Source organism: Paenibacillus sp. FSL H7-0940 (assembly GCF_037979415.1).
Classification (GTDB): domain Bacteria; phylum Bacillota; class Bacilli; order Paenibacillales; family Paenibacillaceae; genus Paenibacillus; species Paenibacillus amylolyticus.
Genome location: NZ_CP150280.1, coordinates 6,862,617 through 6,977,959, shown reverse-complemented (window position 1 = coordinate 6,977,959; position 115,343 = coordinate 6,862,617). Strand labels below are relative to the sequence as shown.

Sequence of the window (115,343 nt, the reverse complement as noted above, 5' to 3'; positions counted from 1 at the left end):
TCGGCATAGAAAATGCGGCCTACGGCCAGCAAGGTCATAATCGTGATGATGGGCGACAGCAACGGAATCGTAATATTGCGAATCTGCTGCCATTTGCTTGCTCCATCAATCATGGCTGCTTCATACAGTGATTTATCAATCCCCAGTATGGAAGCCAGATAGACAACGCTGCTATAACCTATGGTTTTCCATAGCGCTACGAATACCAGAATATACGGCCAATATTTCGCCTCGGAGTACCATTGAATTGGTTCCATCCCAAACCAGCCGATAATCTGATTCAACATCCCGCGGTCCATGCTCAAGAAGCTGAATGCGAAGTAACCAACGATAACCCAGGATAGAAAATACGGCAGAAACATGCCGGTTTGATACAGTTTGGCGAGTCGTTTATTCACTAGTTCCGAGAGCAGGATTGCCAATGCCACAGCAAATACCAGTCCGAGGAAGATAATGGCGATGTTATAAAAGAGGGTGTTGCGTGTAATGAGCCATGCGTCACTTGTGCTGAACAGGAATTTGAAATTGTCCCAGCCAACCCATTCACTCTTCATCAGACTTGCCCAGAACCCTTCACGGCTGAATCGGTATTCTTTGAAAGCAGCCACTGTGCCCACAAGTGGTAAGTAGGAGAAGAAGAAGAACCAGATGGCGCCTGGCAGCACCATGAGCAGCATGACTCGGTTTCTAATCAGGTTTTTCAAAAATGTAGTCATTGTGGATATCCTCCTTCAGGCTTGAATGAAAAAGGACCGGACGCGATAAGCAGCCGCCCGATCCTTACGATGTACTGTTACTTGTTTTCCGCTCTCCAGGCATCCAGCTGGCTTTGGGCTTCAGCCATTACTTTCTCCAGTCCGGCTTGATTGAACTTCTCAATCACTTGATCCAGATTGGCTGCCGGGTCCAGTGTACCTGTCATCAGTGCTGCCCAATATTGCTCTTTCACGTTCTGTACCGCTGTCAGTTCGGACGATACATTGCTTGCATCAAAGTTAAAGCTGAGGATCGGGGAATTGACACCTTCAGCGTTAAACTTCTTGAACTCATCCCATTTGTTATCCGGGTCATTGCTGTTCAGATAGAGCAGCATGTTGTTCCCAAGGGAGTATGAAGGCATATCGTAGTTTTTCGATTCAGGCAGATTTTCCATATGTGTGTCATCCACTTTTTTGTAGTGTGTGCCCTCAATACCGGAGTCCACCATATTACGCAGCACAGGATCTGTATTGAGCAGGTTCAGGAATTCCATCGCTTTCTCCGGATATTCCGAGTTGGCCGAGATGGCCATGATGGAACCTTGTACAGATGTATTTGTTATAATTGCTTCACTTGCAGGTGTTGAAACGACTTGATAACCGTAACTTGCAGACCATTGATTGTCCGCGAGCGGCTGAGTCTGTGCACGATCCAGGAACCAGTTGCCCGATGTTGTCAGGTCGTTCGTGGAACCTGTTGTTGCCGCTTCTGCCGATACATAACCAGCCTTGTAGTATTTGTGCATCGTAGTAAGTGCTTCTTTCATTTCAGGTGTTTCCAGTATGTTTACAAGCTTATAGTCTGTTGTATCCAGCTTGATTGCCATTGGCAGATTCTGAATGACATAGTCATAAGGCACGTAAGGAACATAGTTTTTATCCATGGCAAATGGTGTTACACTCGCCTCGTTTTCCTTAATTGTTTTGAGCAGAGGCTCCAGACTGTCTAACGTACGAACGCCAGAGATGTCCAACTTGTATTTATCAACCAGCATTTGGTTAAAGCGCCATACCTCTTGTTGTGGCAACTCTTTGTTGGCTGGAATTCCGTAATTGTGTCCATCTACCTTGGAACCGCTGAGGAATGCAGGATCAATGGTCTTGGTAAGATCCTGACCGTATTCAGCAAGCAGGTCATCCAATTCAAGGAATGCACCTTTTCTAGCATTTTGTACATAATCGAATCCACCAGAAGAAGTGAACAGAATGTCCATTGGCTCACCGGATGCTACGTTAACCTGCATCTTCTGCGGGTAGTCACCCCAGTCAACCATCTTCATCGTTAACGTGGCATTAATTTTCTCTTTGGTATACTTGCTCACTTCTTCCATCACTTTATTGACGTCTTTCTGAGGGGTACCGATGGTATACCAGATCAACTCTACCGCGTCATCTCCAGCTCCCCCGGATTCTGAAGCATCTTTGCTTCCTCCACAGGCACTAAGAACAAGTGTAACGGCCATTAACAATGCAAGAACGAGTGAGAAGCGTTTTCTTTGTTTACTCATTTCTTTGATCCTCCCTTTTCGTGTTCCCTTAGGCTCTACTTACTAACTGCTTTAACCTTATCGAATGAAAGCATTTACAAAAAGAAGATAAACTTAAGTTTTCGAGGTACAAATTAAAGAGAAATCGTCCTTGGGCATCTATTTTGTACCTATTTAAATAAATCGCTTACATGAAAGAGACATGCCGGGTAACGTATGCCATGATTTTCTACCATGCCATTCCTGTTCCCGATATGTCTCTTGGCTCTCTGTCCGCATAGTTGGATCTACCCGTCACCGAATTAACCAAACACCTTGAAATCAGTCGGTGAAATTCCCACATATTTGCGGAACTGTTTATAGAAATACCCTGTCTCCCAATACCCCACATTTCGGGCGATCTCATGTACCTTCAGATTGGAATTGCGTAGTTGCTCCTTCGCACGTTCAATCCGGTATTTGTTGATATATTCGGCAAACGTCTCCCCGGTCTCCTTATGGAACAATTGTCCCAAATACACCGGATGCAAATGATAGTGGGCACCCAATAGCTTCAAGGAGAGCTCTTCTGCGTAGTGTTTGTCGATATGCTGAAGCACTTGGTTTACAATTGGATTTTTCAGATCCTGCAATAGGGATTGGATCGTCTGCGACCCAACCTGCTGAAGCGCCCGCACGAGCTCATCAAAAGTGCCACTGTCCAGTACAAGTTGAAGCCCTTGTTGGTATATGGCAGACTCATCCGAGTGTTTGATGCTCTCCAGTTCCATCTTGAAGCGAATCACAACTTCCAGTGCGGTATTCTGTAACTCCCCAGGTGTAAGCCCATCGCGATGCTGTTCAAAATCCATGCGAATCCGGTCAGCAAGTTGTTCAGTATTGCGGGACAGAATGAGTTTGGCATACTCCCTCCATTCAATAAAAAAGGTCGCCGTTGAATTTCCGCACCTTTCCAGCATGGCATGGTCGATGACTTTAAGGTCGGGATAAATCATCACATACTGGAGTGCTTTTTTGGCCTCCGCATAACTGGTCGGCGCATGGTATAACCCTTTCATCAATCTGCCTGCTCCAATGCGTGCCGCCGGATGGGTTACGGTTATCTCATCAGATAATGCCTGCAAGCCATCCATCAACTTCTGTTCCTCGTCACTCGTACCCTGAATGTTGGCAATAATGACGATGTCTCCATCGATATCATGAAATACGTTCAGATGGCGTCTGTCTCTCAGCATCTCTTCTACACGTTCAAACATGCCAGGTACTTGCCCTTTGTCACGCAGAATGGCCACAGCAACGTCCGGTGCATCCAGCGAAAGGTTCATGAACTGGGCACGTTCTTCAAATTCAGTAGCTGCAATCTGCCCCGTAAGCCATCGATGAAGAATGTTATCTTTCAGAATCTGGATGCCATACGCATCATCGGCTTGAGGTGATACCGTATGATCCAGCTTGGACGCCGTGTTGCTCAGCGTGGATTCCAGTTCCTCTACATTAATCGGTTTGAGCAGATAGTTTTCGATCCCCAATTGCATGCCTTCCTTCAGATATTCGAACTCATTGAAACCACTGAGGATAATGACCTTAAGCTCAGGTTGCACTCGCCTTGCTTCCCGAATCAGATCGAGACCATTCATGAGTGGCATGGATATATCCGTAATCAGAATGTCCACAGGCTGAGAAAAGAGCGCTTGTAACGCTGCTTGCCCATTACCTGCATGACTCACAATTTCCATACCAAATGAAGACCAATCCACAATATCGTATAAACCTTCAATGATGAATGGCTCATCGTCCACAACAAACACCTTGTACATGTTAAACACCTGTCCCTTCTGTATGTGGATAACGCACCCTGATCCGTGTTCCTTCTCCGAGGGTGCTCTCTATGGTGATACCGAACTCTGGCCCATACAGGAAGCGCAATCGACTATGGACACTGCGTAGCCCGAACATCTGACCAGACTCTTCAGGACGTTCCAGTTCTTCAAGGATTTCCGTCAGGCGTGCCGGATCAATGCCTTTGCCATTATCTTTGACTTCCACTTGCACCACATCATCTGTCTCTTCCACAACAATGGATAATCGGTTATCCGAACGTTCTGTCTGAATGCCGTGTACAACATAATTCTCAATGATAGGTTGCAGCGAAAGTTTGACCACAGGGTGTTGATAATATGCAGCATCGATCTGGATCGTATATATGAAAATATCCTTGTAGCGGATTCGGAATAATTCCAGATACAAGCGGCAAGCTTCCATCTCATCCTTGAGCGTATAATTTTTCTTTTGCTGTACCAGGCTCTTGAACAATACGGATAAACTATAGATCATCTCGCCAACATCTCTCGCCCCTTGGGATATCGCCCTCATCCGAATCACTTCAAGCGTATTGTAGAGAAAATGAGGGTTGATGCGCGCCTGCAATGCGACCAGCTCGGTCTCCTTCTGTTTGATCTCGGCCTTGTAGACCCGTTCAATATACAGATTCAGCTCATCCAGCATGTCGTTGAAGCTATGTGAGATCTGCCCCAGTTCATCATCTCGCGGATCGTCGATGCGAGCCGTCAAGTTGCCATATTTCACTTTTTGGGTGAAGCGAATAATTCGACGGGTTCGTTTGGCAAAGTTAATAATGAAAAATGCCGGAACCAGCACGGCAAACAAAATACATACGATACTGATCGAGATAATGGTATTGCGAATCCCCGCATAGGTTTCAGCCATCTCTTCCACCGGAACGGTACCAATGACCACATACCCCTGATCGGCGGAGACAAACTTGTTGACGTACATGTTCTGCTCCTTTTTCATTGAATCCATATCCGTCTGATCAAACAGCGAATCGGCCACATTCACGTAGGGATACTTCTTCCCGTAATAATGATTGTTGGAGTCAAATAAAACTGTCCCTTTCGCCGATAACACCACGATTTCTCCCTTGAGATTACTCTCGTAGTTATCCAGCGCATTACCGATTCCTTCTGAGTCAAAGAAGACAAGAAATTGGCCCAGATTCCGAAGAGTCTGTGTATTGTTAATCGGTACGCGGATGGAGTAGAGCGCAGGGTCCCATTGATTAATCTCTTTGCGAATCCAGAAGTTGGGTGCACTGATATTGGGCGTTTCCATCGCCATCACGTCCGGAATATAGGAATGAGCTACATTGGCGTCCAGCTTGCGGAACTGCTTGTGTTGATTAAAGGTAGACAGATCCTGCTGTTCGGCGCTATACAACATGAGTTGATTAATCTGCGAATTGCGATCCATAATATTTTGAAAATGTTTCAATACATCGGCCGAATAGTCATCCTGATTAGCATAATATCCATTGGTCATGTGCTGAACATATTCAGCGTACGAATGATTCATCAGATAAGTAATGTTAGCGGACAGCGCCTCATTCTGATGCATATCCCTCACCATGTTTTGCACCGATTCATACTGCTGATGAATGTACCGGTCCACATGTTCCATCGCCGCTTTCTGGATCGCCAGTTCCCGGCGAATTGTGGAGTCGGACACCGACAGGAAGATGATATAAGACAATGTAATGATCGTTACAATGGATATCATCGAAAAAATCAGGAGCATTTTCATAAACATATTATTTTTGAAGAAATTATTGTAAACGCTAACAATTTTCAAGTCGCATGTTCCCTCCGATGCTGTTTTCCTGACTTGAATTATACCATCAGGCTTCTGACATTAACTTGTCACCTGCAACTTTTCTTTAGTTTATATCTGTGTTTCTTTAATTTCACCCTATTTAAAAACGCTTTCATCCACTATCGTTAACCATAAGTTTAGCTTTGTGTAAAAGAATACCTTACATTCATTCCACTTGAAGGAGGAACAGCATGACACGCAAACTCAAAGCAAAAGGCATCATACCCAAGGTAACCGCCATGGTCCTGACTACGGCTCTGCTTGGACAAGTTGTTGCATCATCCGTTTATGCCGGAGACACGCTCCCTTACACCGGTGAAAGTGCCAAAGGGGTGAATCAGCCCTATCAACATGGATACACCTCGGCCCAGATTCTGAACTGGACACCGGAAAGTGATATCCATGGCGATTTACTTCGTGCCCATGTTCCCTTGCAGCCCCGTAATGAAGCGTTCGCTGCCACACAGGCTTATCCTGAGCTTAGTCCGGACACCCAGTTATTCACAATGAGTGGCGATTACGGCAATGCATTCTTCGATAGCACACCTTATACCAATGAATTCAGCCAGTATCTATTTAATTATTGGCAATATACAGACTACTACAGCTATTGGCACGGCATGGCCTCTGCGGGAGTACCTGAGGAGCTGTACGATCCGAGTAAAGAGTGGACGGAGAAATACTTCGAGTTTGGCATTTTGAACATTCCGAATCCGGCCTACACCAATGCAGCCCACAAGAACGGCGTTAAGTCCATTGCTAACATCTTTTTCTCGGACAATGACCGTGGCCCACAAACCTATAAACAAATGCTGATCCAGGATGAAAACGGTAATTTTCCTGTGGCCGAGAAATTGGCCGAGATGGCAGAATACTACAACTACGATGGATATTTCTTCAATCAGGAAGAAGTTGCCCGGGGTGTAGCCCCTGAAGATATCGCATCCTACAAGAAATTCATGAAATATCTAAGAGATAAAGGCCTGTACGTTCAGTGGTATGATTCCACCATCAATACAACAGGCAAAATTCAATACCAGAACCAATTCAATGGGCTCAACAGCCCCTTTGTACAAGATTCCGTTCTCGGCAGAGTCTCGGATTCCATCTTCCTGAACTATGTGTGGAACCACAAGATGCTCCGCGACTCCCGTGATCATGCCCTTAGCCTGGGACTGGATCCACTGGAAACCGTATTTGCTGGTGTCGAAGGTGGACATGACAAATTCGGCCGCTGGAAGCAATCCTATGACCTGCGCCATAACCTGGATGAGAACGGTCAACCCATGAACAGCATCGCGACATTAGGTGCCGACTTCACCCACAACGCTCTGGATGAAGAGATGGGCGATGGCAGCACCAATCATCGTGCGGAAGATGATTACCAGTGGATGACCTTTGTACGTGATCGTGCCTGGTGGTCTGGTCCAAATCAAGACCCGACAGATGCACGTCGTAATGCGTCTGCCGATCTGTCGGATGTGTATGCTTCCGGTGCAAATTGGGATGGAATCGCCGCTTATCTTACCGAGCGATCCGTCATCAACGGCTCCAATTTTGCGACCAACTTCAATACGGGCCACGGCCTGAAATATTATGAAGACGGTGCTGTCTCGAACGATAAAGAATGGTCCAATATCAACATTCAGGATATCCCTGTCACTTGGCAATGGTGGATGGATAGTGAAGGCGACAAGCTCAGTGTTGATTTTGACTATGGTCCCTCTTATGAGAAAGGCGCAAGGTACAACTATGACTCCATTGGCGCGTTTAATGGCGGCAGCTCTCTCGTGGTGAACGGCACACTGAACGCGGAGAACTTCCTGCGCCTGTACAAGACCGACCTGTCCGTCAACGGACAATCGAAACTGGAACTGACGTATAACAAACCGTCGACTAGTGACGCTTCCTCCCTGCATGTTGGGTTGATCTTCGAAGATGATCCATTCAACGTGGTCAATGTGGAAGTGCCTCAGTCAGGCCAGCATACTACAGGTTGGAAGACAACTTCGCTGGATTTGAGTGCATATCATGGCAAAACCATTGCCGCTATGGGATTATCCTTCGACCCGAATGGCAAGGAGATTGAGAATTACCAGATGAATATAGGCGAGATCCGTATGTCCGACGGTTCAGCGGCTGTACCGGATGCACCGACCGGATTCCATATTGCCAAAGCACTGACCAACACCGATGAACTGGTTGTTGCATGGGACATGAAGGACTATTCAGAGGTCAAACAATACAATTTATATGAAAATGGCGCCTATGTAGGCGGCGTGTATGATTCCACTTTTTATATCAAATCGCTAAAACAGCCATCTGGTGAACTGTCTATCCGTGCGGTTGGTGCAGATGGTACCGAAAGTGAAGCAACCGTCCTGCCTTACGATCTGAATGCAGCCGTTCAGGATATTGATGTGAAATTCAAAAAGAATGGCGATGCTATTGTAAGCTGGAAAAACCCGAAGAAAGCGAAAGATTCAGGCAAAGATAAAGATAAGAATACGGATAAGGACAAGGATAAAAATAAAGACAAAGGAAAAGGCAACGAGTCTATTCAACTCACACTAGAAACAGAATACACAAAAGAGCCTTTCACCAAGTCGCTTCAGGTCAAAAAAGGAAAACAATCTGCCGTCCTGACCGGACTTCCGACCAACGGTGAGCATTACGTGCTGAACATCGCCATTGGCGGGCAGAACCCGGTAACCCATACCGGACAGCTCGCAGATCTTCAGATTACACCATACGCCAAGGAAAAGGTCACGGTAAAAGATGGAAAGTACACACTTGCCCTCCCGGATCTGGAGGACTGGTACAAGATTTATGTTTATGAAAATGGGGTGGCACGCGAGTTCGGAGTCACTTACGTTTCGCAGAAATTCCCGTATATCATTCGGGGAAGAACAAAGCTGAGTGAACTGACCTTCACGCCAGCGTCCAGCAACAGCTCTTTGAAGCTGTTCATTGAGGATTATGCGGGCAATCAGGCCAGTACGATTTTGAGGTAATACTGCAAGGTATTTTCGTGCACGCCTGCATACCAGTTGAGATAAAAACAGCCCTTCACTTCCAAAAGGAAGTTGAAGGGCTGTTTTTGTTGATCTAACAATAAATATTCTGCCCAACAGCTATTTAACAGCATTCCCGTTAGCATAGTCCTTCGGATAAAATTGAGGATAGATGCTTGCGCAACTGCTTTTTGTCAATTTTATCCACGGCTGTTCTCGGCAAAGTATCCACAATGAACAGTTGAGTCGGCCATTTGTACGGAGTAAGGTGTGGCTCACAAAACGCTCGCACCCGCGTCAGATCCATACTTTCACCATCTTGTAACACGATGAAAGCGACAAGTTCCTCGCCTTCGTCAGGAAGAGGATGTCCAATTACGGCCGCCTCGCTTACCGACTGATGGCTCACAATAACATGCTCCACTTCGGCACAGAACACATTGGAACCGTCCACAATAATCATATCCTTCAAGCGATCAAACACATAAAGGTAACCTTCGGCATCCAGACAACCGACATCCCCAGTTCGAATCCAGCCATCGGACATGGTCTCGGCAGTAGCCTCCAACTGGCGCCAATACCCCAGCATGGTCTGTGCACCTCGAACAACGATTTCTCCAGCCTCGCCCGTAACTGTCTCACTTCCGTCCGTATCTAATATCCGAACTTCAAAGGCCTGCTCACCTTGGGCAGCCAAGTCAGCAGGACGACCTACGGATCGAAGGCGATGGGGATCGCCCATATGCTGAGCAGGAAAAAGGCGGCTTATGGACATTCCACATTCCGCTTGTGAGTAGTTGTTCACAATGATAACTTCAGGAAATTGCGATACGACCTCCTGTAGTGTATCCGGGGAAATAATGGACCCTCCGCAGCCAATAAGCGAAAGACTCTTCAAGTTTCTACTTCCTACGGATGCCTCGCGGGTAAGATCACGTAGCAGTTGGCCTACTATGCTGAGTTGTGTAATCTGATCACGTTCAACGACGTCTATAATGCGGTGTACATCCGCTGGGTATTCATCTAGAAATACAAGACAGCCTCCAGCAGCCATGGTCGCCCACAACTGGAACTGACCCACCAGATGGGATAAGTTGAGCACTAACACACGACGCTTGAGATCATGACCGAAGCCTGCAGAAGGCGTAAGTTGATTCCAAGCAGCCATACCACGATGCGAATGCATGACCCCTTTTGGTCGACCAGTTGTCCCACCCGTATAAATCAGGACTGCCGTATCGTCTACACTTCGTTTGAAATGGTCTTTTGGAGAGAACGCGGGTTCCTGCTGTAAAAGAGCAGCGAGCGAACTGTTATTCGTCCCTTCTTCGTCTGTCGTGAACAGTTTTGGACAATACCCAAGAAGCTTTACCGTGGCAATAGCTACTTTAGCATGTTGGTCATCATGAATAACCATATGGGGTTCTGCATCCTGAAATATCGCAGCGAGTTCAGGCACTGTTAGCATAGGAGAAGGAACGAGTGGTATAGCGCCGATCCCAACTGCTGCATAAAACGCAACAACGAGCTGGGGATCTGGATCACCTAAAAGGGCAATACGATCACCGGCCCGGAGTCCTTCAACATACAGGGTATGACTGAATCTTTCAACCAGACCGTAAAGCTCCCCATAACTCATCGTTTGCCCATGTCTCATTAACGCAGGTTCCTCAGGGTACAGACTTGCTGCAATTGGCAATCGTTCGGATAGAAGCAAGCAATTACCCCCAACATTTAAATTTCCATTTCTCCGTTAAGAAAACTATGGAATAAAAAGAGAGTAGCATATATCTGGATAATAAGTAATCACTATCCCCTATTAAAACCATAAATTCTTCTGATATTACATTTCTCTCAACAGACGATCCTTGCCGTTAACCTACTTGCTAGCTTAATTAGGCAGATCAAATTGGGCTGCTTTCTAAACTGAAATACAACATTTCTGTTTATCATTACGTTTATTTAGGAAACGAGTACCCAGGAGGGGATTGTCATAAAAGTAAAGACAATGCATTTTATTTTCAGTGTTGTAGCGTTATTTTTACTATCAGCTTGCGCAGGTGTTGTTACTGGCTCTAGTCAGCAGAATGAACCAGGTGAACCTTATCGTATGGCGTTGGAGGAGTTAATTTCAACAGATACGGCTCTTAATGAAAACATGGAGTATATCTCATTGGATTTTGATAAAGGAATTTCATTAAAGGATTCTGATAAGAAAAGCATTGACGATTACCTTCACAGCAAATATAACGTAAAAATTTATAACCTAACCTATGAAGAATTGATTGAAGAAGGACTGTCTGAACGGTCTGATAATACGCTAAAAGGGATTTTACTGAAAATTGAAAAGCAGGAGAAGCAATCAGATAATAACATTGCCATAGAGGTCAGTAAGTATCGTGCCAATGAGGGGTCGCTCTCTGCAAAAATAACTTTAACCTATGAGGAAGGTAAATGGAAAGTTGCTACTCATACTCCTACAAGGGAAAGTTAAGGATATAATTTTTTTCCAGTGAGAGTACTAGGAAAAGTTTACTATGACAATTATCGAAGTAGCCCTTTTGGGCTTTTTTTTGTCCGTATTTTCTGGAGTACATCCCCCCTAAAGGTATACCAATAAGGATTGTTAGCATTTTTGCACGATCCCTATTGTCATCCGTTAGTTCTAAACCGCAGTTGATTACGTCGATTCTTTGAGCATTAAGCTAACGTTTCTCGTTAGTATAATGAATTTCAATTATGCGTTTGAATAATTAATCGAGACCACTCCTGGTTAACTACGGAACGAAGGAGTACCCCAAGTACCCGAAGAAGAACTTCGGCTCGTGCTCCTAGTTTGTATCCTCCCATAGTTGAACGGAAAAGAAGTATCTTTATATACTAAAAGTGAGACCTTTACATCTAAAGTAATCTTCATCTCGTTTAACAAAAAGTTCATAACGTCTCTTTAACCATTTAAATAACCTACTCATGATGTTGATGTTTGTAATTATACATGTATGAGCGATCCGTTAGGACGTCCAAATTTTAAAAAAATAATCCCAACCTTTATTTCGCCTGGCACACTATATAATTGTCAGGAATTACAGATGCAACTATGGAGGCAAAAGATGGATTCAATTGGTAAAAACGGAAAAGAAGCAGCGGAAGCAATTCGGAGCTATGTCAAACCGATTTTCGGTTTTGCATTAAACCGGGTCAAGCAGCGGGCCGAGGCGGAGGATCTGGCTCAGGAGATTATGCTGCAGTTGTTGAAATCCTTCTCTGGGGTGCGGGACATTAGAAGCCTTGACGCTTACGTCTGGACGGTTGCTCGATACACTTGGGTGAATTGGTTGAAAAAGCGTGCACACGCTCCCCAAGCGATCGAAATCAACGGCATGTCCGAACTGTCGGCCGCCCCTTCTCGGGAACCGCTTGACCGGTTGCTGGTAACCGAAGCTTACCGCGAGCTCCGCCGAGAAGTCGCGTTTCTGTCCGACATCCATCGCCGGATCGTGGTCATGCATTACTACGACGAGCTTAAAATCGGCGATATCGCGATTGCTCTGAACATTCCTGTCAACACGGTGAAGTGGCATTTGAGCGAGGCCAAAAAGAAGTTACGGAAAGGGATGAAACGTATGCGTGCAACAGGAACTTTAAGTGTCAATCCGGTCAGCATGGGGGAAATGGGCCATTCCGGTTCGGCCGGCAGCCTGGGCGAAACCAACGATTTTCTTGGACGCGCCTTGGCGCAAAATATCGTTTACGCGGCTTATCATAAGGCGCGTACCGTACATCAAATCGCGGAGGAGCTCGGAATGCCGCCGTCTTTGCTGGAAGGCGAAGTCCGGCACCTGGCCGATTACAATTTTCTCATCCAAACCTCTCCCGGCAAATATCAAAGCAATACCATCGTCTGGGACCTCTTCGAGTTAGCCGTAGCTGGTCATCAATTCTGGCAAGATTGCGCCGCCGAAGTGGCCGATGTTCATTTCGACGCAATAATGGAAGTTCGCCGGCAAGTCGAGGATAGCGGAGTTTACGTTCCGGACGGCGACTATAATTTCCTGCTCTGGACCTTGCTGCCCAAGAACATCGAGGAGCAATCTTGGCGGAGCATGCCGGCTGGCGAAAACTTCGATGCGGTCGCACCAATGCGAAAGGACGGAGGTCAATATATTGCCTATGCGGCGTTAAATCGGAGCCACTATGCCGATCCGGGTTTTGATATGAGTAGTTACGTCACCTTCGGTCCGTCGCTCCGCTACGTCGAAGACTCTCCTTTATACTTGTGGCAATTCAATACGTACTGGAGCGACCGCCAGATGGATTGGCGTTTGCTGGAATATCGGAATGTCGAGATTTGTCATGCGTTCCAACAAGGGGAACTGCCCGACAACGAAGAGAACGCTGAGCAATATTCGTTCCTGCTGGAGAAGGGGTACATCCGCAAGACGAAGGAGGGGTACAAGTTCAATGCGGTCTGGATGGACTCTCCGCAAACGTTGGATCGGTTGAACAAAGCAATGCCGGATTTGTCCGCTCTGTATGCGCCTGCTGTCGGCAAGCTCTACGACAAAATGCTCAACCTGTTCCTGCAAAATCAGCCGAAGCATTTGGAGCCGCAGCTTGCTTACATGGTGAGAGGCAACACCGGCGGAGGCCGGCTTGTCGCTTATATTTTGAAGCATTTGATCGATAACGGGAAGTTAAAACCGCCGTTGCCGCACCAGCAGAAGACGATTTCAACCTGGATGGGGCCGGTCAAGTAAGTCAGTTCGGAAATGTATACGAAGAATAGCCGTTCCCGGATGGTGGCCGTTTTTACACAAAACTCTGTCTGTCCAACGAAGTGATTAGGACATCGCTATTTCACACGGCCCCCTCCTGAACGTATGGAAATGATTAAACGTAAAATACGTTTCTTCAGTTCAACTTATATAGCAAAAAGGCGAGTCTCCATTAATCGGAGGACTCGTCTTTTTGGCTTTATTAAAAATATTTAAGAAGTGCCTTTTTGCTTACTCGCCTGCATCTGCTGGGCAAATCGCATCATCTCTTCGAACTCTTCCTCGGATACGGCGTCTCCATCGGTGCTTATGTCTTGTACAATCGGAATTTCGGGCTTGGCTTTGGTTCCTTTGCCGTATGTACGGGTACGGGTTCCAGCTGCACCAGCAGCCTGTTTGCCTTTGACCTTGGCCTGATCACGAATATATTGAACAGCTTTCTCGTAAGAGTTCACCTGCTTGAGCAACATGTTGGAGGCGATCGCCTCAACGAAGTTACGGTTAATCCGCTGCTCGCCGCCGGATACAAGCAATGCCATCAAATAATGAATCAATACATTGATGACTTCACCAGGCAACTTGTAGCTCAGATCAATTTTCTCAAATATATCGATCAGATTGTCTGGTACTGCACCCGGGAAAAATGTCTGCAACAGACGTGTGTATGGCTCATTACGCAACATCATATTGTATTGATGAATATCACACTTGGTCATAAATTGCGGAGGTACTTCGACGTAATATTCCATCTGCACTCCATGCTCAACAGGTGGTTCACCGGAGTCTTCTTTCCGCTCTGGCTCCTCCATATGCTGTCTCAGCGCCACGACCTTGGCCGCCTGTACGGTCTGTTGCTCATGACGCTTCTTCGTCTGCCTGAACTGCATGCTCGCCTTATGCTGGAGATCATCCAAAATCAGCTGGCCCTGCGGACTGAAGATATCATCTTCGTCCAGCAGTCGGCATACATCCTGCACACTGAGGTTGAACTTGTTCACTACATAATTTACAATGCCTAGTTGTTCATGGTCGAACCGCAGCTGTTCTACATGACGGCGATTGACGGACTCCCGCGGGAAACGCAAAATAATGTCGGCATAGTTCAAACTATTTTCTTCCGCTGCATCATTCGTGCCTGTCCGTTGGGCCGTAGTTGATACTTCCGACAATGCTTGCTCCAACTCGTAATCAATTACATGGGTATTCAATTCAAATATATCGTAAAAGGGAACGGAAATATTCTCTTTATTGGCTGCCGGATAAGGTGCGTCCCCATTTTCCACTGCCGAGAAACCGGAACGCAGGGAAAGAACTGCGAATTTACCAATCTTGTCACGAAGCAGCAGTGTCAAATGCTGTGTCCGGAAAAACTCTGCCGGAGAGAGCGGCGGTTGCAGCTCATATTCGTAGATGTAATCATCATTTTCCGGTATATATAGACGTGATGTCTGAAGTAGCCCCACTGCCTCAAGCTTGGATGTCTGCTCTAACAAATATTTGCGCCCTTTCTCACTTGGCTCCAAGCCAAGCGTCATGAACAGCCTCCGTTGCTGTTCAAGCGGCGAATAACCGACCTGTTCACCGGGAAGATGCTGAAACAACAGCCGATACAAGCCAACCGCAAAAGCACCTACCATGGGCTGATATGCTCCTGTAAGCATACGGTCATCCAGGGCGCTAAGTCCAAACTCCCTGTATACGCAGTAGCGATGATGTTCAGTATAATGGTGCAGATTCTTCATGCGCATAGCCTGATCTCCTTCTCCCCAAAAGTATGTTTATCTATTCTATCATAAATGTCTGATCCTCAAATGCTCAAAAACAGGTAAAAAGATGGCCTGTTCTCGTTCCGTTTCGTCCTAGGTCGACATCATTCACGTTTTCGCCGAATTCAGCAAATTTCTAAAATAAAATGTCGAGAGCCGCTAGAATACTATAAAAGCTGTAGCCGCAGAATACAAGGGAATATCTAAAGAGAATGTTCTCCAGATGTATATGAAGTACAAGTGTACAATAATCCTTATAATATAAATGAATAGCAAAAAAGCCTTCCCTTTGTACTCGTAAGCGTTTACGACAAAGACAAGACTTTCACGCGATTACAGTGGCATGTGTTGCCTCTTTCCAACAATCTAAAACATTCTGTACCCACCCAAACGCAACTTCTGGATCGTCCAGCCACTGATTATCGCACCAGCCAGTCCAGCGATGCCCGTCATATAGTCTACAAGCTGGAAAGAACCCAGATGTGACATCAGAGATGACGACTGATCCCATAGAGAGTACACAACAATAGGCAGAATTACAATAATGAACAGATAGGAAGGAAACCAGGTTGTCTTCATCAGCATGTTCAGAATGAAACCGATACCAAACATCATAACGAAAAATAATACCATCAATACTAACACAGGTATAAATTGCATCGGGCGACATTCACCTCTTCTTTCACACATTCAGGTTTCACTTCTGGATAGTAGTTAGTGTACCGCAAAAAATGTGGCGAAGCAACGAACTTTCTGGACAAATTTCCCTATATTTATACTCTGTTCATTTGCCCTTCTGCTTCATGTTGGGATACAATGTAAACGATAAAGCAATCACCCGTCCCTTATAGTGCGTGTTCAAAAAGACTGGTTTTCAGTACCGAGAAGATGGAATGAAGTTAGAAATGGAGTAGCGGAGCGTAGATAGAGCTACGTGAGCAGCTACAATGTTTCCTAAGGAAACATACTTCGTAAGCCTCCCACTTATTTCGGCTGAATGCCATATTCGATGCTGATGATGCCACCAGGCATGATTCGTAATCAAAAGCGGACTTTTTGAACAACCTCTTATAGGGATTTGGAAATATACCTTGCAGGAGGAACACAACCAATGAACGAAGCCGCATCAACACTGGAGGGCTGGTATGCCCTGCATGATTTTCGCTCGATTAACTGGGCCGCCTGGAAAGCAGCAGATGATGAAGAACGCGCTGTAGCACTGGACGAGCTTCAGGAATTCTGGAAAGAATGGAAAGAAGTCGAGGATTCATCCAAAGGAAGTACCGTTGTATATACGGTTGTAGGTCAAAAAGCAGACCTCGTCATGATGCACCTTCGTGAAACGCTGGAAGATCTGAAGGCTGTTGAGAACGCGTTTAACAAAACGATGTTTGCTCAATACACAACTAAGTCGTATTCCTACGTCAGTGTAGTGGAACTGAGCAATTATCTTGGCAAAGAAGGCGAAGACCCGATGCAGAATCCGGATATTATCGCCCGTCTGAAACCTGTTCTGCCACAACGACAATACATCTGCTTCTATCCAATGAACAAAAAACGTGAGCTGAATGACAACTGGTACATGCTGTCCATGGACGAGCGTCGCACCATGATGCGTAGTCACGGCATGATTGGCCGCAGCTATGCGGGTAAAGTAAAACAGATCATTACCGGCTCTGTCGGTTTCGACGATTGGGAATGGGGCGTTACGCTATTTGCGGATGACGCACTTCAGTTCAAAAAACTCGTCTATGAGATGCGTTTCGATGAAGTTAGCGCCCGTTATGGCGAATTCGGTTCGTTCTATGTGGGAAGTCTGTTGAACGAAGGAACACTGGAAGACATGCTTAAGCTGTAGAAATAGCACAAAGCACAATAAAGCACCGCGACATCTCCTGTAAAGGATATTGTCAGCGGTGCTTTATTATCTATCTATATTCTACTACCTCAAGCTTGATTTAGATCTATATTGTTTGAACTATTTATTTACACAAAAACGGAAAGGACAGAAAAAACCTGAAAAAGCGAAGCGTTCGCCTTTATCTCCGGATTTCCCTTTAACAAAAGGGAATCAAAAAAATCTGGGGATAACAGCGATTGGAAGGTTATGTCTCTAATCCTCGTCCTCATCATCTACCGCTTTCAGCGATTCGAGGAATTCGGCTGTGGCCCGGTCACGGTCACGCCCCTTCTCTTTAAGACGCTCAATCGCGGGCAAAATGAGAATATCCACTTCTTTCTGCACAATGTAGGCCAGATCATATTGATCCTGTTCCTCGAGATAACCACCGACCTGCATCAGGGCGTTGTATCGATCCAGCTCTTCACGTGTTAATAGTCCCCGGACCTGAACACTGCAATGTCTCATCCAAAAAACCGCCCTTTCTTCAGGACTAGCGGAATACCACCAATGATGAACAGATAACGCAGATCAACCAGTTTCTTCAACTGAGCCGCTTTCCAGCCCTTGTATTTCTTGCCGCCTACAACGGCAATGGCTTCACCTTTACCCAATGAAGCAACCGTGCCTTTGCTCGTAAATACAAAAGGTTGTGGCTGTTTCTTGCGAATAGATGCCACGACGTTCTTGGCGCAGTTCACACCCTGCTGCATCGCAATCTGGGCTGTTGGTGGATAAGGCCGTCCTTCCGCGTTGAAGACAAGTGAATTATCACCAATGACATAGACATGCTCATGACCTGGAGCACGCAAGTAGTCGTCTACTTTCACACGTCCTCGCATCACTTCAAGACCTGCCTGTTCAAGCAGTGAGTTACCACGAATACCGCCGGTCCATACGACTGTAGCCGCATCGAGCTTTTCACCTTCACCCACAATAACCCCGTCCGGGAGACATTGCTTGATTGGAACACCAATTTTGAAAGTAACGCCCTTCTTCTTGAGCACATTCATCGCATGTTCTACCAGTTCCGGGTCAAATCCAGGCAAGGCCGAAGGCGCTGCCTCTACATTATAGATATGCACATGTTTCGGATTCACGTCGAACTCCTTGCACAGCTGTGGAATACGATCTGCAAGTTCAGCTACGAATTCAACACCACTGAAACCCGCTCCACCTACGACAAACCGAATACGATTTCGTTTGTTATCGTTTTTGTACATCGCAAATTGATATTCGATGTGTTCTCGAATCAATCTGACCGAGTTAATGCTGCGGATTGTCATGGCGTGATCGAGCATCCCCGGAATACCGAAGGTCTCAGGCTCACCGCCTAGTCCAATAATCAGATAATCATAGGATAACGTGCCGTCCTCCAGAATAATCTTCCGATCCTGCAGACGAATCTCCTTCACGGACGACTTGACCAGATCAATCTTGAACTCATCAATCAGCTTGGAAATGGGCACTCTTGCATGCTCAATGCTATCCGTGCCGGCTGCCGGCATATGTAGATGTGTAGTAATATAATGATAATCATGCCGATTCACCAGTGTGACGTCGGCCTCGTTATAGTTCAATTCCTTCTGCAGCCGCTGGGCTGTCAGAATCCCGCCATAGCCCGCGCCGAGGATGACGATTTTGGGAATACTGCTCATGTCTATACCCCTTCCGGTTTCACTTGCATCAGCCCGATCTTGGGTGAGATGCAAAATGCACATACTTACAAATATTGATGAGGTCTTGCCCATTATGACGACAAATGTTAACTTCGCGAATTTATTTAAACGTTTGCATCAATTTCATAACTCACTAAAAATGGATTTTATGAAACTAGATATCGACGTATCGAACCGTTTTGATCTATATCTAGACTTGATTGAAGCAACTAAAGGGTTTATGAAATTGATACGTTTGCACGCAAGTTATCGTTTCAAGTTGTGAAATTAACCACAAGATTCTACAAAACACGGGATCTGTCTTCATATTACATATTGACTCTAAATTAGACAAAAAAACACATAGTACAGGTCAAGGATATCTGTATTTCTAGTAAAGATCAAGGTTTTTTTTGTTATTTTTCATAACCTTTCATTTCCAATTTCATCCTATTCTCATCTGATCTTCATCAATTGTTCCCAGTTTCGTGACGCCGCTAACTTTGCAACCCTGAATACACCGTTTATAATAGGAAAGACAGTTCAGCACCCATGCCGGTTACGATACGTAGCCTGCACATTCTTTCTGTTAACTACCTATTAAAATATGAAAGGTGTTGTTGATTCTTGACTGCACAAAATTCCAGTCATGATATGACTGATTTACTTATTATCGGTGGAGGCCCTGCGGGTCTGTTCGCTGCGTTTTATGGTGGGATGCGTCAGGCATCCGTTACACTGGTTGAAAGTATGCCACAGCTTGGTGGACAACTTGCCGCTCTTTACCCGGAGAAATACATCTATGATGTAGCCGGATTCCCGAAAGTAACAGCTCAGGAACTGGTGAATAACCTGGTTGAGCAAATGAATCATTTTAACCCGAACATCCGCCTTGAAGAAAAGGTTGTATCGGTGGAGAAAAAGGATGAGCAACATTTCGTCGTGAAGACGGATGAGAATGAATATCATGCCAAAGCCGTCATTATTACAGCTGGTGTAGGTGCATTCGAACCACGTCGCCTGGAGCTTGAAGGTGCTGCCAAGTTCGAGAAGAGCAACCTGCACTACTTCATCAGTGATCTGAATGCCTTCGCTGGCAAAAAGGTACTGATCAGTGGCGGCGGTGACTCCGCGGTAGACTGGGCACTCATGCTGGAGCCTATCGCTGAGCAAGTGACACTGATCCATCGCCGGGACAAGTTCCGTGCACATGAGCACAGTGTCGAAAACCTGATGAATTCCAAGGTGAATGTCGTTACACCGACCGAAATCACGGAACTTCATGGGGATGACATGATTACCAAGGTAACCCTTTCTCATGTGAAAACCAAAGAAACTCAGGAAATCGAAGTAGATGACGTGATCGTTAACTTCGGATTTGTCTCTTCTCTCGGACCGATTGCCGAGTGGGGTATCGAAATTGACAGCAACTCCATCGTTGTTGATTCCCGCATGGAAACATCCATTCCAGGAATCTTCGCTGCCGGAGATATCACAACATATCCGGGTAAACTGAAGCTGATCGCTGTCGGATTCGGCGAAGCTCCAACAGCCGTCAACAATGCGAAGGTATACTTCGATCCGGATGCCAAATTGTCCCCAGGACACAGCAGTAACATGAAACGCTAGTTTTGCTGAAATAACATATATTGATACAAAAAAGGGTATCTTACTCCTGAGTGAATCCATATCAGGAGGGATACCCTTGTCTTATATATGCCCGCTGTGTAACGGTCTGGTTGTACCGGAGCAGGCTTGCCCCCACTGCCTTCAGGGACTGTTAGAATGCGGCAAATTGGATGATTACACCGGACCATACAGCCCCTACGTATTCCAAACTTCCTCTGACACGGCAGACGAAGTCGAAAACGTTTGCAATCATGTGATGTACTGTCACCATTGTCAGACGAGCACGCCATGGCCAGTCTCACTATGGGACTTGTCCGGAAACCTGTAACATTGCCTGCAATGAGGATCTCTAGTGAAGAATGGCAGATACGTCGGTACCCAGTTTGCGCTTATGGATTTCTGCCAACAGCAGTGCGATGAAATCTCGTTCGAGATTCAACTCAATCGCTTTATGGTAGGAATCCAACAACATCTCATCGGATAACATAGCCATTTCCCGCCACAACCTTTCCTTTTTTTTCCTCAAAACTATCATATCAGAGATTCATATAGAGAACAAGCGTTCTTGTTATCCACAACGATATGTGGAAATCCTGTGCATAGTTTGTTGATAAATGGAAAAAATATAGAGTAATCAACGTGTATAGTGTGGACAATATTTATGCACAGGGAGTTTGTACTACTGTCAGAACGTTTATCAGCGTATTTTTTTTGGAATAAATTCATAGTTTCAAGACTTGTTGCGAGTAAATTACCCGGTAATGTAAAATTTCAAACGGTTTTCATACCGTTTTCTTTTATATATTATCGGTTTTTCTTGAATTTTCTTGAGTTTTCCCATTCATTTTCTATTGGGGTCTGGTATTCACTTCCAGAATCCAGATCTTGCCTGAATAATCCAGTCCATAATCAAATCCAAGCTGACCTACACCAGGAAACTGACTTTCCATAATGTACGTACATGTCAGTGTAAGTGAACGCATCTCCCGGCGTTTGTGCCGACCGGATATATGTGGCAGGGATAAACCAAGAGCTCGCCTTCCTGATAACATGGTGCCACCCTTGCTCAGATTCGTCACACAGAGTCCGGGACGAGCGAGTCGTCCTACTAAGGAACGGAATACCCAGCCTCGTTGGGTTTTGACAACTTTGACTCTGTAATCAACAGGTCTCCCTTGAATTGTTGCCAGATGAATGCCTTGCTGGATCAAGTACTTGCGTCTAGCCTTTACACGCACCAGAGAGCGATACATCTGGCTGAAACTGGCGAAAGAACGGGTTGTTTTCATATGGGTGTATCGATAAGCCCCACCGCTAGCCGATACCCGGATGACACCGTAACCTCCGCCTCCTACAATAGGTTTGACATACACCATTCCATAACGACTGAGCATTTGCAGCAGATTACCCGAGTTGAATGCCTTGGTCTGTGGGATATGGACAGCAGCTACCGGGTATTTCATCAGAGCCGCTGTCTTCCGCCATTTGCTTGCAAGTTGTCTCGACATGGGTTGATCTCCTTCCTTGAAACAATAGTCCTTCCTTATACATACTCAACAGAAGCCTTGCTTTCTTGGATGTCTGTCCACGGCAAAGGCCCCTTTTCCATGTAACCTGTCCCAGGGTGATGGCGGAAACGGGAACACGCGCCCGGTTTGCTTTTCAAACAAGTCAATCTGTCGTATGCTACTAAGGAATGGCTTGGAAGGGCTTAAATATGAGGATCTAAGGAGCGTTAAGAACAAATGGAAGCATTTTTCAAATCACTTTATGGCGTAGCCTATTTTGCAATGTCGATCGTTCTCGTAGCTGTTACGGTACTTCTCTTTGTCACAGGTATTCGACTGTTTATGCAAAAGCGTAATCGCGGCTTTGCCGTGAGTTGTCTTATATTTGCCTGTTTCATCGTCTTTATCATTGTTGTTATGTTAACTACGCCCTTCTCTGCCACACCGCCGGGTTCACCGGAAGCCATGGCTGCCCTTCTTCACTTCGGGTAGTTGAACCTCTGTAGAAGGAGATGCTTATGACACGTACTAATGAAACCTTAGGAATTATTGATATCGGCTCGAACTCCATTCGTCTAGTTATCTATGAACTGGATCAGGACGAAGCCTATCGCATCATTCATGAAGACAAATACGCCGCTCGTCTGAGCAGCGTTGTTGAGTCCGATGGAACCATTCTGCGCCATTCTCTGGATAAAGCCATCACCATCTTGAGTCAATTCAAAGCGACCTGTGAAGCGTACCAGACCAAACTGATTCGCGCAGCAGCTACCGCAGCTATTCGTAATGCAAGCAATGTCCTGGAGATTATCGAATGGCTGGAGACAGAGACGGGGCTTACCATTGAATGTGTATCGGGAGATCGGGAGGCCTATTATGGGTTCCTTGGTGTCACTCAATCCATTGATCTGGCAGACGGTTACGTCGTGGATATTGGAGGCGGCAGCACAGAGATCACGGTCTTTCGGGATCGGAAAAGGTTACATAGCATCTCCCTCCCTATTGGTGCAGTGAATTCACATGCCCGTTACGGGGGCGAAGATCAGTGGACTGAGGAGAATGCAAATGCATTATGCAACGAAGTCACTGAGGCTCTCCGCGGACAGGATTGGATTCGTGAGCATCCTGGTCTGCCACTCATCGGACTTGGCGGCACAATGCGTACACTCGCTAAAGTGGAACAGAAGCGTACCCAGTATTCTTTGCCTGTCAGCCATCATTATGAGATCAGTGAGGAAGCGATGGAGAATATCGCTCGCTCCTTACCACATCTCACCTCGGCACAGCGCAAAAAGGTACCTGGGCTCGCCAAAGATCGCGCTGACATCATTGTGCCCGGCGTACTGATCCTACGAACTGTCTTCCAGATAATACAGGGAGATCGTTATGTGGTTAGTGGCGCGGGTCTACGAGACGGGTTGTTGCGTGATTACATGGCTGGAGGTCAGCCGGTCGTTCCGGACGCGCTGAAAGACAGTATCCGCAACTTTATCCATTTTGGTCCGCCTATTCCAGAGAAACGTCTGCAACGGATTCATCAGGATACGGTTACCCTGTATACGGCATTACAAGGTACCCCTCCTGATCAAGCAGATGCCCGAATCCTGTATGCAGCCTCCATGCTGCACATGGCAGGTAAACAGATTAACTATTTCCGTTATACACAGCACTCGGCCTATTGGATTATGAATTCGAGCATTTATGGACTTTCTCATCGGGAGACCATTCTAAGTGCCAGTGCAGCTGATTATCATCCCAAAAAAAGAACGCCCCAGCTGCTGAATAAGCACCGGGACATTCTGAAAAACTCGGATGAGCGGCATGCTCATCGTTTAGGCTCTCTGCTGCGCGTAGCCGAAGCCATCAATCGATCCGAAAGCATCGCTGCGATCAAAGCAACAAAAGAAAACGACTCGCTGCAGGTGCAATTCACCTGTACAGCTGAGCCGTTACTGGAACTAGATGGCCTGGAAGAGGCCGTCAAGGATCTGAAGGAAGCCTGGGGAGTTACGTTAACGCACTCCATTCAGCAGGCTTCCAAGGGATAATACCCATGGCCTCCGTCTGACTTCTCAGCGGGGGCTTTTCATTTTCTACAAATACATAATTGCCACCAGGCATAAGTTGTCTCGCTTTGACATTATCCATAAGGGACAGATTAAGGATATCCACTAGCATCTTTTTCAGCTCGGGATCAAATACGGGACACATCAGTTCAATTCTTCGATTCAGGTTACGTGTCATCCAGTCTGCACTGGAGATGAATACATCGGGGTTGCCGCTATTTTCAAAATAAAACAACCGTGAATGCTCCAGAAAACGATCCACAATGCTAATGACCCGAATATTCTCACTGAGCCCCTCTACCCCCGGACGCAGACAACATACACCACGCACAATCAGATCGATCTGCACGCCGGCTTGAGAAGCCTCGTACAATTCATCAATCATTTCCTGATGGGATAAGGAGTTGATCTTGGCAATGATTCTGGAAGGTTTGCCTTTCAGCGCGTGCTCTGTTTCTCTACGAATCAGTGCAAACAACTCATCCTTCATACCATCCGGAGCTACACGGAACGCCTGCAATGCCTTCGGACCGGAGTATCCGGTAATCTCATTGAACAATTCGGATGCATCTTCCCCAATAATTGGATTAGAGGTGAACAGTCCCACGTCCGTATAAACTTTGGCTGTACTCTCATTATAGTTACCGGTTCCTACATGAACATAACGTCTCAGCCCCTGCTGTTCCCTGCGTACAACAAGAATGATTTTGGCATGGGTCTTGAGTCCAACCAGTCCATAAACCACGTGACAACCGGCTTTCTCCAGCTTACGGGCCCAAGCAATGTTGCGCTCTTCATCAAACCGGGCTTTCAGTTCCACCACCACCGTGACCTGCTTACCACTCTCAGCGGCAAGTGCAAGTGCCGGAATAAGGCGTGAATCGCCATTGACCCGATATAAGGTCATCTTGATGGCCAGAACCCTTGGATCTTCTGAAGCCTCCAATATAAAATCAGTGACTGGTTCAAACGATTCGTACGGATGATGCACCAGTACATCGCGTTTGCGCAGCAGCTCAAAATGACTTTCTCTTGGCAGAAACTCAAGTGGGTAGACTGGCTTCACCGGACTGTATTTCAGATGTGAGAAACTTTCCAGACTGTCCACGAATCCCGCCAGAAAACTCAGATCAAGTGGTCCATCAATTTCATATACCGGGTCCTGAATATCAAATTCATCCTGCAATTCCAATAAAGCATCCGGACGAAAATCCTTACAGACTTCCAGTCGTACAGGAGCCCCGCGGCGTCTGCGGCGCAATTCTTTTTCAATAGCCTCAAGCAGATCTTCCGCTTCTTCTTCATTAATAAAGAGATCCGCATTACGGGTCACTCGGAATTCCTGTGCAGCAAGCGAGATATACCCGCTGAAGAGCGTATGGATATGATGTTTGATAAGATCTTCAATCAGTATGAATGTTTTCTTTTTGCTATTCGCCCGAATGGGAGCCTGAACTACCCGCGGCAGATTGGAAGGCACCTGAACAATAGCCATAAATGGCTCGCCCTCTTGCTCCCCTTCCTTCTGTAACATCACGGACAGATAGACAGACTTGTTGTGTACCAGTGGGAACGGACGACTCTGGTCAATCGCCATCGGTGTGAGTACCGGAAAAATAATTTCATGAAAGTACTGGTCCATTGCGCGCTGCTGTGTCACATTAAGATCTGTATATTCCTGAATGTTCACGCCTTTCTTGGCGAGTAGACGAATGAGTTCACGATACGTTTTATACTGTTCGGCGACCATGGTCCCGGTTCGTTTGATCAATCTGCGGTACAATCCCGAAGGCGTGTATCCTGTAAAATCTTTTTGCGTGAATCCGGCCTTGATCTTCTCTTTTGTCTCCGCCACCCTTACACTGACGAACTCGTCCAAATTACTAGCGACAATGCCGAGAAATCTCATGCGTTCCAGCAGAGGGGTTGTTGGATCCTGGGCCTCCTGAAGTACGCGCCGATTAAATTCAACCCAACTCAAATCACGATTAACGTAGTTGCCTGTTTTGACGTCTCTATGCATGTATGGCCTCCGAATGTGTTGCATATCTATTCTTGGTTAGAAGTTCTCATATAATTGTACTATTCGTAATCAACATCAAGCGTCAGCGCAGTGTAAACGCTACGTAAAATTTATGTAAATGATACCTCATGGCCGCAACTTTTTCCATCCCTTTACAAAGGTCAATAGACAGAGTAAAGTGAAGTACAGTGTGATTTGGTCCGGTTGCTTGTTCTCATTCCAAATATAGTTGATTAAAGGAGTATATAATGAAATCCAACAAACCTAGAACGTTACAAAAAAATATAGAGTTTTTCACGGCTGCACTATCCCAATGTATGGTAAGCGCATGGCAGGAAGACCCGGCTGGCGTCTATTGCGAGGTCGGTTGTGGCATTGTGGAGCGGATCAGTGAAGACAGTGTGCGCATCCGAAACAATGACGGAACCAAGAGCCATTATGCACGAGATATCACGATGTTCCAGACTGAAAAATAATTTTTCGTAAATACGTAAAAAAGACTAGCTTTCCGAAACAAGGTGTTGTATACTCTTGCCACAAGGAAAGGAGGTGCGTCAACATTTCTAATGTCATGTTGAACGTGTCCCTTACCCGATCCACTAGCTCAAATTAAAAGAGTCTGGTGGAGGCGCGGGATACGGATCAATGTTTCAAAAAGCGCCACGGGTAGAAAAGCCGTCTTCGGACGGCTTTTTGTTTTCTCATTTTCTGTAGAGAGGTTGATAAAACACCCAAAATATTGGAAATGGACCCTTTAGTAGAGCAAACCAGGATGGCTATAATTAGGATGCAACTCAACCTAAATCCGAGGAGGCATCTTGTAATGTTCAAAAATGTAAGGGGTTTCAAGACATCCATCATGTTGGCTTTTGTTTTGTTATTCACCTCCATCATGTTGCCCGCAGGTCAGCATGCCAGCGCAGCACCAAGTTTCGCCAAAGGAGCCGATATCAGTTGGGTTCCCGGAATGGAAGCCCAAGGCTACAAATGGAAAGATAAAAACGGCGTACAGCGCGACATCATTGATATTTTGAAAAAAGACTATCAAATCAATTCCGTTCGCATTCGGGTATTCGTTAATCCTTCGAATGATTATGGGAACGGTTACATGAATAAGGATCGTGCGGCTGCACTCGCACAACGTGCCAAGAATGCTGGCATGAGTGTGATGCTTACCCTGCACTACAGCGATTCCTGGGCAGACCCTGGTCAGCAAACTAAACCTGCTGCCTGGAAAAACTATACGTTCCAACAGCTCATGGATGCGGTATGGAACCACACTCGTGAAGTTATGACGGCGATGCAAAGCAAAGGCGTTACCCCGGACTGGGTACAGATCGGGAATGAAACAAGCAACGGCATGTTATGGGAAGATGGCAAAGCATCTACCAACATGAAAAACTATGCGTGGTTGGTGAACACAGGCCATAACGCAGTGAAATCCCTGAGCAGCGGCACCAAAACCATTGTGCATCTGGCAGGTGGGGATGATAACGCCCTCTATGTATGGAATATTGGTGGTCTGATTAATAACGGAGCTAACTTTGACATGATTGCCATGTCTCTCTATCCTTCAGCTTCCGGCTGGAACACCGCTGTGACAAATACGGTAAACAACGCCAAGGATATGATCAACCGTTATGGCAAAGAGATCATCATCTCCGAAATTGGCATGGACAATAACCAGGCTGCAGCTGGCAAAAGTTTTGTTGCCGCGATGAAAAACCAAATCCGCAATCTGCCAAATGGCAAAGGTAAAGGTGTATTCTACTGGGAGCCTCAGGCTACACCAGGATACAACAGTGGATATGGTAAGGGTGCTTGGCAGTCGAATATGATGCCAACTGTTGTCATGGAAGGATTTATTGACTAGGTACGTTGGGTAGAAGTGCGGGCTTTGGGGGGCAGCGTGGTGGCGTTCCGGTGGCGGATCGTTCTTATGATCGCTGTTATCCCCAGATTTTTATGAATTCCCCTTATTGGGGGGAAATCCGGGGATAAAGGCGAACGCTTCGCTTCTTCAGAATCGATTCCGCCCCCTCCACTACGTTGCTGCTCTATGAGGCACTTCTAAAACCGTGTGTAGGCAAATGGTAAGTAGTAAGGTAAAACAAGAGCTTGAGGCGCTGTTCCCGGGGGGATTAGCGCCTTTTTTTACGTTGGAGCGAGTTGTACGGCTGAGGGTTCATATTTGGTGCGTTGGGGGCGCTGCCAGTTTCTGTTCCAGTGCGGATCGTTCTTATGAGCTAGGCTAAATGCAGAATGGTTTTTTCGCTTACATATGAATATAATAAAATAAAATCATGCAGAACATCGGTTAGCTTATTTTAAGAGCGGGGGAATATGGATGAGTTTTTTAAAAGGGTTCGGTCAGTTAGCTGGGGAAGTTACCGGGAAGGTGTTGGGCGGCAGCGTGAGGGTTGTTGGTGAAATCGCGGGAAGCCCCTTTATCAAAGAAATCGGGAACGGCGTAGAAAAAGCTACGATTAATACAGGCAAAACCGTTGGACAACTGGCTAGCGGGACATATGATCTTGCCAGTGGTGCAATTCGAAAAGATGATACCGCCATAGACGCGGGGCTTGCCGATATTGGAGGTGCTGTAACCAATACTGCAAAAGGTGTAGCGATATCAGCCAAGTATGTATATAACAGCGGTAAAGATGTTGTTGTGGGCATGAAAGAGGAAGATAAGGACAGAGTCAAGCTCGGTGCCAAGAATCTTTTAGCTGCTGCTGCGGTAACAACACTCGCTGTCGGTGTCATTGATGCAGTTGATGGTGCTGAAGGTGTAGATACGTAGGGATTTGGATTAGATCACCAATAACACAACAACTGAAGACATACAGCCTAGCAGGGCAACAAAAATATGGAGACAACTAAATGAGATTTTTTCAAGTAAAATCCGTTGTCTCTTCTGAATTAAACACGAGTAGATGAACACCGTTATCACAACAGGCAGATATAAATGAAGATCCGGACCATCCGTGCTCGGTAATAGTTTATTAATATATCCACCTATCGTCTCGTTGACCATCATGAACCCATATATACTACCGATTATTGCTGAAACTGCAAACTGAAATAGTATCTGAACTACAGCATTCTTTACAAAGAATGGATCACGTTTGCGGTAACGGTTATTAACCATCATATATCTGTCGCCTCCTCGTTTTTCTATTACTCTTTTTGGTTACTATTTTTGATTACTACTCCTGTATTTTACCATAACGTTGATCAGCCTTCCTTTTTAGTTTTTATCGACCTATCGCTCCCCCACAAACAAAAAATTGCCCTCTCCACCTCATTGGCAGAAAGGGCATTTATAACGATTAAGATACCTCTGTTCAACTTACCTTAGCGAGTCTCGTAGCACGTATCGATGCGGCAGCGTATACGATAAGCGCTGTCCAGATGAGTGCGAAACCAACAAGCAGAACTGGCGAGACCGTTTCCTTGAACACAAACACACTCAGGATCAGCATGATTGTCGGCCCAATATACTGTACAAAGCCGAGTGTGGACAACGACATTCGAGCAGCCGCCCGTGCAAAGAACAGCAGCGGCAACGCCGTCACCACACCGGAAAGCAGCAGTTCGAAGAACATCGGTGCAGGCAACGTCCATGCCGTTGCTTTTCCTACTATGGCTAAGTAGATCCAGTAGCCCAGTGCGACGGGCAGAACTACAGCTGTCTCCGAAAATAAACCCACAGAAGCGTCTTGCTTAATCTTCTTCTTCGCCAGACCGTACAAGCCAAATGACACGGCCAATGAGATCGCAACCCATGGGAAACGTCCGTAGTCAATAGCGATGATAAGCACCGCGACACCAGCGATGGCAATCGCGAGCCATTGTCCACGGTTTGGCTTTTCATGAAGGAAGACAACTGCCAGTAACACGTTCAGCAACGGGTTCAAATAATAGCCCAGACTTGTCTCAACGACATGACCGTTATTAACCGCCCAAATGAAGATAAGCCAGTTAATAGCAATTAGCAGCCCACTCGCGGTGAGGGACAGCAGGGTCGAACGACTGGTCAGAATGCGCTTCATGTCACTCCATCGACGTTGGACGGCAACGAAAATCCCCATAAAGACAAATGACCAGACAACCCGGTGCGATAAAATCTCGCCTGCCGGTACATTTTCAAACAACTTCCAATACAGCGGGAGAACTCCCCACATGATATACGCAATGATCGCGTTGATTAATCCACTATTCATAACTGTATCCCCTCTTACTGCTCTGATATCTCAACGGATTATACGCCTCGATCCTCATTTAAGTAAAGGGGGTAATAGGTCATACAGGAATCCATGCCTAGTTCAAATGAGTTTTTCTTTGAGCAATATTCCCCGCTTAGCGCAACCAAATTATGCTTTGCGCTTTTTCTTTCTTACTCTCATGAAGAAGATAAAGATCGCCGCAAATACGACTACACCTACGATAAACAAATCAATATCTTGCTCAAACATAAACCACATTTTGTGTTCTACGTTCACTTGTTTTTTTGGTGGATATCCTTCCCCGAATAGTTCAGTTGCTTGGTTCAAATGATTCATTTCGATGGTCAAACTGCACGGACTACTACTTAATTCGCCATCCACTTCGCTAAAGTATATTAAGTATTTGTTACCTTCCTTGAAATCAAATCCCCATGTGAAGTTAGTTGCAATAATTAGTTGAGAGTCAACTTCAGTATTCCAACTCCTCTCAACTTCCACTAAAATATATCTAATTTTCTCTTTGGTCCCCATAAATCCCTCTTGCTTCAAGTCTACCTTTACTTGCTTTACTTCACCATATACAGCTCCATCATATATTTCTAACTCTTCTTGGGGGCTTCCCGATTCAACACATGACAAAGCGTTAACATCTTGTGCATTTGAGATAAAGAACACGGTAGATATAAAAAAAATTAACGTGATTATACGAAGCTTCAGTTTTTCCACCTTCTTCTCATAATGTTAATTGGTACATCTTTATTGACCTGTTTAACAGGAAAAATGTTGCATTTTCCTGGCCATTAGGTGAATGAACAAAGAAGCAACCAATCGGACACAATTGTTTGCTCCATTTGTCTTTATTAAGTTATTATTCAAGACTAATCTAAAAGAAATAAAACTAAGATATTTTTCTTACAGCAAACCATAACTCAACAAAATTCAGTCCATCTTTAACTCCAGTAATTTCAAATTCCATTCCGTCGACCTGTTCATATCCTGTAGTAGGAAGCCATTCAGAAAAGAATCGTCTATATAAGGTTTCAATGGTTGCATCGAATTTATCCCATGTAAAGGGATCAGAGGAAAAGATCGCCCACGTATGTGCTGGTATCGTTATACTTGTGTAACCATCGGGTTTACTTGTTTCACCTTTAAATACACCCAACATGTATGGGAAAGTATCTTCCCCAGTTTTTTTGTAGCTACACACAGCATGCACTTTATGATAATTCGAATTCAAAGAGTTTGGTAGATCACCGGCATTTGTAGCAAGTCTTTCAACCTCGCCATTTTCGTGGCTTTGCTTCCATAATTCTGCTGGTGTCTCTACCCCATTTAATTGGAACACTTTCTCTATTCCAAATATTTCAAAGCTTTCTTTTGTTTCGATACGATAGTTCATAGGCTCTTCCCCTTTAATTGAAATAAGGAAGGAAAGCCGAGGATAGGCTTTGAGGGCAGTCCCTTCTTCACGAGCCATCGCTGGATTAACACCATGCAATGATTGAAAAGCTCTTGCGAATGATACCGGTGATTCATACCCATACTTTATGGCAATATCAACAACTCTCCTATCACTATTCTGCAATTCAATTGCAGCGAGAGTCAGCCGTCTTCTTCGTATATATTCCGCAAGTGAAACATTGGTAATGAACGAGAACATTCTCTGAAACTGATATGAAGAACAATAAGCACATTGAGCAATTTCCTTCAACTCGATCTCGCCGACCAAGTTCATTTCAATATAATCCAATGCCCGATTCATCCTCATAAGCCAATCCATCTCATCCCTCCTCTCAACAAAAGTATAGTTTCGTTAGGTTTTCGTATCGCAACTATTTGTGCGCAATTAAGTTTCGTACCCGTCGAAATATATATGTTGTAAATTTTGTGATGAAGTATTTCATATTACCGCGTCATATCCTTTAGCAAACTAAATAAATCTTAAAATCAAAAAGCAGCCGACCCTTTTGATCAACTGCCGAATGGTGTTCATTTCAGTAACGTTTCACTTTCCTCCAACATGAAACACACCAATTACGGTTTCACCATCCTTGTCATACAGTGGAATATCCCATCCGTCTGGTGATCTGCTGTTCTGTATCGCAATAGCTTCTTCAGGTGTTTTTGGTTGCTCGCCATCCATGTCTTTTTTCAGCAGATATCCTTCTGTACCATCCACACCCATAGCCAAGATTAAATCAGGTTCTGTTTCTGGAGAAGACGCATATATGTTAGAACCATATGTCTGTCCATTCTTATTTTTCGGATAAAGAGAAGTGATGTGAATTTGATTCAGCGCATTTTTAAAGTTTGGATATTGGGATAACCCTGAACCACTCGATTCATTCATCATAAAAACCAAAAAGATCAATAGTATAACTCCATTAGAATACATCTTCACAACTGTTCACTCCCTTGTACTTTTGAACTCGCAGCAATTCCAATGAAGAGAAGATGGCTTTCACACAATCAGACTTTCCTCCCAACTTTAGAATAATATAACATAGATTCAAAGGAGTAGTTGGAAGTTGAACGATACTCATCTAACCTATCTAACGTTATTGCAGAACTTCCCTCTTCGATAACATAAAAAAACGGACACCGATCTGTGGAGATCAGCGTCCGTTTGTATGTTCCATATTATCATTTAAAAGTGTTACTTCACTTCGCCAACAACGGTAAAGCGCTCGTTTTTGTGTTGTGGGTTCTCAATCTCATCAACCAAAGCAATCGCATAGTCTGCATAGCTGATGTAGCTGTTGCCTTCGCTATTCACGAGAATAACGTCGTTGCCTGCTTGATATTTGCCGGTGCGTACACCTTCTGGATTAAAGAATCCAGCCGGGCTCAGGAATGTCCATTGAATACCTGAAGATGCTTGCAGATCCTGCAAGTTTTGGCCTTGGTTCGTTGCAGTTGCTTTGTAAGCATCCGGGAATCCCGGGGATTCAAAGACACGCAATGTTTTGGACTCATCTGTGAACAGGCTTCCTGCTCCACCCACCACGATCAGACGAGTGTTTGGTGCATCCTTGAGGATGTTGATCAACGCTTGTCCTACTTCCACATGCAGGTTTTCTTTACCAGCTGGAGCACCAAATGCATTTACAACCACATCGAATGCTTTAAGATCTTCAGCTGTAAGAGCAAATACATCTTTCTCCAGCGTATTCAGGCTTTTATCTTCCAATTTGGATGCATTACGAACGATTGCCGTTACTTTATGCCCTCTGTCTGCTGCTTCTTTCAAAATTACACTTCCTGCTTTGCCTGTTGCACCAATGATTGCAATGTTCATCATGATCTCTCCTTTAAATTATCGATATTGTTTATGTTTGAACTTTATATTGTAACTATAGTTGTTACAACTAAGTTTGTCAACCATGCACAATCAGTACACGCAAAAAAGCCCCTGATATCATGCCCGTGCAAAACGGATACAATTCAGAGGCTATCTATTAAAGGGACTACATACTGCTTATTTAAAACAAGATTGGGAAACCGCTGTACAACTCAGTTTCTTAACAATCCTTATCAGGCACACCCGCATCTTCCTTCGTACGGAAAGAAGATCCACATCCACAAGTGGCTACCGCGTTCGGATTATGGATGGTGAACCCACCCGTCATACCGGACTCTTCAAAATCAATTTCGAGACCATCCAGATACTTCAGGTTTTCCTTCTCAACTACAACCTTCATACTCTGAATATCCATATACAGGTCCTCATCGGACTCTTTATCGTCAAAGCCCATGGCGTACGAAAATCCGGTGCAACCGCCCGGTGCTACGCCAAGACGCAGGAACATACCAGGTGTCTCTTGCTGTGCAAGCATCTCTTTCAATCTGTCAGCAGCCGTTTCGCTGATGTTAATCATGCCAGGTCACTCTCCTTTTCATTAACTCTTCTTTAAATTATACTCCACCCCGTCAAGGGTCTCAAGTCATGTTTGCCTCTTTCCGCGTTCCCCCTGAACTCCTTTTTCTTCCCAGTGTATTGAACCCCCGCGACACGAGGTTTATAATGAATAGGTGGTCGCACTGAAATGTCGATATTTTGCCATGACTTATTCAGGTGACGATCATATATAGAGTTGTAATTTTTTTCACATTTCGAGACTGTCCGCAGTCCCCAATGCATATAGAGTCACAAGACTCACTTTAATGAAAAAATTAGCTTTACGTACGCAGCACACGCTGCACCGGGTAAATAAGAGTTAGTCCATATAAGAAGGCGGCAGTTGACCGCATCTTTTCTATGTAGTTCTGTATACAGATCCTACACACAACTCAAATCCGGTTAAGAACAGGAGGAAACAGTATGTCTACATTGGTAACACCGTTCACAGACAAAAGAATGGCTGAAATCGTTGAGAAAGTGCAGAACGGCGTAAGGCTGAACGTAGAAGACGGCGTATATCTGTATGAAACAGATGATCTGCTAACTTTGGGCCAGCTGGCCAATGAGGCCAACTTGCGGAAAAATGGTAAGAAAGTATATTTCATCGAAAACATGAGTCTTTATTTTACAAACGTATGTGAAGCTCACTGCGCTTTTTGTAATTTCCGTAAAGACCAGAGTGAAGAAGGCTCCTATACATTATCCGGTCAGGAAATGATCGATTATGTAGAACAGCATATTCATCCGGGCGTACGTGAGTTCCATATCGTAGGCGGACATAACAACCATGTTCCTTTTCAATATTATGTCGATTCCCTGCGTGCTTTAAACGAGAAATATCCGGATGTTACACTGAAAGCTTACACAGCAGCCGAGATTGATTTCTTCACTCGCATCAGCGGACTCAGTATCAAGGAAGTTCTGCAGGAGCTGCAAAAAGCAGGTTTGAAAACATTGACTGGTGGCGGCGCTGAGATTCTGTCGGATGAATATCGCAAAAAAATGCGTGTAGACAAAGCGAACGTAGATCGTTATCTTGAGGTGCACCGTACTGCTCATAACCTGGGCATGCGTACCCATACAACGATGCTGTATGGATCGATTGAATCCTATGAGGACCGCGTCAACCACATGGTGCAGATCCGTGAATTGCAAGACGAGACCAACGGATTCATGGTCTTTATCCCACTTTCCATGCAACCAAAAAGTAAAAACGCAAGCATTATGCGTCGTAACTCGGCTTATGAGGATCTCAAAACAATTGCGATCAGCCGTCTGATGCTGGATAACATCGATCATATCAAAGCATACTTCATTAACATCGGTCCACAGCTAGCTCAAGTTGCCCTTGGATTCGGTGCTTCGGATGCACACGGTACGATCGTTCGCGAACGGATTAGTCATGCGGCAGGTGCACTCACACCTGAAGGCCTTACACGTAAAGAGCTCATATGGCTCATTAAAGGTGCAGGACGTATTCCAGTAGAACGTGATACGTTCTACAATGAAATTCAAGTGTACGAATAGGATATAACTCCATTCACAACCAATATTGCACCAGCACCACTCCAGAACGCAGCTTTCATTATAGGGAGACGTTTGAATTCGAGTGGTGCAAACTGCTGATTAATATCTTCAATTTTCAATATCTACTTTTCAATTATTTAAATCATAACAAAAGGAGCAGCTATGTTATTGCATAGCTGCTCCACAGTTTACAGCCCCATTTCAGTGGGACTGATGCAGAAAGGAAGCCGAGTCATGAAAAATTTCGTCATTCTTGGAGGCGGCTATGGCGGCCTCACCATCATCAAGGAACTTCTGGAGGGTAAAATTCCATCCGATACACAAATTATTTTGGTGGACCGCAGCCCCTTTCAGGGATTAAAGACAGAATATTACGCACTCGCAGCAGGAACCGTATCTGATTATGACCTGCGTATCCAATTTCCAGTGAGCGATAAAGTCACTTACCGTTATGGAGAAGTTACTTCGATTGACCTGGAACAGCGTCAGATTGAATTTGAAGGCCAAGACCCGCTCGTGTACGACAAACTTGTCATTGGACTTGGTTGTACAGACCGTTTCCACAACACGCCAGGCGCCGAAGACTACAGCTGTACCATTCAGAGCTTTAGCAAAACACGCGAGACCTACCTGCGCCTCAATGAAGTCAAAGCCTATGGCAATGTGCATATCGTAGGTGGCGGATTAAGTGGTGTCGAGATAGCAGCCGAACTTCGTGAGAGCAGACCGGATCTGAACATCAGCATTTTGGATCGTGGTGAACGTGTATTATCTGCTTTCCCGCAACGTCTATCCGTGTATGTGCATGAATGGTTCAACGAACATCAGGTAGAGACACGCGGGCATATCGCCATTTCACGCGTTGAACCTAATGCCATCTATAACCGGGATGAACAGATTCTAACAGATGCTGTCGTATGGACTGCAGGCATTCAGCCAGTAAAAGTGGTACAGGATCTGGACGTAACCAAAGATCCTCAGGGACGTGTCGTCTTGAATGAATACTACCAAATCCCGGAATATACCGATGTGTATGTCGTTGGTGACTGTGCCAGTGTACCTTATGCACCTAGCGGTCAAGCTGCGGAAGTACAGGGTGAGCAGATCGCCCATATTCAGCATGCCCTCTGGAAAGGCGAAAAGCCCAATCCACATCCACTCAAGCTTCGTGGCACACTGGGTGCACTCGGCAAGAAGTCTGGGTTTGGGCTGATGGGCAAAACGTCCATGATGGGACGTGTACCTCGTATTTTGAAAAGTGGTGTGCTCTGGATGTCCAAGCGCCATCTCGGTTAGTCGAGATCGAGCTCGTCCCAGGCATCGGCTTCGCCAATTTTGGCCAGAATGGCGTTATATAGATCTTCCACTTTGTCCGTAATGACAACTTCGCCATTCACCAGTGCAAATGGAGTCATAGAACATTGGCCGCAGTTGGTGAGGCAGCCGTATTCAATCACGTCATAGTCTGGATTTTCTTCCAGTTGATCCATGACTTCATCTGTGCCAAAATGCATATTATTGGCACAAAATTCAATAATCGGTCTCATATAGGTTCACCTGCTTTGTTTGACCATTTTAATTTGTGGCCATTTGTAATATAATATAGGGGAAAGGAGTTGAAAAAAATGAGCGAAAACGCACAAAGCACCATGTATGATGAAGTAATTGATGTGCTTGACAAACTTCGTCCGTTTCTGCAACGCGATGGCGGTGACGTGGAACTGGTCGACGTGGAAGACGGCATTATTAAGCTGAAACTGGTCGGTGCCTGCGGCAGTTGCCCAAGCTCCACCATTACCTTAAAAGCCGGGATTGAACGTGCCCTTCTCGAAGAAGTTGAGGGTGTACAAGAAGTCGTACAAGTATTCTAATCAATCCTTCACGAAATAAACCTCAAGAGCCTTTCGCTTCGCATGAAGCGGAGGGCTCTTTTTTTGTGTGCATATGCAGAGAGTCCATGTTCACAGTCACCTTGACCCGTTTCCACGTACAATCCTTCAATTCACCTTTTAAGTATCCTCGCGCTGTATGGTCGGACGAATCGGATCAAGTCCTCCAGATACATCCATAATGTTGCCTGTTATAAAATCGGAATGATCAAGGCACAGATACGTAATCACTCGTGCAATATCTTCACCGCTGCCTGGACGCCCTCTTGGTGTTTCCTCGTCGATGATGCCTGCCATTTCATCAATCGTTTTCTCTTTGTTCGCACCACGAATGTCACCTGGACATACCATGTTAACCGTAATTCCATACGGGGCTTCTTCAACCGCGAGTGTCTTTGTAAAAGATACCAGACCCACCTTGGCAGCCGCATATACGGCGCGATGAGGCCAAGATCTCGCTTCTCCAGCATGACTGAAGCCAAAATGGATAATGCGTCCCCATTGCTTGCGTCTCATCTCTGGCAATACACGCTGATCCAGTAACATCGGTCCCAACAGATTTCCCTGCACGAGCATCTGGACCTCAGCTTCAGAATAATCCGCAAATAATCGTCGTTCACGGACAAATGGACCTGCGTTATTCACCAAAATATCAATGCTGCCAAGGTTACCTTCCACCTGCTCAACCAATGAAGAGATATCTTCCACCTTGGATATATCAGCCTGGATGGCAATGCACCGCACACCCTTGGCTATAATCTGAGCCTTTAAAGCCTCAGCTTCTGTTCTGCTGTGTACATAGTTCAGGGCAATATGGCACCCTTGATCTGCCAGACTGAGGGCCGTCATTTTACCAAGACCTTTGGCACTTCCCGTTATGAGGGCAATCTTTCCCTTCACGTTCATCCCCCTCTTCAAAGAGCAGTCACTATCCAGTATAAAAGATTTATCGTCCTCCTACAACTCGCTTATCCACAAGGGATTATCCACCTTTAATTCCAGATATATCTTGATCGAAATCAAACACCTATGGTACTGTCGAGGATATAACCCGAAAGGACCTCTACATGAATATGAAGAACAAAAGATGGATATCATTTCTTACACTTTTAATGTTGAGTTTATTCACAATCTCTAGTGCCTTACAGGTATCAGCGGCAAGTGAGAATGAGCAAGCACCTGATGAGTACGATTGGATTACTGGACCAGCATCTGTCTCTCTGGACGGTAAGGCCACCCTGGAAGTCCCTGAAAGCCATTCCTATCTGGATAAGCCCAATACCCAACGCTCGATACTTAACAGTGATGGAAAGCCTAATGGGAACGAAATCGGAAGCCTAACCAGCAATAGCGAATTCGGCTCGTGGTATGTAGTTTTCGAGTACGTGAAGACAGGTCATATCCATGATGACGATCAAAATTTGAATGCCGAAGAACTGTTAAGCAGTTATATCCGAGGCACAGAAGAAGATAACAGAGAACTTGATCCTGAATATAGAACGTACATAACGGGGTGGGAAATCGAACCGGCATATGACAGTACCAAACACCAGTTGGTTTACTCCCTTGGTTTCAAGAATGCTGATCAGCAAGCCATGGTCAATTACAATGTAAAACTCCTGACACGCGAAGGATACATCACAGCCATTCTGGTTACAGATACGGCCAACTTTCAACAGAGCCGTCAGGCATTCGAGGAAACCGTACTTCATAAGCTTAGCATCAATGCAGGATACACCTATGAGGAGTACAATGCTTCGACTGACAAAACATCCACTATAGGGCTCAACAGTCTTCTGATGGGCGGGATCGGGTACACAGCTTCCCAGAAATTCAGTGCTCTTCTTTTGCTCAAAAAAGGATGGGCTTTGATCCTCGTTGTCGTCCTTGGGTTAATCGGTTGGATCAGATACAAGATCAAAAGCTCACACGGAGAAGAAGAAACACTCTCTCCCTCCGAGAGAACGTACCTGCAAGAAGCAGATGAGCAGCAGTATGCTGATCAGAATGAATTATCCTACTACCGCCAATCTAGGCATCCATCCAACGCGGAGAAACAAGATAAGCCCTAACCCATCCTTTTTTGATCCCCACGTCAGCACAGATTAGGAAACATAAAATAAGCCGTATATCTCTTCTGAAGAGATATACGGCTTATTCTTAATAGCTTCACATCATGTCATACATATCGTGAATTATTCAGTTGCAGGTTCAACTGCACCTTTATAACGTTCTTTGATGAATGTTTTCACTTCTTCGGAGTGCAAAGCAGCAGCCAGCTTCTGAATCGCATCTGCATCCTTGTTGTCCTCACGGGAAACGAGGATGTTTGCGTATGGGTTACCTTGCAAATCTTCGATCAGCAAAGCATCATTCGCCGGATTCAAGTTCGCTTCGAGCGCATAGTTAGCGTTGATGAATACCAGATCCGCTTCATCCAATTGACGAGGCATCATGGCTGCATCCAGCTCAATGATATCCAGGTTCTTCGGATTGGCTGTGATGTCTTGAATCGTAGATGTGATATTTGTGTTGTCTTTCAGCGTAATAATACCTTCCTTCGCGAGCAACAACAGTGCACGTCCACCATTGGATGGGTCATTTGGAATTGCTACTTTTGCGCCGTCTGCCAATTCATCCAAAGACTTAATCTTTTTGGAGTATCCACCAAAAGGTTCAACATGAACAGGTGTTACAGAAACGAGGTTGAATCCACGTTCTTTGTTCTCTGTGTCCAGATAAGGCTGGTGCTGGAAAAAGTTCGCATCCAATTTTTTATCAGCAAGCTGCTGATTGGGTTGTACATAGTCATTGAACGTAACGACTTGCAGACGAATACCTTGTGCTTCCAGTTCAGGCTTGATGCTTTCCAGAATCTCTGCATGTGGTGTAGGTGAAGCTCCAACTTTCAATTCAACCGTGCGTGGTGCACCTGCTGAATTGTCTGCGCCGCTATCGGCGTCCTTGTTGTTTCCACAAGCTGCGAGAACCGCAATCAACATAAGACTAAGTAGAGCAAAAGACCATTTTTTCATGTGTAAAACCCCTTCTCTAATCATTTTTGTCATGTGGTGTCCGCATTATTGCATAACCATCATGTTATCTATGTGTTATTTCCTGGTGAAAAATGTAACCAAGCGATCTCCAGCCATCTGGAGAATTTGCACTAGAATGATCATCGACACTACGGATATGATCATAATTTCATTTTGATAACGGAAGTATCCATAGTTGATTGCCAGTGTTCCCAGACCTCCACCGCCAACCATGCCCGCCATCGCCGTATAGGAGACGAGCGTAACAATGGTGATCGTTATACCAGCAAGCAGTCCAGGCAGTGCCTCAGGCAGTAACACCCGTCTTACAATCTGTCCGGTCGATGCACCCATCGACTGTGCCGCTTCAATGACACCACGATCAACTTCTCGCAACGTCGTCTCCACCAAACGAGCAAAATAAGGAGCTGCTGAAATCACCAAAGGAGGTATAACGCCGAGCACCCCCGTAGCTGTACCGACGAGTATACGAGTGAATGGAATAAGAGCAACAATCAATATGATAAATGGGACTGAGCGCAAAATATTCACAATCAGGGATAGTATAGTGTACACTGCCCGTGACTTCATCGAAGCAGATCGGGCTGTCATGAACAGCAGTACTCCGAGCGGTAAACCTAAGATAACGGTAAACAAGCCTGATACACCCAAAATTTGCAGTGTCTCTATGGAAGCTTTACCAACCTCTTCCCAGCGAACTGTTGAAAAATCCATCTAACGAAGCACCTCCACATCAAGTCCCTCAGCGGTTAATTCTGATATCGTCCGATCAATCGCATTTGAATCACCCTCGAACCGAACGGTCAGCTGCCCATAAGGAACCTGTTTAATCGTAGAGATTGTTCCCTGCAGGATGGCAAAATCCACGCCTGTCTTGCGTACCGTTCTGGACAAAATCGCTTCATATGTTTTGTTACCCAGAAAGGATATCTTCACAAGTTTGGAAGCAGCACCTGCCTGCAATTCAACGCCTGCATTTGCCAGAGCGGTCTCTTCCAGAGCAAGTCCAGCTTCATGGTCACGCATCATGAAGTCCCGCGTAATCGCATGCTGCGGCTTCAGGAACACGTCTGTTACAGGTCCTTGTTCCACAATGCCACCTTGATGAATGACAGCCACCTTGTCACAGATGTTCTGAATGACATGCATCTCATGTGTGATCAGCACAATCGTTAGGTTGTACTTTTCATTAATGTCGAGTAATAACTTCAGGATTGAATTTGTCGTCTGCGGATCAAGTGCCGAAGTAGCCTCATCACAGAGAAGTACATTTGGATCACTTGCAAGTGCTCTCGCAATCCCTACACGTTGTTTCTGGCCGCCCGATAATTGAGCCGGATATTTGCTGCTGTGGTGCTCCAGACCAACCAGTGCAAGCATTTCCTTCACTTTGCGATCAATGGCTTCCTTGGGTGTATTCACAAGCTTTAGTGGAAAAGCTACATTGTCATATACCGTTGCCGAAGATAACAGATTAAAGTGTTGAAAAATCATCCCGATCTTACGTCTCTGTTGCTGCAATTCGGTTTTGCTCAGTTCAGTCAGGTTGATTCCGTCGACCCATACCTCACCCTCCGTAGGCCGTTCCAGCAAATTAATGCAGCGAATCAATGTGCTTTTTCCAGCTCCGGAATGGCCAATCACACCGTAGATTTCACCCTTTTGGATGCTCAAATTCAGCTCGGATAACGCTGTTGTAGATTTTGTTCCTTTGCCGTACGTTTTCGTTAAACCTTTTAATTCAATCAATCGCACTTGCCCCTTTCCAACCACCTACATGTATCTTTACCCGATCTAAAGGAAAACTCCCCTTAAAGTACAAAAAAAGAGCCCTTTGCAGATACAAAGAGGGCTCTTCACGTGAAAGAATATACCTTCTCATCTGCCAAAATCGTGTCTTGCACCATTTTGTAGGAATTAGCACCTAACATCTATAACGAATGATACATGTATCATGTCGTTACAAATCGGTTGCCGGGCTTCATCGGGCCTGTCCCTCCGCCGCTCTCGATAAGAAATATGTTGTTGTAGGATTTTATAAGTTCATGTAGTTTATGCTTTATAATGTGAACGTAACTTTTGAAATATCAATTATATCCGTGTAACATTCGATTGAAACTCAGTATATTCCAAGTATTCCGATTTGTCAAAGGGAATTATTTCTTTTCCATATTTTATTGATATAACTATAAGAGGCTGTTAACGTTTCACAGACCATATCGACGCCCTGACGCATTTCCTGCACATGCTGATTCAGATCCTCCAATTTCACTTTACCTTGCAAGGTCTGATGTAACTGCCACAGGTCATCGTGCATTTCTGAGTTCATGTAGTGAATTTCCATATTACGTCGTTTGCGCAGCTTGCTCATCGGTTCACGATAAGAGTCCTTGATCTGTATTAATAGCAACGCAAGATCATGATGTTCCCTCGCATAGTCGAACTGCCTTAACACAGTAAAATAAGAAAAATGCGCTTTGGTATTTGAAGTATTCAACTGGAATATTTCATTTAATACCGTGCCGACTTTATCCAGAATGGCAAAGCAGCGGATAAAGCCATCTTTGTAGAAATACACATACCGAGCATACTCGGCTTTTTCAGTCGGCGTCATATCATCCGTTGATCCTGCAACGACCTTTTTACGAAAATGAGCAGCAGCGAAACAGCTTTGCTCCAGTTCATCCAGTGAGGAGATGAGTCCCTGAGTCCACACATACAGTTTCCGATAGTCATGCGTGGGATCATGGTCCACATGCATTTGTCGTTGAAATAGCTCAAGCGTATGCGCCATTGCGTCCATCGCTGCCTTCAATTTACCTTCGTTTATACGTGGCTTTTCCCCCAACAACGTTCGCAGCATATCTAACCTCCTCTTTTCCAAATCAACAAGAATTCATCACCGTAAACGTAACACATCATCCATTCCGTGTAATTGCTGCTTGCCATAGGTTGCCCTGATCCCTCTGACATCAAACAAAGTCCACCTGTCCAATGATGTACATCACTGGATGGTGGACTTTCATATTTAAAAACGATTAGCCGGGCGATGTAGCTTGTACACCAGGAAACTCATATACGTTAAGACTCCGAACAATATGGCGATATCCAGCATATGAGCAAGAGCTACGAACATGTATACTTCCGGACGGTTCATTGTCACCATCATGAAAATACCAATGACTACTTGCATCAGAATAAGAACAACGGATACCACACCCAGAGTACGCATTTCCTTGTTGTCCGGATGATTACGGTAAGCGAAATGACCCAGGATTGCGATAACAATCACGAGCGACGCAGCTGCTGCACGGTGAGCAAAAGCAACCGCTACCCCACCCGAAAGCTCAGGAATAATCTGACCGTTACAAAGCGGAAATCCAGAACATCCACCGGCAGAATCCGTGTGACTCACAAATGCACCTGTGTATACCACGAGATATGTGTAAATGGTGGAGAACCAGACCAGATTCCTGAATTTTTTGCTAACCCGAGGGTATTTATTCAGGCGCTCCAATCCGCCATCTTTGGCCTCCTGCCTTATGCCCAGCGCCATCATTAGAGAACTCGCAAAAGCAATCAGTGCAAAACCAAAATGCAGTGCCATGACTGCTGAAGATTGGGAGAAGACAACGGCAAAAGCCCCCATGATTCCCTGGACGATAACAAATACCAGAGTTAAGAAAGAAAACAATTGCAGGTCACGGCGTGACTTGCCAAACCGCAGAAAAGCAACAAACGAGGCAATGGACAACAGTCCAGCCAGTGCACTTACAGCGCGATGGGAATATTCAATGAGTGAAGCCACAGTATGTGCGGGAACGAGTTTTCCGTTACATAAAGGCCATTCTGTTCCACAGCCAAGGCCTGATTCCGTTTTGGTTACGATGCCTCCACCAAAAGTGGCCAGAAACATGACAAGACAGGTTAATACGGTTAACCATTTAAACAAAGTTAAGTGTTTCAATTTTTTCTCACCCGCTGTTGGTTTAAGATGGCGAAGAATATTCTCCGCTTGTTTCGGTACTTTGACACTTATTTCACAACTAAATTCATTATACCGGATAAAATGTTCATTGACGTCGCGCTTTGTGACAAAATGTTAACGTCTGGTGAAATAATGACCCACAGGTCATTTGGGATATGTACAGAAACGTTTCTTACATAGAACGTGTCGAACACACAAACGCCATTTCCCTATTTCAAGAGAAATGGCGTTCTTTTTATTATACCCTTTTACAACATGAACCTGTCATACTTTTATTATCATTTATGAATCGTGTTGTACACCTCAACTGCGCGATCCAGGAACTGCTCAATCTCTTCTCTCGACTTGCGCAGCTTGTTCACATACCGTACGAGTTCGCGGCCATCTGTATACGCCACAAAGCTTGGAATGCCAAGAATATTCTGCTCTTCACTAACGGTTCCAACCTGATCCACGTCGACCTCAACCAAGGTCAGTTCACGTGCATATTTCTCTTCAACCTCAGGCATAAACGGATCGATGTATTTGCAGTCACCACACCAGTCTGCCTTGAATACGGCAATCGTCAAACGTGGGGATTGGATGGCTACATCAAAAGCCGGTTTGGAAGTAATCTGTTCCATTCAGTTCATCTCCCTTTCTGTACCTTGTCTTACCCTAAGTGAAGCAAATTGGCGAGTGGAAGTCAAATAATCAGCGCATACTTAGAATAACCACATGGTCTGTGAAAATAAACCCAGAACATCATGAAAGGATGTCACATCATGACTTCCACCAGAACCGATTCTTCCAGCGAACAACATCACGGGTCCCTTCTGCAGATGGTCCGTTCCATTCCGGGTGCTGCCCGTGAAATCTGGCGTGGCAAACAGGCTGCATGGCAAGCTTCAGCACAGCTTCGTCACCCATTGCGTGACATCGAGTGGGATACCGATACGGCAGCTGCCTTACAGTCTGAGGTGGAGCGCTTGTTACCTACCAGCAACAAATCTTTTACACGCACGGACCAGGTTCAAAACGCACTCGTCTGTGAAGAAGATTGCATCATTCTGGAAGAGATTAAGACACTGACTCAGGAGCACAATCGGAGTAATATCACCCGCACGGCAGCCTATCTGGAATGTTATGAGCAATATCCCGAACTGCATTGGGCACTACTGGCCCATATGGTCTCTCGCAACGGCGGATATCACATGACAGATCTTCAGAGTGACTTAATGCATAATCTACAGAATCAAAGCGATCGCGAGCATATGTATCGGCTGCTGGAGCGGTGCAATGCACTCATTTTCCAGGATGCATATCCACAGCTTCTGCTGTATATGAACAGTCGCCGGATCGGACGTAGCTGTTTCCATCTCTTGTCGCACTTTCACGTATCGGCGTTTATGACGCCGTTTTGGGAACGCTTTTGGCTGGAACGATGCAGTTCACTGCTAAGTGTGGCATTAATTATTAATGAGCAGAACTATATCGAGAGCCGGGTGGTGCAACATCCTTATTTTCAAAAAGAAGTACTTTCCAAACCCGCATTCCATCTGCATAATCTGGCCGGTCTGAATCATATCGTCTTTCCTCTTGGACAGGGAGCAGGACTCGCAGGACGCGTCATTGAACATTTTGGCAAACTAGATGAGCGAATCATGTTTGGTAAAGGGCTATATGCCCTGTTGTTTGGCGTGGAGCAAGTACACACACAAGTGTTGGAGTTCGCACGCTTGGTTCCCCATAGTGGCTCGCGCGCTGAATATTGGCCTGGGCTGTTTACCAATCGTGAAGACGAGGCAGGGGAACATACACTTTATGCTCAGGAGCTAATGGATGAAGAATGGCTTCCAGAAGGGCAACGATTATATAGTCCGGAACTGCTCTCCGTATGGGGGGACACGCCTTATGAACCGATCACCAGACAGGACTGGCTTCAGACTCGGGATTGTCTCGGTTATCTGACGGCACCGCGTCGGCCATGGCTGTTTGAGATGAGTCACGAACACCGGTATGGCATGCTGAAAACAGCACTGGCTCATGATGCCAAGGCCATCACACACTAATGCTAAAAATCATATAGAGCAGGCAAAGACGGATGATGTGATACCCGATGTACCGCTAATCCTCGCTTGCTGGGCTAATGTCGAGTTCAGTCGCTCAACTCTCCTTAACTATACAAAAAGCCCTGTCCGCTTCAATAGCAGACAGAGCTTGTATCGTATTTTCACAAAATATTGGAGCATGGATGATGCTCCTTGCATGTTTAACCTCTTTGCCCAGCTCCACGTTGAAGACGCATAAGTGGACGAAGAATTTTTTGCAGAATACGGGGGTAACCGCCCAGCTCGTCCTTGCGCAGTACACGCAGCACAACCATGAGAACCAGATACACCACCACAACAAGCAAACCAACCACAAGGCAGGTAAGCAAGAAGGATACACGCGCTGGCAGGAACAGTCCAAAGATCGTATTGCCAATCCAGTTCGTTGCAAATCCTACACCTGCTGCAAGCAACACTGTAATGATAAATCCTTTCCAACGATCTCCCATGATGGAGAAATCAACGATTTTACGAAGGACCCGCAGATTCAGGTACGTGATGACCAAGAAGCAGAGGGCCGTTGCAATAATGATGCCGTAAATGCCGAAGATCGGCGCCAGAATCAGACTTGCGATCAGTTTGATCACAACACCTGCTGCGACACTGATCATCGTAATCCGCGGTTTCCCTACCCCTAGTAAAATAGAGTTGGTGGTCATCATCGTAATCTGGAAAATGGTACCGAATGTTAACAAGGCAATGATCGGCGTTCCATCCAGATTGGTAAACAGCAATCCGTTGACCGAATACGCTGCCGCACAAAGTGCAATGACAATCGGCATACCAGTCAGAATCGAAATGCGCAAGGCAAGTGTAACCTGACTTTTCAGATGCGCTTCATCCTTGCGGGCAAATGCTGCCGATATGACAGGCACCAATGATTGACTCAAAGCGATAGCCAGAATCGGAGGAATACCCGCAATACTTTGGGCTTTCGCACCCAGGATCGCAAGTACACCAGTCGCTTCTTCGAGTCCGATCTGGCCACTTAGCAGTGGTACCACAAGGGATGAATCGATGAAGTTAATGGCTGGAACCGCAAGTGAAGACAGCACAATTGGAATAGACAGCTTAAAGATATCACTGTAGATACCTCGCATCGGCAACTGCTCTGCACGCTCGTAATTCAATTGGGCCGCACGGTCGCTACGACGTAGCTTCAAGGTGAAGTACAGCATGACACCGAAGGCACCCACACTTCCTAATACCCCACCAAATGAAGCACCTGCAGCAATCGTCTGGTCATCATAATTCCATTGCAGCATGACATAAGCCACGATAATGGCTGTACCTACACGGGCGAACTGTTCAACAATCTGTGAAATACCACCCGCTGTCATGTTGCCGCGTCCTTGGAAATATCCACGCATCATCGCAATAGCCGGGAAAAGTAGTAACGCTGGAGCCAAGGCGCGAATGGCGCTGACCGACTCCGGTACTTTGGACACATACGTAGCATAATAAGGTGCCGCGAACCACAACAAAGCAGACATGACTACCCCGGCCACAGCGGCAAAGATCAGGGCTGCACGGTAGATCTGTTGGGCTTCACTCGCGCGTCCGAGCGCATAGCGTTCCGATACCATCTTACTAAGTGTACTCGGTATGCCCGCCGTTGCTACAGTTAACAGCATTAAATATACCGTATTGGAGATGGTAAACGATGCGTTACCGATATCGCCGAGGATATGCTCCAGCGGCACCCGTTGAACCAATCCGAGTACTCTTGCGATCAGTGCAGCGGCCGCCAGTATGAGCGTACCCCTAATGAATGTTTCTTTCTTAGACAAACGAATTCCCCTTCTTTCCTCCACACCGGACGTGCATCCCGTTGAAGCTAATCCTGAACGTTTAGGCGAATCTTACCACCCAGATAATAAAGAAAACAATCATGACGATTTGCAAAATAATTTTCATCACAGTACTCGTAAATAGCCCCACAACGGAACCAAATCCAACTTTCGACGCTTTGGAAGGTGAAGACCCTCCGATCAGTTCCCCGATAAATGCACCGATAAATGGTCCCAGCACCAGTCCAAATGCCGGAATGACAAATGGGCCAATGATAACACCAATGGTACTCAGCGTTGTTGATAACTTGGAGCCACCGAACTTCTTCACGCCCCATGCACTGACGACATAATCAGCCACAAACAACACAACAACAATCAGAATCTGAATGATCCAGAACCACACACCAAACGGATCAAAACTGAAGAACCAGCCGTAGACCAGAAACGCGAAGAAAATCGCTACAGCACCAGGCAGTATGGGATATACCGTTCCAGCCATCCCCACTGCAAACAACAGCACAATTAAAATCCAGGCAACGGTTGCGAGCAAAGGTTACTCCCCCTTCAAAATATGTTCACGGATCACTTCGACGATGCCGTCTTCATTGTTACTCGCTACGATCAGATCAGCCGCTTCCTTCACCTGCTCCTGCGCATTACCCATCGCTACACCAAGACCCACGGCCTCAATGACAGCCAGATCATTCAAACTGTCTCCAACAGCAACAACTTCGGACATCTCGATGCCCAGCAGCTTGCAGACTTCGGCTACACCACTGGCTTTGGATACGCCGGCAGGGTTGATCTCAATATTAACGGGTGAGGAGTTGGTCATTTGCAGACCGCCCATTTGTTGCAGTTCCATCATGATCTGGTGACGCACTTCATCCACTTCCGTATTGAAGCCGAATTTCAACCATTCCAGACCTTCAATGTTGTCCGTCCAGCGGTCACGATTGAACAGTTCTTCCACGGAGTATGCCCAGTACCAGCTATTATATTTTTCACCGATTTCCTGCATTCTGCGAATCAATGCCGGGTCCATCAGATGACGCATATGCAGGTCATGCGGGGCTTTCCAGACCTCACTACCATTAACAGTAACCATCGGTGTCTCCAGTCCAAGCTGGACTGCATAAGGCATCGCGTGGAATACGGCTCTTCCTGTGGAAAGGCACACATGTACACCCCGACGAATGGCAATTTGAATCCACTTGGCGGTCTCCTGTGTAATTTCATGATTATCGTTAAGTAATGTTCCATCCATATCCAATGCAAGCAATTTGTATTTCAGTTCACTCATACAGTAGTTCCTCCTAAGTTGTCTCTCTCCAAGTTGAACTCATGGATATCCATTCAGGCACTACGCGGGCAGAAAACCTTTCGAGTCGTAGTATCTTTGTTTTAGAATTACCTTTTTCTTTAGTGTATTGAGATTATACGAGGTAATCGTTACGTGTACGGATCGTCTTCCGATCGCTGTTGTCTCCGAATTTTCTAGATTCTCTCTTCTTAAAGGTTAGAAATTCGGAGACAAAGGCGAACGCTATCGCTTCTTCAGATCGATTCCGTCCCCTTCACTACATCACCTTTGTATTTAGAGCTCATAACACCTAACATCAAGAAGGAAATTCATAAACAAATTTCCCTTCTCTAGGTTTTCTGCCCTCTCCGTTCCACAATGGTTCTCCAGTTCAACTTAAAGGTTCTCTTTATCTAATTTTAAAAATTCTTTCACAACAAGATCGCCCGGCACCCGTAACAACGGACGCTCCGGACGTCACAGCTAACGACATTTTACCACAGATCATCTGTATGCAACAAAATAACCCGTAATCGGCAGGATGACGCCAGATTATCAATTTATATTGCATATGTTATGTCCGGTTGCCCTTGTCAAAGTAATACGACCAGATAAGCAAAAAACCGCCTGCGATGCAGACGGCTTCTTAAAATTTTGTTTATTCACCTGTTATCTACTTAAACTTCCATTACCTTGCCGCGAATTTGCGACGAGCGTAACGGAATACGATGCCATGTTTCGGTGACAGCAGCAGTGCAAGAACAAACAAAATTCCAGCAACAGCTACCATGCAGCCCGCGATGGAAGCATCCAGGGCATATGCCATGATATAACCTCCAACCGAGGATGCTGCTCCGATCAGGACGGCATACAGTATCATTTTGCCCAGACGATCTGTGAGCAGGTAAGCCGTCGCCGCAGGTACAATCAGCATGCCCACAACGAGAATCGAACCAACACTTTCAAATGAAGCCACGGACGTCATCGAAACGAGTCCCATGAGCAGATAGTGGAACAGCACTACTGGAATGCCGCAGGCCGCAGCCAGCGCCGGATCGAAGGCACATAGCTTGAACTGTTTGTAGAACAGCCCAATGACGACGAGGATGACTAGCAAAGTGATACCCAGCATCCAAACTGCCCTCGAACCGACATCCGTACCCCCAAGGGTTAGCGTATCCCACTGTACATAAGCGATCTCACCAAACAAGACACAATCCAGATCCAGATCAATATGCTGGGCGTTCAGACTAATCAGAATGACACCTACTGCGAAGAGTGCTGTAAACACAATTCCGATCGAGGCATCAGACGAGAGTCCACCCGCCTGCAAACTCTGTATGAAGAACACCGTCAGTAGTCCAAACACCGTTGCGCCGAGCAGCATCCACAATGAATCTCTGGAACCGCTCCACAGGAAAGCAATCGCAATACCGGGGAGAACTGCATGGCTGATCGCATCACCGACCAGAGCCATTCGCCGCAGAATCAGAAAACAACCGAGGATGGCGCAGGCAGAAGAAACTAATACGGCCGTCAAGATAATCCAAAACGTTGCCATTACATCTCCCCCCGTTCCTGCTGATTTCGCTGTGTGGCGAGAGTCTGAAGTGTAGCCCGCTCTTCACGCATATACGCGGACTTTGCCTGAATACTGCGCAACCGTCGAGCTAATAATCCACGACGCGGAGCCAGCAAGGCAGATCCGGCAAACAACACCGTAGCCGCAAGAACGGTTACAGGTCCTGTCGGCAGATTAGGTACAAGCGTGCTGAAGATGGTGCCTGTTGCACCACTCAATGCACCAAATATACCGGCCAACACCACCATCAGTGCGAGTGAGTCGGTCCAGCAACGTGCCGCTGCTGCCGGAGTTACCAGCAAGGCTGCAACAAGCACCACACCAACGGCTTGAATCCCGGCCACCACTGCGATTACCGTCAAGAGCAGGATGAGCTGCTCCAACATCGCAACTGGCAGTCCCATACCACGTGCAAATCCCGGGTCAAAACTCACCAGTTTGAATTCCTTGAACCAGGCAAGACAGGCAATCAGTAATACGAGACATACGCCACCCATGACATACACATCCGTCATGACCATGGATGCCGCCTGCCCAAACAAATATTTATCGAGTCCACTTTGACTTCCGCTCGCCCCATGCTGGATGCGCGTCAGCATCACTACACCAACCCCGAAAAAGACGGTCAGCACAATTCCCATCGCCGCATCCTGCTTGATTCGGGAGTAGCGCGTAATCCACGAGATTCCGAAGGTAGCAACAATGCCAGCCACCAGAGCACCGAACAGGAATAATCCGACCGACTTCGTTTCCGTCAACATAAATGCAATACAGATCCCAGGCAGAGCAGCATGAGCAAGGGTATCCCCCATCAAGCTCTGTTTACGAAGAAAGGTGAAGGAGCCAATAATTCCGCTACTGAATCCTAACAACAGACAGCCAAGCAATATCCAACGTGTATTGGGGTCAGATAAGATGGCAACGATCCAGTTCCACATGCACTACACCTGGCCTTTCTCCGTCCGGCTTCCGATCATCGCAATCCGGCCTCCGTACGTCTCTTGCAGTGTATCCGGTACAAATACTTCACTTGTCGGTCCACCTGCCACCAGTCGTCCATTGAGTAGTAGCACATGGTCGAAGTATTCCTCGACTGTCGCTAGATCATGGTGAACGACCAGTACCGTCTTGCCTTGTTTCTTCAACTGTTCCAAAAGCGAAATGATCGCTTTCTCTGTGGTGGCATCCACACCTGCAAATGGCTCATCCATGAAATACAGATCTGCGTCTTGCACGAGTGCCCGCGCCAGAAAGACACGTTGCTGCTGTCCACCGGACAACTGACTGATCTGGCGGTACATGTAATCACCCATGCCGACTTGCTCAAGGCAGTGTGCCGCCAGGTCTCGCTCCTTTTTCCCCGGACGACGGAACCAGCCTAGATGACCATACCGTCCCATCATCACCACATCGAGTGCATGCGTTGGAAAATCCCAGTCAACCGATTCCCGTTGGGGCACATAACCGATGCGGCGACGTTGTTCCCTGTACGATTGACCAAAGATCCGTACCTCTCCATGCATCTTCGGTACCAGTCCCAGAACAGCTTTGATCAGGGTAGATTTCCCCGCACCATTCGGTCCGAGGATTCCGATGAGTTGTCCTTCTGGGATATCGAAGGATACGCTGCTAAGCACCGGCTTTTTGTGATACGCAACAGCCAGATCCCTCACACTAAGAGGAGCCGATGTTGGCTGCGTTCCCTGCAAGTGGCTATTGTTCAGTTTCGTAGGAGTTTGTTTCAATAAAGTTGTATCTTCCATAATCCTGTACTCCTCTCTTCATGTGATTCATTATTTCAGTGCTTCTACAATCGTCTCAACATTGTGGCGAATCATACCGATGTATGTGCCTTCTTCCGTTCCCTCAGCCCCCATGGCATCCGAGAACAGTTCTCCACCAATGCTGACCGTATGTCCTTTTTGAGCTGCTCCGGCAATAATGGCTTCCATCGCTTTTGCAGGTACACTCGATTCAACAAATACTGCTTTGATATGGTTATCTACGAGATAATCCCGCAGTTCACTAACATCTTTTGCACCGTATTCGGCTGCTGTACTGATGCCCTGAAGCCCCATCACTTTCATGCCATAAGCCTGACCGAAATATCCAAATGCATCATGCGCCGTAACCAATACCCGGCTTGCTTCCGGAATCTCCAGAATCTTCTCACGCACCTCGGCATCCAGTGCTTCGAGCTTCGCCAGATACGCCTCTGCCTGAGCCTTGTATTCTTCCGCATGGTCCGGGTCCGCCTCCACGAGCGTATCGCGTACGGCTTCTGCCGCATGCATCCAGTGGCTGACGTTAAACCAGACGTGTGGATCATATTCGGTGCCGCCTGTATCTTTGCCTGAGTGTAACTCCTCGACTGGAATAGTCTCTGTAACGGCAGTAACCAGTTTGCTAGAGGACATTTTCTCCAAAATGTCTGTCATTTTGCCTTCAAGGTGCAGTCCATTATAGAAAATGACTTTTGCTTGTTCCAGCTTGCGAATATCACCTTGGGATGCCTTGTACAAGTGGGGATCAACGCCCGGGCCCATTAGCCCGGTAACATCAACATATGCCCCGCCTACCTCACGTGCTACGTCAGCGATCATTCCCGTTGTAGCGGTTACTTGTAACTTGCCACCACTGCTCGTCTCTGCATCACTGGAACATGCCGTAAGTACAACAATCAGAACCAAAGCGGCTAGCGTAATGAACCCCCTCTGAATACTCCTCATTTTCACCATTAACAATTCAACCGTCCCCTTTCCCTCTCCTAAAATACTTGTCTACATCTAATTTTGTTGTACAAGGTATTAAGTTTTAATCAAGACTAATAATGTTTCCCTTGTGCAAATTTTATCCGAAGCCAAAAAAAAAGGCAAGGGATTATTTCCCCCTGCCTGTCCAAATATATTTAATTCACTTCATAAACCTTTCGGTCACGATGTTAAAAGAGCTAACTTCCGAGACGTTCTTTTGTATTACTCGTTGTCTTTCCCTTCGTCTTTCTTACCTTTCGGCGTTCCATCGAGACCATACACTTCATCATATGCATCGAAAATTTTTCGTGCTATTGGTGAAGCACTGACTGACCCGAATCCACCTTCTGGTACAACAACAGCTACAGCAAGCTTCGGATTATCTCGTGGTGCAAAGGCAATAAACACACCATTCTCTTTTTTGTTCGGTCCGGTCCCCTGCTCTGATGTTCCTGTTTTCCGAGCATAATCGTAAGGGAAACCGTCAAATGCACTTACTTTGGTAACCATTCCTTTGTGCACTTCATTCCAGTGCGCATCGGCAAAATCAACTTCATTAAGCACCTTAGGTTTGATCTCTTTCACCACATTGCCGTCCGCGTCACGGATTTCCTTCACCAGATGTGGTTCCATGCGCTTGCCCTTATTGGCAAGCATGGTGGTATATTGTGCGAGTTGCATCGTAGTGTACTTGGCTTGTTGCCCAAATGAGGCAAACGCCAAACGTGTTAGAGCTGATTCATATTCATCATTATTATATTCTAAAGTGCCTAGGTATTCTTTGGGTAAATCAATACCCGTAGACACACCCAATCCGAAATCTTTCATATTTTCATCCCACACCTTAACACCCTTAGTCGAGCCATATTTATTTAACAGGCGCTTACCCACCATATCGATCATGAAAGCATTGGAGGATTTCTCGATTGCTCTTCTCGCCGTAATAGAACCATTATAAGCAGAATGTGAGTTCCTCACTTGTCGTCCGTCTTTCCCCAGAATGGCATATCCCTGATCGTGATAGGTCTGTCCTGCTGTAAATAACCCCTCTTTCAATCCAATAAGTACACTTAACGGTTTGATTACCGATCCAAGAAGTACTACGGATTCCGCCCGACTAGGCTTGGCATCATTCGGTGGGAACGACTCAGTGGTTCCGTTCCGGAATACAAACTTAATTTTGTCATAATCCCAATCGTTCGGATCATAATCCGGCATACTCGCCATAGCCACCACATTTCCCGTATCTACTTCCATGGCTACTGCGTATCCTGTAATTGCCTTGGGCAGTCTGCGCAATTCGTCCGTTATCGCCTCTTGTGCAGCCATCTGAATCTCCTTGTTAATGGTGGAAACCAGACTATAACCTTTCTCCGGTGGTGTTTGTAACATCGTCCCATCTGGGAGATTACGTGCGTCAATATCAATGGACTGATATCCGCTTCGTCCACGGAGTTCTTCCTGGTATTGAAGCTCCAACCCATCGAAGCCAACCTTCTCTTCTTCATGGTACACAAGCCCTGGATCACGCTGGGTACTTGCCCCTTCACGGATGGCCTTATATTTGGCAATGGAATCTGGTGCTCGCTTGAACTCTCTTGTGTAACCCACAACCTGAACCGCCACGCCATCCGGGTCATATTTTCTTATGTTTTCTTCCAGCACCATAACGCCCGGATATTCCGCTTTTTTCTCCATGAAAAAGGCAATTTCTTTGGTCGATAGATCCGACTTCACAAGCCTCGGCACATACCCAAACGTTTTTTGGTAATCCAGATCCAATCGTTTGATGATCTCTTCCCCGTCCGGCTGCTCTTTGTCCCCTGGATTAAACTGCTTAAACACAGCCGCCAGATCATGAGCCAGTTCCTCTGCTTCCTGTCTACGTTCATCATTCCGATAATCCTCATATAACAGCACATACAGGGACTGTACAGGTTCGGAATAAGCGAGCGCGACTTCCCCTGTCGCATCATAGATGGGACCACGAACAGGTGCAAGTGGAATGTCTTTGGTATTACGACTCGTTTCCATATACGTCAGTTCAGGACCCTCGACAAATTGCACAAAGGCTAATCTGAAAATTAGGATACTGAATATGACAAATGCCGCGAAAAAAAACAGATTCAGCCTTGCGGTGGAAGGCTTGTTGACGGGTGTATCTTCCTCAGTCATGGGTTTCTTCCTCAATCGGTTAAACATGTTATAAGCCTCTCCCGTTCCTTTATAAAAATAAAATATTTAATCCGTCTTGTGAACGTGTTCAATCCTATATTTAATCCTTTCTCAACCAAGTCTACCAAAGGTTAGCTGTCACGTCTTTCAATATTTGGTTACATTTTCGTAAACAGAACCGTTACACTACCCAATCTACCGATTTTAATGTAAACACTGACATATCAACGTTATCCCGTTCCCCAGATCGCGTTTACCCTTCCTTTATATAAACGTGGTACAGCTCATATGGTTACATATTAATGCAACTAATTAGTTCACTCTTACGATCCATTCTCCACGTAAAAACAAAAAAGAGGACCCACGAAGGGTCCCCTCTGTAACCAATGCCTCACATTACTGTGTGCCTGATTCCGAATCTGAATCTTTATTTTTGTCCTTTTTCGGTACACCGTCGAGACCGAATTCCTCGTCATAGGCATCGAAGATCGCACGTGCAACCGGAGCCGCACTGCTCGATCCAAAGCCCCCTTCGGGGATAACCACAGCGACAGCAAGCTTTGGATTATTACGTGGTGCATAGGCGATAAATACACCGTTATCCACCAGTTTACCGCCTACTACCTGTGTCGATGTTCCTGTTTTTCTAGCAAAGTCATAAGGGAATCCGCTAAATGCAGATACCTCGGTTGCCATGCCTCGTTGTACTTCATTCCAGTAGGCATCGTTAAACTCCACCGTGCTGAGTACCTTCGGTTTTACTTTCTCGACCACGTTGCCTTCCGAATCCCGGAACTCTCTAACCAGTTGTGGCTCCATCCGCTTTCCTTTGTTCGCCAGCATTGTCGTGTACTGTGCTAACTGCATGGTTGTGTATTTTCCCTGCTGTCCAAAGGAACCATACACGAGACGAGTCAGCGAGCTTTCCGTGTCGTTCATGTAATCCCGTATGCCCAGGAATTCATTCGGCAGATCAACCCCTGTAGATACCCCAAGGCCGAACTGCTTCATGTATTCATCCCATTTGTCAATTCCGGTCGCACCGTATTTTGAGTACATCTTCTTCCCAATCTCATCAATCATGAATACGTTCGAGGAATGACGAATCGCATCACGAGGATACATTGCACCATACACATGCCCTGATGAGTTCTGCACTCTGCGATTGTCCCCACCAAAGGTCGTTGAACCTCTATCCGAATAAACCGTATTGGTAGTGAAGAAACCTTCTTTCAAACCGATTAAGACACTAAGCGGTTTGATGGTGGAACCGAGTAGCACGATCGATTCAGCTCGCTTTTTAGAGTCATCCGGAGGGAATGAACGAATCGTACCATTTTGATACACATATTTGATATCATCATACTGATCATTTGTGATACTGCCTGTTCTCCAGATGTTGGTATCATAATCTGGCATACTGGCAGCAGATACGATTTTCCCCGTATCCACTTCCATCGCAACCGCAAATCCGGTCTTGGCATTCGGATGTAATCGACCGGAAACCTGATTCCGATGAAGCCAACTCAACTGATCCAGAATGGCCTGTTCTGTTTTCACCTGAACGTTTTTGTTAATGCTGGAAATCAGGTCGTACCCTTTCTGCGGCGGGGTAGAACCTGCTACACCTTCAGGCAAGTTACGCAAATCAACATCAACGGATGTATATCCGCTTTTGCCGCGGAGAGCATCCTGATATTGCAGTTCCAGTCCATCAAAACCAACGAATTCGTTCTCTGTATACACCAGGCCCGGATCCGTTTGCGTTTTATTGGCCTCGTCCACCTCTTTGTATTTGTTCAAGGACTTCGAGCTTCTGAACTTCTTCAGATAACCGATGGTCTGAACCGCTACCGTATCCGGATCATAGAATCGCACACTCTCCTCAACGATCTGAATACCTTTGAACTCGTCCTTGTGCTGTAGGAAATAAGCAACTTCTTCCTCGGACAGATCACTCTTGATCAGACGTGGCATAAAACCGTTCGCTTTGCGGGAGTTCAAGTCCATCTCTTCAATAATTTTCTCCACTGTAAGTGACTCTGAATCCTTCAGCTTGTACTGTTCAAATACATCGTGCAACCGGGTTGCAATATCCTGCACTTCCCCTATGTTAGGACTCGGTTTCCCATCAACATCCCCATAGTTTTTATACAGTGTCAGGTAGAGAGACTGAATGGGCTTGGAGTAAGCCAACTTCACCTCACCTGTAGAATCATAAATCGTGCCTCTCACAGGAGGAAGTGGTACATCCTTGGTAATGTTACTTGCTTCTTCCTGGCTAAGTTCAGGCCCTTCCACGAATTGCAAAAAGGCCAAGCGTACAATAATAACGCTAAAAATAACAAAGGAAGCGAAGAAAAATACGTTCATTCGGTAACTGAAGCGCCGTTTGTCCGTAAGTTCATCCTTCTCATTGGAATGTTTTTTCATCCATCCTACCTCTTTCATGACTTGATGCATACCGCTCAATCTGATTCTTCGCGGCATGATAACCTGGCAACGTCGTCATATTCCGGACCCATGTCCGTTGTATTGCTAAGCTGATTGATCCTTTAGATGGGTGTCGGCAAAATTCGGAGGATTAAACCAGTCTCCACTGATCGCCCATGTCGGGTCAAGCGGAACCCAGCTCTCGGAACCACTCAAATACACCTCATTCCACGCATGCGGACCGTACCCTCCCTGGCCGTTATAACCAAGTCCTGTAACAACTTTGACTTCAAGTCCTTGTGAACGGGCCATCACGGCATAAAGACGGGCATAATCAATACATACGCCTTTGCGTGTATCAAATGTATTCTGTGGATTTTGTTCATGCCATATGCCCTTTTGCTCATAGTCATCCACTTTACCATAGTCATACTGAATACGTGAACCTACCCAGTCGTAAAGCGCTCTTGCTTTGGCTTCATCTGTCGATTGGCCTTTGACAATCTCACTCGCTGCAGATTCAATATCCGTCGGAATATTGTGGTCGATGACTTCATATTTGCGTTGCAGGATGCCGCCCAGTTCCTTCTGCACAGCCTGCGTAAAGACGGGTAGCTTGTCCTTGATAAACGTGCCAGACAACGGTTCGATAACCGATTTGGCCCCTTGCATATAGATCGGGGATGCTTCCACATATCGGCTGAACATGCTTCCAGGGTAAAGACTGACAATCATGAACAAAACTGCGATGACAATCATTCCGCGGACGGAGCCTATGATCGTGCCAATGAATGCACCCGTCAAGCGACTAAACATACCTTTAGGCGCACTTTCCTCGGCTGACCTCTGCCTGCTGCTAAAAATAAATGAAGAGAGAAACCCGAGAATCAGTCGGATGAGTCCATAGCTAAGTACAAATAATACAGCGAACCGCATCAGCGGAAAATCTGCAATCGCCGTAACCAACGTATAATACATCTGTTCCCACCGGTTCAACTCACGGTTAGGCATGGCTGAAGCATACTCAGACAGCCACTGCTGTACATATGGCGCAAGCCACAACGTTAAACCGATCGACAACAGAATACCAATGACCGCCATAATGCCATCCATCAGGAACCCAAAGAGTCTGCCTGCTGAACGCGAAGCCCCTCTGGACCAACCCTGCAATAATGAAGCAGCCACAATCAGCAACAGCATAATCGTGATGCCATTCAATTCCTTCAGGCTGTCCAGCCAATTCTGCAGCACGTACCGATTCCCCCTTTACTACGATGCTGGTGCTGTTTTGTTCTCCTGTGCCTGTTCGACAAACGTACGTATAGTTTCATTGTCGAGTTTCCATTCGCCAAGTGAAATTCCGCGGAAGGTCACATCAACTTTATCCGATTGAGTTCTGCCCTTAATCTCCACATTGGGACTTGTGATGGTGAACGCTCCATCCTGTCCTTTGACGTATTTCGCTTTGGAAGCCTCCTTAAGCATCATGCTGGTTGCTTCCTTCTTCAATGTGTCCATCGTGCTGGATTGTACGTCTGTCACTGTCTGTTTGATCTGATCAATGGAGATGCCGCTGTATATCAGTAGAGCCGCAATAATGATGATGGCAATCGCCCATTTCAATACGGTTTTGACCACATTCAGAACAAAGAACAATATGATCAATGCAACCACGATCACCAGCCAGTTCTGCATCACAAACTCTTTGATTACTTCTATGTTCATGACTACACCTTCCGTATTAGAATTCATTCGTAACACTCCCGAATATTATACATGATTTCCGAAGCTGCTGTCAGCTAAGCCCTCTCCCTTAAAAATAAACGGTCTAAGTTCGTCCCGCCGGGCGTACAAGTAGTACCATGAGGTTCTGCCGGGCGAACGGGGAACACGTTCAAGACCTGTAGTTTGAACATGCATCGCTTAACAAGGAGGGGCTTATGTGAAAACGGCCATCTGGCTATACCTGTTTTTGTTCCTTGCCGTATTTGATTTGCACGCCCAGTATCCCATTCTGACCCCTTTTGCCATCTCGCTGGGAGCCGCCCCTACTTTCATTGGCTGGATGATGGGCATCTATTCCTTAACACATCTTCCTGGCAATCTGATTGCTGGAACACAAATCGATAAACATGGCAGTCGCCGCTACATTGTATTCAGTCTGCTCGGTGCAGGATTCATTCTGCTCTTACAAGCCTATGTCCAAACACCATGGCAACTGCTGGCGCTGCGTTCCATCAGCGGGTTTGTGCTGGCCTTCCTGTCTCCTGCATGTCTCGCTCTGCTTGCACAGTTATCCAGCGATCCGGTGAAACAGGGGAAGTATATGTCGGGTCACGGGGTAGTGCATACCCTTGCATCTGTCGTATCACCAGCAGCCGGTGCGATCATTGTGGGTTCCATGGGATTCTCTGCTACATTCTCAGGTTTGGGCTATCTGCTTATTCTCACAGGTGTCATTGCTTTCATGACCATGCCCCGTGGTATCGTCAAACAGCAGGAGAGAGTAACGGTACCTGCTAAACCTGACGCTTCACCAGCAGATGCCACAAGTGCATTCCTGCCGGTGTCCTGGCGATACTTCGCCTTGCCTCTGGTGATTGCCTGTGCCCAAGGGATTCTCTTCTTCGAATTACCCCTGCGGGGCGGAGGACAATCGTCCATCATGTCTACCGGACTGCTGTTCTCTATAATCAGTATTGGGGCACTCTTCACACTCAGCATGTTATTCCTCAACCGGTATTCCCCCAAGCTGCGTCTGGTTGCGGGCGTGCTGTTAATGTCCTTGTGTTTTTTTGTGATGGCAGCCATTCCGCAAGTTCCGTTGTCTACTGTATTATTTGTACTTGGGATGTCCAAAGGCATCATCTTTCCAGCTATGGCAACCCTATTTATCCGTCTGAGCGGAGGAAGCAAGTTGGGCCGCATTTTCTCGCTGCAATCCATTGCCACCTCCATCGGCTCTTTCATCGGCCCCATCACAGCCGGGCAACTTCGTGTCGGGTTATCACCCTATTTCATCGCGTTTCTTTTGTTAATGATTGGTATGTTGCTGCTTCCATACTACACATCCAGACGCGAAGCTCCCCTGTCCGATCCAAAAAGTATATTAAATTAGGCCTGTATCAAGCTCTTCTTCCCTACCGTTATGACAGCAATTAGGCCAGTATTTTCATTAGCTTTGCATCATTCCCCCATTTACAGCTAAACTATATAAAATGGACTAACGTTTTACACTCGAACGGAACGACCTAGGGATCATCAGCGCCGTCTTTAAGATTTCATCTTTTTCTTGAATATCATCATTAGGTATGGACGATCATTGGAAGTAGTGAAGGGGACGGAATCGATTTTGAAGAAGCGATAGCGTTCGCCTTTGTCTCCATATTTCAACCTATAAAAAATAAAATCAATCAGAAATTTGGAGACAACAGCGATCGAAGGAACGATCCGTAACCGTAACGGCCACTACTGATCAGAATTAATTCCTGATGTATGTGAAAAAGAATTTAGAAATCAGAAGTGCTCCTGCCCGCGTGGTGAACAGTGTAAAGAAAGAAGTCCATTTTATATAATCAGTCGATTTTCGCTGCAACATTTCCCGGGGAATGTCGACATAAGCTCTCGAACAAGAGGTGAATATCATGCCTATTCATGTCATTGTGGAAGGTAAGAATGACCGAAGCAAACTGAAACGTCTGGTTGGACCCGAAATCAACATTCTATGTACGTTTGGAACACTTAATTCCCTCAAGCTGGAGACTCTGCGCAAGCAGGTCGGTTATGATGAAGTCTTTTTATTTATGGATAATGACAGTTCCGGCAAAAAAATTAGAGGTGTACTTCGGGATGCTTTCCCGGATGCAGTACAGATGTATACACGACGAGGATATGCGGGTGTGGAAGGAACACCTGATGAGTATATCATTGCCCAGTTGGAGAAGGCCGGGTTAGAGACATACATCCAATACCCTGAACATCCTTCCTATTAAAATAATACCAAAAGGCTGCCTTTGGATTGATATCCAACCAGAAGGCAGCCTTTACAGTATGATGATCAGATGATTATTCCTTAATCAGATTGCGAATATCCTCGGCAATGACAGCTGGCACAACGTCCTCTGTATTAAATGCGTTATATACCTTGCGCAGCTGGTTGTTCTCATCCACCAGACCAATCATATTCATATGGGCAAAATCATCCTTACTCTCCCCATCGATCAGGATCTGGAATGATTCCTTGGCAAACTGTTTTGTTTTGTCCATATCCCCTCGCAAGAAGTACCATCCGGAATAATCTGCGTGGAAACGGTCCGCAAACGTCTTAATCTTCTCTCTTGTATCGACTTTGGGGTCGAATGAAATAGATACAAATGAGACATCTTTACCAAAGGTGTCGTCCTCTTTCAACAGATCCTGCACCTGGGATAACGTAAAGGTCGTAATCGGGCAGACATCCGGACAACTGGTGAAATAAAAGTAGAACAAGCGGACTTTCCCTTGCGTATCTTCCAGTGATACTGTACTGCCATCTACATTTTCCATAGAAAAGGATTGGATTTCACGAATCTCTGGTAATTTTTCCTTACTGGCAAATACAGTGCCCCACATCAGATACACAGCCATAATCAGTGCAAGCCCGAGCAGCATCCATGTCCATTTGTACTTTTTCAGCATCTTCCTCGTCCCTTCTGTATCTCCTCTTATGAATACGCATACATATGTGAATCCAAAATCACGTTCGTTTCGCTTTATCCATCTACTGTGACATATGTATTCAAAGAAACCTACTTTTTATGAGATTCTATATTATTGTAACGGTTTAAAGGAACAATGCCCATAAATTATTTTAGCATTGTATATCATTCAAATAGTATCTTACGTTCTCTGGCGATTTTCTCACTGTATCCGATATAAAGTTTATCATAGGAAATGCCAAAATAGTTTGACAAACTACGTACATTTATTGGGTATGGCACAGGAAATTGTCATAACTTTGAAATTAGGGATGTTTTGCATCCTGACAAACGGATATTATACACTATATATGGGTATCACCTAGATAGAGAAGTAATATGCCTTAGAACGATATACCACACAAAGGAGACGTTTATGGATACCTCTACACATTTTGTCATGGGGATTGGTCTAGCCGGTCTGGCTTATGTCGATCCTGTCGTCGCGGCGAGTCCCATGCTTGCAGCTGCGGTAATGGTTGGCACGATCGCCGGTTCCCAGGCCCCGGACATTGATACTGCGTTACGTCTCAAAAGCAATTCGCTTTACATTCGGAATCATCGGGGCTTGTCACACTCTCTGCCATTTCTCCTGTTATGGGTTTTGCTCATCACCGGCGTCATTGCACTGATATTCCCTGGTGTCCCTATTGGACACGTTGCCACCTGGACCGCTGTGGCCGTAGGCTTTCACGTATTCACCGATCTGTTCAACACCTATGGAACCCAAGCCGCTCGGCCTTTTACGGAACGCTGGATCGCCTGGAACATCATTCATATTTTTGATCCGTTTCTATTCACTACACATGTCATAGCTATCCTGTTATGGGCCTTTGATCTGATCGCCCCTGCACCACTCTTCGTTACGTTGTATAGTTTGACCGGTTTATATTATATATGGCGAACGATTGCTCGTGCACAAGCGGTCAGAAAAGTCAGACGTCTCGACAACAGCCCAGAGCAGGCAAGATACATCGTCATTCCAACGATATCCTGGAACCGCTGGCATGTGGTTAAACGAGTTGAGGACGGCAGTTATGTGATTGGTAAAATGGATGGTTCTAATCTGGTATGGAGTCTGCACGCTTCGTCTTCTACTCATGCGGCCGTTGCTGCTTCACGCAAATCACCGGAAGTCAGTGCCTTCCTCTATTTCACCTCCTATGCGGTGGCAGAGGTTGAAGAACTGCCTGCTGGTTACAAGGTCCGCTGGGCAGATGTACGTTATCGACACCGGAAACAATATCCATTTGTCGCTGTAATTGTGATGGATCGGAATTTTGAAACGATTGATACGTATGTAGGCTGGTTAAGCGATGAGAAAATGGATAAAAAACTTTTATCTGCACGCCCTTGACGAAGTGAGCATGGCAAGGCACAATCAGACATAGGAACTGATACGCGAGAAAGCCCGGAGCGTTTCCGCTCCGGGCTTTCCGTTTATTCTGTTTTGTTGCTGTTGGTTAAAATGAATTATTTGCCAGACCCAGCCAGAGACTGCTCAGCGATTTGTACCAGACGTTTGGTGATATATCCACCCAAAGATCCTGTTTCACGGGAAGTGTAGTTACCATAGTAACCGTCTTGTGGGATAGTTACACCCAGTTCCTGTGCAGCCTCGATTTTCAATTGTTGCAGTGCTGAATTTGCCTGAGGTACCACCAAGTTGTTAGAACGAGATCCTTGAGCCATATTTATAATCTCCCTTCAATCTGTGTCTGTAATGTAATTGCAAGCTTGCAAGATTATTATGGCTCGTAGGCTACAGGTTATACGGAGTTTTACTAAATTTGTAGATGGAGGTTTTTCCCAATGAGTAAAGGCTTGTCTTTATGGTTCGCATTCTCTTCGATTATCTTGTTAACGGTTTCAGCAATTATGATCTCCTACTCCGGTTGGTTTGCTGCACTACTGTTTGTCCTGTCCATTGCCAACATTGGCTGGGGATTTGTGATTCGCGCCAAAAAAGAACGTCAGGAAGTTCGCTCGGCTGCTTCAGAGCCCACTTCTTGAGCAGGTCATTTGATAGTTCAATAATGAACACATGAATAAAGAGGAGTCCTTCAATAGGGCTCCTCTTTATTTATGTTAACTATTCATTGCATGAAATGAAGATCTTTGTTCACGACTACTGTTTACGTCTCGGAACAAATCCCATACGTTCTTTCACTGCATCCAACGTTTGAGCAGCAACTTCTTCTGCACGACGGGCTGACGTATCCAGAACATCCGCCAATTCGCCAGACTCACGAATCTCATTATATCGTTGTTGCAGCGGTTCAATCACAGATACAACCACTTCAGCCAGTTCCTTTTTGAATGGACCGTACATCTTGCCTTCATAACGCTCAGCTACTTCCTTAAGCGTCATACCTGCACATTCAGCATAGATACTCATCAGATTGCTGACTTCCGGTTTGTTTGCCGGATCATATACGACTTCACGTCCCGAATCTGTAGTAGCACGACTGATTTTTTTGCGAATCACATCCGGCGGATCCAGCAGGGCAATATAGCTGCCAGCGTTAGGGTTACTTTTGCTCATTTTCGAAGAGGCATCATCAAGTGACATTACCCGTGCACCCACCTGCGGGATATACGGATCTGGAATGGTGAAGTACTCCCCATAACGGTGGTTAAAACGTCCTGCCAGATCACGTGTCAGTTCCAGATGCTGCTTCTGGTCCTCACCTACTGGTACAAGGTCAGCATTGTATAACAAAATATCAGCCGCCATTAATGATGGATACACAAACAGTCCGGCACCAACCGAATCTTTACCGGATGATTTATCCTTAAACTGAGTCATGCGTTCAAGCTCACCCATGGAGGTCAGCGTAGTCATCAACCAGCCCAATTCCGCGTGCTGCGGTACATGGGATTGCAGAAATACGTTAGATTTCGAAGGATCAATACCTGCTGCAATAAACAGCGCAGCTACCGCTTCCGACTGTTCACGCAATGCTGCTGGCTCCTGAGCCACGGTGATGGCATGAAGATCAACCACCATGAAATGACATTGATAGTCATGCTGGAGTTTTACAAAATTTTTGATTGCACCAATATAGTTGCCCAATGTGAGCTTACCGCTTGGCTGAATACCTGAAAGTACTGTTTTCATTACACATAACGCCTCCCTGATTGTATATAAAAAAACTCCTGCCATTCTCTGCGAACGCAAAAAGGCCCCACATCCGCAAGGGACGTGAGACCGTGGTGCCACCCTTATTCGCTTTTCTTCGATTGCTCCTGACCCTGAAATCAAGTCAAGCTGAAGAAATGCCTTCATTGTTCCGTAACGTGGATTATACGGCAGACTCTAGTGGGGCAAGCCCATCTCTGGCTTAACCTGTTCAAACCTACACTCAAGGGTCCATTCGGTAAAGAGCTCACACCGGTTCACATCAACCACCGGCTTTCTGGAGAGGATTCTCTTGGCCTACTTATCCCTGTCATCGATTTCATGTCATTTAATTCTAATAAATGCTTTTAGAGTTCCATCTTAATGCGCACAGGCGTGAATGTCAAAATGAGTTGAACTTTTTTACCCGAGACATCAAAATCTGTTATGATGGAATTGCTTATCCTGTTGCCTGCTTCACACGAAATAGCGCAGGAAATCGCTGGCATGTACACAACGACACGCCTGCAGCAGTAGCTTCATCACAACTGCTTGCAGACAGATTTCAAGTGGGAAAAGGAGCATCGATATGAAACAAGTGACCAAAGGCCAATGGAATGGTTACGACACGTATATCCTACATAGCCGTGAATTGGAAATCACCCTGCTGCCGCGTCTTGGAAATAATATTATTTCTATTCGCGATTTAGTGCAGGACAGAGATGTCGTCCGCCGTCCGGATGAAGACGATCTTGCCTTTTATCTGCAGAAGCCGTACCATTTTGGCGTTCCTCTCCTGATTCCACCAGGGCGCATTCATCGTGGACAATTCGAATATGAAGGCGTTCGTTACCAGTTCGATCAGAACACGGCGAATGACAACCATATTCACGGTCTCCACCGTACCCAATCCTGGTGTGTCAGTGACATTGAGGAAGATGAAGAAGGCTGTGCAATTACGACTGAATTACTAACCGAAAATGAAGAGCATTGGATGGCCCAATTCCCGATTCCCCTAAAACTTGAGATGACGTTCAGTCTGCAAAACGCTGTATTTAGCCAGCGTCTGAGAGTCACCAATCTGAGCTCAACACCTGCTCCTTTTGGGATGGGATATCATACATGGTTTTTGTTAGACGGCAAACCTGCCGACTGGACACTGCAACTGCCTGTTTCCGGAATATACGGACAGAATGAAGAACAACTACCGACAGGTGAACTGGAATCCCTGGGTGAATGGTCTGCTCTGAACGAAGGTATCAATTTGCAGGGACGTAACTGGGATACCCTGTTGAAAGCTACCGAAGGTGAACCGGCTACGGCTTACTTACGCAGGCAAGATGGATATACATTGAAATATTCAGCAGATGAAGCATTTTTCAAACATTGGGTTCTCTTTACCAAAGGTGAATCCGATCAGTTCTTGTGCATTGAACCGTACACTTGGCTCCCGGATGCACCTAATTTGGCTTTATCAGATGAACAAACCGGGTTGATTCGCTTGGAACCAGAACAACCTGTTGAGTTATTTACACGTATTGAGGTTATACCTCCTACAGACTAAGCGAGCTGATCATGCTCTATTTTGCTTTTACGCATATCACCCTATATTTTGATATCCAAATACAACTTGCCGACCCGCATTGGGTCGGCTTTTTTATGTGTCCTGTGCACTGATAGTTATCCATATTTTCCCTTACGCCATATCATGTATATTTCCGTATTCTCTAACCATACTAACATCACCAACCCATAAGGAGGTGACACATATGTACGGAAGTCAAAACCAAGGTAGCGGTAGCCGCTCCAACAACCTGGTCGTTCCCCAAGCAACAGCAGCATTGCAACAATTGAAAATTGAAGCTGCTCAAGAGCTGGGTGTAACTATTCCACAAGATGGTTACTACGGTAACTATACTTCCCGTGAGACAGGTTCTCTGGGTGGATACATCACTAAACGTCTGGTGCAAATCGCTGAGCAGCAATTATCGGGTCGTTCGTAAGCTCGTAATTATTGCTTGAGCCTAAGCAGAATCCAAAAGTAAAAGCGGCCTTCTTCGGAAGTGCCGCTTTCTCTTGTGCAACGAATTATGAGCTCGACTCCATATCTGAATCCTTGTATGTATTGGTTCTAGGGTAACGAATCATCAGGCTCGCCATATTGTAATTAGACTCCATTGTTGCATCTACCAAAATCATACCTTGTCTTACTGTGAAGTCGTACGATATTTCGCCATGTGTCCAATTACGTTTGAATTTCAACGTCTCCAGTGCCATTGCCCGGAAAGAAGTTCTCTGGGTTTCGTTTAGCCCCCCTTCCTCCATATCCATCTGCCCATCTCGTCCAGCTATCGGATTATGTCGAATACCGAATTTCCCAATTACGTTGTTTCGTATTTGCACAAAAACTACCCCTGAATCTAACCCTGACAACTCATGATCAAGTTCTTTGAATACCAGATCCAACTGTCTCGCTAATGAAAGCTCATCAATTTTCATATTAACACTCTCCTTATATGCTTATAGTCCTATACAGCAAGGACTTACGACTCATTATATGACATCATATGTGCTCATTCAACAAAGAACGGCAAAGTTGGGTATTTCTAACTATGATTTGCACAATTAATTGCCATTCCGCTCCCTTAAACTGAGCTTTTTCAATTAATTACGACAAAATCTTCGATAATCAAAAATGAGGATTCTGTACAAAAAAAAAGGCTGCAATCCTGTGTCTGTTAACACGGATTTGCAGCCTTTTCATATATATTCAACCTATTATTCGGTTGCTGTCATCTGCAGAAACTGCTCAATATCGGCAATAACCAAGTCCGCAGCATTTTGCCAGAATTCCGGTTGTGTCAGGTCCGTACCCAGATGTTTCTGAGCAAGTTCTTCGACCGTCATACGCCCTGTATCCCGCAACAAATCATCATATTTATCTGCAAATGCTGTACCTTCCTGCTGCGCTCTTGCATAGATTCCCGCACTGAACATATAACCGAACGTGTATGGGAAATTATAGAATGGCACACCCGTCAGATAGAAATGCAGTTTGGATGCCCAGAAATGAGGATGATCTGATGCAAGCACACCGCAGAACGCTTCCTGCTGCGCCTCCACCATTAATTTGGATAATTCATCCGCGTTGACCAAGCCTTTTTTGCGTTGTTCGTAGAAACGATTCTCAAACAGGAACCGGGCATGGATGTTCATAAAGAAAGCCACACTTCGCTGTATCTTGTCTTCCAGCAAAGCCAGCTTCTCTTGCTCATCTGTTGCCGCCTGCACCAGGGCATCTGCTACAATCAGTTCAGCAAACGTGGACGCTGTCTCAGCCACATTCATCGCATAACGTTGATTCAATGCAGGCAACTCTTCCATAATGTGTTGATGATATCCATGCCCAAGTTCATGCGCAAGAGTCGACACATTAGATGGTGTCCCGGAGAAGGTCATGAAAATCCGGGTTGCTTTGCTAAGTGGCAAAGACGTACAGAATCCGCCTGGACGTTTGCCAGGACGGTCTTCTGCTTCGATCCAGCGTTTCTCAAAAGCCATCTCTGCAAACGTGGAAAGTTTAGGACTGAACTTGGCAAACTGTTCAACAATATTGATGGCTGCCTCATCGTAAGTGATTTTGCCACTTGATTTACCTACAGGTGCATCTACGTCGCTCCAGCTGAGCTTGTCTACCCCCAGCAGTTCTGCCTTGCGCTCCAGATATTGAACAAGCGCAGGTTTGGCACCGTTAATCACATCCCACATCGTATCCAGTGTCTGACGTGACATCCGGTTGATGGCCAGAGGTTCTTTGAGGATATCATCCCAGCCACGTTTCTCATATAACTTTAGACGGAATCCCGCGAGGTGATTCAGCGTGTCAGCACAGAAATCTTCGACATCGGTCCAAGCCTGCTCCCAGTTTGCGAATACCGTCTCGCGTACATTCCGATCACTATCGCTCAGCTTGTTGGCAGCCTGTCCTGCGGAGAGCATCACCGTTTCCCCATCTTGCTCAAATGGAATGTTCACCTTGCTGACAATCGTGTTGTAGAATTTGCCCCAACCATGGTAACCATCCACACCCAGATCCAGAGCAAGACCTTCCAGTTCAGGCGACAGCTTCTCACGAGCCAGCGTGCGACTCTCGTTCAATACAAATGCCAGCGGCTGGATATCTTCCCGAGCAATCCAAGCGTCCCACACCAAATCCGATGTCTGACTGAGTGTATTATCAAACTTCGATTTGCTGCCGTTCAGCATCGCTGCAATAGAACTGATGGCGCCCTGAAGCTGCGTTGCCTTCTTATCCTTCTGGTTTTGCGATGAAAGACAGGATACAAACGCAGAACCTTCCGATACGCGAACATAACAGCTTTGCAGCAGTTCCAAAATGGGATCAAACGCAGCCGTCTCTTCTACTGAAGTCGGTGCAGCTGTTTCGTTCAACAGATGCTGCAGTTTACGTACATCCTCTTCCAGTTCAATCAGATACGCAGCAAATGTCTCGGAGGAAGAACCTCCACTAAAAATGGACTCCAGATCCCATACGGGGTGTAATGGCGTTTTCATTTAATAAGGCACCTCTCTCTATAAATTGGATGGTTAGGATTGAATTAAAAACTGGTTTTCTGTGAGCCATATCTCTATACTAGAGAAATAGCTACAGAGGTTGTTCAAAAAGCCCACTTTTGATTACGAATCATGCCTAACGGCATCATCAGCATCGAATATGAAATTCAGCCGAAATGTCCGTTGCTCACGTAGTTTGCCTACGCTCCGCTACTCCATTTCTAGCTTCATTCCATCTTCTCGGTACTGAAAACCAGACTTTTTGAACATGTATTTATAGTAACTTTCAGGAGGTAAACGTATGAAACCTTTACAAGTATCGGCTGATACAGCCGTCAAATTAGCAGAATCCCTAGGCGTACCTTTGGAGCACCTGATGCACATGCCCCAACATATCCTGATGCAGAAGATTGCGGAACTCGCCAAACAAGAAACCTCCAAACCTTCCGCACCAGAAGGCGAACAAGAATGATTCCGTTTGAGAACAGCTGGCCTTACGATATTGTGATGGGAGACATCTATGTACAGCAATGTCCCTACTGTCATGCAAGCAACGTGCTGCTCCCCCTCAAACCCAAAGAGCTTGTGCTCATTCGCGAAGGCAAAAAGAAATTACTGGTCTTTCCCTGCTGTAATACAAGCATGACCGTGATCGACAACGACAGTGACTATTTGTTATCCAGCCGTCCTGTCCGTAACTAATGTAAGATCAACCTAGAGGGGGCTGCGCTTTGCAGCCTCTTTGTCTGTTTCCAGCATCTCTTCAGGGAGTTCCAACTTACTTGAAATCATCTGCTCACGCAGCACGGCCCACTGTTCCCTTGAAGCACGAATCATGGCCGCATCTGTGATCCGCTTGTCATGAATGACCTTGCTGAACCATTGCACTGCTTCATTAAACCGTCCTACCCTGCGGTTCAATTCCCCGAGCAAATACAACAGTTTGGCTTCATTGCCACCCGTTCCTTCACGTTCGAACACCTTCACATAGGCTTCCAGGCTAAATTCAAGAAAACGATGTTCCTGTGCATGGTCCTCCATATAACGATACAACCAAGCTATATGATGCAACAGACCAGCGACGACACGATCTTTCTCCCGGATAACCTGTGCGCACAGCAAGGCAAGCTTGTACGTTGCCAGCGCCTGTTCCAGTGTTCGTGCTCCGCTATAATCACGTTTAACCCAGCGGTTACCGATCTGTTCCTTAAAAGCCTTGCGCTGAGCATCATTTAGATGCTCCGTTGCGTTCTCCGTCGTGGCAAACCCGCACTGCGGACAGATGCGAACCACATAAAAATCTGGATTCTCCAGCTTGTAGTAAGCACAAAAATCCGAATCCGTCCGGTAGGGCCTTTTCAAACTCGGTCTTACCCGGGAGGTTTCATACTCGGTTTCGCAATAATGGCAGGTCACTTTCACCTTATACAGCGGCTCTAATTCCAATCTCTTCCATCCCTCTCCCGTACGCTTGTAATCATATTCGGATCTACGGTGTATTCACAAAATGATGTGCAGGCCCGGATAAACGCTGCAGGATAAACGAATGCAAGGGCTCCTCCACACCAATCTGTGTTAAGGCTTGATCCATACATGCAAGCCACGCCTCAGCCCGTTCAACCGTCACTTCAAAATGCATATGACGGGCACGCATCATCGGATGTCCAAACGCCTCGGAAAACAGCCCTGGTCCTCCAAAAAACTGAGACAAAAACATATACTGCTTGTCGATGACCGGCTGAATATCTTCCGGGAAAAGCGGAGCCAGCTGCTCATTCTGCTGAACGATCGGATAGAAAGCCTCGACCAGTGCGCGAACACCTTTCTCACCGCCAAGATTGTCATAAATACTCAAACTGGGATTCATTCGTCTGATTCCCCTTTCTGATGTCGAATTTTGCCATATATTACACGTTCCGTGAACATTGTGAAAACAGTAACAATATCCAGGCCACAAAAGCCTTTATCTCCATTCTATCAAAAAAAACCAAAAAGTCCTATATAACATGAAATCATCAGGACATGTAACCTGCCATCTGTATATAGGACCTTATTCGAAACATAACACAAAAAAAGCGCCAACCGCTTGGGTTGGCGCACTAGATATTTCATTAATAACTCCGCCAGTCCTCTTCCTCAGAGCGTACCAGCGAGGCACGTATCACATATACAAAAGCACAGACCAGGATTCCGGTGACAAGACTCATGATCATCACTCCATCCGAATTGAATTCCACCTTGGAGACAATTAGGTGACGTTCAGGCGTTTTTCTCATTTTAGCACACATCACTCAAAAACACAGCCACTTTTGCAAGCGCTTTCTACGTATAATTTTGTACTGTTTGTCCACTTTTTTTCATATATTGATGGCAATAACATCACAGACTTCCGCACACCGACCATTCCAAATATAAAGGAGAAGAATTCATGGCTGCTTCACAACGACTCACCCATGTCCTGGTCACAATCGCTCTCCTGATCCTTTGTGTGTTAATGGTCTTGTATCCAGCGGAAACCTGGCATGCAGGTGTACGTGGACTGTCCATCTGGTGGGACGTATTGTTTCCCTCCCTTTTTCCTTTTTTGGTGCTGTCCGAGCTGCTGCTCGGCTTTGGCATTGTTCATTTTCTAGGCACCTTGCTGAATCCACTGATGCGTCCATTGTTTCGTGTTCCCGGAAGCGGTGGTTTTGTATTTGCCGTGAGTTGTGCATCCGGTTATCCTACAGGGGCGAAACTGACCGCTCAGTTATGGGAACAAAAGCTGGTTACCCGGGAAGAAGGAGAACGGCTCGTTGCCTTCACTACATCATCCGATCCGATCTTCATGATTGGAGCGGTATCGGTTGGGTTCTTCCATAATGTCGCCATTGCTCCAGTATTGGTTGCGAGCCATTACGCTGCAGCTTTTCTGGTGGGTATGCTCATGCGTTTTCACGGGGGTACAGCAAAAGGCTCACACCCAGACAGTTCTTCTGGATCTCCAACGGAGGGGATACCTAGAAACAGACTGGTCCGGGCCATCTATGCGATGCATGAAGCAAGAAAAGCTGACGGACGTGCATTCGGTGAACTGCTGCGCCAGGCAGTCTCCTCATCCCTTCGCCTTATTATTATCGTAGGAGGGCTGGTTGTATTCTTCTCTGTCATGATGGAGCTACTTGTCCAGACTGGTTGGCTTGGCGGATTATACGGGATAACCGAGCAATTGTTACGACATAGCGGACTGCCTCCATCCTTATCTCCTAGCTTGGTCGGTGGGCTGTTTGAAGTAACGCTGGGGAACAAAGAGGCTGGGAGTGCCGGGGCATCCATCCCACTCGTCTATAAAGTAGCAGCAGCAGCCTTTGTTCTCTCCTGGGGCGGATTATCCGTCCATGCACAGATTATGAGTGTTCTTAGCAACACACCCATGAGATACGGTCCATTTCTATTTGCCAGAGCAATTCATGCACTAATCGCACCTGTGCTGGTCCTGCTGTTATGGACACCCCTGATGGGGCGTTCCTCTTCACCCGTTCTCATGGAGCCCGGTTTCATCCCATCGTTATCAACGTATACACCGGACTGGGGACTGATTTTTTTATCCGGAATGATTGTTTTTGTAAGCCTCATCGTGTTGTTGTTATTCCTTGCGATATTAAGTTCCATTCTCAAACCTAGACGACATGCCAAAAAATAAGTGAACGATTCATCTATATTTAACTGAATATGCGCCCAAACGTTGTGTTCTTCCGCGGAATTGATTATCATCGGTAGTATAATGACCACAAAGGAGCTTTCATCTTGAGATACTATGTTCAAGACCGCGGAGACCAGTTATCGATTGATCTCAGTCAGCAGTTTCATGCGCTGGCGAAGGAAGAAGGGTTCAAGCTGGATGCAGAATCGCCGGAGATTGTGATCTCCATCGGGGGCGATGGTACGATGCTACAAGCATTTCACAATTTCATCGACCGCATTCCGGATATTGCTTTTGTTGGGGTTCATACAGGCCATCTCGGCTTTTACGCTGATTGGAAGAAGGAAGAATTACGCGAGTTAGTCAGGCTGATGAGTGGAAAAGGAGATCCAGAACGTCTCAAACCACGCATTGTACAGTATCCGCTCTTAGAGCTTGAGATTCGTAAAAAGTCAGGGAATTCCTCTTACATCGCCCTTAATGAATTTACGTTAAAAGGTGTAGACGGTACCGTCGTAGCCCAAGTCGATATTAACGATGTGACATTTGAGATGTTCCGTGGGGATGGCATCTGTGTATCCACGCCATCAGGCAGCACGGCATACAACAAGGCCCTTGGTGGTGCCATGGTTCATCCAACCATCGAGGCGATTCAGATTGCGGAGATTGCATCGATTAATAACCGGGTCTATCGGACACTTGGTTCACCGGTTATTTTGCCCAAGCATCATCATTGTGATATTTTCTCCCGCAAGGATCAGCGGTTATTGATGACGATTGATCATGTGAACGTGATGGTGGAGGATCTGATCTCCGTCCGTTGTCAGGTATCCAGTCACAAGGTCAGTTTTGCACGTTTCCGCCCTTATCCATTCTGGAACCGGGTTCGCACGGCATTTCTTGACTAAAATAAACACACCAAAAAAGCGGTCCTTCTCAGGAACCGCTTTTTGCTTTGGCTTGAGGTTGATCCTTGCTCTTCTGAAGCACAAAGTACGCACAGCCAAAGTTACAATATTCATTGATATAATCCACCATACTGGCGATTGTGGAATCCTTCGTCGCTTTCGGATGGTTATCACGGTAAAAACCTTTTAACCTCAACTGGCTATAACCCCAGTCCCCGATAATATAATCATAACGCTCCAGCACTTCACTGTAACGATCACGGAAAACCTCTGGATTCCAGCCTTCTTTGTGGTTCTGGACGATTTCATAATTTTTGCCGCCGATCTGTACAATGACCGGTTCTTTGGGCTTTTCTTCAACCGATTCCTGAACCGGCTCCTGGATCTGTTCCTGAAGTTGGTCCTGAATCTGTTCTGTGATTTTTTCTTCTTCCAATCCGGTATCCTCCATCACGCGTGTGTTGCCGCCTGTTCAGCATGTTTGGTAGCCGATTTCACCTGTTCATGCGCATGGTAGGAGCTGCGTACCATCGGACCGGACTCAACGTGGCTGAATCCACGTTTTAATCCTTCCTGTTTCAATGCAGCAAACTCCTCTGGCGGATAATACTTTTCAACATACAGATGTTTCTCCGATGGCTGCAAATATTGACCAATCGTCATAATATCACAGTTCACCGCACGAAGATCATCCATTGTTGATAAAATTTCATTATATTCCTCACCTACACCAAGCATAATACTTGATTTCGTAGGGATGTTAGGTTGCATTTCTTTGGCACGAGCAAGCAATTCCAGTGAACGTTTATATTTTGCCTTGGCACGCACTTTGTCTGACAACCGCTCAACCGTCTCAATATTGTGATTCAGAATGTCCGGTTTGGCATCCATTACAATCTGCAAAGATTCCAGCTCGCCCAGAAAGTCTGGAATAAGTACTTCAACGCTGCACAATGGTAACCGCCGCCGTACGGCCTTTACCGTCTCTGCAAAGATCGTAGCTCCCCCGTCTTTCAGGTCATCACGGGCTACACTTGTAATTACGCAGTGTTGCAGATTCATCTGCTCTGCTGCTTCTGCCACACGTTCTGGTTCCTGCAAATCAAGCTCCGTTGGCAAGCCTGTATTCACCGCGCAAAAACGGCATGCCCTTGTGCAAATGTCGCCCAAAATCATAAAAGTGGCCGTTCGATTGGCCCAGCATTCATAAATATTCGGACACCGTGCTTCCTCACATACCGTATGCAGCGTTTTGGAACGCATCATCGATTTCATTTCCTGATAGTTATCGCCGGTTGTCAATTTGATCCGAATCCAATCCGGCTTCGGTTCTTTAACACGTTTAGCCAATGCATAAACCTTCTTTCTACTGAAGTTAGGCTGTTGCTCGGAACATATTATACCATGAAAGCGCTGGAAAAACCCCCATTTGTCACATCTTGTGCATTCATGCTCGATATGGACAATTTGTATAATTGGATTCCCCCCCAAGAGCTTACATGGATAAAATGAGAACTTTTGAAGAACGCTAACCTTTAGCTTGGTTCATCGGGTACCTTGTATCATTCTAATGGAAAGGGGCTGCATCCCAGTGCAACAACGCTTGACCTTCAGGCACACGTACCGCTTTTGGATCAAAACATTACTTGCAGGTACTCTGCTTCTCCCATTCTTGCCTGTTGAAGTTTACGGTGAACCCGCCCAGGCCGCTCCCAAACCACAGGTTGCCGAGTTAAAACCCGCAGAAATTTTCGCTGCACGTCGCCATTTATATGAAACCATCGGTCAGATGACTCAGATTCCCTGGTACAGGCTTGCCGCCATTGATCAGTATGAACGAACGATTACTCGTGCACACCCAAAGGATCGCAAGCATCCGGAGCGGCTTACGGGTATCTTCATGACCCCTCCGGCCTGGAGAGGATGGCTAAATCCCGATGAGACGGATCAACATCCGGAATCCATTCTTTTTTTCAAAGGATATGGACGTGATGGTTCAGGAGACGGTATAGCGGATGCCAACAATGATCAGGATGTGCTGTACAGCATGGCTTCTGTTATTCAAGGTTACGGGAACAAACAAGAGGACTTCAACATTGCCTTGTGGGAATATTATCACAACTCCCGTGCTGTGCAACGGATACAGCAATTCGCGAAGTTATATGAGCATTTTAACAATCTGGATCTATTCGGACATGCCTTTCCGGTCCCGCTCGGAACCAACTACTCCTATCGCAGTACCTGGGGGACAAAAAGAAGCTGGGGCGGTTATCGCATTCATGAGGGAACAGATATTTTCGCTCCGCATGGCCTGCCTGTGCGCAGTACCTGTTACGGGGTCGTGGAAATCAAAGGCTGGAATCCGTTTGGTGGCTGGCGCATCGGAATCCGTGATTTGAACAATCATTATCACTATTACGCCCACCTTTCGGGTTTTGACAAAAGTGCACGCATCGGTGAAGTTGTGATCCCCGGTCAGGTCGTAGGTTGGGTTGGCAGTTCGGGTTACGGGAAACCTGGGACACAGGGCAAATTCCCTCCACATCTGCACTATGGGATCTATCGCGACAGCGGACTGCACGAATGGTCGTTCGATCCTTATCCACAGCTGAAACATTGGGAACAGGATGAACGCAAACAAAAGAACAAGAAAAGTAAGTGAGACGAGGATATGCACGATAAGCATTCGAAAAAGGGACCTCTTTAATAGACAATGTCATTAAGTTTAGCTTAAAGAGAAAACTGAGAATAAAATGAAATCTGAAACGGCATGGGAAAAAGTCCCGTGTCGTTTGTTTTTTTTGTATGCAAGGAAAAAAGCGTACAGCAAACAAACGGATGGAGGATCCGCTTAAAAAAGTGTTCACACGAATCGAATTTATGCTACTCTGTAGACGAAGCTAACCGATGATTTATAACCTATTTTGCGCGTATTCTGCTGCCCTGGTCGAATGGGTCGAATCGGCAAAACGTTTTTGCGAATCAGTGCTTCAACATCGGGCGGGGGGTCATCGTCTCTTGAGCGCAGGAAATGTCTACAAACATGAACGGCAACCGTGAAGTTGACTTGGTAGTGGTACTGTTTAGCTTTTTGGGAAATGACGACGTGCGAGGTCATCATTTCTGCAAAATTGTACATGATCATTCTTGCAAAAATCTCTTGGATGACGGACTCTCGTCTCTTTGCGTGAAAATGGGTCAGACCGACGGTGTATTTTAATGCCCTGAACGAGGTTTCAATTCCCCACCGCATGTTATAGATGGACCTGAGTTCATCGGGTGGAAAATCTGCGTCAGATAAATTCGTAATAACGGTCTCATAAGCGCCATCCGGCAGGACAAACCGAACGACTCGAAAAGATATGGGGTAGTACAGATGCTCCTTCAAATCTAAGAAATCAAAGGTAGACTTAGAAGGGATGAACTTGTACATTTCGGGATGAGCTTTGATCTCTTTGGTTTGTTTTTTAGTAAGCACTAGATGAACCTCCTGATCAAACGAACCGCTATCGGGTAAACGCAAGCCCGAGAGAATACCACTGGAGGCCAGATCTTTTACTCGAATGACATAGCTCCACCCTTTGCGTTCAATATGTGCGAAATTGTTGTAACTTTCATAACCTCGATCGGCAATGACAATGGTTTTTCCCTCGATGCAGGAACGGTCAACCATATCCCCTAACGCTTTTCTCTCATTACTTAATCTTCGCGGTTGAACAATCGCATCCACGTAAAGTCTGTTGCAAAGGTCATAGGTGGCGTTTAAATGCAGCAGATTATAGCCTCTTGCTTCCGGTTGACTTTGAAAATAGGTGTCGGTATCCGCAGGGTCAGTGGCGAAATGCAAATCCGAACCGTCAATGGCGAGTAACCGATACCCTCGGTAGTTCTTGAGATCCGTATACGATTGCGTAAATTCTTGAAACAAATATGCCATTGCAGACGGCAAGATTTTATTTCTCTGTTGGACAAAAGCAGAAGAAGTGGCCGTATTTACATCATAGCCCTGTGATTCCAAGAGTTCCTTGTATAAACTGTTTCCGCCCATAGAGATCAGTAGTTGCATAACCGTTTCAAACGGTAACTTCTTCTTACGGGTAAAATCTTTTTCAGGATTTTTGACATAAGGTGCTGGTGCAACTGACATTTCTCGTATGAGGGAGGTCAGTTTTTCTTTTAGCGAATTCGCATATTCATTCATTGGCGTAACCCCCTCGTTTTCCAAGGGCTTCGCCACACCTTTTTACCTGCTTGTCAAGTCTTTTTTCTTATTTCACACAAAAAAGAGCAGGCTATCTTTTCGATAACCTGCTCTTTTTATTGATTTTTGGTCCTGTTCCTTATCTTAATGACATTGCTTTAATAGAGGCCCCTTTCTTTGCTTTGCAATTCAAATTTGTGTGTATCATGGGTGCGCGTCCTTATTGAGCTGCAATCCCCCATTCACATCAGGCAGATCATCCGGCTCAATTTCAAGTTCATTCCCTTGCAAATGGTCTGACGGCGTCTGTTGCTGGTTCTCGCTTGGGGGATTCGTAGTTACTCCATTACCGCTTGATACACCCGTATGACCTGATGGCAGCGCAATAGCAGGGGCATTACTACCGTTACTGCCCACTGGCTTGCCCTGATTATCGTAATAATACATTGGCACATCCCCGACAACCAAAAGGTAGGAAATCGGGATTTCCGTATCGACCGTTTCGGGTTCCATGTCGAAGGGCACCACGACCGCGACCTCAGCAATGATGTGAATGTACACTTCCACCAAAATCATGTTAATACCCGCATTCTGTTGACGGGTGTTCAGATCCACTTTGACAGCGCCTTGGGGCTCAATACGAACCGGTATACTCGGGCCAAATGAAGCCAACACCGGACTGCCCAGCGCCTGCCCCAGCGGGATTTTTTCTTTTAACATGTGTACATTCTGCAGCGTGGATTGCACAATATTCATCGTACTTGCGGTGATTCGCATATGCTCATTGTAGTTCAGCATGAAACCGGACACTTTCCCGGCGGTATCCGTCTTCCAGTCAATCAGTCCTTCGTTGGTTTTGCCATCTGCAACCTGTGCTGTAATCGCCTTGTTGATCGCTTCAGTCGCAATCTGTTTCACTCTGATCTTGGCCAAGTGCATGATGGGGGGCTTCATCTTTTTATCCACATAAGCAAAGCCCTGCATCAAACAAAACGCGGTGACCAATAAAATGATCAACCACATTTTGCGTTTGCCGCTTGGCGGCTTACGGCGTCTCCGGCTTCGCCATTTTCTTCTCATCATCGAAGTGTCCCTCCCCTACGGGATGAGCTATAGGCTATATGTTAACCTTATGCACCGTTGTCCCGAAAAAGAAGGACAGTACGTGGACACTGGACAGAAAGTAACAACAACATGAAAGGGACAAGTACTCCTCATTGGTTAAACTAACCTCGAATCGGAAACTACATAAACAGAGATAAAAAAACCTTTCACCCGCAAATTACTCTGCAAGGCAAAAGGTTTTATGTTCAGACCACCCAAAGATTCAGGCCAGGTCTATCCTTTTATTTCGGAACAGATTCCCAGTCTTTCAGGAAACGTTCAATCCCGCTGTCTGTCAGTGGGTGTTTCCAAAGTGTCGGCAGAAGCGAACCCGGAATGGTGGCAATATGCGCACCGGAAAGGGCTGCATCCTCTACATGTTTGATATTGCGAATGCTTGCTGCGATAATCTCGGAAGGCAGATCATACATGTCCAGAATAAGACGCAGATCACGAATCAATTTCATACCATCCACCGCAATATCATCCAAGCGACCAACGAATGGACTGATGTAGGTTGCACCGGCTTTCGCCGCCATCAGGCCCTGTGCTGCGGAGAAAATCAGCGTTACATTGGTTTTAATCCCTTTTTGCGTCAACTCATGACAAGCGTACAGCCCATCTTCGGTCATCGGCAATTTAATGACTACATTCGGTGCCCATTCTGCAATTTCATAAGCTTCCTTAAACATATCCTCGGCTTTGAGACCGATGACTTCAGCACTGACCGGGCCTTTAACAACGCCACAGATCTCCTGAATGACTTCTTTAAATACGCGACCTTCTTTGGCAATCAAAGACGGGTTAGTCGTGACTCCATCCACCAGACCCAGACGTTCGATCCGTTTGATTTCTTCCACATTCCCTGTATCCAAGAAAAATTTCATGATATGTTACCTCCACTTGATGAATTCGTAAACACGATATAAGTCATTACCCGATTCTCATCATATGTTAACAATTATATATAAAATTAATTTTTCTCTACAGCGTGACCGCCAAATTCATTACGCAATGCTGCTACCACTTTACCTGTGAATGTGTCTGTCTCCAGGGAACGGTAACGCATCAGCAAGGACAACGCGATAACCGGTGTAGCGGTTTGAAGGTCAAATGCCGTTTCTACCGTCCAACGTCCTTCACCGGAAGAGTGCATTACGCCTTTAATTTCGTCGAGGTTTGCATCTTTGGAGAAGGCACGTTCTGTCAGCTCCATCAACCAAGAGCGGATAACGGAACCGTTGTTCCATACGCGAGCCACTTGTTCGAAGTCGAAATCAAATCCACTTTTCTCCAATACGTCAAAACCTTCACCAATGGATGCCATCATACCGTACTCGATACCATTGTGAACCATTTTAAGGAAGTGACCGCTGCCCGCTTTACCTGCATACAGGTAGCCGTTCTCTACGGAAGTATCTTTAAATGCCGGTTCAACGATTGCCCAAGCTTCCGGGTCTCCACCGATCATATAACATGCTCCATTACGTGCGCCTTCCATACCGCCAGATGTACCTGCATCCATGTAGTGAATGCCTTTAGGTTTCATCTCTTCGTAGCGACGGATGGATTCTTTGTAGTGGGAGTTACCCGCTTCAATAATGATGTCACCTTTGGACAACAATGGGCTAACTTCTGCCAATACAGCGTCTACAACATTGTGGGGAACCATGATCCACAATACACGTGGGGATTCGAGTGAAGCCACCATCTCTGCATAAGAAGATACGCCTTCAGCGCCGTATTCTTTCATTTCATTTACTGCTTCAGCGTTCAGGTCAAAAGCAACCACTTCGTGTTTGTGATCAATCAGGTTTCTACCCAGGTTCAATCCCATTTTTCCTAATCCGACAAGTCCAAGTTTCATTTCAAAATCCTCCTGTTATGAACAATGTTTAATTTTTATTTGCGTTCAAAATTAAAAATAAGTGCTTAACGTTTGGCGAAGTAACCGTTCCAGTCACGAATCGTTCTATTGATCGCTGTTATCCCCAGATTTTTTGAATCTCCTATATAGGAGAAAATCCGGGGATAAAGGCGAACGCTATGCTTCTACAGAATCGATTTCGTCCCCTACACTACATTCTCAGCGTTCAAGCCAACCCATTTTCAAAACTGAACCACTAATCTATATTCAAAAATTTTCACGGCCTTCCGGCAAACATAACCGGAAGGGCTTATGCAAAATTGGAACGGTATGATTCGTAATAGTTACTGTATATATCAGTTTTTTGCATTATTCGATCCAACTTGCTCCTGAGTACAAGCTCTAGGGGAATAAAACATTTCGTTTTATATCCTGTTAACTTGGAAAGGTTTGTTTGGATTTGTGCAAATGATTATTTGTGAGCAGAACAGATTGTACTGTTGTCTTTACTATTGTGTTCTCTTATGCTCACTCTTTCGTTTCACTTACCACCAACGGAAGCCGTCCGCTGCTGTCAGGCGATCTGCTGACTCTGGTCCATGCGAACCTGCACTGTACGTATCCAGTGGCACGCTGCCCGCTTCGAATGCTTCTTGAATCGGTTGCACCCATTGCCAAGCCAGCTCCACTTCGTTCCAATGAGCAAAGAAGGTGGAATCTCCACGCATCGCATCAAAGATCAGATTCTCGTAAGCTTCAGGGATGTTACGTTTACCTGAGTTGAAGGTCATATGCATTGGTTCCACTTCACCATGGTTCAATGGATTCTTCGCATTTAATTGAAGCGAGATGCTTTCTCCCGGACCAATTTCAATCGTCAGCAGGTTAGGTTCTGTTGTGTTTTCGGATTCATGACCGGTCTTCAGTGGAGCCTTGAACTCAACAACGATTCGGGTCGATTTCTCAGCCAGGCGTTTACCTGTACGGATATAAAATGGAACCTCGCTCCAGAACGGATCATCGATCCAAAGTCTTGCGGCAACATAGGTCTCGTTCTGAGATCCGGCTGGAATGCCAGGCTCGTCCAAATATCCAACAACCGAGGAACCTTGCAACTCACCTGCTGCATATTGCGCACGAACAACTTCAGAAGCGATATTTTCTTTTGTCAACGGACGAAGTGCTTCAGCAATTTTTTGCTTTTTGAATTGAATTTCTTCCGGTGTGCAACGTTTTGGCAAATGCAAACCAATCATCATCAGCAACTGAAGCATATGGTTTTGGAACATGTCACGAAGAGCACCGCTTTGGTCGTAATATGCGGCACGTTCTTCAACACCCACCGTCTCACTTGCCGTAATCTGTACATTGGCAATATAACGGTTAGACCACAACGCTTGAATCACCGGATTTGCATAGGTGAGCGTCTCAATATTTTGAACCATCGGTTTACCGAGGAAATGGTCAATGCGATAGATTTCTTCTTCCGCAAAGGTATTGCTCAGTTTTTCGTTCAGATCACGAGCTGATTGCAGGTCGTGTCCGAATGGTTTTTCGATAATCAGTTTCTTCCAGCCTTTGGTGTTACCCAGGCCACTTTCTTGAATGTTCAATGCGATTGGCTCAAAGAATTCCGGTGCCACCGACATGTAGAACATGCGGTTTTCGGGAATGTTAAGCTCTTGTTCACGCTGTTGAACCAGTTCCAACAATTTGGTGTAATCTTCAAGCTTCGTATTATTTAAAGAACAATAACGGAAAGCGCCAATGAAATCACGAACCTGAGATGCTTCTTCCGGCGTCTGACGTGAGAATTCATGCAGTGACTTTTCAACATTCGCCTGGAAGTCCGTATCCGACAATTCACGTCGTCCCAATCCGATAACGGAAAAAGATTTCGGCATTTTCTGATCCATGTACAAGTTATATAATGCAGGGTAAATCTTGCGTTTGGCTAAATCGCCTGTTGCCCCGAACAGGACAAATGTCATTGCATCCATTGGAGTGCCTCCTGTGATCTGTGCAGTATAGTATATGATGTTGCAAAATGTTCAAATCCAAGCATGACAAAAGACGGAATAAGTGGGTATGGTCCCCGCCTTGCCTCCGTTTATATAACGCACCTGAATTCAACCATGGAACATTCCTTCTCTCCACAACCTGTGTTTAGGTTATAAATTGTAACCATTTGAATTAACGTTACCCATATTACACCTGTCGTCACAATTCGTCAATAATCGTGTCGAACCTGTGAACTCCAGTGTTTATAGGGTTTTTATTTGATGATAACGCTTTATGTGGTAACATTAAGAACAATTGGTATGTGACATTTTACACATATGGCCTGTGGACAAGTAGGTTACAATAAGTATACTAATGATATTACAAGCAATACTAAATCAAAGGAGTACAATCATGAGCGATGATGAGAATGCCAAGCAAATATGCACAAAAGTGGAACAATCTTATCAGATCATTGGCCGAAAATGGGTAGCCCTCATTATCCATGCATTGATGGAGGAACCCAAACGCTTCAGTGAGATTCACGCTTATATCCCTGACTTGAGCAAACGTGTGTTAAATGAGCGAATGAAGGAATTGGAGGAAGAAGGACTTGTGGTTCGCCATGTGGTCACGGAACGTCCAGTTCGGACTGAATATATGTTGTCACGAAAAGGCACGGAACTGGGGAGAGCGCTAAGCGCCGTGGAACGTTGGGCTGATAAGTGGCTGTAACAGCTTGAGGAAAACCTTAATGTTTATTTAGCTTGAAGATTACCGATGTGTAATCCCGGAGGTGAGTATCGCATTTAGCAACTGGCTAGTGCAATCCGCATCCGGGATTTATTTATTCAAATGGTAAATACTAATTGTGTATATAGAGACGTAATAACGCTATTATTATGCAAACTAAAATAATGCTTGCTGCACCGTTCAAATTTTTGCCGATAATACAACGGGCTCGTCCCGGCAGATTTGCGAAATAACTGGATGAAATACATCCGTTCGGAAATCTGGCACGTCTGCCAATCTCCTCCACCGAAAATGTTGTTATATCAAGGAGTAAGTAATCCTGCTTCAACCTTCGAGCTGTGACGTAATCCGTAATGCTGCTACCTGTCTCTTGATGAAAAATGCGGGAAGCATACGATTTGGACAGGTGAACATCTGCCGCCATCTTGCCCAATCTGATCTCATAATCCAAATGCTTTTCAATCCACCACATCATCTTCTCCAAGTGTCTAAAATGACGTGAATCCGCTAACTGTGAAAGCGTTACATTTGCACTCTCTTTCTGTTGAACCAACACGCTCAAAAGCTGAAGCTAAACAGCACTGATTCTTCCTATTCTCCCTCACACGACTACGAGACTGATTGTAGCTCTCATCGATCCAATCCCTGACTATGGAGATTATGATCTTGAAGTGAATACGAGTTACATGGATGGAAAAACCAAGTGTATTGATTTTTTATGGTGATGTAGATGTAATCGACCTAGTACAAAAAAAGATGCCCATTCTCACTTATGTGAGGGGCATCTTTTTCACGTAAAATACTACGAATCCAACTTCCGCCCGAGTGTAATACTCGAATCCTCGAAGTTGTCCACCGTCGTCTTTTTTTCATAAAAGTGTACGGCATGTTGCATAATTCCTTCTCTTGTGTAAAACACGTCTTCCGCCCCTAGTGGAAAAACAACCTTCTCTCCCGTACTTGCCGACTTATAGATACCCACAATCAGTTCAAGCGTATTCCGGCCACTTTGGCCATCCACCAGAAGGGGAGATCCTGTCTCAATAGCATTTAACACATTCTCAACTTGCCCAGCGTGACCGACATGAATAACATCTGGTAATTCGTCAGCGAGCTTCTGAATCTGGTGTTCCAACTCTCGATTCGGTTCCGGAAATCCGTTATTCCGCGCGGTAGAAGCAACCACTTTCCAAGGTGCAGATACCCGGGCTTCTTTGCCCTGAAAAATTAACTGTTGATCCTCTCCGTGATGTACGACGGAACTGGTAATTATGCCAAGCGCCCTTTCCTGGAAGCGAAGCATCGCCATGGATATATCCTCAACTTCGGCATTATCATGTGCCGTATTTGCCATCATGGCCTGTAATTCCACTGGAGGTCCCATCATCCAAAGCATGGCATCAATATGATGCACCGCATGATTAAGGGTACAGCCTCCGCCTTCTTTTTCCCATGTCCCGCGCCACCACAGATCATAATAATTGTGGCCCCGCCACCAGAACGAATCAACCTGAACATGTACAATCGGTCCCATCCGTTTACTGTCCAGCACACCTTTTAGTTTCATCATTGGTGTCGTAAAACGATTCTGTGCTACTACGGATAACAACTTGCCACTTGCTTGCGCTGCCCTCAACATCAGATCCGCTTCCTCCAGGGAAGAAGCCATCGGTTTTTCGACCAACACATGTGCACCTGCTTGCATGAAATCACACGCAATGGGAGCATGCGTATATGGCGGCGTACAGACTGATACCAGATCAATGTTTAGGGCAAGTAACTCTGTGTAATCCGTGACAGCTTGTGCACCTTCCAGACCATATTCATTAATTCGCTTCTGTGCTTTTTCCACGTAGATATCGACCACAGCAACAATCTGACATCGCTCAGGGAACGCCATATATGCTGAGATATGTGCTCCACTAATTGCACCTGCTCCGATAATCGCCACTTTTAACATCGTTGCATACCTCCCTTATTCCCTTCACAATACACAATAATAAAGCGCTTTTATGCGTTCATCTTGTGCTAAAATAAAACTATCTTGCGCATGATAAGGGAGGCATTCATGAAGTCCATCTTTCTGGGAGAACAATTTAATCTGGTCTGTCGTCGTACATCCAACACTACGTCTCGCGAAGTGTTCCATGCTCATTCGCAGCTGGAGATAACCTATATTCACGAAGGATATGGGCAGTTGATAACCGAAGGTCAGGTTTTCTCCCTTGAACCCGGTATGCTCATGATTTTTCGACCTTTTCAATTGCACCACATCCAGATTCAAGTATCCAGACAGCAGCCTTTCATTCGAAATGTACTCATGGTTGAACTTGATCTACTGAAGGCACATTGGCCCCAATTTATCGTTACTCACGACTTCATACAGGATCTGCTGGAAGAGCAATCCCCCATTCAGCCCATCCGACTTGCTGCCACATCCCCACTCGTTCAACGAATGGAACAATATGCAGATACGTATCCAGCTCTCCTTCCCCACGTAATAGAGGAGGATACACGCCTCTTTTTATTGGATCTGCTCGCACAACTTCGCTATCTGTGGCAGGACGGGCAGCAGCACCGCTCCCAAGATGTACTTTCGTCCAGTGCAACCGTTCTTCACCCTCATGCCGAAGCCATCATGCAATGGATTGAACAGCATTACCAGGAGCCTTTTCGTTTGGAGCATATCGCAGATACACTTCATCTGTCCCCCTATCATCTATCTCATGTATTCAAAAAAGCGACTGGTACCACCATCGTTGCTTATGCTCAAGCCACCCGCATCCGTCATGCCTGTGTGCTGCTCACTCGATCCTCGCTCACCGTTCCCGAAATCGGTCACCGTGTCGGTATGACGAGCCCCTCCTACTTTTGCAAAGTATTCCGTACTACCACAGGCTCTACACCACATCAATATCGGCTGAAAGTGCAGGGGAGGAAGTAATGGATCACAACAACAAGAAAGAAGCGAAAGAATTCACTTCTCCGCTTCTTCTCGTACAAACCGATTTCACTTGCTTCACCGCACATCAAGCCCCAACTTCTCCAAATACGGAATAAGTCGCTCTCTTAATTGCCTCAAATCATCCTTCTGTTCCACTGACAAGCGCTCATCATGAATGCTTCCATCCTTGTCTACCACCATCACTTCATACGCCTTCATTTGTTCATACACAGATTTGAACTCGGTAAACTCCTCTTTAGTTAACATCTCCTCCGCCCGCGCCAACTGCTCCGTCCAGAATTGTTGCTCATTCATAGGATCCTTTTGTGAAGCAGTACTCACAGCTTCCAGCTTCTCAAAAAACGGTTCCAGCTCAGCTACAAGAAGGTTATATCGTTCCTGCTCCACTGTACTCCACTGCTCTGGATACATATTGCCCTGAGAATCGGCATACTTCACGGCCATTTGCCCTAATTGCTTCAGCAAGTCCATATATTGAACAAATTCTTCTTCGCTGAAATGGGCCTTGGCCGTCTGCAGCTTTGCTTCCAACCTCATATAATCCTCAGCTGTTCCCCCCATAGCTTTGATATTCTCCTGCGAACCATATATTCCGTCTGCGAGATAGGTGTATCCTGCGTAGGCTCCGGTGGGAATAATGAGCACAACAGCTAATAGTCCAGTGATCAGCCATTTTTTTCGATTTCTTCTGATGTGCGAATTACTTCGAATACCATCCATCATTTTATGTTTAATTCTCGCAGGAACGGACCAGTCTTTGGTCTCTTCCTGGTAGGCTGTTCGCAACTTTTCATCGAGTTTCATGCAGATCCTCCACCTTTCCCCGCAATCTTGGATTCATCTTCTCTTTCTGTCTTAACTTCGCCAGCGCCGCATGTATGCGCGATTTTACGGTTCCAAGCGGAATCTCCAATATGCCAGCAATCTCCTCTTGCGTGTATTCATTCAAATAATGAAGTGTAACCACCTGCTGCAACTTGTACGGCAAACGGTGCACCTGTTCCAGCAGAGGACGATTTGCCAGTTTGTTGACCAGATCAGTGGAAAAATCATATTCTAGTCCCACGTCAGATCTTTCGATCCGCTTGCCAAACCGAAACTGCATCAACCTTTTGCGTCGATAACTCTGAACCTGTCGCATCGTCACCCCCATCAACCAGGGACGAAAAGCACGCTCCGCATCATATCGCGCCAATGATCGATACGCCTGAATGTAAATCTCCTGTACTACATCCTCCGCATCAGACTTGTCCTTGATGAGAAATCGCACAGTTTGATATATCCTCGTCACTGTTTTCTCATATAATTCTCCATAAGCTTCTTCATGCCCCGCCCGTATTAACGTTACAAGTTCTATGTACTCATCTTGCTCACTCATTATCTATCCCCCTCCTCCTTACACTATATATTGGCATGCCAGCATCATATCGTTCGATTTATTTATTGATCTGGTGTTTATCATGATATAATATACCTAATTTTGTTATTATTGGAGTTTCTGCATCTGAGTTATAAGATCCCCTTTGGTCTTTTGCTATTATCTTATTTCGATCATCGGATTGGTAATCGCCAGAAGCTACTTCGCGGCCTACGCCACGGTATACAGACTTATTGGGATATTGGTTATCTTATCGTCTCTTTTTCTTTCGAAAGCGGATATAAGGGAGTAACTTAGCAGGGGTGGTCACTACTGTAATGAAACTTTTCAGCAAATTGTACTCAGAATATCTCCTGATTCCACGACCTTTACGTTTGTTGTTTCTATGGGGATGGATTGTTTTGTTTATTGTTGCTGGTACCAAATTCAGATGGTTCTACTTCCTACAATAAGCTGATTTCATAGAAGTCTGATCCCCTGGGACATAAAAAAAGAGCTGAGTCGTCATTATGACGTCTCGGCTCTTCTTTGATGCTCATCCTCTTCCTTACAGATAAAGATATAGGTAATCAACTCGAGCTAGCTTATACGTTCCTTTTTGAGGCAAACTTTATTTGATATTCAGGAATTTATATCACTTGATCACCGCTTCTGAATAGTTCTACCTGTTCAAGTCTTGCCAGTACGTTGGCAAGGCTTTTTTCTCTTGAACATAAGTTGTTTGGCTTTGCTTATGTATTCTTTAGATTTTCTTTAGATTTATGCTCATTAATTCCTTAGTTTTTTTAATTAAGATTGCTATATCAACAAGAGAGGAGGCAAAACAATGATCAGTAATACGATCTTAGAGCTACTTCATCAGTATGGTTATCTGATTTTTTATTTTGCCTTCTCATTAGGGCCTTTCGGTATTCCAATCCCAAATGAAATCACGATTATCAGCGGTGCCATTTTGAGTCATACAGGAGTTATCAATTCATGGATCACATACTTCTGTATTTTATCAGGACTATTAACGGCCATTACCTTTGCTTATTTTGCAGGGAAGTTATTTGGAACCAAGATAAAACACAGATTTCAACATCATAAACACTTCGTTAAGGCTGAACTGATTCTGAATAAAAGTGGCAATTGGGCGATGTGCGTTGGTTTGTTCATTCCAGTCGTGCGGTATGTTCTCCCTTTGGTGATGGGACTCAGTGGCGTGCAGTATAGAAAATTTGCTCTTATCTCCTATTCCAGTGCTTTGTTATGGACCATAACGTATTTTACAGCGGGAATTTACTTCGGTGGCCCCATTCTATCTACGCTTCATTTATTACATTTCTAACTGGTTTGGATAACATACCATCACATTATGGAGGAACCCTATGAATTCCAATGAACCTGTTTTATTTTTGAAAAGTTTTCTGCAAAGCCCTAAACATGTCGGCAGTATCATACCCAGTTCCCGGTTTCTCGCCAGCAAAATGGTGAAGCAAGCCTCTTGGCTAGAGGCAAAAGCTGTCGCCGAGCTTGGATCGGGTACAGGTCCTATCACTCGTTATATTCATCAACAAGTACACGATTCCACCAAAGTCCTATTGTTTGAGATGAACGAAACGATGAGGAATACTCTTCAGACGGCATACCCGGAGTTCTCCTGTTATCCAGACGCTGCTCGATTGGTAGAATCCATGAATCAAGAGGGCGTTCAGCAACTGGATTACATTTTTAGCGGACTGCCCTTCTTCAACTTTGAGCCTGAATTAAGAAATACGTTGGTAGACCAGATCTATAAGGCACTCAAACCTGGAGGATTATTCATCGCCTTTCAATATTCACTTCAAATGAAAAAAGCATTATCCGAACACTTTATCATCGAAAAAATAGAATTCGTGCCTTTGAATATCCCACCTGCGTTCGTTTATGTCTGTCGCAAAAAGGAAACAATTTAAACATTCCGGACGATCGTTTACACTGATGTTATCCTAATTTTTAAAGGAGTGTTGAATTATGAATACCGTTCTCGTTGTTGATGATGAACCCGATATCCGGGATGTCATTCATGTCTATTTACGTAACGAAGGATATCATGTCATTGAAGCAGCCAATGGTGAGGAAGCGCTAAATATTATCAAAACAACATCGGTTCAACTCGTTATTCTGGATGTTATGATGCCCATTATGGATGGAATTAAAGCCTGCTTCAAAATAAGAGAAGTATCACCCACTCCCATTATTATGTTATCCGCCAAGGAAGAAGACATTGATAAAATCACGGGCCTGACTACCGGGGCTGATGATTATATGGTCAAACCGTTTAATCCATTAGAGTTACTGGCTCGCGTTAAATCTCAGTTACGACGTCAAACACTGATTGGCAAAGCCGAATTCAATTCACTTATCCTGATCAAGGACCTTGTCATAGATACAAGTAAACATTCTGTGAAGCTCAAAGATAATGACATTTCGCTTACACCACTGGAGTTTTCCATTCTGGTGTTGCTTGCCAGCCATCCTGGACAAGTATTTAGCTCCGAGAAAATTTACGAAACCGTATGGAAAGAACCTTACGGGTATTCGGATAATACGGTGATGGTTCATATTCGTAACCTGCGAGAGAAATTGGAAGTAAATCCGCGGGAACCTCATTACATTAAAACGGTATGGGGAGTGGGATATAAAATTGATTAAACGATTACCACAGTTTAAAAAAAAGATACAGATTAACATCCTATATCAAATGTTGATCAGTTTATTGATTTCGTTTGTTGGCTCTGTGGGTGTAAATAATATGTTGATCATAGCTGCCGCAAAAATTAGTGAAAGATTTAATTGGCCTTCGCTCCTCTACATTTTTCCTTATGTTCTAACACCAATCTTCATCGTAATTTTCACGTTAATTTTTTTGTTTTCCACACGAAAAATTGTGAGAGATCTCATTACATTAGAGCAAGGGCTTCAAATCATATCTGAAGGAAATTTGAATTATAGGGTGCCCGTTAATCGACAAGATGAACTTGGACGCGTTGCTTCCAACATCAATCACATGACAGAACAGTTAAAGCAACAGATTGCTAAAGAACGTGAATTGGAGCAATCCAAGATGGACATGATCACTGGCATCTCACATGATCTGCGTACACCGCTTACCAGCATAATTGGCTATATTGAGCTTCTCAAATCAGAATCATTTCAAGACAAAGCAGAGTATGATCGTTTCATCCAAAATACCTATAACAAAGCAACGCATTTGAAGAAGTTACTCGATGATTTATTTGAATATACGCGTCTTAACGAAGTGAACACCAAATTGGATTTAAAAAATGTTGACCTCTGTCAGCTATTGGACCAATTGTTGTTTGAATTCGAACCTTTAGCTCAGGAGCATGGGATTCGTATTGAAAAAACACTCGGTAATGCTCCAATCATGGTTTCCCTGGATAGTGATAAGATCGCTAGAGCCATCGACAATCTCCTCATGAATGCACTCAAGTATTCCTTTAAACCGGGCACGATTCATGTTCGAATGAGTGTGCAGCATAATCACGTTACCATTGAAGTAGAGAATAAAGGCATACCACTAACGATAGAACAAAAAAACAGACTGTTTGATCGCTTTTATAAGGTGGATTATTCGAGGAATAGCGAAGGTATTCAATCAGGATCTGGTCTGGGACTTTCTATTGCGAGAAACATTACGGATTTACATCAGGGGACTTTAACACTAAAACATACGCGTAACGTATTTATATTCCAACTAAGCTTGCCTTCTAACATCCAGTGAAACATCAATAGCATTGATAATGGAGGATACCGCGATGAAAACATCCGAACCACTTCTTTTCCTGCAAGGATTTCTGAGAAACCCCAAACGAGTAGGCAGTCTCCTCCCCAGCTCCAAATTTTTGGCTAAGAAAATTGTCCAGTCTGTACGATGGGATGAGGTAAGAACCATTGCTGAGCTAGGGCCAGGAACAGGGGCAGTCACACGTCTTATGAGAGCTGAATTACCCCAATCTGCTACCGTTTTTTTATTTGAAAGAGACCCGAAAATGAGGAATGATCTGAAGAAAACATATCCTGAATTCATGTACCATTCGAATGCATCCTATTTAGTGAAAAAGATGCATCAAGAACATATACATCAATTGGATAATATCATTTGTGGACTGCCCTTTTTTAATTTTTCCAGAGAAATGAGACAAAACATCCTGTCACAGATCCATACAGCACTCCGACCTGGAGGCACGTTAGTTTTATACCAGTACTCCCTTCATATGAGGAAACAATTAACTGAGTTATTTGAGATGGAGAAAATTCAATTTGTGCCCTTCAGCTTCCCTCCTGTTTTTGTGTATGTTTGTCATAAAAGACAAGATGAAGGACAACGTGAAGCGATCGACTTGGGGAAGATCTGATTTATCCTCTACAAATGTTTAATGTCCTGTCTTGTCCTGTGAGGATCTAATCATGCGAGTCATCATCTTACGCGGCAACAACCGCGGCATAAACGCGATGAATCGATTTCGAGCACCAGGCATAATTAATGTCTTGCCACGCAAAAAGCCTCGATACCCTTCTTCGGCCACCTGTCCGGCTTCCATGATCGGGCCCTGCAACATCTTCGAGACACCCATACCCGAACGATCAACAAACCCGGTGGATGTCAGGCCTGGGCACAGTGCCGTTACTGTAACGCCAGTTCCGCTTACTTCATTCTCCAAAGCCTCAGTGAACGATAGTACATATGCCTTTGTTGCATAATATACCGACATCAACGGCCCAGGGAAAAAACCTACCAACGAAGCCACATTCATCACACCGCCTTGCCCACGTTGGATCATATCCGGCAAGAATAGCTTTGTCATGACGGTTAAAGCCTTGATATTCACGTCAATCATATTAACTTCTTGTTCCATATCCGTTTCCATAAACGTCCCGAACAGACCGAAACCTGCATTGTTGACAAGATAGTCAACAACAATGCCCTTTTCCTTCAGCTCATGATAAATCTCCTGTGGTACCCCAGGTGCTGCTACATCTTTGGCAATAACCGTCGCCTGAATGCCATACTTTTTCCGATACTCCTGAGCTAGATCCTGTATTTTACCCTCGCTTCGTGCTACCAGCACAATATGATGTCCACCTTTGGCAAACCGATCTGCTAACTCTTTACCGATCCCACCCGATACCCCTGTGATTAGAACTGTCTTTCTCATGTTGTTGCCTGCCTCTCTTTTCTATAAAATATGTTTCATCTGGAACATCAATTAGAATGAACATTCTATAATAGTAAAAAATGGACTACCTTAGTATGAGATCCATGGATAGTATCGCTATACGAAGCAGTTTTTCCTTGGTCATCGAAGTCTTGGCCATCCCCCTTAAACCAATGCTTACGTTATGCAGATATTCCGCCAATACCTCGGCGTTATACTCCGTTGTGAATTCACCTTCTTGCTGTCCCCACACCATAATGTCCTTGATTAGTTTCTCGGTATTTGCAAACATCTCCGTCGATCGGTTGTTCATGTCTTCATCGCGTGCCGCCAATTCTACCGTCGAATTAACAATGAAGCAGCCTGATGCTGGAGATTCCTCTCCATGAATTAAAGAAAGAAATATAAACTGAAGTGCTTCCGTTGCCGTTTTAGAACGCTTTACGCCTGCTGCAAGAGCGGAGCTGATTTTGTGATCATACAGATCTACTGACCTTAGAAACAAGGTATGTTTATCACCAAATGTGTCATACAAGCTTTTACGATGAATTCCCATATGATTAACCAGATCCGTCATAGACGTCTTCTCGTAACCTTGTTCCCAAAAAAGTCTCATCGCTTTATCCAGTACAACAGACTCTTCAAACTCTTTGCTTCTCGCCATTGGCTTCCCTCCTGTTCAGAAAACGAACATTAAATAGCATGAGCATGATCTTAACGAGCCTTTAAAAGGTAACAATGACTTTGCCCTGGGAGTGACCCGTTGATACTTTAATCAATGCCTTTTCAATGTCCTCAAACGTATACGTAGAATCGATCGAAGGTTTAATGTCTTCTTTTTCTACAAGAGCTGTGATTTCTTGCAATTGAATCCCACTGGAATGCACAAATAAAAAACGATATTCATTTTGATTCTTACGCGCTAAAGAATCCAGGCGTGCACCTACGAGACCAAACAATGCTCTTTTCCACAACGGAAATTGACTGTCCACTGCAAAGCGATAATTGGGTCCTGCCTTCAAAGAAACTAATTTGCCATGTGGTTTCAAAATGCTCAGTTCAGCTTTGATCTCATCCGCACCCAAGGTGTCGATCACATAATCGATATCGGACAGAATGTCAGCATACTGCTCAGTCTTATAATCAATGAATTGATCTGCTCCAATGGATAGAGTACGTGCTCTGCCCCTCTCACTGCCACTTGTAATAACCGTTAATCCCATGGACTTGGCAATTGGGATAGCCATCGCACCGAATCCCCCGGTTCCGCCAGGAATAAACAACTTTTTATTCGGTTCCGCTCGGAGCACATCATGCAATGCTTGATACGCGGTCAAGGCAGTAAGGGGTACTGCAGCTGCTTCGATAAAAGACAGATTTTCAGGCATCATAGATAAAGCATCCTCATGTACAGCCGCATATTCAGCAAAAGCACCAATTTTATTTAGTGGCAACCTCGTATAAACCGAATCCCCCACTTTAAAATTCAAAACATCATCACCGACAGCTTCAATGACACCCGATAATTCATTCCCTAAAGTTAAAGGTAACGTATAGTCGGCAATCATCCGAACACTGCCATTCATATTCAAGATATCCAGTGGATTTACACCCGCAGCTTTCACTTTGACAAGAACCTCATGGCTCTGAATTTGAGGTATCTCAATATTATTGACTTCCACTTGGATTTTTTTGGAGTATTTCTTTATTTGAGCCGCTCTCATCATTTATCCTCTTCCTTTGCTTATAGACTATATAAGTTGAACTAAAGATTATTTAAACTGACACTACGATGACAGAACAACCCTCCAATCGCTGTTATCCCCAGATTTTTTTGATCCCCTTTCTAAATGGAAAATCCGGTGATAAAGGCGAGGTGTATGCTTCCGAAGTAGCTTTCTTTCAGAAAGCTTTTAGCTTCGCTTTTTCAGGTTCTTTCTGTCCTCTCCGTTATCGTGTAAATGATTAGTTCAACTTATGTAGGAACATGGCGCGCAATGTTCAGTTGTACGCCATGCTCCATACTTGTGCTAGTGTAGCCCCTCTTGCGACTTTAATTCTTCCAACGTAGGATAATCCGTGTAGCCCTTACTTCCCAATCCAAAGAAGGTTGTCGGATCTGCTTCATTGAGTGGCGCACCTTGTTGAAGTCGTTCCACCAAATCTGGATTAGCCAAGGACCATACACCTACAGGTACCACATCAGCGAGACCACGATCTAAATCGACACTAAGATCATCCAACGTTCTTCCAGCCCGATTGACCAACAGTGGATTTTTCCAGATCGAACGAATGTCTTGGAGTAAGTTCTCATCTCCAAGATGCATAACATGAAGGTAAGCCAAATCCAATTGAGCCAATTCTTTTACTAGATAGCGATAGAGTTGCGGACCTTGTTCACCATCTTGAATTCCACCCAGCGGTGTCCCTGGTGAGATACGGAAGCCTGTTCGTTCTGCGCCTATTTCCTCCACGATGGCTTTCGTTACTTCAATCGCAAAACGAACACGATTTTCAATAGATCCGCCATACTCATCTGTGCGTGTATTTGAATTTTCTCCTAAAAATTGATTGATCAAATAGCCATTGGCTCCATGAATTTCGACGCCATCTGCCCCCGCTTTGATCGCTGCGGCAGCTGCTTTTCGGAAATCGGAGATGGTCGTTTGAATATCCTCCTGACTCAATTCCCGGGGAACGGGGATATCCTGCATCCCTGTAGCCGTAAACATTTCTACACCCGGTGCGATTGCAGATGGAGCAACCGGTTGACGATGATGCGGGGTATTGTCCGGATGTGACATGCGACCCGCATGCATTAATTGGATGTATACATATCCGCCAGCTTCATGCACGGCATCCGTTACCTTTTTCCATCCTTTAATCTGCTGATCGGTGTAGATGCCAGGTGACCACAAGTAACCCTGTCCATCATCAGAAGGTTGTGTTCCTTCCGTAATGAGGAGTCCCATCGTTGCACGCTGAGCATAATAAAGTGCCGCCAACTCTCCAGGTGTACCATCTTCTTGTGCTCGACTGCGTGTCATAGGTGCCATCGCTAGTCGATGAGGCAATTCCATGTTGCCAATCTTTGTTTTACTCCATGTCTTTTCCATTTGGATGTACTCCTCTTCTTATTTGAGATTTTGTAGATGTATCCTCTAGATTCTGCTGTATTAATTCAATTCTGAAATCACCGGGTAGATTGCGCCTGTCAGTTGGAACTCATAGTTCTGGTCTACAATTCCCACGACCACTTCATTGTGATCATACAGATCGATCATGAAGCCTGCCATTTCTTTAGCTGTATGGTACTTGGGCATATTCGCTTTGTAATCGAATCCTTCAGCATCTATTAATTTTCGCACAAATTCTGTTTCCGTGATCGCTGGTGCAAGCACCTTCGCTTTTAGTTTTGCACCTTTCAGTTCCAGTTCTTTGGCAAGACCTTCTGTGAAGGCACTAACGTAGTATTTCGATGCAGAATAAGCTACACTGCCCACAGCAATGGCATATCCGAGTGCGGATGAGACGTTAATCAATTGAGTACCTTCAACATTCGCATAATCTCGCACATACAATGTAGATAGAATGGTCAAAGATTCAATGTTAACACGCAGCATGGTCTCCACTTTATCCAAATTCTGTTCAGCAATGAACGAGCCTTCTCCAAGCCCTGCATTATTGATCCAAGTCTCAATTTCATATTCCTTCAAATCGTTATATAGCGTGTACGCCTCTGCGCTAACAGACAGGTCGCTTGTGTGAACGATAACATTTACTTTAAGGTCGATACCCTGAATAGTTGATTTAAGTTCTTCAAGCTTATCCAATCTTCTAGCTACCAAAATCAAGTTTTTGCCCCGTGTTGCAAATGCCAATGCTGTTTCATATCCAATTCCTGAACTTGCTCCTGTAATCACTGTGTATTTCATCATATTCTCTCCCTTATATTCTTTAGATTAGTGTAATCTCAGTTTTGAGAACGATCGTTCTTTATTGTGCAAAAAAAAGTAGTTAGATCTAACTTGCTGTTAGCATATCATTTCTAGAACGAACAGTAAAGAATTATTTTATATGTAAAAACATGCTTGGAACTTACTTAAATGAGAAGAGAAACGCTATATAAACCATTTTTTATCATAAATTAAGAATTCCTATATCGTTTCACTCCTTCAATTTAAGCAGCACTAACTTTTCCTTCATTGGTTAATCTAATGTCAGGCCAATGGCCACAAGTATAACCATCAACCTTTCCTAGCTACGCTAATCTGAATTCGACATCATCCATGCCAGAAATTCTCCAAACGAATCGGATACCTTTTCAACCTCTTCAAATTCAGGCTCACATCCACGGACAATAGCTCCACTGTCGGTTGTTAAGTCAATGGCATAGAAGGAATATCCATCCTCCACAGACATTACGATCGGCAAGTGATGATCCCACCAGGCCGTTATCTCTGACTGCCAAATAGAATCACCCTCTGCTGCCTCCAAACTAAGCATTTCAAATTCATTCCATTGGAATGCGGTCTCCGTGCTATTGTTGAACTCAGCCTCACAAATAAACCAGGTTTTCTCATCCGGTGCAACGCATTTTTCAACTACATTTAGAAATTCTAAATATTCATCTGGAAGTCCTTTATATCTTGAAGTAACGCTGCTGTTTAAATGTGACTGCGAACCGGATCTACTCATTATGTCCCAGCCCTTTTCCCCTGCCCAAGTCATAAATTCCCTCAGGTGAGTTTTTCCTTTTCTATTATTCATTTCCAATTTATACACCTGCCCATCAGCTTAAGAAATAGAAACTATATCCCCTATTCGGGATTTGAATGGAAAATCCCTGCTGTGGTGCTTCAAAGAGAAGGACAAAAAGACTGGAAACATGGTTGGGACAATCATCAACCATATTTCAGTCTTTAGTGCTTTGAGGACAGTTAATTTTAGTAGGGACAGTAAAAATAAAATTGGACAGGAATTTTTTATTTGTTAAATATCCTGTAGAAAACTAAAAATAACTGTCCCAAAAACACTATCCCCCAATCCCATACCCCACAAGGCTTTACCGCCATTTCCGAGATAAAAATTCGTGTCCCCAAAACGCTGAGAAAAAGACCTAAAAACTGGAAATAAACTGGTTCAATCGTGAACGAAAACGACTAACAATTCGTGTCCCTGAAAGGATAGAGATATGCCTGAGAAAAGCAGGAATCGGCATTTAAAACGCCTGGGTATGAGCCTGGGAAATGCCTGAGTATAACCGTCTCTGCTTACCCCGAAATCCCTGATTTGCCTGGGTTTCTGCTTGATTATCTATTCGGGATTTGGATGAGAAATCCCTGCTGTGGTGGTTTAATGGACGAGAAAAAGACTGGAAAAATGGTTGGGGAAAAGCGTCAACCAGGTTCCAGTCTTTGGTGGTTTGGGGACAGTTAATTTTAGTTAGGGACAGTTAATTTGAAATTGGACAGGAATTATTAGTTAGTTACAAAGAAGAATCTTCATTAAAAAATATAAACTCTGCACAACTCTCTCATACTACTACTCAAATTTCGATTTCTATTCTTTTAAGCAGTTTATTATATAAATCCTCTTCATCTCTCCAGACAATATGACTTACTTGTTTTGTGTCAAAATGGATATTATGAAAATCAGTTTCTTTGACGGTCATAATAACTTTCTTTTTCAGAGCCTTTGCATAGCCAGCCTCATAGTAGACGCCACCTCTATTTCCTGTAAAATCCGTGATAACAAAATTACTTTTCTCTATCTCATAAAGGATCTCTGGAACAATGGAGTTACTATGCTCTTTTTCATCAATTAGGATAGCTTCATAACCATTTTCGCTTACTGCTTGTTTTATCCTATCTCGTGCTGCATCCATGCTATTATCAAACCACATAGCAATAAACACACGCTTGCTTGAAAGATGATCCAATATGAAATCAAGTTCAAATTCTTTTAAGAATCTTCTAATATTAATAACTAACCATTTTTCAAGATTTGAGCTCTGATTAACGTTTGTCATTAATGAAACTGTTGCAATTAGAAAGTCTACACTATTTAATTTACAAATATATTCCCATATACCAAAAAAGCGATACGCTGTAAATGGAATCTCAGATTCAAACATCCCTTTAATTTCATCTGCTTGGAATGTCTCAATACCGATATTCATATCACTACAAAATAAACCAACACATTTAGGATGCAATTCATAGTACTCGTAATTTATGTTTTGTTGAATATCTTCATCTAAACATCCAAATTCAATTTTGATATTACCATAATCATATTCTAACTTTTCATTCACTTGATCTCTGTAAACTTTGTACATATTAAGTAGCTTATTCCTGTAAGCATCATATAATTTATGATCCTTTTCTTGTTGTTTGATTATTACCTCTAATGTCAGTCTATTCATGCTAACCTCCGCAAAAAAAATTATTTATAAGTACAGATTGGAATAACTATTGTAATGCTCTTGAACACTTAACAATACTCTCTAACTTCAAAATTGTCTGGTTCTTCAAATTCATCTTGATCATATTCAAATTCATAGTCTCCTGTATTATCATTATCATACTTACTCTCATCATCAAAGCCACCAGACGCTCCTAAAAAATCTATATCTATTATTTTAATAGTATCAGCTTCTCTTTTAAAGGCTATTCGCTTGGAGTCCTCTGATTGCCATTCTTTTTCAACGGTAACATGAATCCAAACTCGAAGGTCCACGGATGCAGTCCCAAGCTCAAAATCCTCATTAGAACAATGAGCGCTCGCATCAAAATCAGCCGATATATCAACAAAAGTATCAAAAGTAATATATTTCGCGTTATCCTTAATTATTTCATGATCATCCAGATTGAAACTTTGTTCGGTAACACCTTCAAAAGAAACAGTGTCGATGCATACTTCCAACACCATCTCCATTTCGTCTTTAATCGTATCCTCTTCTGATAAATATTCGTTAATTTTGTCAAGGAGTTGATCAGGATACCACTGATCAAAAATTCCCCTTACTTCATCTTGAACAGATGAATAGGCAACTAACTCTCGTATATCTCCGTTCAAATAGACAGAACACTCTTCCAAAAAGGAGGTCAAGGAAATGATCATAATACGATTCTGGGTTACTTCATAAAACTCTTTAAGTAAGTCTTCACGAGGTAATTGTTGATCTTTATCTCGGAACCAATCTTCTTTCAAATCCAATGTAATGAAAATAATATCATGAGACGATTCTAAGGATTTTCTTTGCATTTGTTTCCAAACAAAGTAGTCACCGTGTGAGTTTGCATTACCTTTATCTCTATCCATAAAACCTGGAGCAAGCGGCGTGTCCTCAAATTCCTTTTTTATTTGTTCCTCCTCATCATTCAATAATGGTTCGCCTACATTAGAGAACAATTCATCGAAAATCAAGTCGATAGGCACAACGCGCCTGTGTTCAAGATGAAGTTTATCTGCAAATTGTTTTAACTCAAATATATTATCTGAATTAATCTCTGATGTCTCCAGTTCCAACACTTTTTGCTTAAATTCGTCCTCGAAACCATTCCTTTCCCATCGATCAAGCATTTTCTTAACTTTGTTCCATTTAATTGGCGTGTTTTCTAATCTATCTATTATTTTGTTATACTTATTTTCAGACTGTACATATCCAACATGTTTCGTAAATTCCAAGTTTACTTGGTTGGGGATCCAAATATCATTGATTTTGAATTTTAGAACATCTTTAAGTTCAACAGCTTTTTCAATTTTCCATTCATAAATTCTGAGTAAACTACTTGTATCAAAAATAAGTAATCCATTATTCCAAGCATCCTCAAACTTAACCATGTATTGATTAGTCATACGTATTCTCCTGTTTAAAGTTTATGTATTGTAGTTTAAACTACCTGAAAACACACGTTTTCACGTTTAAATATCATTCAAACATACACAAAGGCTGAGTCAGAACAGTAACTTACTGATCTTTTCAGCCTCAACATTTTAAGATGTATATCGAAACCCGAAAAAGCGTTCTTTATTATCTTCTGTTCGTATAAGCCTTGCAATAATGCACTTTTCATCATTCAACTCAGATATTTCTGAATCATCAAGTTCATTTACATTAATAGTAACAAAATACTGACCCTTTCTTCGTAACTTTAACTCTTGATCTATATACTTCAACAACTTAAATTTAGCATCTCCATTTGGCTTTGAATAAGAACCATCATGAATGAGAAATGTCAGATTATCTCTGTCATTCAGCCCATTCAAATACCATGTTAGGTCAAACATGTTAATTTTCATGTGCAGTCGTCCATGGGATTTTTCGTCATCAATAGAACAATTAATTTTCACCCTACCTGTAGATGCATTTAAAGCAGTATCATTAACTAACTCAATTTCAAACACTCCAGTTTCATCGTAAGCTTCTGTAACAAGTTTATTAAACATGTCTTTAATTTCGATAATCTTTTTTTCGTAGCTTTTAAAAATATCTAATTTTATATCTATTTGCCTCAATACTTCTTGCTTTAATCGATTTATTTCAGCCGTAATATTCGTTTTTTCTTGATACATGTTAATTTTAACTCTTATCTGGGCTAACTCTTCAAATTTCAAGTTTTTATCATCGTTGATCTGTGTAATATCAGATATAATATCTGTGTTCTTGAAGGTTTTTGATTGTCTTTTTATAATTTTATATAACTCATCAATTCTCTTACGATTCTTCTCTATTTGGTGATCAATCTCACTTATCTTGTGAGAAAAATATTTCCCTCTACTTTCGACCATAAAGCTATAAAAATGTTCAATATCTTCTTGATTTTTTTTCACCTTCTCAGGGAAGAAACCAATCAACTGTTCGTAGAATGGCTTAATATCATTCATTTTCCTGATTTCATCTAACTTCATTTGTAAATCTTGGATATTGCTCTGATATTGCTTTTTAATATGCTGTAGCTCAAATAATGTATTTTGAAGTTGATTGTACTCTGTTTTTGAGACTTGATAATTTTCCGCGTCTTTAGTGAATTTTTTGGATAAATCAACTTTTTGAATAATATTATCCAACTCTTGAATTTCCTTAACAAATCTTCTCTCACGTAACTTTAAATCACTAATTTCATCTTTAAGTGATTTGATAATACTTAGCTTCTGATTAAGCTCTCTATGCTTTTTTTTGTATTTAGATATCTCTTTTTCAAAATCATGAGGTAGACCAAACAGATAGGCAAGATAACTTGCCTCGTACAATGCGCTTCTATCAGGTAAACCAATACCTATGAATCCAGACTTTTCATTGCGAATAATATATTCTCTCAATGCCGAAAATGAAGGAGTATCCTTGCTCACGTCCAGAACAATATCATTGATATACTTTTTATAGCCATCATCTTCTTTGTCAATCCAGTTTTTTAAATCAAAGGTGACTGTTATCCCTGGTAAGATATATCCTTTTTCTGGTTGATTAACTAAGCGTGCTAAAAAGATATTTTGACTCCCAGATAAAATCTCAAGAACTAACAATATATCTTTTTCAATCAATGCTTGTTTACCAATAAAATCATCAGGACAAGATCCACCTAATAAATATTCAATTGACTCAATCATAGTGGTTTTGCCAACGCCATTAGTCTCTTGTCCTTTTCCTTTTTTTTCGCCAAGTATTAAATTGAGACCGTAATCATTAAACTCGTACTCTTTTACGATCTCTTCAAGTTGATTACTGTAAATAATTAATCGTTTAATTATCATCATCGTTCTTCCTCATCACGAGATTATTGTTCAATAGAATTAAATCAAAGGAGTATAAGAAGGTAAGCGACAAGTAAAGCACTCTCTCAATATTTTGATTCAAAATGATGTTCCTTTTATCGGAAAATTCCAGAAAAAGTTGGTCAATATGTTTTTGCTTATCTAATAATTCATATAATATCTTAGATGTAACCAGAACGTTTTCTTCTACAATCTGATATTTATTCATAAGAAAAAAATTCATTTAAACAACATCCTTTTGTCGCTTATCTTCATTGTAAATATCGCATTCATGCATGCTCCAAAAAATGAGTATTCGAATATAGGATTTGAGCCTGTCTTGAGAATAACTGACCATTCCATCATACTTGTTAAATAAATTATTAATCATATGAAGGAGAATTAGATCTCCATTCTCGTAGGTATAAAGTACATTTTGGTACTCAGTAATAATTACATTGGGGATTATGAGTTTTTTATCAATTCCAACAAATGAAGTTGTATTTAAAATCTTATTGATAACTGGAAAATAAATTGACCATTTATCAAATTGATTTCTAAACGTTTGAGAGCATAACATGTTAATGAATTTTTCAGTAATATCTTTAGGAACTAATGCTTCATCCAGTTGGACATTAGATGTCAAGGTGTTGTGAAAATCAATTAAAAACTCCTTGAAGTCATCGATATCAATATTCAAAGAATAATCGTCGACTTCCTCAATCTTTTTTTTTAGTCGATCTATTTCAAAGTTATAACTTCCCGAACTTGTTTTTCTGCCTATCGTATTATCAACATGCCAGAACTCTCCACTACTATTCCAACGGTGATAAACTACCTCGCCAGAAGCTAATTCAGTATCAATTGCGCCAGTAATAAACATTGGGTTTGCATATTCATCTTCAAAAATAGAACCTGATGTAAAAAATTGAATATCGTTATAATTGTTCGATTCCTGGTGATAGGAAGCTTTATGAACATGTCCATTCAAATAAATATCAATTTTCGCATCCGATAACCTATGCAGTAGACTATCTTTTTCTGCTTTATGAATACAGTCAATAGTATGATGTCCTATAGCAATATTAATCACACCGTCGTTGGGAATAGTTTTTAGACACTGATACAACCTGTTAAGCCCTATGAGAATATTCCCTTCCGCACCTTCTACGCCAGCGATTAGACAAGTATTTAAATGAATAACATTGAAACCTTGACATCTCTTGACATAATGTAGTTGATCTACAGGATATTCCTCTCCGAGATAGCTTTTATAGAAATCAAAATATGTTTTCTGACCCGAAATAAGAGCATCATATGTATCACCATCTAAAGTATTAATTTCTTGCATTGCATTTTTGGAGTTAATAATTCCGTTCGCCAGACGTTCCACCATTGAATTTCTCTTAATGTCATGGTTTCCTGGAATCATAAACAATTCGCTTTTACTGATCTTTGCTGCATTCAAAACATCATCCAAGAAGTTTATGACTTCATCGTCATATTGACCACCTTTATCTGCAACATCTCCAGTAACAAAAAGATATTCGATGTTACTTTTGTTTTCTGATAAATAATCAATTAGCTTATCCCTTAAAAGATTGGTTTTGTAATTCTGGTACATATGATGAATATCTGAAAGATGTGCCCATTTTATAAGCATATTATCCCTCTCTACTTGTTCAGTTTCATTGATCTATGATCTATACTATTCGACAAAAAGAAATGATTCCCTGCATTTGGAAAGAAAAAATATAGTATGAAAGTCTTTAGGTCTATGTGCCCTTATCCATTCGTATTTATTCCGAAAACGTTCCTTTTCGGAATAAATAACGATTTGGTATCTGACATAGAGAGATGAACGCCGAATTATAGGTTAGAGAAAGACTGAATTTTTTGTGTAAAACAAAAAAGCCGAACGAATAATCAGGAATAAACACCTGAAATTCATCGACTCGACAATCAACTTATTATTCTTATGGACTTTCTGTAGAAGAAAACTCTAATTATAATTGAAATTAACTTTAACACCCAATAATTGGTTCAAGGACATCCTCACATAAATGCTGTAGCCCTTCTAATTGTAAGCAATTAGAACGATGATTAAAGAATAATGTAAGGATAATGGTAAGTTTCTTGTTTGGAAGAATTAACTCAGCTATCTCATACGATTTCCCATTTCTCAAAGTCTTTTTCGTGAATGTTAAATTTTCATTTCTGAAAATGAATTCCAACAGTTTCTTCTTAGCGTTCATATCTCCAACACCGATTAGTGTTGAGAAGGGGAATGTAACAAATACTTTCCTAATCAGCTCAGCACGATTCCATAGCATCTTGGAATACTCGTCGAGTTCTTCTTTTGCCAATTTACCGTTGTTTAATTCAGTTATTTTTTTCAAATTTGCATTAGCTAATTTGAAAGCTGAAATGTACTTCTTTTCGTCAATTCCATCGTATGGCCAAACATCCTCTGTAGGGCGAGGCAAGGGTCTCCAGTCTACTAATCCTGCCTTAATTTTAGTCTTGTTTGAATATAAGTGTTCTTTCAACTCTTGTATTTGATTCCATTGATTATTTAGAAGGTTTTTCTTAACATTGAACCAATTTTGATCTTTTTGTTCAAAATGTAATAGCATCCTTGCTTGGAATTCTAAGAACGGAGATGCTGGAGGTGGAGGTGGGGCAACAGGTGACAATCCACTTGCAGTTCTTATTTCATTTGTTATCCTTCCCAGGGTTAAGTACCCATCATGACTTGTTTCATCCCAATACCCAAGTCTCCAATCATTATCAATCCACGTATTCGGATCATATCCGTAAAGCTGACACCTTCCTAAAACCGCTTCAATTGGGTAGCCGCCCAGTCCTTCTTCATTTCCAAAAAAGACTACTTCTGCTTCATTAAAATTCCCATACCCAAACCAAGGTACTAATCTTTCAATGTGATGAGAGTCCAATTTCACTATATGCCGCTCCTATTCTAAGTAATATTTAACTACTGAACACATTTCGACACATGTCCAAAATATCCCTCCTAAGTTAGGTTTGCCAAGCATAACTACAAAAACTCCTGTAAATATTCTTCTGGAATTTGACTGACCCCAGCCTTCAATTTAATTTTATACAAAGTTAGTGATTCATCATTTGACTCCAATTCTCCTATTTCCCATAAAACTCTGCGTTTTCGGAATGCTTCTGCATCTTCTACAACTCCTTTAAGAAACGCCTTGGTTAGTGGCATCTTCTTCATATGCTTGGGCATTAAACATTTGCTACCTATGATCTCCTGTATTCTTTCTAAAGTTATGCGGCGTGGCTTCCCTCTCACACTCATCAACTGTTCTGCAATCTCAGTAACTTCTTCAAGAATCTCCAGATCTCGCTTTTCCCAATCATGACGTGTAGTACCAGCCTTCGGTGGCAACTTTTCAGGCATGTGATCCATAGGAAATTCTCGATCGTACAGGTAGAGCCACGCATATACCTTGGGATTAAGCTTCCTCAACTCTAATCTGCCAAGTTCAGGATGCTGGCTTCGCATTTTCAACCATGCTTCTCGCCTTTCCCTTTTAGCTTGTCCTCTATGTTCATCAGTCATTGTTTTCTTCATAATTTTTCTCTTTGGCAGAGATATTTTACTCGTATGACCATCTAACAAATCCGACGGTTGGCTATTAAACACTTCGTCCAGTGTCAATCCTAAAAATTGAATGACCAACAGTTGGCGAATAGTATGAAACCCCTTTCGATGCCTTTGGAAAATTAGCTTTAACCAACTACTTTCGCCATTTGCTTATGATTGGAGGATCTCCAGCAGTTCGACTCCGTAAAAATCAACAAATTCTGATCTCAATCGCTTATAATCAGTTCCTCCCTTTTCTGAGGCATAGCCTTTCCGTATCAACTAATTTTTATAAAACCAACCAATTCTGTGGATGATGAGGAAACTTGAAATTGAGTAACTTCTCAATGTTGTTCACGATGCAACTGTATTGACTCAATAGTTCTTTGTCAGCAATTTCTTGAACAGAATGATCAGAACAATTATCCTGTGTTGGAGCTGTAAACACACCCTTCGTACGTTCTCTCGTCAAAACCGAGCTTTCAGTAAGCCATATGCTATGTTTGACGCTTGACGGCATGAATGTTATTCGAATAATGTTCACTTAGCAACTTGATTGACCTATTAATTTCCCCGATTAATCATGTTGCCGCCGTGAAAGTCAGTAGTAAACAATTGATTTGTGCAATGTAGAGAGATTTATTTTTAATCCTTACTTCGACTCCCCATATATAAACGATAAAAATCCTTTAACATCTTCAAAGCAAGTCGAAAAAGCGACAATTCTCTAAACATATGCATCGCCGCAACAAACATGAGAATGAAAACAATTTGCATAAAAGGTCTGTTTAGTAGATCGTGACCATACATTTGGTAAATACTTCGGTTTAAAAACAATAAACCTCCTCCGACCATTAGCTGAACTGCCAAAAATAGCTTCTCTGGTTCCATTTTTCGTTCCCCTCCTAAAAATCAACGATTTGTTTGTTCTGATCCTTGACCATTGTCCCCCCTTGATTTCCTACAAACAATTAAAAAAGCACAGATCAACCCTTATGGATAGATCGGTGCTTCCGATTTGAAGTAGAAATATTTAATTATCTTTATTATACCTCATTATTTCAAATCAACAATCTCAACTGAAATTTGAAATCGATACTTGATTGCATGTAATGTAATCAACTGTTGCGGTCGTCAAGAGTATTAAACGTATGGCGAATTTCTCATTCAGCATCCGAACCGTACAGATTAAATGCCAGATCAACCAAGCTACGAGTGCCGCCAGTCAAAAAAGCTTCGTTCTACGCCTCCAGCCTTATAGTATGATCCTCAAAATCATAAAGCATCTCTATATTTTTGTACAACATTTCTGATCCTGCGAAGATGAAAAAGAGAGAGCGTCTCTCAACATCCTTGATATTCATTTTGTCTCTTTCGCATAATTCAATAAATTTTTTTTCGTGCTCCACTGAATGAAAGTGCATGCATATTGGGCAACTATTATATTTATTGACGATACCATGCTATATGTTACTGAACATCTCAAAAAGGGATATTGGTATGATTGGGTCTCGAAAGACGGAAAGTTACTGTTTCATCACGATCCTGAAAGTACAACTCAAAACTTCTACCATCGGGATTTGTATTCGATAGTAAGGGGAATTGTTACTTTTGATCTCTTAATGTGAGAGTATTCAGCTATAACAAGAACTTTAGGGGAAATCAATAAAATAAGCCGATTGAATCCAATAGAAAATACTTAGAATCAGTTCGGCTTGTAAATTCGGAAAATAATTACTCAATATCATAGGGAAAGGCAGCAAGTAGTAGATCACTTTCAAATACCCGAAAGATCCCAGGAGAATTCGGAAGTTTAATGAGTTCTCCCGTATATCTTTGCTTTATAGTGAGTACCTCAACTTGAACTTCAGGACTGATGACTTTCAATTCTTCCTGAAGGATTTCGTAATACCCTTTTTTAATAAGAAATACAGCATCCTCTTGCATATGAATTCTGTCTTCAAATACTTCTATACGTTTAATTGCTTCATACTGCCATTGAAATCAGTATAGTAGCGATAATCGAACTCTTTATGGGCTAACCACTCGAAAAATCTCTCTCGGCATACAATCCAATCCTGTTCAGATTTACTAATCACTTCATTCAATTTAGGCTGAAGTCTAAATTGAAAGCACGAACTTTTTTACCTGAAGCAATGGAAAGTTCCCCAGCTTGTTTAACAAGCTCTTCTTTTGCTTGTTCAAAACTTTTCTTCTTAACATGCGCTTCAAACCTCCGATCCTAGAACTACTACTTTGTAGAAAACTAAAAATAACTGTTCACTCTCCCAATCCCTTACCCCACATGGCTTCACCGCCGATTCTGGGATGAAGATTTCTGTCCCAAAACAGCTGAGAAAAAGACCTGAAAACTGGAAAAAAACTGGTTCAATTGTGAACGAAAACGACTATTTAATTCGTGTCCCTGAAAGGATAGAGAAGTGCCTGAGAAAAGCAAGGAGCGGCATTTAAAACGCCTGGGTATGAGCCTGGGAAATGCCTGAGTAAAACCGTCTCTTCTTACCCCGAAATCCCTGATTTGCTTGGGTTTATGCTTGAGTAGTAATTCGGTATTTGCTTGGGAAATCCCTGCTTTGATCCTTTAAGAGGAGAGAAAAAGACTGGAACAATGGTTGGGGAATAGCGACAACCAAGTTCCAGTCTTTGGTGTTTTGGGGACAGTTAATTTTAGTTAGGGAAGTTAAAAATAAAATTGGACGGGAATTTTTTAGTTGTTAAATATCCGCTGTCTCATCGCCTCAAACAACAAAATCGTTGCCGCCATTGCCGCGTTAAGCGACTCTGCCTGTCCCTGCATCGGGATCGTAATCGCATCATCTACCAAACGTGCCGTAGCATCCGAAATGCCTTTGCCTTCGTTACCGATCACAAGCCATACCGACTGCGTAAAATCATAACTATAACATGAATGCTCTGCCTGCAAAGAAGTACTAACCAGCTTCACGCCCGCAGCCTTCGCTTCGGGAAGCAAAGATTCCAACTGGCCCTCCACAATGGGCAAATGAAACAATGACCCCATCGTCGAACGAATCGTCTTCGGGTTATACACATCAGCACAGCCCGCGCCAAGTACAACCCCCGCGGCTCCAGCTGCGTCCGCACTACGGATGATCGTCCCCACATTACCCGGGTCTTGAACTCCGTCCAGCACCACAACAAGCCCGCGAGCTCCTGCGATCAGGCTTTCCAGTGGCTCACTGCCTTTACGCACAATTGCGAATACAGGCTGCGGTGTCATCGTATCCGTACATTTGGCGATAACCGCAGGAGATACACTGACCCAATCCACACGCTGTAGCGGGTTCTCAAGTCCAGCCAGTTCGCTAGGTACGCCTTGCTCTACATCGTACACAATACACTCAAGATCTGCTCCGGCACGTAATGCTTCCTGTACCAGATGAATGCCCTCAATGATATATTTATGTTGACGGGTACGATGCTTTTTCTCCAGCAACTGCGCCCATTCTTTTACACGTGTATTTTGCGGTGATACAATATCCATCTTTCCATCCTTCCCATCTGCATCCATCACTTCGGATACGCAAGCTCCATTTTCGTCAAATGATCCTTGTGACCCACAATGATCAGCACATCTCCAGCTTCGATCCGATCCTCAGCGTACGGCGAGATGTTCATCGAGTTCCCACTGCGGATCGCCATCACGTTACAACCAAAACGTGCACGGATGTTTAATTCCATCAAGTTTTTACCGATCATTTGCTCGGAGGCTCTCATCTCCAAAATGCTGTAATCCTCAGATAACTCGATGTAATCCAGTATATTAGGCGAGGTCAGATGATGGGCTACGCGTAGTCCCATATCCCGCTCAGGATAGATGACTTTATCCGCCCCAATCTTCTGCAATACCTTACCATGAAGCTCATTTTGAGCTTTTACGATCAGCACCGGTACGCCCATATCTTTCAATATCAGGGTTGTCAGAATACTCGCCTGAATATCTTCACCAATCGCCACAACGACAACGTCGAAATTCCGTATGCCCAGCGCACGCAGCGCTTCTTCATCTGTTGAATCTGCCGATACCGCATGGGTCACCACATTGGACATTTCCTGAGTCCGCTGCTCGTCCGCATCAATTGCCAGCACATCGAATCCCATGCCACTCAGTGCATTGGCAACACTTGATCCGAACCGTCCCATGCCAATTACGGCATACTGTTTCTTGGCCATTAGGGTCTTAACCTCCCGCTGCTCATCAGCATGACGCATCATTACGGATACCCATGCTAACGTAAATAATCCTTCGTAGTATACCACAAAGCCTGATAAACTTGAATGCGCTAGCGCTTCCCAGGGAACAGTATTAGAGCAGCCGAATATACGAGGAGGGAATTGCGATGCCCATTACATTAAGCCTGCGTGAAGCGATTGTTCATAAAGTTCATGACAAGAGTGATGATCAGCTCCGGGAGATGATTGAAGGTTCAGTAGATGGACCGGAAGCTGCATTACCTGGACTTGGCGCCATTTTCGAGATGATCTGGAAGAACACAGAACCTGCCAAGCAGGAAGAACTCATTCAAATCGCGCAGGAGCATCTGCACACCATTCCCGTCCAACCGCTTAGCTAATCGAAGCAGTGGAGGGTAAGGTAACCATCATTACGTTTGTTCTGTCTGCAAAAGAAAGCTTTCCCTTATTCGGCTGGATCATACCCGCCTCCAGGTAAGGGTGTATAGCAATAGATCCCTCCGCCAATTGGCGGAGGGATCTTATTTTTAACAAGCTATCTCATCACATGAGCTTGTCACGTTTAACTAATTTTTTAACAATTCCCACGAAATACTTTTGTCTTCACTTAAGGCGCAGTCTCCAGGAATTGAGCTGTAGGATTTTTATCCATAGCCGTTCTCATTGCGTACTCATTTTCGAAGAGCACTACATAATTTCCTTTTTTATCTTTTACAAGCGCAGAGTTAATCCGGAATTTGCTTGGGTCCAGATTCTCGTCCACGATCCAGCGAGCGAACTGATAAGGCATGCGTTGTAATAGTACGTCTACCCCATACTCGCCTTTCATCCGGTATTCAAATACCTCGAACTGAAGTTGACCAATTACGCCGAGGATAGTCTCGTCGAAACTTGCCGTCTGGAACACCTGAATGGTTCCTTCCTCCGTCAACTGATCAATTCCCTTTTGGTACTGTTTATGTTTCAATGCATTTTTCACAGTAACTTTGGCGAAAATCTCTGGTGAGAACGTTGGCAACTCCTCAAAGACAATCTCGCTGCCTTGGCTCAGTGAATCGCCAATCCGGAAGATACCCGGATCGAACAAACCGATAATATCGCCAGCATATGCCTCTTCGACAATATCCCGGTCTTGTGCCAGGAATTGCTGTGGCTGTGACAGCTTGATTTCTTTGCCCACACGAGTATGCTTCACACTCATTCCACGTTGGAACTTGCCTGACACAATACGCAGGAACGCAATACGATCCCGGTGTGCCGGGTTCATGTTTGCCTGAATCTTGAACACATAACCGCTGAATTTCTCATTTGTTGGTTGAATCTCTCCTGCCGTACTGCGACGTGGTTCAGGCTTCGGTGCCAGTTCCAGGAAGTTCTCCAGGAAAGTCTGTACGCCGAAATTGTTGATCGCACTACCGAAGAAAATAGGTGTCAATTCGCCGCGTTGAACTTTCTCCATGTCGAATTGGTCGCCCGCAATATCCAGCAACTCCAGATCCTGACACAATTGATCATGCAGGTATTCTCCTGCCATCTCACGGATAATCGGATCTTTGTAGCCATCTACCTTTTGTACTTTGATCGTTGAGTGATCGTCCCCTTGGAACAATTCCACCTGATTTTTCATCCGGTCATAGACACCACACAGCTCGCGACCTGTACCAATAGGCCAGTTCATCGGAACCGAACGAATACCCAGTACATTTTCAAGTTCTTCCATCAGGTCAAATGGGCTTTTACCCTCACGGTCGAGTTTGTTGATAAACGTAAAGATTGGAATGCCACGCTTCGCACATACCTGGAACAACTTGATCGTTTGTGCCTCGACACCTTTTGCCACGTCAATCAACATCACCGCGCTATCGGCAGCCGTCAGTGTACGATACGTATCTTCACTGAAATCCTGGTGACCCGGTGTATCCAAAATGTTGACGCGATGATCCAGATAATCAAATTGCATTACGGAAGAGGTAACCGAGATCCCCCGTTGTTTCTCAATTTCCATCCAGTCACTTGTTGCGTGTTTGCTGGCTTTCCGAGCTTTTACCGTTCCCGCAAGGCGAATCGCGCCCCCGAACAGCAACAGTTTCTCGGTTAATGTAGTTTTACCCGCATCCGGGTGAGAGATAATGGCAAACGTCCGGCGTTTGTCCACTTCCTGTTGAAGAATATCATTTGCAGCTTTGCTCATAGGTTTAATCCCTTTCGTCCGTTCATTCACGTTAATCCGGCATAGCCGGTCCATCATTCAATCTTTAT

General features: G+C 44.4%; 108 protein-coding genes, 1 riboswitch and 1 other annotated feature (1 of these 110 only partly in view). Of the genes, 35 read left to right on the top strand and 73 right to left on the bottom strand.

Annotated features, from left to right (window positions below):
- The 4 genes from MHB71_RS30705 to MHB71_RS30690 form a co-directional block, all read right to left on the bottom strand.
- On the bottom strand, positions 1 to 716 hold the 5' portion of the coding sequence (locus MHB71_RS30705; RefSeq protein WP_036605780.1) for an ABC transporter permease subunit. It extends 214 nt beyond the left edge of the window; the window shows 716 of its 930 coding nt (coding positions 1-716); its start codon is at positions 714 to 716; its stop codon lies off the left edge, out of view.
- A gap of 77 nt (positions 717 to 793) precedes the next feature.
- Positions 794 to 2,266: an ABC transporter substrate-binding protein gene (locus MHB71_RS30700; protein ID WP_340028410.1), complete on the bottom strand. Its 1,473-nt coding sequence runs from the start codon at positions 2,264 to 2,266 to the stop codon at positions 794 to 796.
- A 281-nt stretch (positions 2,267 to 2,547) separates the two neighbouring features.
- Positions 2,548 to 4,062 carry a response regulator transcription factor gene (locus MHB71_RS30695; RefSeq protein ID WP_340028409.1) on the bottom strand — a complete coding sequence of 505 codons (1,515 nt, stop codon included), beginning with the start codon at positions 4,060 to 4,062 and terminating at the stop codon, positions 2,548 to 2,550.
- A gap of 1 nt (position 4,063) precedes the next feature.
- A complete protein-coding gene (locus tag MHB71_RS30690) occupies positions 4,064 to 5,851 on the bottom strand; it encodes a sensor histidine kinase (protein ID WP_340030251.1) in 1,788 nt (595 codons plus the stop codon).
- 254 nt (positions 5,852 to 6,105) lie between these two features.
- Here MHB71_RS30690 and MHB71_RS30685 point away from each other — a divergent pair, with 254 nt between their 5' ends.
- The gene (locus MHB71_RS30685; protein WP_340028408.1) at positions 6,106 to 8,928 is read left to right on the top strand and encodes an endo-beta-N-acetylglucosaminidase; all 2,823 of its coding nucleotides are present in this window, start codon (positions 6,106 to 6,108) and stop codon (positions 8,926 to 8,928) included.
- 139 nt (positions 8,929 to 9,067) lie between these two features.
- On the opposite strand, the gene MHB71_RS30680 is transcribed toward MHB71_RS30685, so the two are convergent.
- Positions 9,068 to 10,645, bottom strand: a complete 1,578-nt coding sequence (locus MHB71_RS30680) for a class I adenylate-forming enzyme family protein (protein WP_340028407.1) — start codon at positions 10,643 to 10,645, stop codon at positions 9,068 to 9,070.
- A gap of 291 nt (positions 10,646 to 10,936) precedes the next feature.
- Between MHB71_RS30680 and MHB71_RS30675 the strand changes: the two genes are divergently transcribed.
- Complete coding sequence (locus tag MHB71_RS30675) at positions 10,937 to 11,422, top strand: hypothetical protein (protein ID WP_340028406.1); 486 nt, start codon at positions 10,937 to 10,939, stop codon at positions 11,420 to 11,422.
- A gap of 616 nt (positions 11,423 to 12,038) precedes the next feature.
- Entirely contained in the window at positions 12,039 to 13,685 is a 1,647-nt protein-coding gene (locus MHB71_RS30670; RefSeq protein ID WP_076319804.1) for an RNA polymerase sigma factor, read from the top strand.
- A 230-nt stretch (positions 13,686 to 13,915) separates the two neighbouring features.
- Here MHB71_RS30670 and MHB71_RS30665 read toward each other — a convergent pair whose 3' ends face one another.
- The gene (locus MHB71_RS30665; RefSeq protein ID WP_036605770.1) at positions 13,916 to 15,451 is read right to left on the bottom strand and encodes a helicase DnaB; all 1,536 of its coding nucleotides are present in this window, start codon (positions 15,449 to 15,451) and stop codon (positions 13,916 to 13,918) included.
- A gap of 384 nt (positions 15,452 to 15,835) precedes the next feature.
- Positions 15,836 to 16,129, bottom strand: coding sequence for a YuiB family protein (locus MHB71_RS30660; RefSeq protein WP_036673352.1), 294 nt, complete (start codon positions 16,127 to 16,129; stop codon positions 15,836 to 15,838).
- A 451-nt stretch (positions 16,130 to 16,580) separates the two neighbouring features.
- On the opposite strand from MHB71_RS30660, the gene hemQ reads away from it, so the two are divergent.
- Positions 16,581 to 17,327, top strand: coding sequence for a hydrogen peroxide-dependent heme synthase (gene hemQ / locus MHB71_RS30655; RefSeq protein WP_036605768.1), 747 nt, complete (start codon positions 16,581 to 16,583; stop codon positions 17,325 to 17,327).
- Positions 17,328 to 17,582: 255 nt separating this feature from the next.
- Here the strand turns inward: hemQ and MHB71_RS30650 are convergent, their stop codons facing one another.
- Both MHB71_RS30650 and MHB71_RS30645 read right to left on the bottom strand, forming a co-directional pair.
- Positions 17,583 to 17,837 (bottom strand): hypothetical protein, encoded by a 255-nt coding sequence (locus tag MHB71_RS30650; RefSeq protein WP_062837938.1) that lies wholly within the window; start codon positions 17,835 to 17,837, stop codon positions 17,583 to 17,585.
- Entirely contained in the window at positions 17,834 to 19,027 is a 1,194-nt protein-coding gene (locus MHB71_RS30645; protein ID WP_340028405.1) for an NAD(P)/FAD-dependent oxidoreductase, read from the bottom strand. The genes MHB71_RS30650 and MHB71_RS30645 overlap by 4 nt, the downstream gene beginning before the upstream one ends.
- Before the next feature lie 627 nt (positions 19,028 to 19,654).
- Between MHB71_RS30645 and MHB71_RS30640 the strand changes: the two genes are divergently transcribed.
- Positions 19,655 to 20,656 (top strand): NAD(P)/FAD-dependent oxidoreductase, encoded by a 1,002-nt coding sequence (locus MHB71_RS30640; RefSeq protein ID WP_076319805.1) that lies wholly within the window; start codon positions 19,655 to 19,657, stop codon positions 20,654 to 20,656.
- 76 nt (positions 20,657 to 20,732) lie between these two features.
- Positions 20,733 to 20,984, top strand: coding sequence for a hypothetical protein (locus MHB71_RS30635; protein WP_076319806.1), 252 nt, complete (start codon positions 20,733 to 20,735; stop codon positions 20,982 to 20,984).
- Between the two features lie 21 nt (positions 20,985 to 21,005).
- On the opposite strand, the gene MHB71_RS30630 is transcribed toward MHB71_RS30635, so the two are convergent.
- Entirely contained in the window at positions 21,006 to 21,149 is a 144-nt protein-coding gene (locus MHB71_RS30630) for a sporulation histidine kinase inhibitor Sda (RefSeq protein ID WP_017692430.1), read from the bottom strand.
- A gap of 355 nt (positions 21,150 to 21,504) precedes the next feature.
- Entirely contained in the window at positions 21,505 to 22,164 is a 660-nt protein-coding gene (locus MHB71_RS30625) for a YheC/YheD family protein (RefSeq protein WP_076253234.1), read from the bottom strand.
- 237 nt (positions 22,165 to 22,401) lie between these two features.
- On the opposite strand from MHB71_RS30625, the gene MHB71_RS30620 reads away from it, so the two are divergent.
- Both MHB71_RS30620 and MHB71_RS30615 read left to right on the top strand, forming a co-directional pair.
- Positions 22,402 to 22,656: a hypothetical protein gene (locus MHB71_RS30620; protein ID WP_017692428.1), complete on the top strand. Its 255-nt coding sequence runs from the start codon at positions 22,402 to 22,404 to the stop codon at positions 22,654 to 22,656.
- 26 nt (positions 22,657 to 22,682) lie between these two features.
- Positions 22,683 to 24,212, top strand: coding sequence for a Ppx/GppA phosphatase family protein (locus MHB71_RS30615; protein WP_076319807.1), 1,530 nt, complete (start codon positions 22,683 to 22,685; stop codon positions 24,210 to 24,212).
- Here MHB71_RS30615 and ppk1 read toward each other — a convergent pair.
- The gene (gene ppk1 / locus MHB71_RS30610; protein ID WP_036605760.1) at positions 24,172 to 26,253 is read right to left on the bottom strand and encodes a polyphosphate kinase 1; all 2,082 of its coding nucleotides are present in this window, start codon (positions 26,251 to 26,253) and stop codon (positions 24,172 to 24,174) included. The two genes, MHB71_RS30615 and ppk1, sit on opposite strands and share 41 nt — an antisense overlap.
- A 248-nt stretch (positions 26,254 to 26,501) precedes the next feature.
- On the opposite strand from ppk1, the gene MHB71_RS30605 reads away from it, so the two are divergent.
- The 3 genes from MHB71_RS30605 to MHB71_RS30595 all read left to right on the top strand — a co-directional run bounded on the left by MHB71_RS30605 (position 26,502) and on the right by MHB71_RS30595 (position 29,056).
- On the top strand, positions 26,502 to 26,729 hold the full coding sequence (locus tag MHB71_RS30605; RefSeq protein ID WP_017692425.1) for a hypothetical protein: 228 nt from the start codon (positions 26,502 to 26,504) through the stop codon (positions 26,727 to 26,729).
- Between the two features lie 383 nt (positions 26,730 to 27,112).
- On the top strand, positions 27,113 to 28,126 hold the full coding sequence (locus tag MHB71_RS30600) for a glycosyl hydrolase 53 family protein (protein ID WP_051446931.1): 1,014 nt from the start codon (positions 27,113 to 27,115) through the stop codon (positions 28,124 to 28,126).
- 474 nt (positions 28,127 to 28,600) lie between these two features.
- Positions 28,601 to 29,056, top strand: coding sequence for a hypothetical protein (locus MHB71_RS30595; RefSeq protein WP_221823564.1), 456 nt, complete (start codon positions 28,601 to 28,603; stop codon positions 29,054 to 29,056).
- 9 nt (positions 29,057 to 29,065) lie between these two features.
- Here the strand turns inward: MHB71_RS30595 and MHB71_RS30590 are convergent, their stop codons facing one another.
- The 7 genes from MHB71_RS30590 to MHB71_RS30560 all read right to left on the bottom strand — a co-directional run bounded on the left by MHB71_RS30590 (position 29,066) and on the right by MHB71_RS30560 (position 34,363).
- Positions 29,066 to 29,407 (bottom strand): hypothetical protein, encoded by a 342-nt coding sequence (locus tag MHB71_RS30590; RefSeq protein ID WP_076319810.1) that lies wholly within the window; start codon positions 29,405 to 29,407, stop codon positions 29,066 to 29,068.
- A gap of 193 nt (positions 29,408 to 29,600) precedes the next feature.
- On the bottom strand, positions 29,601 to 30,479 hold the full coding sequence (gene rarD, locus MHB71_RS30585) for an EamA family transporter RarD (RefSeq protein ID WP_017692421.1): 879 nt from the start codon (positions 30,477 to 30,479) through the stop codon (positions 29,601 to 29,603).
- A gap of 150 nt (positions 30,480 to 30,629) precedes the next feature.
- Positions 30,630 to 31,208, bottom strand: a complete 579-nt coding sequence (locus MHB71_RS30580) for a hypothetical protein (protein ID WP_340028404.1) — start codon at positions 31,206 to 31,208, stop codon at positions 30,630 to 30,632.
- 172 nt (positions 31,209 to 31,380) lie between these two features.
- The gene (locus tag MHB71_RS30575; protein WP_076319812.1) at positions 31,381 to 32,265 is read right to left on the bottom strand and encodes an AraC family transcriptional regulator; all 885 of its coding nucleotides are present in this window, start codon (positions 32,263 to 32,265) and stop codon (positions 31,381 to 31,383) included.
- Between the two features lie 225 nt (positions 32,266 to 32,490).
- Entirely contained in the window at positions 32,491 to 32,886 is a 396-nt protein-coding gene (locus MHB71_RS30570; RefSeq protein ID WP_340028403.1) for a hypothetical protein, read from the bottom strand.
- Positions 32,887 to 33,141: 255 nt separating this feature from the next.
- Positions 33,142 to 33,783, bottom strand: a complete 642-nt coding sequence (locus MHB71_RS30565; RefSeq protein WP_340030249.1) for an NAD(P)-dependent oxidoreductase — start codon at positions 33,781 to 33,783, stop codon at positions 33,142 to 33,144.
- 223 nt (positions 33,784 to 34,006) lie between these two features.
- Entirely contained in the window at positions 34,007 to 34,363 is a 357-nt protein-coding gene (locus MHB71_RS30560) for an iron-sulfur cluster assembly accessory protein (RefSeq protein ID WP_036605753.1), read from the bottom strand.
- A 443-nt stretch (positions 34,364 to 34,806) separates the two neighbouring features.
- Here MHB71_RS30560 and mqnE point away from each other — a divergent pair, with 443 nt between their 5' ends.
- Positions 34,807 to 35,913: an aminofutalosine synthase MqnE gene (mqnE, locus tag MHB71_RS30555; protein ID WP_340028402.1), complete on the top strand. Its 1,107-nt coding sequence runs from the start codon at positions 34,807 to 34,809 to the stop codon at positions 35,911 to 35,913.
- A 234-nt stretch (positions 35,914 to 36,147) separates the two neighbouring features.
- Positions 36,148 to 37,209, top strand: a complete 1,062-nt coding sequence (locus MHB71_RS30550) for an NAD(P)/FAD-dependent oxidoreductase (protein ID WP_036605751.1) — start codon at positions 36,148 to 36,150, stop codon at positions 37,207 to 37,209.
- Here the strand turns inward: MHB71_RS30550 and MHB71_RS30545 are convergent.
- Positions 37,206 to 37,460 carry a YuzB family protein gene (locus tag MHB71_RS30545; RefSeq protein ID WP_076328984.1) on the bottom strand — a complete coding sequence of 85 codons (255 nt, stop codon included), beginning with the start codon at positions 37,458 to 37,460 and terminating at the stop codon, positions 37,206 to 37,208. The genes MHB71_RS30550 and MHB71_RS30545 overlap by 4 nt on opposite strands.
- Before the next feature lie 78 nt (positions 37,461 to 37,538).
- On the opposite strand from MHB71_RS30545, the gene MHB71_RS30540 reads away from it, so the two are divergent.
- Positions 37,539 to 37,784: a NifU family protein gene (locus MHB71_RS30540; RefSeq protein WP_017692412.1), complete on the top strand. Its 246-nt coding sequence runs from the start codon at positions 37,539 to 37,541 to the stop codon at positions 37,782 to 37,784.
- A gap of 138 nt (positions 37,785 to 37,922) precedes the next feature.
- Here the strand turns inward: MHB71_RS30540 and MHB71_RS30535 are convergent, their stop codons facing one another.
- Positions 37,923 to 38,702: an SDR family oxidoreductase gene (locus tag MHB71_RS30535; RefSeq protein WP_076328983.1), complete on the bottom strand. Its 780-nt coding sequence runs from the start codon at positions 38,700 to 38,702 to the stop codon at positions 37,923 to 37,925.
- 173 nt (positions 38,703 to 38,875) lie between these two features.
- Here MHB71_RS30535 and MHB71_RS30530 point away from each other — a divergent pair, with 173 nt between their 5' ends.
- Positions 38,876 to 39,874, top strand: coding sequence for a DUF2167 domain-containing protein (locus MHB71_RS30530; protein WP_340028401.1), 999 nt, complete (start codon positions 38,876 to 38,878; stop codon positions 39,872 to 39,874).
- Between the two features lie 123 nt (positions 39,875 to 39,997).
- Here MHB71_RS30530 and MHB71_RS30525 read toward each other — a convergent pair whose 3' ends face one another.
- From MHB71_RS30525 to MHB71_RS30500, 6 genes are all read right to left on the bottom strand, one after another.
- The gene (locus MHB71_RS30525) at positions 39,998 to 40,837 is read right to left on the bottom strand and encodes a MetQ/NlpA family ABC transporter substrate-binding protein (RefSeq protein ID WP_036605748.1); all 840 of its coding nucleotides are present in this window, start codon (positions 40,835 to 40,837) and stop codon (positions 39,998 to 40,000) included.
- Positions 40,838 to 40,912: 75 nt separating this feature from the next.
- Complete coding sequence (locus tag MHB71_RS30520; RefSeq protein ID WP_340028400.1) at positions 40,913 to 41,572, bottom strand: methionine ABC transporter permease; 660 nt, start codon at positions 41,570 to 41,572, stop codon at positions 40,913 to 40,915.
- The gene (locus MHB71_RS30515) at positions 41,573 to 42,607 is read right to left on the bottom strand and encodes a methionine ABC transporter ATP-binding protein (RefSeq protein ID WP_101314217.1); all 1,035 of its coding nucleotides are present in this window, start codon (positions 42,605 to 42,607) and stop codon (positions 41,573 to 41,575) included.
- 126 nt (positions 42,608 to 42,733) lie between these two features.
- Positions 42,734 to 42,875, bottom strand: a riboswitch (SAM riboswitch).
- 129 nt (positions 42,876 to 43,004) lie between these two features.
- Complete coding sequence (locus MHB71_RS30510) at positions 43,005 to 43,721, bottom strand: Cthe_2314 family HEPN domain-containing protein (RefSeq protein WP_340028399.1); 717 nt, start codon at positions 43,719 to 43,721, stop codon at positions 43,005 to 43,007.
- A 165-nt stretch (positions 43,722 to 43,886) separates the two neighbouring features.
- Complete coding sequence (locus MHB71_RS30505) at positions 43,887 to 44,825, bottom strand: heme A synthase (protein ID WP_036605745.1); 939 nt, start codon at positions 44,823 to 44,825, stop codon at positions 43,887 to 43,889.
- A 299-nt stretch (positions 44,826 to 45,124) separates the two neighbouring features.
- Positions 45,125 to 45,469: a thioredoxin family protein gene (locus tag MHB71_RS30500; RefSeq protein WP_145325080.1), complete on the bottom strand. Its 345-nt coding sequence runs from the start codon at positions 45,467 to 45,469 to the stop codon at positions 45,125 to 45,127.
- 141 nt (positions 45,470 to 45,610) lie between these two features.
- On the opposite strand from MHB71_RS30500, the gene MHB71_RS30495 reads away from it, so the two are divergent.
- Complete coding sequence (locus MHB71_RS30495; protein WP_340028398.1) at positions 45,611 to 46,897, top strand: DUF2515 family protein; 1,287 nt, start codon at positions 45,611 to 45,613, stop codon at positions 46,895 to 46,897.
- Between the two features lie 200 nt (positions 46,898 to 47,097).
- On the opposite strand, the gene MHB71_RS30490 is transcribed toward MHB71_RS30495, so the two are convergent.
- The 11 genes from MHB71_RS30490 to MHB71_RS30440 all read right to left on the bottom strand — a co-directional run bounded on the left by MHB71_RS30490 (position 47,098) and on the right by MHB71_RS30440 (position 60,727).
- On the bottom strand, positions 47,098 to 48,726 hold the full coding sequence (locus MHB71_RS30490; protein ID WP_339284223.1) for a polysaccharide biosynthesis protein: 1,629 nt from the start codon (positions 48,724 to 48,726) through the stop codon (positions 47,098 to 47,100).
- Positions 48,727 to 48,787: 61 nt separating this feature from the next.
- Positions 48,788 to 49,228: a DUF456 domain-containing protein gene (locus MHB71_RS30485; protein ID WP_051446930.1), complete on the bottom strand. Its 441-nt coding sequence runs from the start codon at positions 49,226 to 49,228 to the stop codon at positions 48,788 to 48,790.
- Positions 49,229 to 49,282: 54 nt separating this feature from the next.
- Positions 49,283 to 50,032, bottom strand: a complete 750-nt coding sequence (locus MHB71_RS30480; RefSeq protein WP_036605740.1) for a Cof-type HAD-IIB family hydrolase — start codon at positions 50,030 to 50,032, stop codon at positions 49,283 to 49,285.
- A gap of 688 nt (positions 50,033 to 50,720) precedes the next feature.
- A complete protein-coding gene (locus tag MHB71_RS30475) occupies positions 50,721 to 51,593 on the bottom strand; it encodes a metal ABC transporter permease (RefSeq protein ID WP_340028397.1) in 873 nt (290 codons plus the stop codon).
- Complete coding sequence (locus MHB71_RS30470; protein WP_017692397.1) at positions 51,593 to 52,552, bottom strand: metal ABC transporter permease; 960 nt, start codon at positions 52,550 to 52,552, stop codon at positions 51,593 to 51,595. Before MHB71_RS30470 ends, MHB71_RS30475 begins: the two co-directional genes overlap by 1 nt.
- A 3-nt stretch (positions 52,553 to 52,555) precedes the next feature.
- A complete protein-coding gene (locus tag MHB71_RS30465) occupies positions 52,556 to 53,377 on the bottom strand; it encodes a metal ABC transporter ATP-binding protein (protein WP_235193917.1) in 822 nt (273 codons plus the stop codon).
- 30 nt (positions 53,378 to 53,407) lie between these two features.
- On the bottom strand, positions 53,408 to 54,352 hold the full coding sequence (locus tag MHB71_RS30460) for a zinc ABC transporter substrate-binding protein (protein ID WP_100529777.1): 945 nt from the start codon (positions 54,350 to 54,352) through the stop codon (positions 53,408 to 53,410).
- 237 nt (positions 54,353 to 54,589) lie between these two features.
- Positions 54,590 to 56,542 (bottom strand): penicillin-binding protein 2, encoded by a 1,953-nt coding sequence (locus MHB71_RS30455; protein ID WP_340030248.1) that lies wholly within the window; start codon positions 56,540 to 56,542, stop codon positions 54,590 to 54,592.
- Between the two features lie 396 nt (positions 56,543 to 56,938).
- On the bottom strand, positions 56,939 to 58,975 hold the full coding sequence (locus MHB71_RS30450; RefSeq protein WP_076328974.1) for a penicillin-binding transpeptidase domain-containing protein: 2,037 nt from the start codon (positions 58,973 to 58,975) through the stop codon (positions 56,939 to 56,941).
- Between the two features lie 105 nt (positions 58,976 to 59,080).
- Positions 59,081 to 60,226, bottom strand: a complete 1,146-nt coding sequence (locus MHB71_RS30445; RefSeq protein WP_036605735.1) for a transglutaminase domain-containing protein — start codon at positions 60,224 to 60,226, stop codon at positions 59,081 to 59,083.
- 18 nt (positions 60,227 to 60,244) lie between these two features.
- Positions 60,245 to 60,727, bottom strand: coding sequence for an ATPase (locus MHB71_RS30440; protein WP_174806458.1), 483 nt, complete (start codon positions 60,725 to 60,727; stop codon positions 60,245 to 60,247).
- 190 nt (positions 60,728 to 60,917) lie between these two features.
- Between MHB71_RS30440 and MHB71_RS30435 the strand changes: the two genes are divergently transcribed.
- Both MHB71_RS30435 and MHB71_RS30430 read left to right on the top strand, forming a co-directional pair.
- A complete protein-coding gene (locus MHB71_RS30435) occupies positions 60,918 to 62,093 on the top strand; it encodes an MFS transporter (protein WP_253503190.1) in 1,176 nt (391 codons plus the stop codon).
- Positions 62,094 to 62,619: 526 nt separating this feature from the next.
- A complete protein-coding gene (locus MHB71_RS30430) occupies positions 62,620 to 62,967 on the top strand; it encodes a toprim domain-containing protein (RefSeq protein ID WP_036605733.1) in 348 nt (115 codons plus the stop codon).
- 73 nt (positions 62,968 to 63,040) lie between these two features.
- On the opposite strand, the gene MHB71_RS30425 is transcribed toward MHB71_RS30430, so the two are convergent.
- Positions 63,041 to 63,652 (bottom strand): SCO family protein, encoded by a 612-nt coding sequence (locus MHB71_RS30425; RefSeq protein ID WP_340028396.1) that lies wholly within the window; start codon positions 63,650 to 63,652, stop codon positions 63,041 to 63,043.
- A gap of 435 nt (positions 63,653 to 64,087) precedes the next feature.
- On the opposite strand from MHB71_RS30425, the gene MHB71_RS30420 reads away from it, so the two are divergent.
- Positions 64,088 to 65,068, top strand: a complete 981-nt coding sequence (locus MHB71_RS30420; RefSeq protein ID WP_036605731.1) for a metal-dependent hydrolase — start codon at positions 64,088 to 64,090, stop codon at positions 65,066 to 65,068.
- A gap of 116 nt (positions 65,069 to 65,184) precedes the next feature.
- Here MHB71_RS30420 and MHB71_RS30415 read toward each other — a convergent pair whose 3' ends face one another.
- Positions 65,185 to 65,403 carry an alpha/beta-type small acid-soluble spore protein gene (locus tag MHB71_RS30415; protein ID WP_017692386.1) on the bottom strand — a complete coding sequence of 73 codons (219 nt, stop codon included), beginning with the start codon at positions 65,401 to 65,403 and terminating at the stop codon, positions 65,185 to 65,187.
- A 120-nt stretch (positions 65,404 to 65,523) separates the two neighbouring features.
- Here MHB71_RS30415 and MHB71_RS30410 point away from each other — a divergent pair, with 120 nt between their 5' ends.
- Positions 65,524 to 65,724, top strand: coding sequence for a hypothetical protein (locus MHB71_RS30410; protein ID WP_017692385.1), 201 nt, complete (start codon positions 65,524 to 65,526; stop codon positions 65,722 to 65,724).
- A 115-nt stretch (positions 65,725 to 65,839) separates the two neighbouring features.
- Here MHB71_RS30410 and trpS read toward each other — a convergent pair whose 3' ends face one another.
- Positions 65,840 to 66,832 carry a tryptophan--tRNA ligase gene (trpS, locus tag MHB71_RS30405; protein ID WP_036605729.1) on the bottom strand — a complete coding sequence of 331 codons (993 nt, stop codon included), beginning with the start codon at positions 66,830 to 66,832 and terminating at the stop codon, positions 65,840 to 65,842.
- A gap of 75 nt (positions 66,833 to 66,907) precedes the next feature.
- Positions 66,908 to 67,176 (bottom strand) — a binding site (T-box leader).
- A 245-nt stretch (positions 67,177 to 67,421) separates the two neighbouring features.
- Between trpS and MHB71_RS30400 the strand changes: the two genes are divergently transcribed.
- Positions 67,422 to 68,396 (top strand): aldose 1-epimerase, encoded by a 975-nt coding sequence (locus tag MHB71_RS30400; RefSeq protein ID WP_340028395.1) that lies wholly within the window; start codon positions 67,422 to 67,424, stop codon positions 68,394 to 68,396.
- Between the two features lie 205 nt (positions 68,397 to 68,601).
- Positions 68,602 to 68,835 (top strand): alpha/beta-type small acid-soluble spore protein, encoded by a 234-nt coding sequence (locus MHB71_RS30395; RefSeq protein ID WP_047841310.1) that lies wholly within the window; start codon positions 68,602 to 68,604, stop codon positions 68,833 to 68,835.
- Between the two features lie 85 nt (positions 68,836 to 68,920).
- Here the strand turns inward: MHB71_RS30395 and MHB71_RS30390 are convergent, their stop codons facing one another.
- The gene (locus tag MHB71_RS30390) at positions 68,921 to 69,331 is read right to left on the bottom strand and encodes an O-methyltransferase (RefSeq protein ID WP_076319832.1); all 411 of its coding nucleotides are present in this window, start codon (positions 69,329 to 69,331) and stop codon (positions 68,921 to 68,923) included.
- 279 nt (positions 69,332 to 69,610) lie between these two features.
- Positions 69,611 to 71,407: a M3 family oligoendopeptidase gene (locus tag MHB71_RS30385; protein WP_340028394.1), complete on the bottom strand. Its 1,797-nt coding sequence runs from the start codon at positions 71,405 to 71,407 to the stop codon at positions 69,611 to 69,613.
- A 301-nt stretch (positions 71,408 to 71,708) separates the two neighbouring features.
- Between MHB71_RS30385 and MHB71_RS30380 the strand changes: the two genes are divergently transcribed.
- Positions 71,709 to 71,879, top strand: a complete 171-nt coding sequence (locus tag MHB71_RS30380) for a YycC family protein (protein WP_074096390.1) — start codon at positions 71,709 to 71,711, stop codon at positions 71,877 to 71,879.
- Positions 71,876 to 72,109, top strand: coding sequence for a hypothetical protein (locus MHB71_RS30375; RefSeq protein ID WP_017692378.1), 234 nt, complete (start codon positions 71,876 to 71,878; stop codon positions 72,107 to 72,109). Before MHB71_RS30380 ends, MHB71_RS30375 begins: the two co-directional genes overlap by 4 nt.
- Before the next feature lie 12 nt (positions 72,110 to 72,121).
- On the opposite strand, the gene MHB71_RS30370 is transcribed toward MHB71_RS30375, so the two are convergent.
- From MHB71_RS30370 to MHB71_RS30360, 3 genes are all read right to left on the bottom strand, one after another.
- Positions 72,122 to 72,853 carry a DUF2225 domain-containing protein gene (locus tag MHB71_RS30370; protein WP_036605724.1) on the bottom strand — a complete coding sequence of 244 codons (732 nt, stop codon included), beginning with the start codon at positions 72,851 to 72,853 and terminating at the stop codon, positions 72,122 to 72,124.
- Positions 72,854 to 72,896: 43 nt separating this feature from the next.
- Positions 72,897 to 73,274, bottom strand: a complete 378-nt coding sequence (locus MHB71_RS30365; protein WP_036605723.1) for a globin — start codon at positions 73,272 to 73,274, stop codon at positions 72,897 to 72,899.
- A gap of 244 nt (positions 73,275 to 73,518) precedes the next feature.
- Complete coding sequence (locus MHB71_RS30360) at positions 73,519 to 73,683, bottom strand: hypothetical protein (protein ID WP_155984997.1); 165 nt, start codon at positions 73,681 to 73,683, stop codon at positions 73,519 to 73,521.
- Between the two features lie 152 nt (positions 73,684 to 73,835).
- Here MHB71_RS30360 and ylbJ point away from each other — a divergent pair, with 152 nt between their 5' ends.
- Together ylbJ and MHB71_RS30350 are read left to right on the top strand one after the other, a co-directional pair.
- Positions 73,836 to 75,089 (top strand): sporulation integral membrane protein YlbJ, encoded by a 1,254-nt coding sequence (gene ylbJ / locus MHB71_RS30355; protein ID WP_340028393.1) that lies wholly within the window; start codon positions 73,836 to 73,838, stop codon positions 75,087 to 75,089.
- Between the two features lie 104 nt (positions 75,090 to 75,193).
- The gene (locus MHB71_RS30350) at positions 75,194 to 75,997 is read left to right on the top strand and encodes an NAD kinase (protein WP_036673293.1); all 804 of its coding nucleotides are present in this window, start codon (positions 75,194 to 75,196) and stop codon (positions 75,995 to 75,997) included.
- A gap of 28 nt (positions 75,998 to 76,025) precedes the next feature.
- Here MHB71_RS30350 and MHB71_RS30345 read toward each other — a convergent pair whose 3' ends face one another.
- Both MHB71_RS30345 and lipA read right to left on the bottom strand, forming a co-directional pair.
- On the bottom strand, positions 76,026 to 76,433 hold the full coding sequence (locus tag MHB71_RS30345; RefSeq protein WP_340028392.1) for a YutD family protein: 408 nt from the start codon (positions 76,431 to 76,433) through the stop codon (positions 76,026 to 76,028).
- 14 nt (positions 76,434 to 76,447) lie between these two features.
- A complete protein-coding gene (gene lipA / locus MHB71_RS30340; RefSeq protein ID WP_340028391.1) occupies positions 76,448 to 77,347 on the bottom strand; it encodes a lipoyl synthase in 900 nt (299 codons plus the stop codon).
- Between the two features lie 241 nt (positions 77,348 to 77,588).
- Between lipA and MHB71_RS30335 the strand changes: the two genes are divergently transcribed.
- Positions 77,589 to 78,659 (top strand): M23 family metallopeptidase, encoded by a 1,071-nt coding sequence (locus MHB71_RS30335; RefSeq protein WP_036605719.1) that lies wholly within the window; start codon positions 77,589 to 77,591, stop codon positions 78,657 to 78,659.
- A 216-nt stretch (positions 78,660 to 78,875) separates the two neighbouring features.
- On the opposite strand, the gene MHB71_RS30330 is transcribed toward MHB71_RS30335, so the two are convergent.
- The 5 genes from MHB71_RS30330 to zwf all read right to left on the bottom strand — a co-directional run bounded on the left by MHB71_RS30330 (position 78,876) and on the right by zwf (position 85,169).
- Complete coding sequence (locus MHB71_RS30330; RefSeq protein WP_340028058.1) at positions 78,876 to 80,198, bottom strand: IS4 family transposase; 1,323 nt, start codon at positions 80,196 to 80,198, stop codon at positions 78,876 to 78,878.
- A 204-nt stretch (positions 80,199 to 80,402) separates the two neighbouring features.
- A complete protein-coding gene (yunB, locus tag MHB71_RS30325; protein ID WP_076328967.1) occupies positions 80,403 to 81,281 on the bottom strand; it encodes a sporulation protein YunB in 879 nt (292 codons plus the stop codon).
- A 263-nt stretch (positions 81,282 to 81,544) separates the two neighbouring features.
- Entirely contained in the window at positions 81,545 to 82,189 is a 645-nt protein-coding gene (gene fsa / locus MHB71_RS30320; protein ID WP_340028390.1) for a fructose-6-phosphate aldolase, read from the bottom strand.
- An 86-nt stretch (positions 82,190 to 82,275) separates the two neighbouring features.
- Positions 82,276 to 83,169 (bottom strand): phosphogluconate dehydrogenase (NAD(+)-dependent, decarboxylating), encoded by an 894-nt coding sequence (gene gnd, locus MHB71_RS30315; protein WP_017692367.1) that lies wholly within the window; start codon positions 83,167 to 83,169, stop codon positions 82,276 to 82,278.
- Between the two features lie 545 nt (positions 83,170 to 83,714).
- On the bottom strand, positions 83,715 to 85,169 hold the full coding sequence (zwf, locus tag MHB71_RS30310) for a glucose-6-phosphate dehydrogenase (RefSeq protein ID WP_076328966.1): 1,455 nt from the start codon (positions 85,167 to 85,169) through the stop codon (positions 83,715 to 83,717).
- 415 nt (positions 85,170 to 85,584) lie between these two features.
- Here zwf and MHB71_RS30305 point away from each other — a divergent pair, with 415 nt between their 5' ends.
- Complete coding sequence (locus MHB71_RS30305) at positions 85,585 to 85,905, top strand: helix-turn-helix domain-containing protein (protein ID WP_036605715.1); 321 nt, start codon at positions 85,585 to 85,587, stop codon at positions 85,903 to 85,905.
- 130 nt (positions 85,906 to 86,035) lie between these two features.
- Here the strand turns inward: MHB71_RS30305 and MHB71_RS30300 are convergent, their stop codons facing one another.
- Together MHB71_RS30300 and MHB71_RS30295 are read right to left on the bottom strand one after the other, a co-directional pair.
- Positions 86,036 to 86,398 (bottom strand): AraC family transcriptional regulator, encoded by a 363-nt coding sequence (locus tag MHB71_RS30300; protein WP_340028389.1) that lies wholly within the window; start codon positions 86,396 to 86,398, stop codon positions 86,036 to 86,038.
- Between the two features lie 327 nt (positions 86,399 to 86,725).
- On the bottom strand, positions 86,726 to 87,883 hold the full coding sequence (locus MHB71_RS30295) for a Gfo/Idh/MocA family oxidoreductase (protein WP_340028388.1): 1,158 nt from the start codon (positions 87,881 to 87,883) through the stop codon (positions 86,726 to 86,728).
- Positions 87,884 to 87,991: 108 nt separating this feature from the next.
- Between MHB71_RS30295 and MHB71_RS30290 the strand changes: the two genes are divergently transcribed.
- Positions 87,992 to 88,867, top strand: coding sequence for an AraC family transcriptional regulator (locus tag MHB71_RS30290; protein WP_165790096.1), 876 nt, complete (start codon positions 87,992 to 87,994; stop codon positions 88,865 to 88,867).
- Positions 88,868 to 88,942: 75 nt separating this feature from the next.
- Here the strand turns inward: MHB71_RS30290 and MHB71_RS30285 are convergent, their stop codons facing one another.
- Positions 88,943 to 89,692: a DUF3600 domain-containing protein gene (locus tag MHB71_RS30285; RefSeq protein WP_340028387.1), complete on the bottom strand. Its 750-nt coding sequence runs from the start codon at positions 89,690 to 89,692 to the stop codon at positions 88,943 to 88,945.
- Positions 89,679 to 90,266, bottom strand: coding sequence for a sigma-70 family RNA polymerase sigma factor (locus tag MHB71_RS30280; protein WP_127548146.1), 588 nt, complete (start codon positions 90,264 to 90,266; stop codon positions 89,679 to 89,681). The genes MHB71_RS30285 and MHB71_RS30280 overlap by 14 nt, the downstream gene beginning before the upstream one ends.
- Positions 90,267 to 91,092: 826 nt before the next feature.
- Between MHB71_RS30280 and MHB71_RS30275 the strand changes: the two genes are divergently transcribed.
- From MHB71_RS30275 to MHB71_RS30255, 5 genes are read left to right on the top strand one after another with little or no spacing between them, the layout of a single operon-like run.
- Positions 91,093 to 91,596, top strand: coding sequence for a DedA family protein (locus MHB71_RS30275; RefSeq protein ID WP_340028386.1), 504 nt, complete (start codon positions 91,093 to 91,095; stop codon positions 91,594 to 91,596).
- Positions 91,597 to 91,636: 40 nt separating this feature from the next.
- Positions 91,637 to 92,203: a methyltransferase domain-containing protein gene (locus MHB71_RS30270; protein ID WP_340028385.1), complete on the top strand. Its 567-nt coding sequence runs from the start codon at positions 91,637 to 91,639 to the stop codon at positions 92,201 to 92,203.
- 58 nt (positions 92,204 to 92,261) lie between these two features.
- Complete coding sequence (locus MHB71_RS30265) at positions 92,262 to 92,942, top strand: response regulator transcription factor (protein ID WP_340028384.1); 681 nt, start codon at positions 92,262 to 92,264, stop codon at positions 92,940 to 92,942.
- Between the two features lie 49 nt (positions 92,943 to 92,991).
- Positions 92,992 to 94,035, top strand: a complete 1,044-nt coding sequence (locus tag MHB71_RS30260) for a HAMP domain-containing sensor histidine kinase (protein ID WP_340030247.1) — start codon at positions 92,992 to 92,994, stop codon at positions 94,033 to 94,035.
- 34 nt (positions 94,036 to 94,069) lie between these two features.
- Positions 94,070 to 94,669, top strand: a complete 600-nt coding sequence (locus MHB71_RS30255; protein ID WP_340028383.1) for a methyltransferase domain-containing protein — start codon at positions 94,070 to 94,072, stop codon at positions 94,667 to 94,669.
- Positions 94,670 to 94,687: 18 nt separating this feature from the next.
- Here MHB71_RS30255 and MHB71_RS30250 read toward each other — a convergent pair whose 3' ends face one another.
- From MHB71_RS30250 to MHB71_RS30180, 15 genes are all read right to left on the bottom strand, one after another.
- Positions 94,688 to 95,470 (bottom strand): SDR family oxidoreductase, encoded by a 783-nt coding sequence (locus MHB71_RS30250; RefSeq protein WP_076254574.1) that lies wholly within the window; start codon positions 95,468 to 95,470, stop codon positions 94,688 to 94,690.
- A gap of 85 nt (positions 95,471 to 95,555) precedes the next feature.
- Positions 95,556 to 96,134, bottom strand: a complete 579-nt coding sequence (locus tag MHB71_RS30245; protein WP_076254572.1) for a TetR/AcrR family transcriptional regulator — start codon at positions 96,132 to 96,134, stop codon at positions 95,556 to 95,558.
- Between the two features lie 61 nt (positions 96,135 to 96,195).
- Positions 96,196 to 97,194 (bottom strand): NADP-dependent oxidoreductase, encoded by a 999-nt coding sequence (locus MHB71_RS30240; RefSeq protein WP_076254571.1) that lies wholly within the window; start codon positions 97,192 to 97,194, stop codon positions 96,196 to 96,198.
- Between the two features lie 306 nt (positions 97,195 to 97,500).
- Positions 97,501 to 98,586, bottom strand: coding sequence for an alkene reductase (locus MHB71_RS30235; RefSeq protein WP_076254569.1), 1,086 nt, complete (start codon positions 98,584 to 98,586; stop codon positions 97,501 to 97,503).
- Positions 98,587 to 98,646: 60 nt separating this feature from the next.
- Positions 98,647 to 99,405 (bottom strand): SDR family NAD(P)-dependent oxidoreductase, encoded by a 759-nt coding sequence (locus tag MHB71_RS30230; RefSeq protein ID WP_340030246.1) that lies wholly within the window; start codon positions 99,403 to 99,405, stop codon positions 98,647 to 98,649.
- A gap of 331 nt (positions 99,406 to 99,736) precedes the next feature.
- Positions 99,737 to 100,240, bottom strand: coding sequence for an SMI1/KNR4 family protein (locus MHB71_RS30225; protein ID WP_076254565.1), 504 nt, complete (start codon positions 100,238 to 100,240; stop codon positions 99,737 to 99,739).
- Between the two features lie 778 nt (positions 100,241 to 101,018).
- Complete coding sequence (locus MHB71_RS30220) at positions 101,019 to 101,897, bottom strand: hypothetical protein (protein ID WP_076254563.1); 879 nt, start codon at positions 101,895 to 101,897, stop codon at positions 101,019 to 101,021.
- Between the two features lie 68 nt (positions 101,898 to 101,965).
- The gene (locus tag MHB71_RS30215) at positions 101,966 to 103,333 is read right to left on the bottom strand and encodes a PIN-like domain-containing protein (RefSeq protein WP_076254561.1); all 1,368 of its coding nucleotides are present in this window, start codon (positions 103,331 to 103,333) and stop codon (positions 101,966 to 101,968) included.
- Positions 103,334 to 103,471: 138 nt separating this feature from the next.
- A complete protein-coding gene (locus MHB71_RS30210) occupies positions 103,472 to 105,232 on the bottom strand; it encodes a DUF2326 domain-containing protein (RefSeq protein WP_083685154.1) in 1,761 nt (586 codons plus the stop codon).
- Positions 105,233 to 105,473: 241 nt separating this feature from the next.
- Entirely contained in the window at positions 105,474 to 106,892 is a 1,419-nt protein-coding gene (locus MHB71_RS30205; protein WP_076254556.1) for a metallophosphoesterase, read from the bottom strand.
- 361 nt (positions 106,893 to 107,253) lie between these two features.
- Complete coding sequence (locus MHB71_RS30200) at positions 107,254 to 108,192, bottom strand: hypothetical protein (RefSeq protein WP_076254554.1); 939 nt, start codon at positions 108,190 to 108,192, stop codon at positions 107,254 to 107,256.
- A 95-nt stretch (positions 108,193 to 108,287) separates the two neighbouring features.
- Entirely contained in the window at positions 108,288 to 108,839 is a 552-nt protein-coding gene (locus MHB71_RS30195) for a TnsD family Tn7-like transposition protein (protein WP_076254552.1), read from the bottom strand.
- Positions 108,840 to 109,496: 657 nt separating this feature from the next.
- Positions 109,497 to 109,742 carry a hypothetical protein gene (locus MHB71_RS30190; RefSeq protein ID WP_076254551.1) on the bottom strand — a complete coding sequence of 82 codons (246 nt, stop codon included), beginning with the start codon at positions 109,740 to 109,742 and terminating at the stop codon, positions 109,497 to 109,499.
- A 1,837-nt stretch (positions 109,743 to 111,579) separates the two neighbouring features.
- Positions 111,580 to 112,374 (bottom strand): RNA methyltransferase, encoded by a 795-nt coding sequence (locus tag MHB71_RS30185; RefSeq protein ID WP_340028382.1) that lies wholly within the window; start codon positions 112,372 to 112,374, stop codon positions 111,580 to 111,582.
- Positions 112,375 to 112,400: 26 nt separating this feature from the next.
- Positions 112,401 to 113,102: a TrkA family potassium uptake protein gene (locus tag MHB71_RS30180; RefSeq protein ID WP_340030244.1), complete on the bottom strand. Its 702-nt coding sequence runs from the start codon at positions 113,100 to 113,102 to the stop codon at positions 112,401 to 112,403.
- Positions 113,103 to 113,230: 128 nt separating this feature from the next.
- Here MHB71_RS30180 and sspI point away from each other — a divergent pair, with 128 nt between their 5' ends.
- Positions 113,231 to 113,464 carry a small acid-soluble spore protein SspI gene (gene sspI, locus MHB71_RS30175; protein WP_017692323.1) on the top strand — a complete coding sequence of 78 codons (234 nt, stop codon included), beginning with the start codon at positions 113,231 to 113,233 and terminating at the stop codon, positions 113,462 to 113,464.
- A 227-nt stretch (positions 113,465 to 113,691) separates the two neighbouring features.
- Here the strand turns inward: sspI and MHB71_RS30170 are convergent, their stop codons facing one another.
- Positions 113,692 to 115,275, bottom strand: a complete 1,584-nt coding sequence (locus MHB71_RS30170) for a peptide chain release factor 3 (RefSeq protein WP_076254547.1) — start codon at positions 115,273 to 115,275, stop codon at positions 113,692 to 113,694.
- Between the last annotated feature and the right edge of the window lie 68 nt (positions 115,276 to 115,343).

Excerpts from the sequence above, each read along its gene's own strand:
- MHB71_RS30630 (WP_017692430.1), bottom strand. The coding sequence starts at position 21,149 with ATGGCTATGTTATCCGATGAGATGTTGTTGGATTCCTACCATAAAGCG.
- MHB71_RS30665 (WP_036605770.1), bottom strand. The coding sequence starts at position 15,451 with ATGCGCATGAAGAATCTGCACCATTATACTGAACATCATCGCTACTGC.
- MHB71_RS30650 (WP_062837938.1), bottom strand. The coding sequence starts at position 17,837 with ATGAGACATTGCAGTGTTCAGGTCCGGGGACTATTAACACGTGAAGAG.
- MHB71_RS30440 (WP_174806458.1), bottom strand. The coding sequence starts at position 60,727 with ATGAATTCTAATACGGAAGGTGTAGTCATGAACATAGAAGTAATCAAA.
- MHB71_RS30700 (WP_340028410.1), bottom strand. The coding sequence starts at position 2,266 with ATGAGTAAACAAAGAAAACGCTTCTCACTCGTTCTTGCATTGTTAATG.
- MHB71_RS30690 (WP_340030251.1), bottom strand. The coding sequence starts at position 5,851 with ATGTTTATGAAAATGCTCCTGATTTTTTCGATGATATCCATTGTAACG.
- MHB71_RS30485 (WP_051446930.1), bottom strand. The coding sequence starts at position 49,228 with ATGGCTGGAACGGTATATCCCATACTGCCTGGTGCTGTAGCGATTTTC.
- MHB71_RS30465 (WP_235193917.1), bottom strand. The coding sequence starts at position 53,377 with ATGGAAGATACAACTTTATTGAAACAAACTCCTACGAAACTGAACAAT.
- MHB71_RS30525 (WP_036605748.1), bottom strand. The coding sequence starts at position 40,837 with ATGAAAAAATGGTCTTTTGCTCTACTTAGTCTTATGTTGATTGCGGTT.
- sspI (WP_017692323.1), top strand. The coding sequence starts at position 113,231 with ATGCCCATTACATTAAGCCTGCGTGAAGCGATTGTTCATAAAGTTCAT.
- MHB71_RS30400 (WP_340028395.1), top strand. The coding sequence starts at position 67,422 with ATGAAACAAGTGACCAAAGGCCAATGGAATGGTTACGACACGTATATC.
- MHB71_RS30195 (WP_076254552.1), bottom strand. The coding sequence starts at position 108,839 with ATGAAGAAAACAATGACTGATGAACATAGAGGACAAGCTAAAAGGGAA.
- MHB71_RS30495 (WP_340028398.1), top strand. The coding sequence starts at position 45,611 with ATGACTTCCACCAGAACCGATTCTTCCAGCGAACAACATCACGGGTCC.
- MHB71_RS30170 (WP_076254547.1), bottom strand. The coding sequence starts at position 115,275 with ATGAGCAAAGCTGCAAATGATATTCTTCAACAGGAAGTGGACAAACGC.
- hemQ (WP_036605768.1), top strand. The coding sequence starts at position 16,581 with ATGAACGAAGCCGCATCAACACTGGAGGGCTGGTATGCCCTGCATGAT.
- trpS (WP_036605729.1), bottom strand. The coding sequence starts at position 66,832 with ATGAAAACAGTACTTTCAGGTATTCAGCCAAGCGGTAAGCTCACATTG.
- MHB71_RS30685 (WP_340028408.1), top strand. The coding sequence starts at position 6,106 with ATGACACGCAAACTCAAAGCAAAAGGCATCATACCCAAGGTAACCGCC.
- MHB71_RS30550 (WP_036605751.1), top strand. The coding sequence starts at position 36,148 with ATGAAAAATTTCGTCATTCTTGGAGGCGGCTATGGCGGCCTCACCATC.
- MHB71_RS30420 (WP_036605731.1), top strand. The coding sequence starts at position 64,088 with ATGGATACCTCTACACATTTTGTCATGGGGATTGGTCTAGCCGGTCTG.
- MHB71_RS30300 (WP_340028389.1), bottom strand. The coding sequence starts at position 86,398 with ATGATGTGGTGGATTGAAAAGCATTTGGATTATGAGATCAGATTGGGC.
- mqnE (WP_340028402.1), top strand. The coding sequence starts at position 34,807 with ATGTCTACATTGGTAACACCGTTCACAGACAAAAGAATGGCTGAAATC.
- MHB71_RS30625 (WP_076253234.1), bottom strand. The coding sequence starts at position 22,164 with ATGTCGAGACAACTTGCAAGCAAATGGCGGAAGACAGCGGCTCTGATG.
- MHB71_RS30595 (WP_221823564.1), top strand. The coding sequence starts at position 28,601 with ATGAGTTTTTTAAAAGGGTTCGGTCAGTTAGCTGGGGAAGTTACCGGG.
- MHB71_RS30280 (WP_127548146.1), bottom strand. The coding sequence starts at position 90,266 with ATGAGTGAGCAAGATGAGTACATAGAACTTGTAACGTTAATACGGGCG.
- ppk1 (WP_036605760.1), bottom strand. The coding sequence starts at position 26,253 with ATGCATAGAGACGTCAAAACAGGCAACTACGTTAATCGTGATTTGAGT.
- fsa (WP_340028390.1), bottom strand. The coding sequence starts at position 82,189 with ATGAAATTTTTCTTGGATACAGGGAATGTGGAAGAAATCAAACGGATC.
- MHB71_RS30265 (WP_340028384.1), top strand. The coding sequence starts at position 92,262 with ATGAATACCGTTCTCGTTGTTGATGATGAACCCGATATCCGGGATGTC.
- MHB71_RS30380 (WP_074096390.1), top strand. The coding sequence starts at position 71,709 with ATGAAACCTTTACAAGTATCGGCTGATACAGCCGTCAAATTAGCAGAA.
- MHB71_RS30415 (WP_017692386.1), bottom strand. The coding sequence starts at position 65,403 with ATGGCTCAAGGATCTCGTTCTAACAACTTGGTGGTACCTCAGGCAAAT.
- MHB71_RS30545 (WP_076328984.1), bottom strand. The coding sequence starts at position 37,460 with ATGAGACCGATTATTGAATTTTGTGCCAATAATATGCATTTTGGCACA.
- MHB71_RS30430 (WP_036605733.1), top strand. The coding sequence starts at position 62,620 with ATGCCTATTCATGTCATTGTGGAAGGTAAGAATGACCGAAGCAAACTG.
- MHB71_RS30245 (WP_076254572.1), bottom strand. The coding sequence starts at position 96,134 with ATGGCGAGAAGCAAAGAGTTTGAAGAGTCTGTTGTACTGGATAAAGCG.
- MHB71_RS30210 (WP_083685154.1), bottom strand. The coding sequence starts at position 105,232 with ATGATGATAATTAAACGATTAATTATTTACAGTAATCAACTTGAAGAG.
- MHB71_RS30205 (WP_076254556.1), bottom strand. The coding sequence starts at position 106,892 with ATGCTTATAAAATGGGCACATCTTTCAGATATTCATCATATGTACCAG.
- MHB71_RS30390 (WP_076319832.1), bottom strand. The coding sequence starts at position 69,331 with ATGAAAATTGATGAGCTTTCATTAGCGAGACAGTTGGATCTGGTATTC.
- MHB71_RS30235 (WP_076254569.1), bottom strand. The coding sequence starts at position 98,586 with ATGGAAAAGACATGGAGTAAAACAAAGATTGGCAACATGGAATTGCCT.
- MHB71_RS30460 (WP_100529777.1), bottom strand. The coding sequence starts at position 54,352 with ATGGTGAAAATGAGGAGTATTCAGAGGGGGTTCATTACGCTAGCCGCT.
- MHB71_RS30455 (WP_340030248.1), bottom strand. The coding sequence starts at position 56,542 with ATGACTGAGGAAGATACACCCGTCAACAAGCCTTCCACCGCAAGGCTG.
- MHB71_RS30510 (WP_340028399.1), bottom strand. The coding sequence starts at position 43,721 with ATGCTGCGAACGTTGTTGGGGGAAAAGCCACGTATAAACGAAGGTAAA.
- MHB71_RS30500 (WP_145325080.1), bottom strand. The coding sequence starts at position 45,469 with ATGGAACAGATTACTTCCAAACCGGCTTTTGATGTAGCCATCCAATCC.
- MHB71_RS30450 (WP_076328974.1), bottom strand. The coding sequence starts at position 58,975 with ATGAAAAAACATTCCAATGAGAAGGATGAACTTACGGACAAACGGCGC.
- yunB (WP_076328967.1), bottom strand. The coding sequence starts at position 81,281 with ATGATGAGAAGAAAATGGCGAAGCCGGAGACGCCGTAAGCCGCCAAGC.
- MHB71_RS30305 (WP_036605715.1), top strand. The coding sequence starts at position 85,585 with ATGAGCGATGATGAGAATGCCAAGCAAATATGCACAAAAGTGGAACAA.
- MHB71_RS30375 (WP_017692378.1), top strand. The coding sequence starts at position 71,876 with ATGATTCCGTTTGAGAACAGCTGGCCTTACGATATTGTGATGGGAGAC.
- MHB71_RS30470 (WP_017692397.1), bottom strand. The coding sequence starts at position 52,552 with ATGTGGAACTGGATCGTTGCCATCTTATCTGACCCCAATACACGTTGG.
- MHB71_RS30230 (WP_340030246.1), bottom strand. The coding sequence starts at position 99,405 with ATGAAATACACAGTGATTACAGGAGCAAGTTCAGGAATTGGATATGAA.
- MHB71_RS30180 (WP_340030244.1), bottom strand. The coding sequence starts at position 113,102 with ATGCGTCATGCTGATGAGCAGCGGGAGGTTAAGACCCTAATGGCCAAG.
- MHB71_RS30695 (WP_340028409.1), bottom strand. The coding sequence starts at position 4,062 with ATGTACAAGGTGTTTGTTGTGGACGATGAGCCATTCATCATTGAAGGT.
- MHB71_RS30360 (WP_155984997.1), bottom strand. The coding sequence starts at position 73,683 with ATGAGAAAAACGCCTGAACGTCACCTAATTGTCTCCAAGGTGGAATTC.
- gnd (WP_017692367.1), bottom strand. The coding sequence starts at position 83,169 with ATGAAACTTGGACTTGTCGGATTAGGAAAAATGGGATTGAACCTGGGT.
- MHB71_RS30365 (WP_036605723.1), bottom strand. The coding sequence starts at position 73,274 with ATGAATCCCAGTTTGAGTATTTATGACAATCTTGGCGGTGAGAAAGGT.
- MHB71_RS30240 (WP_076254571.1), bottom strand. The coding sequence starts at position 97,194 with ATGAGAGCGGCTCAAATAAAGAAATACTCCAAAAAAATCCAAGTGGAA.
- ylbJ (WP_340028393.1), top strand. The coding sequence starts at position 73,836 with ATGGCTGCTTCACAACGACTCACCCATGTCCTGGTCACAATCGCTCTC.
- MHB71_RS30645 (WP_340028405.1), bottom strand. The coding sequence starts at position 19,027 with ATGAGCAGTATTCCCAAAATCGTCATCCTCGGCGCGGGCTATGGCGGG.
- MHB71_RS30480 (WP_036605740.1), bottom strand. The coding sequence starts at position 50,032 with ATGAGTGAACTGAAATACAAATTGCTTGCATTGGATATGGATGGAACA.
- MHB71_RS30220 (WP_076254563.1), bottom strand. The coding sequence starts at position 101,897 with ATGAATAGACTGACATTAGAGGTAATAATCAAACAACAAGAAAAGGAT.
- MHB71_RS30285 (WP_340028387.1), bottom strand. The coding sequence starts at position 89,692 with ATGAAACTCGATGAAAAGTTGCGAACAGCCTACCAGGAAGAGACCAAA.
- MHB71_RS30215 (WP_076254561.1), bottom strand. The coding sequence starts at position 103,333 with ATGACTAATCAATACATGGTTAAGTTTGAGGATGCTTGGAATAATGGA.
- MHB71_RS30475 (WP_340028397.1), bottom strand. The coding sequence starts at position 51,593 with ATGGCAACGTTTTGGATTATCTTGACGGCCGTATTAGTTTCTTCTGCC.
- MHB71_RS30520 (WP_340028400.1), bottom strand. The coding sequence starts at position 41,572 with ATGGATTTTTCAACAGTTCGCTGGGAAGAGGTTGGTAAAGCTTCCATA.
- MHB71_RS30530 (WP_340028401.1), top strand. The coding sequence starts at position 38,876 with ATGAAGAACAAAAGATGGATATCATTTCTTACACTTTTAATGTTGAGT.
- MHB71_RS30600 (WP_051446931.1), top strand. The coding sequence starts at position 27,113 with ATGTTGGCTTTTGTTTTGTTATTCACCTCCATCATGTTGCCCGCAGGT.
- MHB71_RS30275 (WP_340028386.1), top strand. The coding sequence starts at position 91,093 with ATGATCAGTAATACGATCTTAGAGCTACTTCATCAGTATGGTTATCTG.
- MHB71_RS30590 (WP_076319810.1), bottom strand. The coding sequence starts at position 29,407 with ATGATGGTTAATAACCGTTACCGCAAACGTGATCCATTCTTTGTAAAG.
- MHB71_RS30395 (WP_047841310.1), top strand. The coding sequence starts at position 68,602 with ATGTACGGAAGTCAAAACCAAGGTAGCGGTAGCCGCTCCAACAACCTG.
- MHB71_RS30225 (WP_076254565.1), bottom strand. The coding sequence starts at position 100,240 with ATGAATAATAGAAAAGGAAAAACTCACCTGAGGGAATTTATGACTTGG.
- zwf (WP_076328966.1), bottom strand. The coding sequence starts at position 85,169 with ATGGATGCAATGACATTTGTCCTGTTCGGGGCAACAGGCGATTTAGCC.
- MHB71_RS30605 (WP_017692425.1), top strand. The coding sequence starts at position 26,502 with ATGAAATCCAACAAACCTAGAACGTTACAAAAAAATATAGAGTTTTTC.
- MHB71_RS30270 (WP_340028385.1), top strand. The coding sequence starts at position 91,637 with ATGAATTCCAATGAACCTGTTTTATTTTTGAAAAGTTTTCTGCAAAGC.
- MHB71_RS30540 (WP_017692412.1), top strand. The coding sequence starts at position 37,539 with ATGAGCGAAAACGCACAAAGCACCATGTATGATGAAGTAATTGATGTG.
- MHB71_RS30190 (WP_076254551.1), bottom strand. The coding sequence starts at position 109,742 with ATGGAACCAGAGAAGCTATTTTTGGCAGTTCAGCTAATGGTCGGAGGA.
- MHB71_RS30255 (WP_340028383.1), top strand. The coding sequence starts at position 94,070 with ATGAAAACATCCGAACCACTTCTTTTCCTGCAAGGATTTCTGAGAAAC.
- MHB71_RS30385 (WP_340028394.1), bottom strand. The coding sequence starts at position 71,407 with ATGAAAACGCCATTACACCCCGTATGGGATCTGGAGTCCATTTTTAGT.
- MHB71_RS30295 (WP_340028388.1), bottom strand. The coding sequence starts at position 87,883 with ATGTTAAAAGTGGCGATTATCGGAGCAGGTGCAATTAGTGGAGCACAT.
- MHB71_RS30410 (WP_017692385.1), top strand. The coding sequence starts at position 65,524 with ATGAGTAAAGGCTTGTCTTTATGGTTCGCATTCTCTTCGATTATCTTG.
- MHB71_RS30565 (WP_340030249.1), bottom strand. The coding sequence starts at position 33,783 with ATGAACATTGCAATCATTGGTGCAACAGGCAAAGCAGGAAGTGTAATT.
- MHB71_RS30290 (WP_165790096.1), top strand. The coding sequence starts at position 87,992 with ATGAAGTCCATCTTTCTGGGAGAACAATTTAATCTGGTCTGTCGTCGT.
- MHB71_RS30250 (WP_076254574.1), bottom strand. The coding sequence starts at position 95,470 with ATGAGAAAGACAGTTCTAATCACAGGGGTATCGGGTGGGATCGGTAAA.
- MHB71_RS30425 (WP_340028396.1), bottom strand. The coding sequence starts at position 63,652 with ATGCTGAAAAAGTACAAATGGACATGGATGCTGCTCGGGCTTGCACTG.
- MHB71_RS30620 (WP_017692428.1), top strand. The coding sequence starts at position 22,402 with ATGGAAGCATTTTTCAAATCACTTTATGGCGTAGCCTATTTTGCAATG.
- MHB71_RS30260 (WP_340030247.1), top strand. The coding sequence starts at position 92,992 with ATGTTGATCAGTTTATTGATTTCGTTTGTTGGCTCTGTGGGTGTAAAT.
- MHB71_RS30660 (WP_036673352.1), bottom strand. The coding sequence starts at position 16,129 with ATGCAATTTATACCTGTGTTAGTATTGATGGTATTATTTTTCGTTATG.
- MHB71_RS30560 (WP_036605753.1), bottom strand. The coding sequence starts at position 34,363 with ATGATTAACATCAGCGAAACGGCTGCTGACAGATTGAAAGAGATGCTT.
- MHB71_RS30185 (WP_340028382.1), bottom strand. The coding sequence starts at position 112,374 with ATGGATATTGTATCACCGCAAAATACACGTGTAAAAGAATGGGCGCAG.
- MHB71_RS30670 (WP_076319804.1), top strand. The coding sequence starts at position 12,039 with ATGGATTCAATTGGTAAAAACGGAAAAGAAGCAGCGGAAGCAATTCGG.
- rarD (WP_017692421.1), bottom strand. The coding sequence starts at position 30,479 with ATGAATAGTGGATTAATCAACGCGATCATTGCGTATATCATGTGGGGA.
- MHB71_RS30675 (WP_340028406.1), top strand. The coding sequence starts at position 10,937 with ATGCATTTTATTTTCAGTGTTGTAGCGTTATTTTTACTATCAGCTTGC.
- MHB71_RS30615 (WP_076319807.1), top strand. The coding sequence starts at position 22,683 with ATGACACGTACTAATGAAACCTTAGGAATTATTGATATCGGCTCGAAC.
- MHB71_RS30330 (WP_340028058.1), bottom strand. The coding sequence starts at position 80,198 with ATGAATGAATATGCGAATTCGCTAAAAGAAAAACTGACCTCCCTCATA.
- MHB71_RS30575 (WP_076319812.1), bottom strand. The coding sequence starts at position 32,265 with ATGGATTGGCTTATGAGGATGAATCGGGCATTGGATTATATTGAAATG.